The following is a 112,730-nucleotide window of genomic DNA, read 5'->3' as shown; positions in this document are numbered from 1 at the left end:
CCGCGATGCCGACCGCGCCACCGAAGGGCCGGCAGGGAAGCGCGATCCGCGTAATGACGTCGCGGCCGGTGAGCCCTTACGGTGACCGGCCCGCGAAAATAGGGCAGGGGCCTGCGCTGTTTTTGGGTCGATCGTAGAACTACGTGCGTGGTTTTGCAGGCACATCGCGTAAGTACCCACGTGTGCGCCTTCCCTGAATGAGCGGTTCTAAGCCGGAAAACCTAAGAGCTTTCACTATTCGTGCCGGAAGGACAAATCCCTAGCATGCGGCTTTCCGGGGAGCAGGGCGGGCCCTCTTCAAAAAAAAAGTTCAAGGAACTTTGTTTTTCGAAATCTGAAATCTACTTTGGTTTCGTTAATCCGAATAACCAATTAAAACCCGTCCTTATGAAAAAAGTGCTTCTCGCAGGATTCCTGCTGTCTGTTGGTGTCATCAGCGCCAATGCCCTCACCGCCCCGGTTCAGATCCAAATGAGCGCTCCGCTGCCCAAGCCCCTTCAGGATGCTTTTGCCGCGTATGAGGCCAGCCTCGCTGCCGAAGGCAAAGTGGTTTCCAACCTGGTGTGGACCCGTGTGCAGGGCAAGCACATCGCGAATTATGAAATCATCAACATCGAAACGGGCGAAGGCGTGGTTACGTCGTCGACCTGGATGTCGAACGGAAACCGCATCAATTGATCCGTTCCGATCGAATGAGGAGCCCCGGCAAATGGCCGGGGCTTTTTTGTATCGGTGGGTGTTGTTCCGCTCGCATGGACGTCGAACACCTTGATAGCGAAGTAGATCGTGCCGCCGCTCCGCGCTTTTTTAAAAATTTTTTTTGACCGGGTTTTGTTTTTTTACGGCCGGCCTCCCTATATTTGCACTCCCAACGATGGCTGCGTAGCTCAATTGAATAGAGCATCTGACTACGGATCAGAAGGTTTCAGGTTTGAATCCTGACGCGGTCACACTGAAGATCAAGGACTTACAGCAATGTAGGTCCTTTTTCTTTTTCCCGTTTGCCCGCATTTTGCCTGCGATTGCCTCTTTTCTGCCAGTTCGGGAGGTCTGGCGTCCATTCATTGCCGTTACAAAGTAGGGTAGGGCGCGGCAACTGTTGGGCGCTCAACAACGTTAGTTGTGATCCGACCCGGATTCAAACCTATGACCCCACAGTTCCGGGCGCTCGAGGATGAGAATCTAGCACCCCGACAAGATGCAGGCCGGGCGCGGGCTCTCGAATCCATACTTGTACTTTATTGGGTCGCCGGTTCGAATGACACTAGGATTCGAACCTGAATCCGGGAAGGATTCAAACCTGTGAGCCTTTACCGAGTAGGCATGAAAAAGCCCGGCTCTAGTCCGGGCTGCCCCAACCCTTCGAGCGCCTTTGAAGTATATGAGCTTGTAGTTTTTTAAAACGACCTATAGATCAAGTAAGTTCGGCCCGGTCTTTTGCCTGGGCTTCTTTCATTGGCCCTTATTAAACAGCACCCACTATAACAGGATCGTGAATCTCAGGCTTTGGCGGGTTCTTCCGGTCCCGGTTGATCGGGTGGGGATTGTCCCAAGAGATCCGCTTGTCTTCGGCCCTAACAAGGCGCTGGTAAATGTCTGTTTCTTGGGCTTGGTAGGTCATTATAGCGGCCGCCAGCTTGTAGACGATGCCCCGCGTGGGCGTGCTGTATCCTTCACCCTGTAGGGCGCCCCATTTGCCCCCGAAGTATACGAGCAGGTAGCAGTACCCGTTACCGAAGTCCACCTCCCAGGAGGGCAGCAACTTCTTGCGGCCGATGTGTACGGAGGCCTGCTTCGGGCCGGTGGTAGAAACTACAGAGATTCGAAAGGAGGCCAACGGGTTAAATTGTGTTCGATCACGAATCCCTCGCTGCAGAAAATCAGCCGCTTTAATGCCTAGAGGTTTACGTGCTATGGTATGACAAGCTGTGCTGGCGGAGCGAGTGATGTCCTATCGAAGTTGCCAGCGACTAACTCTGCCGTCGCGAGCAATGAACAACCTTCTGTACTTGTCGATGTATATTCCTAAAGTAAGGACCTGTCCCGGGAAGCTAGTTGGAGAAATAATCGGTTCGGTCACGCCGGAAGTTGCTCCCGGTACCCACTTTTGAATCCGGGAATTGGCCAAATCGGAAACATAAAGATTGCCCAAGTGGTCTAATTCTATATCCGATATATTGTCGAACTGATTGGGCGCATTACCACGACCGTTGCCACCTGCTACCACATAGGCCGCACCCCCACCTGCCGGGATTTTCCACACTACTTCATTAGCCCACTCAGCAATATAGAGATTCTTATAAGCATCCACAGTAATCGCCTTGGGCGTAAGCCCGCCGCCAACTGTATCTCTGGAATAGACAGTAACGCCTGCCGCTGCACCAGGAGCCCACTTCTGGACCCGGAACTTAAAGTCGCTGATTCTGTCCAGAATGTAAATGTTCCCCTCATTGTCTACGCATCCATCAACAAGATAGGTGAACTGATTGGGAAGTGTTCCTGTTCCATTGCCGCCGGCTACTGACACGCCATTGCGTATCACTCTTTTGTTTACAAGATCAATTACGTAAAGCGAGTTTTGGGAGTCGCCAAATACGCTACCGAACGTATTATAAACGGTACCGCTCATTACTATTTGTGCTGATGTGGCGCCTGGTGCCCACTTTGAAACCCTATTGTTTCCGGATCCCTCAGCGGCATAAACATTATTTGACGAATCGACCCAGACGCTATGAGCGCGTACCTGGTTGAGTGCGCTGCCTAAAGTGGAGGAGAAGCCGGCTACAGTTACCAGCGTGTCGCCGCTTACTGTTGCATTGAATGTCAATGGCGATCCGTCTACGTGATTGCCATTCGCATACTTTACCGATACGATCACCCTGTAGGGCCAGGTGCCATTTACGAATCTCCATCTGTTGGATGACTCACCGCTCGCATTTGTCGTGGTATTCGGAAAGTCCAAATTCCCGTTCCCTGATGCGGCCACCCAGGAAACATTTAGACCGGGTACACCTGCACCGGCAGAATCCTTCACCTTGATAACAAGGGGCAGCGGTAAATATTGATAGGCGACCCCGGCTTGATTGTCACCAGAGCTGATGGAAACAGTGGTAGTAGCGGTCGGAGGCGGCGGCGGCGGCGTAGGGTTTCCTGGTGGCGTAGGGTCGCTGCCGCCCCCCTTATTGCATGAAGAAAAAGCAAGGGCAGCCCCAAGGGCAAGTAAGTAGAGGGGTCTCATGGCAGTTAGTTATTTGAAATGTGATAGTGTCTGTAAGGTAAAGGGGGAACTATCTCTTGAAAGAACCATTCTGAATCCAGAGGTTCCACCAGTCTAAGACTCCCGTAAACTAAGGTAGGAAGAAATTGGTGTCCTTGCTACTCATAGGCATGACATCGACTGCCCTCAAGGCCGCCTACGCTCGACGTAACCCAGAACTGGAGTCAAACTGTGCACAGTTCAATAGATGCTTCCCGCTTTGCCTAGCGTCGGGCGTACGGAGTAGATGGCGCGCTTCGGCTTGTTGGAGCGGCCGGCCAGGTACTCGTTTAGATGCTCTACGGAGATCCGCCAGTCGCCGCCTATGAGGGCTGCGATAAGGTCGCCTTTCTTGATAGCGGCCCTGACTGCCTGATGCCCTACCCGGAGGGTGGCGGCTGCTTCGTTGATAGTGAGGAGCTGGTTCATATTTGAAAATACAAAAGCCTTGACCCGTTCTTCAGTGGAATTATCCCTCTATCCGAACGGCCAAGGCCTAGATAACGTTAGCCATGATTCAGCACCTAAAGATCTTCGTCGCTTGTTTCATTAAATAATCCGATAGTCCGCTCCCAAAAGTCTTTGCCTCGGGTCTTTGGTAGATAGGGCCGTTCCTGCCATAAACTACGATGCTCGTCATTTATACTTTCCTTCGGCTCATCGGCGCCCCCTTCCTGAGTATCTATAGGCTCATCTTTTTTGTCTACCATAGTGAGTCAATGTTTATACGATCAAGATAGGGTGCCAGGAGGTCTGTACTTGTGAAGGTGCGGGCGTACTTCCACCGGTAGCCGCTGCGCTGGTACTGGGCCTATAGGCTTTCAATCTACCAAGCCCCGTTAATGTCGATCCTATCCAGATAAGGCGCCAACAGGTCAGGATTTCGGAAGCAGCGTACATCCTTCCACCTAGACCTTTCATTTGTAACTATGCCGGGGATGCGTCTACCGGCTTGACTGACCCGAACGCGACTGCCTGCCCGAGCGAACATGCCTTATCCAAGCATCTAAAACCGCTTCTTCCATTTTCGACAGTGAGTCTTCAGCATAACGGTATTCCGAATATCGGAAATACCCATTCCTAACAAAGTCCATCCGCAACACCGGGCATCCTAGCCGGTTGCCGAGGCCGTGGTCGATTTGCAAAGGCAGCCCTTTCTTCTCGCAGCTATAATAGGCAACGATCGATCCGACGCTTGCAGTGCCGTCAGGTCCTTGCTGGAGCCGATAACCTTTCAAGCGGCTGAACCGGGTGCCGTTCAACGTAGTGTCCGGCAGCCGGATCATACTTCCGGTATACATGAAGGTGTCGTTCATGAACATTTTCCAGCCGTCTTCCACCCTCCCCAGAGAATCTACGTTATGCACCTTGACAGGCTGCGCTGTATCCGAAAAATTCAGGAAATCATAAAACGTTTTCTGCCGCATATCGATCAGCACATACTTATGCACCGGGAAACTAACATGCCTCACATTGTTCACTTCGTCAAATTGGGTCCGAAGCACTGTTGCGACTGCGAAACTGTCTTTGTAGATATATTTAAGCTCTCCTGATACGGAGTCCGGCTCTATCACCTTACGCTCCGGATTGAACCACCATACCTTATGTACGACAGTCCCTTTCTGCACAGATCTCTTCGAAGAAAAGCAGCCCGGAATCAAAAAGAAGGAAAGGAGTATGAGCACAACGCTCACACTCCAAGATTTTGTTTGATACATCAGGGCACTATTTGGGGCGGCGTCCATTGCTTATTATTGGAGAGTGGGACATCTAATGGATGAGTGGCGTCAGCGAAGTGGACCTTCCCCGACACGGACGCTGCGGCCTGTGATGAAGTAAAGTTCACTACGGCCTGCAACTGCGTCCAAGCTGCACTTCCAGCATAGCCGTCAGAGAATCCTGCTGATCGGTTGTGTACGATTCCGGTAATCGATTTCACGCCCGAAACCTTCTTGCCGGAAATTGTCTCAAAAGAATAGACCACATAATGTCCGCTTGCCGGGGCGCCAACGACCCAGTTTACTCCTTTGTGATAAAGATATTCAAATTCATAATCAACGCCATAACCTCCACCACCACCGCCTGAACTCCTCCCATCGCCTTCGGGGCAGACGCTTGCCATGTTCGGATCACTGCATCCACCTCCTGAACATGTCGTCGTAACATACTGCGAAGATGTTGACGTAGAGCCATCCACGTAAGTTACCGTTGTGACCATGAACCAGTCAATACACCCCTGTCCGCGACCTGTTTGTGTCGGCTCCTTAGCTTTCAATTTAGCGAACTCGGCAGATCCGTTTTCTTTTAAATCAAGCTCGAAGTTTCGTCGGCCGTTCACACCATAAACGATAAATTTTCCTTTCAGGTTCAATTTATCATGATTAAGTAAAGTTTTCATGGTCGCTGCTGATATAGCATTTGTCCCATTCCCATGCGGTCTGTAGAGTACGATCCCGCCTTGCTGAATTCTACCGTCTTGCTTAACTAATAGTAGATTGACAGAAGCCCTCTCGTCGATCCGGTACGCCTCGGCAAAGGCTTTGTCCACAGGCACTAATGCCCTGGAGAACATGCGTGCAGTCTTTGAGAACACCTTTGACGCGGAAGGAGAGATGATCGACACCCGGGAGTTGTACGTGCAGTTCCACTTCCCGACTGCGATCTTGCCGGTGGCCGACTGATTGAGCGGCTCCGTCGTTACCGTCTTCTGTTTACCAGTTCAAGCATTTCCCTGATCCGGTAACCCATTTCGCCGACGGTTCCGGGTTTGGGCAGGATGGGCGTATGCAGCGACGTCGCGATCAGGCGATCGATACCGTCGTTCGTATTCGAAAAGAGCACCGCTGAAATGGCGGGCAGGTTCATGTCGGCCTTGATCGTTACCAGTTTCTGGATACCATTGATCACATGCATCGGAATGTCGATGACGATGCGGCATACATCCCGGTTGGGGCGGTTCAGTGATATGTAGGTGAGCAGTGCAAGCCCGCTGGACAATGTTCTAATAGGCTGTTTGGATTATTGTGGTTTCTGAGAATCCTGAAATGGACGGCCGCCGCGGCCTTAGCACGCCCCCGAAGCTTCGGGGCGCTGCGTCGCCGCTCGAAATAGGCCGCTGGAGGCCTGGCCGGCCCGTACATTAATTCAAACAGCGTCTTAGCCTGACGCCGGGCCGGTGCCGAAGGGCCGTTGCAAACAATGTATGGTAAACATCGTCATCGTCGGCGTACATGACAAGGTTCTTGATCACAGGTATATTTTATTCGGCGCACCATGAACAAAAGGGGCAACATCCGCGCCTGAAAGGGCAGGGCCACATATTTTCAGCCAAATGCACCGGTACCTGGTGCGGGATCGTGGTTCGCACGAAGGTGGACCAACCCTATACCACCGGACTAGTGTTGTTATGGCCAGCGGATCCGGAGTATGTTCCGGATCACGAGCCGTAGATCCCGCAGAACGCAGGGTTTTGTCACCATCAGAACCTCGTGCCGAAGGCAAAACAACGCATCGAGCGAGCTGGAAGACGTCGTAAACACAACCAGTGGAATCCGCCGCAGTTGCTCGTCGCGACGGATCAGCACCAGGGCCTCGCGACCGGTAACCACCGGCATATTCATGTCCGTGATGATCATTCCGGGCAAGGCATGCAGCGTCTTGGCCCGGTTGAGTTGGTCGATCAGCTCAAGACCGTTACTGGCAGTTGTGATACAAACCTCGCGGTCCACCTCATGCGCAGTCTCGTTGAAGAGCATCAGATCGTCGGGGTCGTCGTCAGCCCATAGAACTTGGTGTGTATTCATTTAGGCGGTTTTTAAGGTTTCGATAATCGTCAGTCGGTAGCGCAGAGGAATGAAGCACGCCTTTCTTGAAAAAGGGATGCCCGGGGTTTGTTTGGCCGGATCGGACTTGAAGGAGCGAAGCGTTGTCCGCGTTGACTTTCAGCGGTTCGTGCAGGAACAGCGAATCAAAAGGTATGAGGTAGGCAACATCGTAGTACATAGGTTCATCGCCATTTAAATATTGCATTCGGAACGAAGGGTGCAATGGGATGTGTACGGATACGACTAAAAAGAGGGTAGGTGCGCTTCGAAAAAGGTAACGGCGCTCTTACAAAGCTACCCTAATGGACACCGAAAAGCAAGGAATATCGAAATTATTTTAAAAATTTTCGTAATGCATTAAGCTGCAGTTGATAGCGCCCTGTAAGCTGTTTCCTGGCCGGTGTTCGCGCGGGATCGTTTCCCGCAACCGGCGCGCTGTATCAGTAGAATTGCGGTACGTGCAACATGCTACCCAATCCCACTGCAATCCCCTTATACGCGTCATTTGCACCCCTTGTCGATGGCCAAGGAGTCCGCCGGATTTCAGGTGAGTATTCGTCCCGTTTTTTATGGTCCATCAGCCTGTAGACTTTCTTTTGGCATCAGCTGTTCAAAAGTTGGTTATGGTACGCGAATTGAACGCATTATGTTCTGGAGCGCACCTTTTCCCGCAACCTTGCTTCGCAACTCCTTCTCATTTTTCCAGCGCTCTTCCTTCCTATAATCCTCCATTGCATGTTTTCACTCCGGCGCCTTGCTCATGCACGGATGCCGGTACCAGCACCGACCGAAATGGCCGCGCCTAAATGCGTGGTCTGCCGATACGCCTTTTCGCAAACCTAAAATGAAACACATGCACCCTTCTTTACGCAACTGTTCGCTCACCATTGTACTATCGCTTTCGCTACTACCCGACGTCCGTTCACAAACCTTTGCCCCTACTGCACAGGCAAAGGACTTCAACATCTTCACGGAAGCGTCCTTTTCCCTTCATTCCGGTACCGTACAGGGCCCGGTAGCCATCGGTACGGATCTTATTCTGACAGGCAACGGCACGGTGGCCAGCCTGCACAGCGGAACGTACCCTACCTATGCCTCGAACAACAACGATAATTACGGTATCGCCATCGGCGCGCGTACGATCTTCACCAGCGGCAGCCTGAGCCGGGTGCTCCGCGGAAAGATACGCCTTGCGGATGCCGTCGGCACCCGTGTCTGGTATACCAACGGCGGCGCGGCCGTCAATACAAAGCTCACCACACAGGCGGGCACCTTCAACTCCAACCCGGCCTTGCAGGCAGACCGCACGCAGACTGCTCCGGATGCTACTGGCAGCACCGGGATCGATGTTGCGGACGCGTTCCTCGACTTTTCCGATTACCATACGCGGATCGCCACCTGGAAGGTGAGCACCGATCCGCGTCTGAACCACCTTACACTTCCCGCGGGCACGAGTGCCACGCTCACCCTCGTGGCAAATAAGATCAACTACCTGAACGTAACGATGGCGCAGCTTACGGCGCTCACGGGCTCGCTGACGCTTTCCGGCGCGTCGCTCAGCGCGCAAACGATCCTGGTGATGAACGTGGACGTAAATGGCACGTACGCATGGGCACCTCCCAACATGAGCAGCCTGGGCGCTTCCGCCGGGGCACATATCCTATGGAACTTTGCCGGGGCTGCCAACCTGCAGATCAGCGGTAACCGGGCGCTCTACGGAACGCTCCTGGCGCCACTTGCAGCACTGTCATTTACCAATAACAACGGCGCCTATGGCCAGGTGGTGGTGCGGTCGATAACGCTCGGAAATGCCACCATCCGCTACCACGTATTTTCTACTACGCTTCCCGACGTGCCCGAGGCCATCGTACTGCCCCTGCGGAGCATCAGCCTCACCGGTGCCTACTCGGGCGAATCGGTTGAGCTTCAGTGGGAAGTACTCGACGAGGTGGCCATTGAAGAATACGCGATCGAGCGAAGCACCAGCGGCACTGATTTCCGGGAGATCGGGGTCGTGCGCAGCAGCGGGGATCACAGCCGCTTTACGTACAGATTTACCGATGCTGCTCCCGACCGCCAGGCAACACTCGTTTTTTACCGCGTTCAGGTGCGCGAACAGAATGGTAGCCGCTACTATTCAGCGGTAAGGGCTGTAAAGCAAACGCTCTCAGCTCAATGGAACTTGTGGCCCAATCCGTTTGCCGATCGGGTGCACCTGCGCTACCAGGCTTTCGCATCAGAAACCATGCACCTGCGCTTGTTGAACGCAGGCGGACAGCTGATGCAGGTGAAAGCTATGCTGATGCAGCCTGGTATGAACCAACTTGCCCTAAACGAACTCCAACACCTGGCGCCGGGTATTTATTTCGTAGAACTGCTGGGAGAACGCGGCCAGCGCATCGCCTGGCAACGGATCATGAAATGAACCCCAACACGATAAAGTGCCGCCAGTAAAACGCGCAATGGTACTCTATGAACACTTGACCTGTGAAAACACCAAACGAGAACCCCATTCCTGGGGTTTTCTCTTTTTTACAGATGGCACCTCCGCAAGAAGGCGGCAGAGCCGCCATGCACCATTATCCGGACGAGCTTTCGAGCAGATGGCTCCTGGCTGTAAACCGGCTAAACGATCATGATACGCGTTTTTGCACCTTGCCCGCCCCTGGTGTCACTTGCAGCTTGCACTACCATTCCAAAAGCGTTCGAAGCGGCACCCTTACCCGACACAACCGGGTGGTCCGCCATCAAGCAACTGCAGCGCAACGGCGCCCGCATCATCACTTTTGGGTTGGCACCGGCAGTACCGGGCCTGCATTCCCGCTCTCCATGGCGACAGAGCCGCGCCGCAGCCCGGCTTCCGGCACTTCCGATACAGAACCTCCTCCCCGCGTTGGCGGCACCGGTGCAACCTGCTGCGGCGCCGGTTTGCGGGAGGGTATACCTACAACGTCTGACCGGAACGGCACCGGCAAAGCAGCCTACGACGCTGCCATAAGAGGCAGGCGGCAGCGGCCGTGAGCAAGGCCAGAAATACGGTCACCATCAACCCCTTACGACACGGTACAGCAGGGCAGCTTCTGGGGCCTGCCCGTTCTTGTAGGTCTCTGCCATAAAAAAGCCGCAAACTATGTTGCGGCATCACCAGCTACACCCTTTAATGCTGGTCCTCGATCTTACGGGTTTCGGTCGTCGTTTTTGTCTTCACACCGCTGCTCCGCTTTTTCTTGCGGTGTACGAGGTTATACGCCTTATCCTTCACCGTTGTCTTGGGCTTCACCTTGGTCTTCGTTTCCGTATTCGAAGTGCTGTCGTAGGACTCGATCGTGGCCTCGGTCACGGTTTGTGCCTGAACCGCGGCGGTGCCCAGCAGCAGCACCCCGAAAAGCATCAGCATCTTTTTCATGGTTTGCTCTTTTGGGCTACCTGCAGCAAAGGTGGTACCAATCACGGCAAAGCCCCCGGCGTGGTGCCGGGGGCTTTGTAATAAAACGATTCGGATCCGCTTACATCCGCTCGGGTACACGGATCCCCAGCAGGGCCATCGAGTCGCGCAGCACCTGGGCGGTCTGGCGGCACAGTTCAAGGCGAAGGGCCTTCTTTGCCTCGCTTTCGGCCTGCAGCACCGGGTGTTCGGCATAGAACGCATTGTAGGTCTTGGCCACCGTAAACGCATAGTTGGCCATGGCCGACGGGTTGAAATCCCTGGCCGCGCCTTTTACGGTTTCGGCGTATTGCTCAATGAGCAGCAGCAGGTCTTTTTCCTTACGCAGCAGGCCTTCCGTGGAGATCTCAACGGCAGCGGTGCCGGCGCCCGCCTTGCGCAAAATGGAGCGGATGCGTGCATACGTATATTGAATGAACGGACCGGTAAAGCCCTGGAACTTGATCGTTTCCTCCGGGTTGAACAGCATCTTCTTCTTCGGGTCTACATGCAGGAGAAAGAACTTGAGCGCACCGAGCGCAATCGTTTCGTACAACTCCTTCAATTCTACTTCGCCGAACTCTTCGATCTTGCTGTGCTCCCGCGTTTCTTTCTCGGCTACCTGCACCATCTCGTCCACGAGGTCGTCGGCGTCCACCACCGTGCCTTCGCGGCTCTTCATACGGCCTGTGGGCAGTTCCACCATGCCATACGACAGGTGATGGATGCCGCCGGCATAGGGCGCACCAAGCTTCTCCAGAATGAGCTGCAGCACCTTCATGTGGTAGTTCTGCTCGTCGGCGATCACGTAGATGCTCTGATCGTAGGGGAACTGCTCGTATTTCTGCTGGGCGAGCCCCATGTCCTGCGTGATGTACACGGAGGTGCCGTCCTTGCGGAGCACCAGCTTTTCGTCGAGGCCGTCCGCCGTCAGGTCGATCCAGACGGAGCCATCGTCCTTGCGGAAGAAGACGCCTTTCTCGAGCCCCTCGTTCACCAGGTCGCGGCCGAGGAGGTAGGTCTGTGATTCGTAGTAGGTCTTGTCGAAGTCGGAGCCGATGCGTTGATAGGTTGCGTCGAAGCCTGCGTACACCCAGCCGTTCATTTGTTTCCAGAGGTCGATCACCTCGGGCTTGCCGGCTTCCCAATCCACCAGCATCCCCTGCGCTTCCTTCATCACCGGTGTGGCGGCACGTGCTATTTCCTTGAGGCCGTCGAGCGCTTTTTGTGCGGCCTCGCCCTTGCGGTCACCATTGGCCCAGTTCCGGTAAATGGCTTCGGCCTTGGTGCGCTGCGCGTCGTCGAGCCCGTCGAACTTGCCGTTCTTGAGGCGCTCGAACAGGGGCTCGGTCTGGGCCTTCAGCTCGGTTTCGAATTGTACGTAGTAGTGCCCCACAAAATGATCGCCCTTCATCCCGCTGCTTTGGGGCGTGGCGCCGTTCGCGAGCTTCTTCCAGGCGATCATGCTCTTGCAGATGTGGATGCCGCGGTCGTTTACGATGCAGGTCTTCATTACCTCGTTGCCGGCGGCTTCCAGGATGGCGGCGACGCTCCAGCCCAGGAAGTTGTTGCGCAGGTGACCGAGGTGCAGGGGCTTGTTGGTGTTGGGGGAGGAGTATTCCACCATCACTTTCTTGCCGGTGGCGGCGGCGGGCTCGAGCGCGTTGCGGAGAAAGCCGGGCAAAGCCGCGTCGGCCACAGAGAGGTTGAGGAATCCCTTGATCACGTTGAAGTTGGCGAACAGCTCCGGGTGCTGCGCCGTAAGGTACGCGCCGAGCTCCTGGCCAAGCGCTTCGGGCGACTTACGCAATTGCTTGATCAGGGCAAACAGCACCACGGTATAATCGCCCTCGAACTCGGGCTTCGTCTGGTTGACCAGGATATCGTCTGCGGAGGCCGCCACGCCGTACAGGCTGCTGATGGCGGCGGCGCTTACCTCTTTGATGCGGGCTACAAGGCTCATGCGTCGGCTTGAATTTGGCCGCGAAGTTACGGCTTCGAAAAAGGTTTTGAGCGGTTTTGGAAGGTTTTGACGGTTGTAACAGGCCAGCGGAATCGCCCGCCGGGATATCCGGACGCTTGTTGTGCGCGAATTGGTACCAGCTCCTAGGGAGCCTTGTACACGAAACCATGCGGGCAGGCTTCGGAGGTCAACTTTTTAAAACCATCCAAAACTTTTCAAAACCCTTCAAAACCGTTTCCGGGTCCTTGTTTTAACGAACCCGGTTCTTCCTGAAAATGTACATTTGCGCTCCATGAAGCGCGTGCACCGCACCATCCGCAAAGCGATCCTGCAGGTCATCGACCTGTTTTACCCGCCATTCCGTAAGGTGATGACGGTGCAGATGTTCCGCTATGCGGCCTGTGGTGGCGGCAACACGGTGCTGAATATCCTGGTGTATTATATCGCCTACAACTTCGTTCTGGAAAAGCAGGTGCTCGATCTAGGGTTCATCGCCTTCACGCCGCACATCGCTGCCTTCCTGATCGCCTTCTGCATCACCTTCCCGATCGGGTTCTACCTGAGCATGTTCGTGGTGTTCCAGGGGTCCTACCTGAAGCGGCGCGTGCAGCTGTGGCGCTACTTTCTCGTGGCCATGGCCTGCGTGGTGCTGAACTACGTGCTGCTCAAGGTGTTCGTAGAAATACTGGGCATGTACCCGACTCCCTCCCTGATGGCTACCACCGGCATCGTCGTCCTGTTCTCCTATTTGTCACAACGGCACTTTTCCTTCCGCTCCCAGGCGCAGGGGTAGGGCACGCGGCCCCCTGTCCCCCGAAGGGGGAACTTAGACCGAGGCCTTTCTTCCGGTAGGCGTCCGTCCTTGTGGCAGAATTTGAATTCATAAGTACATGACCCAAGGAGCATAGGAACAAATGAATTCGGATCTTTGTGTCGACACAACCCTCCTTTCTATTTCATGTATTCATATGCTCAGGTATGCATTTGTTCTCGCTCAAATTCGTAACGTAGAAAGTCCCGCCGTTGGCGGGACTTTCCTATAAAGCAATTTTTAGTAAAGACAGAACGGAGAAAGGTATGATCGACCTAAGTTCCCCTTTGGGGGACAGGGGGCTGCCCTACAGCGCGATCTCGCTGACGTGTACGGCCAGTTTACCGGTGCAGTTGCTGCGGATCAGGAGGTGCTCCGGCTGGGCAAAGACGCCGGTGAGCGTCAGCTCCGCAACGGCGCCGGAGCCGCGGATGCCCTTCATCCATTCCTTATTAAGCCATTCGTTCAGGTTCCTGGTGGCCGTGGCGTAATACTCGGTCAGCGGAAACGACGTGTGCTTCTTCAGTTCCGACGTGATGCGCTTGCTGAACAGCCACTTGGCGGTTTTGATCAGCAGGTTCCTGGAGCGCACGTCGTATTCGAGGTCCTGCACCTCGATGGTCTTGGTGGCGGCGTTGTACACCGGCTTGCCGATGAACGACGCGGAGCCGTTGAAGGAGCCGGAGAAGTCGATCTCGATCCGCAGGTTGCCGGTCGTGTCGGAGCTCACCCGCGTGCCTTCCACCACGATGTGCTTTTTGAACAGCCCATCGGCAACGTCGAAGCGCTTGTGCAGGAGGTATTGGGTCAGCACCTTCGACAGCGAGTCGTATTGCAGCGCGGCCTCGAGGTAGATGTTGAAGCCGCCGGGATGCGCCGCATTGCTCAGGTTGGGCGCCGTGGTGGCGGGCGCGTCGGGGCGCTTGAGGCTCACCACGGGCGTGGCCGAGATGCCAATTGAGATGTTGAGCAGGTCGTTCTTAGCCGAGAGGTTTTCCATGCGCAAGCGTTTGGGGTGAAGGGCGAAATATCCGGCGCCGGGGATGGCGTAGACGGCGTTGAGCTGGTTCCAGGCCTGTTGGATGTAGGGGCGAAGCGCGACCACGGCGAAGGAGTCCTCCATCGCTTTCTTGGTGGCATCCAGGTTGGCGCGGATGCCGTCGAGCACGGTCTTCGTCACATCCTGGCCCCAGAAGCAAACGGTGCACTTGTCGAGCGCCACGGGCTCGGGCCGCACGATCTTCGTAAGCAGGCGGTAGTCGGGGAGGAGCTGGAAAGAGGCGCCGAAGCCGATGTTGACGCGGCGCTCGCTCTCCTTGACGCCGCAGGAGCACTCCGGCGTCCAGGGGCTCAGCACGGTGCTGTTGTAGCAGGCCCGCGATGCGCCGATGATCTTGTAAAAGCCGGTGAACTGCAGGTTGAAGCTCGTGCCGGAGGCCGCAAACCTGAGCGGGGAGCGGCGCATCCGGTACTTGTAGCGCGTCTTGCAGTCGGGCTGCACCCAGCCGTCAGGCCAGCCGGGGGAGGCGAACACGGTATCGACCTTATTTTCCGCCAGCGTGAAGATGGGACGGAGCGAGATCGTGATCGGGATGTCGATATCGGACTCCGGCAGCGAGTCGAGCAGGCGGCGCGCAGAGTCGGGGCGCGACTGCGCAAACGAAACGACGGACAATAAGGTAAGAAAGGCAGAAAGGAGGCGTTTCATGGCCCTGCAATAATACAATTTGCTAATGGGTTAATGTGCTAATGTGCTGATGAGGTAATTGGGTAATTGGGTAATCGCATAACGGGCGAAGCGAGAAGGTGGGTTCCTACTAGCCCATAGCTTCAGCTATGGGTATTCGATATTTCACCAGCCCATGGCTTCAGCCATGGGTTTTCGATACGTACCAGCCCACGGCTTTAGCCGTGGGTAAAAAGGCGCGCACGATGGCAACGGCAAGCAGATAAATGAGTGTTCTGTCCACCGGAAACGCGGTTTTCGTTTCATGAGACGCGTTTTGCCAAAACAGCAGGTCCCTTCCGGTCGACCTGTCATCCTGATGGGCTGGCAGGGCGCTGACGGCGTTTGTCTGACGCTTTTCTGACAAAATTGCACGATCTGCACCCCGGGCATATTCCTTGATAACCAAAGGGGAACTCAAAAAAATCCGAAAAGCAAATGGGAAAGATCATCGGTATAGACTTAGGTACGACCAATAGCTGCGTCGCAGTAATGGAAGGCAACGAGCCCGTAGTGATCGCCAACGACGAAGGCCGTCGCACCACTCCCTCGGTGGTCGCCTTCCTCAAAAACGGCGAGCGTAAGGTGGGCGACCCGGCAAAGCGCCAGGCCATCACCAACCCGCAGAACACCATCATGAGCGTGAAGCGCTTCATGGGCCGCCAGTACGGCGAGGTAACAGAAGAGATCAGCCATTGGAGCTATAAGGTAGCCCAGGGCGACAACAATACGGTGCGCATCGACATCGACGGCCGCCTCTACACCCCGCAGGAGATCTCCGCGATGGTGTTGCAGAAAATGAAAAAGACGGCGGAAGACTACCTCGGCCAGGAAGTGACCGACGCGGTGATCACCGTGCCCGCTTACTTTAACGACGCCCAGCGCCAGGCTACAAAGGAGGCCGGTGAGATCGCCGGACTCAATGTGCGCCGCATCGTGAACGAGCCTACCGCGGCTGCCCTGGCCTACGGCCTCGACAAAGGCGGTAAGGACCACCACATCGCCGTATTCGACCTCGGCGGCGGCACCTTCGACATCTCCGTGCTCGAGCTCGGCGAAGGCGTATTCGAAGTGAAGTCGACAAACGGCGACACCCACCTCGGTGGCGACGACTTCGACAAGGTGATCATGGACTGGCTCGCCGAGGAGTTCCGCAAAGACGAGAACGTAGACCTCCGCAAGGACCCCATGGCCCTGCAGCGCCTCAAGGAAGCTGCCGAGAAGGCCAAGATCGAGCTGTCGTCCTCTTCGGAGACGGAGATCAACCTGCCTTATATCACTGCAGTTGATGGTGTGCCCAAGCACCTCGTGAAAAAGCTCACCCGCGCCAAATTTGAGCAGCTCGCCGACACGCTTTTCGAGCGCTGCCTGCGCCCCTGCGAGCAGGCCCTCAAAGACGCCGGTCTCTCCGTAGGCCAGATCGACGAGGTGATCATGGTGGGTGGCTCTACCCGTATCCCCAAAGTGGGCGAGATCGTAGAAAAATATTTCGGCAAGAAGCCCAACCGCGGCGTAAACCCCGACGAGGTGGTGGCCATTGGCGCCGCCATCCAGGGTGCCGTGCTCACCGGCGAGGTGAAGGACGTGCTCCTGCTCGACGTAACGCCGCTCTCTCTCGGTATCGAAACGATGGGTGGCGTCATGACCCCGCTCATCACCTCCAACACCACCATCCCGACCCGCAAGTCGGAGGTGTTCTCCACGGCTTCCGACAACCAGCCCGGTGTGCAGATCCATGTGCTGCAGGGCGAGCGCTCGATGGCCAAGGACAACAAGAGCCTCGGCGTGTTCAACCTCGACGGCATCCCGCCGGCACCCCGCGGCGTTCCGCAGATCGAAGTGATCTTCGACATCGACGCCAACGGCATCCTGCACGTAACGGCGAAGGACAAAGGCACCGGCAAGGAGCAGAAGATCCGTATCGAAGCCGGCTCGGGCCTCAGCAAGGAGGAAGTGGAAAAGATGAAGGCGGAAGCCAAGGCCAACGAGATGACCGACAAGGCCGAGCGCGAGAAGATCGAGAAGATCAACCAGGCCGACTCGCTCATCTTCCAGACCGAGAAGCAGCTGAAGGAGTTCGGCGACAAGGTGCCGGCCGATAAAAAGGCCCCCATCGAAGCCGCACTCGAGAAGCTCCGCGAGGCGCACAAGAGCCAGGACATCGCCCGCATCGACGCCGCCATGGCCGAGATGAACGCTGCCTGGACGGCTGCCAGCGAAGACATGTACAAAGCCTCCGAAGGTGCCGGTCAGCCCGGTGCCGGCGGGCCCGGTGCGCAGGCCGGCCCTCAGCAGGGCGGATCGGAGAACGTGACCGACGCCGAGTTCGAGGAAGTGAAGTAAGGATTCCAGGAAGCCGCGGGCACTATTAGTACGGAATTGAAACGACGATGAGCGATCCCGCCCGCGACACTACTTGTAATAAAGAAAGGCCACCTTCGGGTGGCCTTTCGTATTTCAGATTTTTGATTTCGGATTTCGGATTCGGAGAAGTACCAAAAGGAAAAAGCCCCCGGGGAACCGGGAGCTTTAGCTATGTACGCAACAGGCCGGGAAAGCCGCACCTGAGGACTAAATCTGAAATCTGGGATCCGGGATCTGCGATCCTTAGATGAGGTCCATCGCCAGCACGAAGAAGGTCGTCACGAAGGGGATGATGAGGGTCAGCCATTCCCAATGAGCGAAGATGGCAAACAGGAGGGCAGCGGTAGAAACGAAGAAAAGGATCCAGTACAGGCCACGGTTGGAGCGTTTCACTTCCATGAAGAAAAATTTTCGCAAAAATAGGGGACAACGTGCAAAATATCCAGAATTACCTGCGGCCTCATTTTTACTGTTCAAACTTGGCTTCGCTGCATTATTTTCGCGGCAATGTGTGCCCCGCACACATTTGCTTAGCCAACTGAACTTCCTAATACCTGAGGAATGAAAATCGATTTTTACCTGCGCTTCCACACCCGGTACGGCCAGTCGCTGGCGATCTCGGGCAACCATCCTTCGCTCGGCAGCAACGACCCCGCCCAGGCGCTGCCCCTCCAGTACCTCAATCCCGAATTCTGGTATGCCTCCATCGAGGTGGACACTACGGCGGCGACCAGCCTTCACTACCACTACGTGCTGACCAACGAGTTCGGCGAGCGCGTCGTTGACGCCGAGCAGCACCGCATCGTAGCCATCGGTAGAAAGGACAGCGGCCACCTCGTGCTCGTCGACACCTGGAACTACGCCGGCGAATTCGAGAACGCGTTTTATACGGCGCCCTTCCGCCAGGTATTTTTCAACAGCCAGAAGTCGCCCCGCCTCAAGAACCCGAAGCACTACAGCCACCAGTTCCGGGTAAAGGCGCCGCTGCTGCCCGACCAGGAGTGTGTGTGCCTCGTGGGCTCCGGCCCGGCCCTCGGCGAGTGGGACAGCGCCAACCCCGTGTTGCTGGAGCGCTCCGGCGACTGGTGGACGGTAAAGCTCGACGTTGCGCCGACCGACCTTCCCATTACGTATAAATACGGCATCTATAATTTCAAGAAGGGCTCCTTCGTCCGCTTTGAGGATGGCGACAACCGCACCCTCTACCGCCACGACGAGGCCGGCTCCATCACGCTGCTGCACGATGGGTTCGTGCGCCTGCCCAACACCTCCTGGAAGGGCGCCGGCATCGCCATCCCGGTTTTCTCGCTCCGCTCGGCCAACTCTTTTGGCGTGGGCGAGTTCACCGACCTGAAGCTCCTGGCCGACTGGGCCACGGGCGCCGGCATGAAGCTGATCCAGCTCCTCCCCATCAACGATACCTCCGCCACCTTCACCTACCTCGACTCCTATCCGTACGCGGCCATTTCCGCCTTTGCATTGCACCCGCAGTACATCAACCTTTCCAAGGTGGCCGGGAAGAAGGGCGCCGCCGCGCTCAAGTCGCTCGTGAAAAAACAAAAGCAGCTCAACGCACTCACCGAGATCGACTACGAGGAGGTGATGAAATACAAGATGCAGGTGCTCCGCGAGCTGTACGAGGCGGAAGGAGAGGAGTTCAGCAAAGACGCCGAATACACCAGCTTTGTTTCCGCCAACGGGCACTGGCTGAAAGCCTACGCGGTGTTCAGCCACCTGCGCGACAAGTTCGGCACCGCCGACTTCAACCAATGGAAGACCAATTCGGTATACAACGAGGCCGAGATCGAGAAGCTGATCTCCGCCCGCTCCAAGACCGCGAAAGAGATCCGCTTTTACTATTGGGTGCAGTACCACCTGCACCTGCAGCTCAAGGATGCCGTTGACTACATCCACAAGAAAGGCATCGTAGTGAAGGGCGATATCCCGATCGGCATTTACCGCTACAGCGTGGACGCCTGGCAGGCGCCGGAGCTGTACCACATGGACTGGCAGGCAGGTGCGCCGCCCGACGACTTCGCAATCAAAGGACAGAACTGGGGTTTCCCGACGTACAACTGGGAGAAAATGCAGGAAGACGGCTTCCGCTGGTGGAAGCAGCGCTTCGAGCAGATGTCGAACTACTTCGACGCCTTCCGCATCGATCACATCCTTGGCTTCTTCCGCATCTGGAGCATCCCGCTCGACGCTGTGGAAGGCATCCTGGGCCGCTTCATCCCTGCCCTGCCTGTGCGCCACACCGAGTTCGGCGAGCGTGGCATCTGGTTCGACTACGACCGCTACTGCCGGCCCTATATCACCGACGCGGTGCTTGATGAGGTGTTTGGTCCGCTCGCGAGCCGCGTGCGCGACGAATTCCTGGTGCCCAACAGCCGCGGCGGCTACGACCTGAGCCCCGCCTTCGAAACACAGCGCCAGGTGGAAGCCTGGGCTGCCTCCCGTGCGGGCGATCCGGAAACAGATACCCTCAAGCACGGGCTCTACGACCTGATCTCCAACGTGCTGTTCTTCGAGGAGCCCGGCTCCAACGGCACGCATTACCATTTCCGCATCTCCATCGAGAGCATCACCTCGTTCCGCCACCTCGACGAAGGCCTGAAGGCGCGCCTTCGCGAGCTGTACGTCGACTATTTCTACCGCCGCCAGGATGGCTTCTGGAAGCACGAGGCCTTGCGCAAGTTGCCGGCCCTGAAGGAAGCCACCAACATGCTCATCTGCGGCGAGGACCTGGGTATGGTACCCGCCAGCGTGCCGAGCGTGATGAAGGACCTGGGCATCCTGAGCCTCGAGATCCAGCGGATGCCCAAGGACCCGACCACCGAGTTCTTCCACCCGCGCACGGCGCCCTACCTCTCCGTAGTGACCCCTTCGACGCACGACATGAGCACGATCCGCGGCTGGTGGGAAGAAGACCGCGCGCGTACGCAGCGCTTTTTCAACACCGTGCTCGAGTCGCACGGCACCGCCCCGTATTTCTGCGAGCCCTGGGTCAACCGCGCCATCGTGCTGCAGCATCTTTATGCGCCTGCCATGTGGAGCATCTTCCAGCTGCAGGACCTGCTGGGCATGAGCGAGACGCTGCGCCGCGAGAACCCCGCCGAAGAGCGCATCAACCAACCCGCCGATCCGAAGCACTACTGGCGCTACCGGATGCACCTCCCGCTCGAAGGGCTGATCCGCGAAAAGGAGTTCAACACCGAGTTGCGCGAATACATTGTGAACAGCGGCAGGGGTTAAGCTTCCTGCCTGCCCGATACAGAGGCGTGCCGCACCCGCAGCACGCCTCTTCTTTTGCCTATATTCGCACCGAAACTGATGACCATGGAAGCTGTCGGCACCTCCTGTCCCTCCTGCGGCGCCCCCTTTACCGGGAAGTACTGCTCCGCCTGCGGGGAGAAGAAAGTGTCCGCGCACGATTTTACCGCCGGGCATTTCATCGAGGAAAGCATCGAAGGCTTCACCCATTTCGATAACAAATTCCTGCGCACGCTGAAGCTCCTCCTGTTTCGTCCCGGCATGCTCACCACCCATTTTGCCGAAGGCCGCAAGGTGCCGTACATGAAGCCGATGCAGCTCTTCATCGTGAGCAACCTGCTGTTTTTCCTGCTGGTGGGCGCCGGCAACGTGTTCGCCCATCGCATCGGTAATTACCTCGTCGAGCGCGGGGGCATCTTCAATACCCGCAGTGCTTTTTACAGCAAGTTCGGCGCCGCGGCTGACGTCACACGGCTTGGACAGGTGTTCAATGAGAAAATGGCCGGACAGTCGAAAGCATTCATTTTCCTGTTCATCCCGTTCTATGCCCTCGCCTGTGCGCTGCTCTTCCTGAGGCGCAGGAAGCCGTTCGGCCTGCACCTTACCTTCGCGGCGCATTTTTTCAGTTTCCTGCTGCTCTACTTTACGCTTTTTCATTTCCTCTTCGTACTGCCGGACCGCTACCTGTTTCACATGTCCCAGGAGGCTTTTGAGCGCCTTGCCATCTACCTGAACCTGTTCGTGCTTATCGGTTATTTTACGTTGGCGGCACGGCGCTTTTACCGGAGCGGATGGATCTTTTCGTTCTTCTCGGGTATCGCTGCGGGAGTCCTGTTCATCATTCTCCTCCAGGCCTACCGCCTCTTCCTTTTTCATAACATCCTCCGAACCTTACACTGATGCGACTCTGGTACCGCACTTACGAGCTGCCTTTCCAATACCCGTTCACCATCTCCAAGGGCACCAAGACCCACCAGCCTGCGCTGCATGTAGCATTGGAGCACCTGGGCCGCATCGGGCATGGCGAGGCGCCGGCGATCACCTATTACAACATCAGCACCGAGGCGATGGTCGCCGATCTGGAACGCAAGAAGATCTTCGTGGAGAAGTTCGCGTTCACCGAGCCGGAGCGCTATTGGCACTACCTGCACCACCTGTACCCGAACAACCCCTTCCTGGTGTGCGCGTTGGACATGGCCGGCTGGGATCTCTTCGGGCAGATCATAGGCAAGCCACTGCAGGCGCTCTGGATGCCCGAAGCGCCCCTGCAGCCGCGCACCAATTACACCATTGGCATCGACTCCATAGAGCGGATGGTGGAGAAGCTGCGGGCGCATCCCTGGCCCGTGTACAAGATCAAGCTTGGTACCGACGAGGACATCGCCATCGTGGAGGCCCTCCGGAAACATACAGACGCACCTTTCCGCATTGATGCCAATGCCGCTTGGTCCGTAGCCGAAGCCATCGAAAAGATCGACGCGCTGCAGCACCTGGGCGTGGAGTTCGTGGAGCAGCCGCTGGCCAAGGACGACTGGGAGGGCATGAAGCGCTTGATGGAAAAGAGCCCCTTGCCACTGTTTGCCGACGAGAGCTGCGTGTTCGAGAGCGACGTGGAGCGCTGCGCCGGTCATTTCCACGGCATCAACATCAAGCTGACGAAGTGCAGCGGCATCACGCCGGCGCTGCGCATGATCGAGAAGGCACGCGCACTGGGCCTGCAGGTGATGATCGGGTCGATGAATGAATCCACCGTGGGCTCCGCGGCCATCGCGCACCTCGCGGTGCTGGCCGACTACATCGACGCCGACGGTCCGTTGCTGCTCGCGCAGGACCTGGCCACAGGACTTACGTTTGGCAATGACGGATATGTTCGTACCTCCGACGCACCCGGCCTGGGCATCCGCTTTGATCCCGAGCCTTACGATAAATAAGCCTCCCTATATCATTCCATGCCGCGCTAACGGGTCGTTGCGAGGAGCGTCCCTGCCGAAGGCAAGGGACCGACGAAGCAATCTCCTTCGTTACGCAGCGTGTCTGTAAGAGTTCAGCTTTAGGGTCACTCCTCGTAGCGCAGGAGATTGCTTCGCTACGCTCGCAATGACGTTTGCTTCGTAGCGCTCGCAATGACATTCGCTGTATGCGCACTGACGAAGAAGGCCCCGGCAGAAATGCCGGGGCCTTTTATCATTTACAATGTTGCGCTCTTTGCGCGCTTCGCGTCTTGGTATGAAATTACCAGATCCGCACGCGGAGCGAGTCGGGACGGTACATCTTGTCGCCCGGCTTTACGCCGAAAGCCTCGTAGAATTCCGGTACGTTCACGAAAGGACCGTTGACGCGCCATTTGGCGGGGGAGTGCACGTCGGTGAGCAGGCGGGTGGCCAGCTCCTCCGGGCGGGTGTGGCTCAGCCAGCCAAGGGCGTAGCCGAGGAAGTAGCGCTGCAGGGGCGTCATGCCATTGATGGTTTTGCCGCTTTTGTAGGTTTCCGTTTTCTTGAACGCCTCGAGGCCGAGGATGGCGCCGCCGAGGTCGGCGATGTTTTCGCCCAGGGTGGCCTTGCCGTTAATGCGGGCAGTGTCCACTACTACGTAGCTGTTGAACTGGTCCACCATCACCTGGGCGCGCTTGGCGAATTCGGCGGAATCTTTCGACGTCCACCAGGCATTGAGGTTGCCCTTCTCATCGAACTGGCGGCCTTCATCGTCGAAGCCGTGCGTGATCTCGTGGCCGATGGTGGTGGCGCCGGCATAGCCGTATACAAGCGCGTCGTCGAGCTGCGCATCGCGGTAGCCCGGTACCGTAAAAATACCGGCGGGCAGCACGATCTCGTTGTTGCTTGGGTTGTAGTAGGCATTGTAGGTCTGCGGGTTCATCTCCCACTCGTCACGGTCCACCGGCTTGCCCAGCTTGTTCACCTCGTACTTGTGCCACCAGGTGTTGGCAGCAAGCACGTTGCGGGCAAGGGGCTGGCGGCTGATCTCCATAGCGGAGAAGTCTTTCCACTTGTCGGGATAGCCCACTTTCTTTTTCATCGATGCGAGCTTGGCGAAGGCTTTCTGCTTCGTGCTGTCGCTCATCCAGTCGAGCTGCGTGATGCGGTCCTTCAGTGCCGCGCGCACGTCTTCCACCATTTTCGAGTAGCGCTCCTTTGCCTCTTTCGGGAAGAACTCCTGCACGAACACCTTGCCGAGGGCTTCGCCCATGAGGCCGTCCTGGAGGTCCAGCATCCGCTTCCAGCGGGTCTTCGGCTTTTTGGCGCCGCGGATGGTCTTTCCGTAAAAATCGAAATACTGCAGGTACGTAGTGCTGTCGAGATAAGGGGCGGTAGCACGCATCAGGTGAAAGCGCAGGTAATCCTGCAGCACGGGCACCGGGGTGCTTTTCAGCGCGGCGTCCAGCTCTTTGTAGAACTCCGGCTGTCCTACGATCACGGAGTCGAGCTTCGTCACGTGCTGCTTTTCGAGCATCGCGTTCCAGTTGATGGCGGGGCAAACCTTGTTGAGGTCGGCTATCGACATCTTGTTATAGTTGCGGTAGGGGTCGCGGAGGTCTTCGAGCTTGCGGGAAGCCTTGGCGAGGCGGGTTTCCAGCGCGAGGTGCTGCGTGGCCTTCAGTTGGGCGCTGTTGCTGTCGGCACCGAGGCTTTGGAACACCGTGCGCACGTAATTGCCATAGGCGCTGCGGATACCGGCGGTGCGCGCATCGTTGTTGAAGTAGTAGTCGCGGTTCGGAAGCCCGAGGCCGCCCTGGTTCAGGTAGAAGGCCATCACGTCGGAGTTCTTCGCATCCTGGTACACACCGGCGCCGAAGCCGCCGCCAATGCCTTTCACCTGGAAGTCAGCGAGTACGTTGACGATGCCGTTGAGGTCCGTGGCTTTGCCGATGGCATCGAGCTCGGTTTGAATGGGCTGCAGCTTCTGCTGTTCGGCGCCGGTGGAGTCCATCGCGGAGTGCCAGAAATCGCCCACCTTTTTCTCGACGCCGCCCGTTGCGGTAAGCGATTGCTCATTGATGGTTCGGAGGCGCGTGTACAGGTCTTCCTGCACGGCATTGCCGATACCCCAGGAGCTGTACTCGTCGGGAATGGGATGGGCCTTCAGCCAGCCGCCGTTGGCATACTGGAAGAAGTCGTCGCGCGGGCTCACGGTGCTGTCGCGGTCGGTGTAGAGAATGTCGGCGGCGGGGTTATCGGCGGTGGAGCCGGCCACTTTGCTTTGCTGTTGGCAGGCCGCAAGCAGTAGGGTGGCGGCCGCCACGGGGAGCAGTACTTGACGCATAGAGATAGTCTGTGTTAAGGGCTCAAAATACGCCATTCAGGAGGGATCTCAGATCTCGGATCTCCGATCTTGGATTTATTGATGATGAACGGGTGAACGGGTGAGCCAGGATGCGCCCTATTAGGGCAGTGCCGAAAAAGAACGACTGGCCCAAGGCTTCAGCCGTGGGTATTCGAAATGTAGTAGACTATGGCTTCAGCCATGGGAACTTCGTATAGGGCAGGAGATCGTTTCTCCCTTTTTAAGATCGCGATTGCCGTGACTATACCAATCTAAACGACCCTTACCAATAAACCAATAGACTAATAGACCAATAAACGGCCGCAAAGCGGCCTTCGGCCCCATATTTGCCTTTACGCGAAAAAACACCACCTGAATGCGTCTCCTGCTGACCCTCGGCAGCCTCCTGCTGCTGTCTTCCGCACCTTTTGCCCAATCCCGTTTCCAGGTCGGCCTCTTCGGCGGCGTCTCCCAATACCAGGGCGACCTGCAAAGCAGCACCTTCCAGGGCCGCTTTGCGAACGCTGCCCTCGGCGGTACCCTTTCCTATAGCCTCACCCCGCGGCTCGCACTCCGGGGCGGCCTCACCTCTTCGGCACTCGAGGCCAGCGACCGGTACAATACAAAGGAGGAGCTGCGTTCCCGGAACCTGAGCTTCGCCACGGGCCTCGTGGATGCGAGCCTGGTAGGGGAGTATTCGTTCTTCAACATCGAGGATACCCGCTGGTCGCCCTACGTATTTGCCGGCGTTGGCCTCTTCCGGGTAAAGCCGTACACCTACGACTCGAGCGGGCAGAAGTGGTACCTGATGCCGCTCGGCACCGAAGGGCAGGGCCTCGACCAATACCCCGGGCGCAAAGCGTATCACTATACACAGCTGTCCATACCCTTTGGCGGCGGTGTCCGGTTTGCCTTCAACGACACCTGGACCCTCGGGCTTGAGCTCAGCATCCGCAAAACGTTCACCGACTATATCGACGACGTAAGCTCCACCTATGCCGCCCGCGAAGACTTGCTGGCCACGCGCGGACCGAAAGCCGTGGAGCTGGCCTTCCGGCAGGGCGAGGTGGACCCGACCGCCCAATACCCCGAGAAAGGCGCCATGCGCGGGCAGGAAAAGCGGAAAGACCTGTTCTACTTCACGGGCCTGCACCTCCAGTACCGCTTCGGCGGCGGCTCCGGCGGGTCGGGCGGCGGAAAAGGGAAGTACGGCTGCCCGGTGGTGCGGCCCTAGCGGGGATCTCGGATCGGGGATCGCGGATCTCAGATCTTTTTGCGTGCGACCTGCTCTCGCGGGTCTTATCCATTCGCCAGGCAGTAAACAGTTACCTGCTGTTTGGATCCCGGGCGGCCTACGCGGTTGCCTTTTGAGGTGCTTGGTGCCCATCCGAATATCTAATCGATAAAATGCCCGAATGAGGTTGGTGCTCATATCACGGTTAGGGACAAACTATAATCTGCATAAGCCCTTGCCCCTTTGAGCAACACCTCCCACCATAAAGTAAGCATCGACCTAAGTTCCTCCGCCGGCTGGCGGAGACAGGGGGCAATTCCCCAAAATTTCCGGCATCCCGCTTGAATAGGTAGTACTGAGTGGCGCATGCAGTACAATGTCGTCGATCTTCCCACCAGGGCAGGCAACAGGACCGGCACGGCAGTCACCCAGCTAAACCTGTAACATGAAAAACATCGTCCTGGCCTTTGTGTGCGCCCTGGCCTTCCTGGTCAGCCCCGCTCAAACAACCGTTTCGCAACCCGCCGACCCCAACACACTTCTCTGGCGGATCTCTGGAAAAGATCTTTCGCGTCCTTCTTATCTCTTCGGCACCATGCACCTGCTCTGTGCCGGGGGCATCGAGCTCAGCGACTCGCTCCGGGGCGCCATCAAGGGCGCTGACGCCGTCTACCTCGAGCTCGATATGGAAAACATGCAGGAGCTCATGGGGATCATGAACCGGATGCGTATGAACGGCGACACCACCCTCCGCGACCTGCTGAGCAAGGAGCAGTACGATTCGATCCGCACCTTCTTCGCACAGAAGCCCGGCCTCATCCCGTTCTCCATGCTCGAGAAGTTCAAGCCGATGCTGGCTGCCTCGGCCCTCATGGAAGCCGATATGGGCTGCGAGAACCCGGTAGGCATGGAGCAGCTCATCATGACGGAAGCAAAAAAGGAAAAACGCCCGGTGCGCGGCCTCGAAACGATGGCCTTCCAGATGTCGATCTTCGATTCCATTCCGTATACGCTCCAGGCCCGCCAGCTGCTCGACTATGTACACAACTACGGAAAGACCGACGGGCGTAAGGAGTTCGAGGAAATGGCCACCGCTTACGTAACGCAGCAGCTCGACAAGCTCGAGGCCATCACGAAGCGTGAGAACATGGGCATCAGCCAGTACATGGACCTGCTGCTCTACCGCCGCAACGCCACCTGGGTCACGAAGCTGCAGGAGCTGATGCCCGGCAAGTCGCTTGTGGTAGCCGTAGGTGCCGGCCACCTCCCCGGCGACAAAGGTGTCATCGCCCTCCTCCGCGCCGCCGGCTACACCGTGGAGCCGATGCCCAACAATATGCTGAAGCACCTTGAAAAGACGCTTTGAGCAATGTGCTGATGTGTTAATGTGCAAATGTGCTAATACTGAAAGCCCCGATCGCAAAGCGATCGGGGCTTTTTTTGTGCTTTAGGAAAAGCAGCTACAGAAAAGTATGTTCGACCTAAGTGCCCCCTTGGGGGGACAGGGGGCTAGAATTGCTCGAGACCCGAGAAGAAGAACGAGCCTTCGATCTGGGCGTTCTCGTCGGAGTCGGAGCCGTGCACCGCATTCTCGCCCACGGAGGTCGCGAACTTCTTGCGGATGGTGCCTTCCTCGGCCTGGGCCGGGTTGGTGGCGCCGATGAGGGTGCGGAAGTCGGCTACGGCATTCTCTTTTTCGAGGATGGCCGCGATGATGACGCCGCTGCTCATGAACTGGGTAAGCTCACCGTAGAAGGGGCGCTCCTTGTGCACGGCGTAGAATTCACCGGCCTTCTCAAGGGTCAGCTTCGTCTGCTTGAGGGCCACCACGCGGAAGCCCGCCTTGATGATCTGGTCGAGGATGGCACCGGCATGGCCGTTGCGCATGGCGTCGGGCTTGATCATCGTAAATGTTCTATTGGTCATATTGGTATTTTTTATTGCGGCGCGAAGATAAAGAAGGGATGTCAGATCTCGGATCTCAGATTTGGGATCTGCTTCTGACCGTACATTTCTTTCGGCTTGCCAGATCCACACACAGGGCCTCGGCAAAGACGGCGGCGATTGCTCGCGTCGCAGTCCTATAGTAATGTGGGGTTGTTTGCCGCGCTTTGCGCAAATCTGAAATCTGAAATCTGAGATCCGAGATCTGAGATCACAGATCCGAGATCTGAGATTCCCTCTGCGGTATCGTATTTGCATCATGCCGGCCGGAAGCCCGGGCAGGTCGGCAGAAAGGCGCCGGCACTGCGTCAAGGCCTTATACAACAGACGATTATGAAAAATGCACTCCTTCTCGGCGGACTCGCCCTCGGCATCGCGCTCGCCCAATCCTGCGCCCGCAACCCCGTCACCGGCAAGCGGCAGGTCGTATTCACCTCGGAAGCCCAGGAGATCTCCATGGGCCAGGAGGCCGATCCCCAGATCGTGGCCCAGTTCGGGCTTTACCCCGATTCTTCCCTCCAGCGCTTCATGCGCGAGCGCGGCCAAGCGGTAGCCGCCATCTCGCACCGCCCGAACATCGCCTATACGTTCCGGGTCCTCGACTCCGACGTCATCAACGCCTTTGCTACCCCCGGCGGCTACGTGTACTTCACCCGCGGCATCATGGCCCACTTTAACGACGAGGCCCAGTTCATGGGGGTGTTGGGCCACGAAACGGGCCACATCACGGCCCGCCACTCGGTGATCCAGCAACGCAACCAGATGCTGGGGCAGGTAGGCGTACTCGCTTCCGTGATCGTAAACCCCAACCTCGGCCGCTTCGCGGAAAGTGCGATGCAAGGCGTGGGCCTGCTGATGCTCAAGTTCAGCCGCGACGACGAGCGCCAGGCCGACGAGCTCGGGGTCGAATACATGACGAAGCAAGGCTACAACGCGCATAACATGGCCACCTTCTTCCAGACGCTGCAGCGCCAGAGCCAATCGGCCAATGCACAAGCCATTCCGCCCTTCCTGAGCACGCACCCCGACCCGGGCGACCGCTTCGTAACGGTAAACAAGCTGGCCGACCAGTGGCAGCAGAAAACCAACCAGACCGATGCGGCCCTCAAGGTTAACCGCGAAAGCTACCTGCGCCGCATCGAGGGCATCACCTATGGCGCCGACCCGCGCCAGGGCTACGTGGAAACGGGTGCGTTCTACCACCCCGAGCTGCGCTTCCAGTTCCCGGTGCCCCAGGGCTGGCAGTACCAGAATTCACCGTCGCAGTTCCAGATGGCCCCGGCCGACGGAAAGGCACTCGTGATCCTGATGCTTGCCCCCGGCAGCAACCTGCGCGAGGCGGCTACGGCGCAACTGCAAAAGCTCCAGCTCACGGTGGTGGATAGCCGTGAAACGACCGTGAACGGCCTTTCGGCGCTTGTAGCCGTAGCCGACCAGCAACAGCAGCAGGGCGGCGGCACCATCCGCACGCTGAACTATTTCATCCAGTACAACGGCAATATTTACCACATGGTCGGTGTGTCGGCCGGCGCCGACTTCGCGGAGCGCCAGAGCACCTTCGCTTCGATCATGGAAGGCTTCCGCACCCTTTCCGATCCGGCCAAGCTGAACCGCACCGCCGAGCGCATCAAGCTCCGCACCATCAGCAGCGCCACCACGCTGCGTGCGGCCCTCACTGCGGCCGGCATCCCGGAGGCTCGCCACAACGAGCTGGCGATCCTCAACGGCATGCAGCTGACCGATAACCTCACCGCTGGCACCATGATCAAGGTGGTGGGCAGGTAAGCGTTTAAGGTTTGGTGGTTGAAGTTTGACGTGGCGTGCCTCCGACAAACGCATACCCGCAAGGCTGCCCGCAGGGTGGCCTTTTTTTGATGCGGTTGCTTCGCCGCGCTTATCTTAGGGGCAGGCCGATAGGGCCGTTGCCAAACTTGCTGCCGATGCAAAGACGCTTGCCTCTTTATGTCCTCTTGCTGTTCAGCGCCTGCCGGTCGGGTGCGCAACCCCTCGACCGTGCCGCATCGGAGCGGGTATTGGTAGAAGGAATGAGTTCGTACTCGAAGACAGTGTTCTTTAAAGGCGACAGCGCCGAACTGCCCGGGCTTTACCGGCATTCGATCGATCGATTCGAGGAGGCATACCGCCTCGACAGTACGAACCGCCATGCCTGGATGAGGCTTCCGGACTGCTATTACCAGCTGGGCGCGTATGAGCGTGCGATCTTTTGGTCGCAACGGGAGTTACGGTCGCCCGGGCTGTCGGCCGAGCTGGTGGCTTTGGCTTATCAAACGATCGGCTTTTGCCAGCTGCAGCTTGGCCGGCTCGACGCCGCGAAGGCTACGTTCCGGGATGTCCTCCGCCGCTACCGGGGTGCCGATGACCAGCAAAGCCGGGGTTTCCTGTTTATGAAATTGGAGCAGGTGGCCGGCGAGCTCTATGCCCGGAGGAACGGGCCGTCTGCCCTGGCTTTTACGAAGGCTGGCATCGACCCCTGCCGCTATAGCGTGGAGGCATACCGGTTCTTCGTGACCGTGCGTGAGCAGGAAGAAGGCTTTCTCATACCTCCGTACGATGAGCTGCTGGCGAAGCGGGAGCAGGGCTGCCGGTAGCTTGCCGGTGACGGCTCCAGTTCTACGCCAGGACAAGCCCGTATGTTTACGGGCCGGTTTCCACTCAACCGGTATGACTCAAATCTGAAATCTGAAATCCGAGATCTGAACTTCCTTATGGCTTTTTCCTTTCACGGCTTTATCGGCGCCGAGCCGGCACTTAACGGCATCCGGATGCGTTTCCCGGCGGCGCGCATCATCGCACTGGGACAGGAGCTGTTCCTGATCCCGCTCACCGACGCGCTGCAGCGCCAGATGAACGGAAGCGGGGAAGCTGTGCCTGTCAACGGTTTCGAGCTGCTGACCGGCGCTATCGAGGAAGCGGCTCTGGTGGTTTCGGAGGCGGGGCCGCTTTCCTACGCAGAGGTGTTGCAATGGACCGGTGAGGGTAGCCAGGCCGCCATCATGTGGGAAGGAGGGTTGCGCGTACGCACCTTCCGGTACGGGCAGGACCTCATCAATCGCATCCTCCGCACCTACGGCGCCATTGCCGGGCCCGGGCAGGACGAGTTTACGGCCCTTGGCTTCGCTGCGCGGCGTTTCACCGACGACTGGCTGCGCGAAGGCTGAACCATGGCGGCCGGCCGGCGCCTGTTTACCTTTCCGGCATGAAATCCGAAAAGGAAAAAATGCTGGCGGGCGAGCTCTATAACGCCCTCGATCCCCAATTGTCGGAAGAGCGCCTGCAGGCCCGCCTGCTGCTGAAAGCACTCAACGATTCGGGTGAAGACCTCCCGCAAAAGCGCGCCCGCATCCTGGCGGAGCTGCTCCCGAACGCCGGTGCAGAGCTCTGGATCCAGCCTCCCTTTTATTGCGACTACGGCAGCAATATCCGGATGGGGGAGCGGGTGTTTTTCAACTTCAACTGCGTGGTGCTCGACGTCGCCCCGGTCACGATCGGGAGCCGCACGCTCTTTGGTCCGAACGTACAGATCTATGCCGCCACCCACCCGATGGACGCGGCCACCCGGGCGAGCGGACTGGAGGCAGGAAAACCGATCACGATCGGCGACGATGTGTGGATCGGCGGCAGCGCCATCATCTGCCCCGGCGTATCTATCGGCGATCGTTCCGTGATCGGCGCGGGCTCGGTGGTGACGAAAGACATCCCGCCCGACGTGTTCGCCGCCGGCAATCCCTGCCGCGTCATCCGCCCGCTCTCCCCGGCAGACCGGCCGGAGTAGCCATGCTTGCGGGAGGTCCGGGCCGAAGTGGAAGCCGGCGCCGCCTCCGGAAATCCGGGCGAACCATACGCCCGCAGGCAACCGGAGCAGACGGGCGCAAGAATCCGTGGTTGCCGTATCTTGCCCGGAACACCAAAACACCCCGTCCATGAAACGCTTCCTGTTACTCCCGGTACTCCTTCTTTCGGGGCTGCTGTTTGCCCAGCCCGCCGTCAAGGTCTTTCACGAGCGCCTGCCCGACGGGGGCGGCTTCGTGCTGTACGGCAATAACGAGGAATGGTACCCCGTATCGGTATTCCTCGACCTCAAGCTCGATAACCTCGCGTTCTCGGAAGGGGGCAAGACGCAGTTCCTGCTGCCGCCGCGCTCGGAGAAGCTCCGTATCGGCGACGTAAAGCCGGAGAAGGCGGGCACCGCCTTCAAATTCTCCTTCCGCTACAATACCGCCACCGGTGACGTGGACGCCGTGCACGACGATAGCTATGTCTATGACCTTCCGTTTGCAACGGGCGGAAGTTTCCTGCTGTTCCAGGGCTACAACGGAAACTTCTCGCACCGGGGTGAAAGTGCTCTCGATTTTACTATGCCCGAGGGCACGGAGATCCGGGCGGCGCGCGAGGGAACCGTGGTCAAGGTGGTACAGCAGCATACACAGGCCTGTGCCTCGGAGTCGTGCAAGCAATACAACAACTACGTAACGATCCGGCACCCCGACGGCACCTTCGGCCATTACGCCCACATTGCGCCCAACGGTGCGCTGGTGAAGCTGGGCGACAGCGTGCGGCGCGGCGACCCCATCGCCCGCAGCGGCAACACCGGCTGGACGAGCGGACCGCACCTGCACTTCGTGGTATACCGCGGCGATTTCGGCAAATGGAAAACGTTGCCGACCAGGTTCCGTGTGAGTGCCGGCGAAACCGGTGCGCTGAAAGAGGGCGTGACGTACACCCGCACCTATTGATTGTCTGTTTTTCGCCAGGGGGTATGATGGGTGCCCATAGCTGAAGTTATGGGCTGGCGTTACGTCGAAAACCCACGGCTGAAGCCGTGGGCTCGTATGGACGTACCGAAAAAACACAAAAAATGATGGTCTTTTTCCCTGCTGGATAAGTATTGGATATTGGTAGTTTTCAAAGAAAAACTTACCCATGGCGCCTACATTGAACCGAAGCTGGATCCATGTAGTCTGGTCCACCAAGGCAAGGCAGCCGTTCATCACCCCGGAAATAGAGCGACACCTATATCCCCGCCTGGCGCACCATTTCGAGAAGGAGGGTTGCAGGCTACTCTCGCTGAACGGAGTGGCTGACCACGTGCAAGCATTGACTGGTCCACGTCTTGATCGACCACTCTCTGAGATCCTGCGAAAAGTAAATGGTGCTTTCGCTCATTGGATGAATCACCACGGGCAATGCAGAGAACGATTTGCGTGGCCGATCGGCTTTGCAGCCATCTCGGTTTCACCTGATATTGTCCGGCGTGTGGTGGGTTACATCGAACGTCAAAAGGAGCACCATCAAAAAATAAATTTCGGACAGGAATGGACCCAATTTGAAGCGCTCGACGGCACCAGCTTCTGATCGGTTCGCCATGGTGGCAGGTCCCCCACCAGCCCATAGCTTCAGCCGTGGGTGTTCGAAATAGCACCAGCTCACGGCTTCATCCATAGCGCGATCGGCAGGAAGGCACACATCGCGGCACCGCCACCCCACGCAACAAATACATCATTATCCGGTCACAATTTGGTAACGCCAAATCGGGTGGGAGGGAGGCGCTTGCCTGCATTTTTGCGGCACGAAACTCCCGCTCATGAAACGCCTGTTGCTTTCCTGCCTTGCCGCCTCCCTGCTCGTTGCCTGTAAGAAGAAAGATGTCGCAGACACCGGTCCGGCCCCGGAGCCGGTGATCATGGAAGACGCGTCTTCCTTCACGACCGTAGCTACCCTGAATATCGCCGGCACCGGCGCGGCGGAGATCACCGCCTACTGCGAGCGCACGAAGCGCCTGTTCGTGGTCAACAACGCCACCACCCTCAACCGGGTGGAAGTGGTCGACATCGCCAACCCTGCCGCGCCGGTAGTAATCGGACATATCAGCCTGGGGGCCTATAACGGGGCTGCCAATAGCGTGGCCGTCCACGACGGCCGTCTCGCCGTAGCGCTCGAGTCAGGCGTGAAAACGAACCCGGGCCGCGTGCTCCTGTTCCGCACCGACGATTACAGCCTGCTCAAGAACATCCCCGTCGGCGCCCTGCCCGACATGATCACCTTTTCGCCCGATGGCCGCTACCTGCTCACCGCCAACGAAGCGGAGCCCAATGCCGACTACAGCATCGACCCTGCAGGCGGCGTATCCATCATCGACCTGCAGAACGGCGACGCCGTTACGACACTCGACTTCGGCTCCTTCGGCGGGCAGCTCGCAGCCCTGCGCGCCGGTGGCTTCCGCACCTTCGGTCCCTCGGCAGGCGACCTCGCCAAAGACGCCGAGCCCGAATACATCACCGTGAGCCCCGACTCGCGCAGCGCCTGGGTGACCCTGCAGGAAAACAACGCCATCGCCCGCATCGACCTTTCCGCAAAGACCGTCACCGCTTTGTGGCCACTCGGCTTCAAAGACTACAGCAACACGGCCAATGCCACCGACCTGTCCGACCAGGACGGCGGGATCACCTTCGCTGCCGCGCCGGTCAAAGGGGTTTATATGCCCGACGCCATCGCCGTGCTCGAGCGCAATGGCATTCCCTACCTGTTTACCGCCAACGAGGGTGACGCCCGCGAGTATACGGGCTATACCGAGGGCCGCCGCCTGGGCGCCAACGCGCACGTGCTGGATGCCACGGCCTTCCCCAACGCTGCTGCACTCAAAGCCAACAGCTCGCTGGGCCGCCTGAACGTGACCTCCAGCCTCGGTGATACCGATGGCGACGGCGACTTCGACGCCCTGTACAGCTTTGGTGCCCGCTCCTTCAGCGTCTGGAACGGCGCTACCGGGAGCCAGGTATTCGACAGCCGGAACGATCTCGACGTGCGCGCCCGGGCTGCCGCCATGTACGACGACGCCCGCAGCGACGACAAGAGCGTAGAGCCCGAGGGCGTGACCGTAGGCCGTGTGGGTACGCGCGACATCCTTTTCGTGGGCCTCGAGCGTGCCGATGCCGTCGCGCTTTATGACGTCACTGACCCGGCCGCCCCGGTTTTCGTAAAAATACTGGCCGCCGGCGACGGACCGGAAGGGGTGCTCTACGTGCCGGCACGAAAGTCACCGAACGGAAAGAGCCTGCTGATCGTAAGTTCCGAGAACGACGGCAACCTGAAGATCTACATGCCCGAACGATAAACCAAACCGACCGACCAGGAGAGGAGCCGCTGCAACTGCAGCGGCTTTTCATTACCGGGCGCTCAGGCTCCGCACCGCTCCATTGCCCAAAATCACGTAGGTTTGCCCCCTCTTTATGCAGCCCATTTCCGAAATCTATCCCTTGCTGAGCGGCCCTGCGCGCCGTATCGCCATTACCATGCACCAGAAGCCCGATGCCGACGCTATGGGCTCTACCCTGGGCCTGTACCACTTTCTGCGGCACCTGGGGCACACCGTGCAGGTGATCTCGCCCACCAACTGGGCCCGCTGGGTCGACTGGATGCCCGGCGCCGACACGGTGCTCGACTTCGAGCTGCACCGCAAGAAATCGGAAGACTGGCTGCAGGAAGCCGAGTGGCTGTTCTGCCTCGACTTCAACCACATGGGCCGCACCAAGTCGATGGCGTCCCTGCTGTCTGCATTGCCCTGCACCAAGATCCTGATCGACCACCACCAGGAGCCCGACGAAGCCATGTTCCAGTACGGCGTTTCGGATACCGGCAAGAGCTCTACCTGCGAGATGGTTTACGACTTTATCGCCGGCTCGGGGCATGCCGAAAAGATCGATATCGCTACCGCCGAATGCCTCTATGCCGGAGTGGTAGCCGACACGGGCTCTTTCCGCTTTTCGTCCACCCACGCCTCGGTGCACCATATGGTAGCCCACCTCAAGGAGCTCGGCCTCGAGCATACGAAGGTGCACGAGCAGCTTTACGACAACTACCTGGAGAACCGCCTCCGCTTTCTCGGCCACGTGCTGATGAACCGCATGGAGGTGTACTACGAATACAACACGGCCCTCATCTCGATCCCCAAGGCCGACCTGCTCCGCTTCGACATCAAGACCGGCGACACCGAGGGCCTCGTCAATTACCCGCTTTCCATCCAGGGCATCAAGCTCGTGGGCCTTTGCATCGACCGCGACGAGGAGCGCAAGTGGTCGTTTCGCAGCAAAGGGGAGTTTGATTGCAATACCTTTGCGCGCAGCTACTTCGAAGGCGGTGGTCATTTCAATGCCGCGGGCGGACGCGACAGCGCCCCGCTCACGGATACGGTACGCCGCTTCAAGGAAGCCCTGAAGGAGAACAGCTCATTTTTACAATAAACAACTCGATACATGCATTTCAAGAACCTGCTTCCGGCAGCCGCCCTGGCCCTTCTGGCCGCCGGCTGCAACAACGTTGATTTCAAGAAGACCCGCGGCGGGATGCCATATAAGCTGTACACCAAGGGCGGCACCAAGGTGAAGCCGGGCGAGGTAATGAAGATCCACTTCACGCAAAAGGTGAACGACAGCACGCTGCACTCCACCTACACCACCGGCCCCATCTATTTCGACTATACCGGCCAGACCACGCCTTATGACCTCACCGAGGTGTTCCCCCTGCTCCATAAGAACGACTCCGTGGTGGCCGTACAGGTCATCGACTCGCTCATCAAGCGTGTGGCCGGTGGACAGCTGCCTCCCGGCTTCAAGAAGGGCGACAAGATCACGACCAATTTCAAGGTGATCAACATCTTCCCGAACCGCGATGCTGCCCGCGCCGACGAAACGGCCGAGCGCGAGAAGCGTTTCCAGTCGGATACCAAAGTGCAGGCGCAACTGCAGCAGGATATCCAGGCCCTTACCGCACTGCTGCAGCAGCAAGGCATCCAGGCACAGAAAACCCCCTCGGGCGTATTTGTGCAGGTGCTGGCCCCCGGCGCCGGACCGGCCGTGAAGAAGGGCGACTTCGTAAGCATCCGCTACCGTGGTACTACGGTTGATGGCAAGGAGTTCGACTCCAATATGGACACGACTGGTGGCGCACCCAAGCCGCCGCTGCAGTTCCCGGTAGGCGAAGGCCAGATGATCAAAGGCTTCGACGAGGCCGTGCAGCTGCTGAAGAAGGGCGACCGCGCGCGCATCTGGATCCCCTCGCCGCTGGCCTATGGCGCCAATTCGCCCTCACCCGCGATCGCGCCCAACTCCAACCTCATTTTCGAGCTCTTCGTAACCGACGTAGCCGATAAGGCCGCCATGCCGCAGCCGCGCGCAGGTGCCGGTGCCGGCGGCCACAGCGCCGACGACGGACATGGACATTGAGTTCGGGAATCGGCAATCGGCAATCGGGAATCGGCAATCCGTTCCCACGGCAAAAAGCCCCTCGGATCCGAGGGGCTTTTTGCGGTCGATGCCGGAACGCCGGGCGCCAATCAATTATCGATGGAATGGACGCATCGGGGGGTGCAAGATCCAGAGAGGTTCACAAGGGTTTACGAAGGTTGGAGCCGGAACCAAACCCTTCTAAACCCTTCTAAACCCTCCTGAACCCTTCTAAACCTTTGTATCACCCCATTACTTCCCGCACCAACTTCACGGCTTCCATCGCTTCTCTGACATCATGTACACGAAGGACGTTCGCGCCACGCGCGAGCGCGAGGGTGTGCAGCACTGTGCTCCCGTTGAGCGCTTCCTCCGGCGTTATCCCAAGCGTCTTATAGATCGTTCCTTTCCGCGAGATGCCGACCATAACCGGGCAGCCGAGCTCTTGGAAAAAGTCGAGGCGCTGGAGCAGCTGGAAATTGTGGGCGATCGTTTTGCCGAACCCGAAGCCGGGATCCACGATCACGTCGGCGATACCAAGGTGGCGTAATTCCGAAAGCTTGCGGTTCAGCGCATCGAAGACCTCGGTCACCACGTCGGTGTATTGGGGCGCGCCCTGCATGGTCTTCGGGTCGCCCTGCATGTGCATCAGCACATAGGGAACGCGGAGTTCAGCGACGGCCTGCAGCATGCCGGGATCGAGGGCGCCGGCACTGATGTCGTTGACCAGCACGGCGCCGGCGGCCACGGCCTCCCGGGCCACGCGGGCATAGAACGTATCGATGGACACGAGCGCGAGCGGGAAGTTGCGACACACGGCGATGACTGCCGGCAGCACCCGCGCGAGCTCTTCCTCCTCCGACACGCGCTCCGAGCCCGGCCGCGTGCTTTGCCCGCCGATATCCAGGAAGGTGGCGCCCTGCAGCAACATTTCTTCCGCGCGGCCCAGGAGCTCGGCTTCCTGCTGCACCCGGCTACCGGCGAAGAAGGAATCGGGTGTGGCGTTGAGGATGCCCATCACGGCGGGCTTTTCGAGTGGCAGCAGTCGGCCGCGGCAGTTGAGCGTATATGGGATCGTCATGGCTGGAGCAAGATGAAAGAAACGTCGTGCGCAAAGAAAACCGCTCACGGCTGACGGCCCACGGCTCACGTTCCCTACTTTTGAAGCTAAAGTAGCAAATCGCCACCGAATGAATGTACCCGAGCGCGCTGCGGACCGGACCTCCGGGCAATATGATGCCGCCCTTGCACACTGCCACGACCTGTTTGCCAAAAAGACGAAAGACTACGGCACCGCGTGGCGCGTGCTTCGGCCCATCTCCATCGTCGACCAGATCTTCATCAAGGCCCAGCGGATCCGCACCATCCAGGAGAAAGGCGCCCAGCGGATCGGTGACGACATCCGCTCCGAATTTGTCGGCATCGCCAACTATGCCATCATCGGCCTCATTCAGCTGCAACTGCCCGACGATGGCGCCGAGGAGCTGTCTGTAGACCGTACGTTGACCTTCTATGAAAAAGCGGCAGCGCAAGCGAAGGCACTCATGCAGAACAAGAACCACGACTACGGCGAGGCCTGGCGCAGCATGTCGCAGGAAAGCTTTACCGACCTCATCCTGATGAAGCTGGCCCGCATCCGGCAGATCCTGGCCAACAAGGGGCAAACGCTCGTGAGCGAAGGCATCGACGCCAACTACTACGATATCCTGAACTACGCGCTCTTCGCCCTCATCCTGATGGACGAAGGCACGCACAAATGAATGCTATGAGAATCGCTGTCAACACGGTCCGCATCCTGGTGGGCGTACTCTTCATCGTCTCGGGACTGGTAAAGGCCAACGACCCGCACGGCCTCAGCTACAAAATGCAGGAGTTCTTCGAAGTCTGGATCGCATCGCTTGAAACGTCCACGTTCTTCGCGCGTACGGCGCTCATGTCCTTGTTTCATTTCCTCACCGCGCATTCGCTCGGGCTATCGGTATTGATGAACGCACTCGAAATCATTGCCGGCGTGGCGCTGTTGCTTGGCTGGTGGCGCCGCGGCGTGCTCTACGGGCTGCTGGCACTCATCGTGTTCTTCACGTTCCTGACGGCCTATGCCTTCCTCTCGGGCAAGTTCAAGAACTGCGGCTGCTTCGGCGACTGCCTGCCCATACCGCCGCTGGCTTCCTTCTTCAAGGACGTGGCCTTGCTGCTGCTCATCATCTTCCTGATCATTTTCCAGCGCTACCTGCAGCCCCTGCTGACGCGTCAGGGGCGTCTTTTTGTGCTGGCCGTATCCGTAGTGTTCGCCTTCGGCTTCCAGCAGCTCATGCTCCGCAACCTCCCGATCGCGGATTGCCTGCCCTTCAAGAAAGGCAACAACATCGAGGCGCAGATGAAGATCCCGGCGGGCGCCGTCACCGACTCCTTTGCCACCGTGATGGTGTATGCGAAAGGAGGGAAGGAGTACGAGTTCGATGCGGCAAAGCTGCCCGACGACTGGGCTACGTATAAGTACGTGCGCATGAGCACAAAGCAGGTGCGCAAAGGCAATGCGGAGCCGCCGATCAAGGGCTTCTCGCTGATGGGTCTCGACGGCAACGACTATACGATGCCGGTTCTGTATGAGCCGAAGGCCGTGCTCGTATTCGCCCTGCACTTCAGGGACCTCAACAGCTGGCTGCCCGATATCAAGGCGCTGTACGAAAAGGCCCGCAAGCAGAACGTTCCCTTCTTCGTCGTGTCCCACCTCGCCAGCGAGGGAAAGATCCAGCTTTCCGCCGCGGGTCTGCCCGACGTGATGGTGGTGAGCTGCGACATCACGCCCGTGCGCAGCGCCGCCCGTGTCAACCCCACCGTATACCTGCTCGAGAAAGGAACCGTGACCGAGAAGGTCGCCTACCACCGCGCCGATCGCATTATCAAACGGCTTTAGCGAAAAGGGTTTTGAAAGGTTTTGAAGGGTTTTGGGAAGTTTTGAGAAGTTGTGTTAGAGCCGCAACCCTCGAAACCACTTTGAACCTTCCTAAACCCACCTGAACTTTTCTGAACCTTTTTATTGGCACATCAGCACATTACCCCATTAGCACATTAATTCCCTACCTTGCTTCGGTGCTGCGCTACCTGCTCAAAAAGATCGTGTATGGCTTCTTCGTCCTGCTGGGCGTGGTGGTGCTGGTGTTTGCGCTCTTCCAGGGCTTCGGCGATCCCGCGCAGCTCGTGATGGGGCAGACCGGCAATAAGGCCACCGAGGCGGCCATCCGCAAGGAGCTCTACCTCGACCGGTCCAAGACGGCCCAGTTCGCGCACTACCTCAATGACCTGTCCCCCATCAGCCGGTATTCCGAAGCCGAGCAGCAGGAGCGGGCCATCCCGGGCTGGCGCGTCGGGGGCAACTGGGTACTGAAGGCGCCCTACCTGCGCCGTTCGTACCAGACGAAGCGGCCCGTGGGCGAGATGCTCGCGCAGGCGCTTCCCGGCACCCTGATGCTGGCTACGGCGGCCATGCTGCTGGCCGTGCTGCTGGGCATTCCGCTGGGCATGCTGGCGGCAGTACGCAAGGGTTCCTGGCTCGACACTTCGGCCATCGTCACGAGCATTCTCGGGATTTCGGCGCCGTCCTTTTTCATGGGGATCATCATCGCCTACGTATTCGGCTTCCTGCTCACCGGCTGGACCGGGCTTTCGCTCACCGGCTCCTGGTTTGCCATCGACATGCAGGGGCAGCGCCGGTTGACGCTCCAGAACCTCATTCTGCCCGCTATCACCCTCGGCATCCGCCCCCTGGCCATCATCACGCAGCTCACCCGCAGCGCGCTCCTCGACGTGCTCCAGCAGGATTATATCCGCACTGCTTATGCAAAGGGTCTTGGCCAGCGAACGGTACTGTGGCGGCATGCGTTGCGCAATGCGCTCAACCCGGTCATCACGGCCATTACCGGCTGGTTTGCCGAGCTGCTCGCGGGTGCCTTTTTCATCGAGTACATCTTCGGGTGGCAGGGCATCGGCAAGCTCACGGTGGATGCATTGGAGAAGCTCGACTTCCCGGTAGTGATGGGGTCGGTGCTGCTCTCCGCCACGTTCTTCATCTTCGTGAACCTGCTGGCCGACATCCTGTACGGCGTGGTGGATCCGCGCGTGCGTCTTAGTTGAGGTTAGAGTGGTATTTTGGCGTGTCTTTGGTACACAAAGCATCTTTCGTATGGTAAAAGGATTTAATTTTACCCCTGACCATACAGTACCCTCCATCCACCCCGGAGCCCTGACCCATAAAACCCTTAACCATGGAAAGAGTAGCAGACGTGCTTCGTCACAAGTATCCCCAGTTTAACACGACTACTTCACGGCGCAAGGTCACCGAGGCCCTGCACCAGATGCATTGCGAGAATGTAGATTACCTGATCGTACTCGACGACGAGCGCTTCATGGGCGTGCTTACCGAGCACGACATCACGGAAAAGCTCCTGTACCGCTCCGGTGAGCTGGAAACTGCCTGTGTCAAGGATTTCATGAGCACCTACCTGCCGGTTGCCACCAACAACGACACGCTCGAGTATTGCATGCAGCTGATGGAGCGCTACAACGTGCGCCATGTGGCGGTATATGATCGCTTTAATTTCAAGGGAGTGGTTTCTTCGCACGACCTCATGAAGGCTGCGCTTTCGAAGCGCCAGGAATTCTTCGAGGAAGAGCAGGTCAAGACCTTTTCCTGGAACTACTGATCCTACTGGATCACGACTTGTTGCACCACTTTTTCTCCCAAAGCTTCGTTCACACGAAGCTTTATTTTTTCCTTCTGGAAGTTCAATTCCTGCTTGAGCGGGGCTACGTTCGTAGTAATGAACAGGGTACCGTTGATGATGGCAATGCGCTCCGTGTATTTGGAGATCGTTTTGCCCATGAGGTTCTCCCAGATATCGGTGATCTGCATGGCCTGGATGTCGCCTTTGATGCGGCTGCCTTGCAAAAACTGTTGAATTGCGTCACCGAGGGAGTATTGGGCCATGATTCAAAAGTACAGGTTCTTGAGGTTCTGACGGTTCTTAAGGTTCCACTTGTCCCCTGCGCCAATCCTGCAAAACCTTCAGAACCCTAAAAACCCTAAGAACCTCCCTATAGTTCAATGATCTGGAACGGCCGCCCCAGCGCCTCCAGCTGCTTCGTGAGCCGCGCGCAGTTCGTATCGGTGATAAAGATCTGCGCGTCCTCGTCGGTGGCCACGCGCTTGAGGAGGTTGCCGATGCGCTCCTCGTCCAGCTTTTCGAAGACGTCGTCGAGCAGCAGGAGGGGAGCCAGGCGCTTCTCATTCCGTAGCACCGCAACCTCGGCCAGCTTCAGGGCAAAGAGCAGGCTCTTGCGCTGTCCCTGCGAGGCGATGCTCTTGAACGGCTGATTTCCCATCTGGAAAACGAGGTCGTCGCGGTGAATGCCGCCGGATGTGCGCTGCAACACGAGGTCTTTCTGCCGGTTGTACCGCAGGAGGCCGGCAAAGTCGTTCACCAGCAGCTGGCTTTCGTAAATAAGCTGCAGCGGCTCGTAGCTCTGCGCGATGTCGTTGTACAGGTGTTTTACCTCGGCCAGGAATCCGAGTAGGAAACGCTCGCGACGGGCGAAGATCTTATTGCCTTCCGTAAGCAACTGCTCGTCGAGGATGTCGAGCACCGAAAGGTCGCGGCTCCCGAGTCCGTCGTGGTAGTTCTTCAGGAACGAGTTGCGCTGCTGGAGGATCTTGTTGTAGCTGATGAGGCTCTGCAGGTAGGCAGGGTCGAGCTGGGAGAGGAGGGTGTCGATAAACTTGCGGCGCTCTTCGGAGCCGCCGATGATGAGCTGCACGTCGTCGGGGGCGATCACCACGCAGGGATAGCGGCCGATGTGCTGCGAAAAGCGGGAATAGGCCTGCTCGTTCACGGTGAACTCCTTGCGTCCCGTTTCCCGGAGCACGCACACCGCTTTTTCGTCTTTGCCCTGCAGCTTGAAGTGGCCTTCGAGCCGGAAGCCCTGGTGGCCGTGCTGCGGCACCAGCTGGTCGATGCGGGTGAAATAGCTTTTGGTGAAGCAGAGGTAGTGGATCGCGTCGAGCAGGTTGGTCTTGCCGCGGCCGTTGCGCCCGCAGATGCCCACGATGCGCTCGGTGAACCGGTATTCCTGGTGGAAGTAGTTCTTGAACTGGAGGAGCGATATGGCGGTGATCGAAAGCGACAAGGAAGGGGAAGTTAACGAAGTATTTTCACCGCTAAGAAAAGAAGAAAACAAGGTATTCGCTAAGTGTAGTTTTTCGTAAACATGCACTTGTTCCGCGTGGACGCAACTTTCCGCTGATGCTGCTTGTTCCGCTGCGATGAAACAATTCCTGTTCCTCTGTGTACTCGCCCTGCTGCACGGGGCGACCGCAGCACAAAAAGAGATCACGGTCCGGTTCAGCAACGACTATAACCACGTGTACCACCTGGCCCTGATCGTCTACAAGCCCGACGGGACCGGCGAAACCCGGGTCAGCAACCTCGAGCCGAAGGCGGAAAAGTCGTACACCTATCCGGCCGGAACCGAGCTCTACATCGCCGACTACCGGCAGGAAGCTTTTGCCATGAGAGGCAACGACATCCGCAAAACCGGGGTGAAGCCGGCCTTCGTGCTGCGCGGAGACCAGCCCCGGTTAATCGTTCAACTGAGCACGCTCGCATCCGGCAGCGGCCAAGCTCCTAACCGGTAGCAGGCGGACGTGTTTGCCAAAAAGAGCGTCACCCTATTTCTCTGATCCTGAGGTCAGCATGGACGCTGCTGTTCAAATCCCTTGCGGCTGCGTCGGGGATATTTTTGGAAGTCGTCACCATCACAAACGGCACTGCGAACGACCGGTCATTGGTCGGGAAAAGTAGGTTTTTCAAACGGGTTGAGCACTCCGGGCTACCATCCGCCATCCATTCGTCTCCCCTTAGCGAAAACCATAGCCGCTGCTTTTCGTCGCGGTTAAAAAACCTTGTTTCCCTTTAAATCCCTCTTTTTCAGCCTTTAAATTCCACCGGGCGTCCCATCCAACTCCCGACAGAAACCCTTATTTTTGCCGCTCAAATTTGGACCCGTGTCGACTAAATACACGAAAGAAACGTATCTGTACTGGTATGAGCTCATGCAGCTGATTCGCCAGTTCGAGCTCATGGCCGAAGAGAAATACAAGATGGAAGGCAAGATCCGGGGCTTTTTCCACGCCTACGTAGGGCAGGAAGCGATCGCCGCCGGCTGCATGACCGCCACGCGTCCCGAAGACCCGTTCATCACCGCCTACCGCGACCACGGGCTCGCCATTGCCAAGGGCATCTCCGTCAACTCCTGCATGGCCGAACTCTATGGCAAGGCCACCGGCTGCGCCAAGGGCAAAGGCGGATCGATGCACTTCTTCAGCAAGGAACACCACTTCTACGGCGGCCACGGCATCGTGGGTGCCCAGATCGGTACCGGCGCGGGCCTCGCCTTCGCCGAGAAATACAAGGGCACCGATAACGTGTGCCTCGCTTACTTCGGCGACGGCGCCGCACGCCAGGGCATGCTCCACGAGACCTTCAACCTGGCCATGACCTGGAAGCTCCCCGTGATCTTCATCTGCGAGAACAACAACTACGCGATGGGTACCTCGGTACAGCGTACGTCCAACATCGTCGACATCTACAAGCTTGCCGACGCCTACGAGATGCCGAGCGACGTCATCGACGGCATGAGCGCCGAGGCGGTGCACGAAGGCGTGAGCCGCGCCGTGAAGCGCGCCCGTGAAGGCGACGGCCCGACCTTGCTCGAGATCAAGACCTACCGCTACAAAGGCCACTCCATCTCCGACCCGCAGAAATACCGCACGAAGGAAGAAGTGGAAGAATACAAAGGCAAGGACCCCATCACCGCCCTCCTGGCCACCATCCGGGAAAACGGCCTCGCTACCGACGAGGAGATCGCGGCCATCGACAAGCGCGTCGAGGAAGCGGTAACCGAAAGCGTCAAGTTTGCCGAGGAATCGCCCTGGCCCAACGACGACGAAGTGCTGAAAGACGTGTATGTAGACCAGAATTACCCCTTCATCGTTGACTGATGTACCCCAACACTAAAACTGACAACTCCTCAAAACTCCGAACAATGGCTGAAACGAAAGTAGTGACCCCCGCCCCCCGTGAAGACCACGAGATCGTGGTGGACCGTGCCAAAGATTTCTGGACACGCAACAACCGCCTGATCATGATGCTGGGTCTCGGCGTCATCCTGCTGGGTGGTGGCTACCTGGGCTACAAGAAGCTCGTGAAAGAGCCCAACGAAGTAAAGGCTTCCGAAGCCATGTTCCGCGCCGAGAACTACTACCGCGCCGACTCGCTCAACCTCGCCCTCAACGGCGACGGCCAGGCTCCCGGCTTCCTGAAGGTGATCAGCCAGTACGGCGGCACCAAGGCCGGCAACCTCGCCCACTTCTATGCCGGCAGCATCTACCTGCAGCAGGGCGACGCCGCCAAGGCAGCAAAGCACCTCGGCGAGTTCGAGACCGACGCCGCCCAGGTTCAGGCCCGCGCCTACAAGCTGCTGGGCGATGCCTATGCCGAGCAGAACAAGGCCGGCGATGCCCTCAGCGCTTACAAGAAGGCCGCCCACCATTTTGAGCAGGACGAGGTGAACGCTTCGGAGTACCTCTTCCTGGCCGCTTACTATGCGCAGCGCGTGGCCAACAACCCCAAAGAAGCGTCTGACCTGTTCCGCGAGCTGAAAAACAAATATCCCCGCAGCACCCGCGGCGCCGAGGCCGACAAGTTCCTCGCCCAGCTGGGTGTGTACAGCACCGAAAAAAAATAAGCGCGCCCAATGGCTGACGTAAGCGAAAGCAAATTGTACGACTTTAACGAGGGCATCCCGGATTTTCAGGATGCCCTCGTTGTATTGGTAAAGACCGAATGGAACGCCGCCGTCGTGGATGCCCTCGAAGAGGGTGCCATTCGCGTGCTGCGCCGCAACGGGCTGCGCACCGAGACGCTGCTCGTGCCCGGTGCCGTTGAGATTCCCTTCGCCATCCAGCATTACTGGAACTCGGTGAAGAAGAAAGACCGCCCGGCAGCCTTTATCGCGCTGGGCTGCGTGGTGCGCGGCGATACCCCCCATTTCGAATACGTATGCCAGGCGGTAACGCAGGGCGTAACGGGGCTGAACCTCGAGCTCCCGGTGCCCACCATCTTCGGCGTGCTCACGGTCAACAACCAGGAGCAGGCCGACGAGCGCATCGGCGGCCGCCACGGCCACAAAGGCGAAGAGGCGGGCATCACCGCCCTTAAAATGATCCACCTGAGCCGCCGGCTCAAAAAGAGGAACGAAGGATGACCGTCCAGCTTTTTATTCCCTGCTTCGTCGACCAGCTTTATCCCGATACGGCCTTCAACATGGTGAAAGTGCTGGAGAAGGCCGGCTGCAGCGTACGTTATAACCCTTCGCAGACCTGTTGCGGGCAGCCGGCCTTCAATGCCGGCTTCTGGGACGATGCGCGCCAGGTGTGCGGCAAATTTTTGTCCGACTTCAACCCGGAGCAGCCCATCGTGGCACCCAGCGCCTCCTGCGTCGGCTTTGTGCGCAACTATTACGGCAAGCTGTTCCAGGACTCCTCGCTGCACCACCAGGTGCAAGCCATCAGCAAGAACATCTACGAGTTCAGCGACTTCCTCGTGAATGTACTGGGCGTGACCGACTTCGGTGCGAAACTGCCCGGGAAGGCCACCTACCACGACTCCTGCGCTGCGCTCCGTGAATGCAAGATCAAGCAGGAGCCCCGCCTGCTCCTTCAACACGTCGAAGGGCTCGAGCTTACCGAGCTCCAGGATGTAGAGACCTGTTGCGGCTTCGGCGGCACCTTCGCCGTCAAGTTCGAGCCCATCTCCATCGGCATGGGCGAGCAAAAAGTGGAGCATGCCCTCGCCACGGAAGCAGCATACCTCATCTCCACCGACCTCAGCTGCCTCATGCACCTGCAGGGCTATATCGACAACCGCAAGGCCCCCATCAAAACGATGCACCTCGCCGACGTGCTGGCCTCTGGCTGGTGACGGCCCCGGCCCCCTGTCCCCCGAAGGGGGAACTTCGGTCGCGGCTTTTCGTAGGGTAGCTGAGATTACTAAAGAGGAGAAATATTCAATTTTCAATGCTCAATTTTCAGGTTGGTTACTCTTGATCTTTGGTTATTGAGTATTCAGCATTGAAAATTTCAAAGTAGAAAGCCCCGACACCGTCGGGGCTTTCGTATAAAAAAAGCTTTGAGCAAAGACTGAAGCAGGAATGAATGAGCCACCTAAGTTCCCCCTTCGGGGGACAGGGGGCCGGAGCCGTCAGGGCATCAGCACTTTATCGACGACGTGGATCACCCCGTTCTTCTGGAACACGTTCGCAATCGTGATCTGGGCAGTGCCTCCTTTTTCATCCTTTACCCACCAGCGGCCGGCCTCGTCCTTCATGATCCAGAGCTTCGCACCCTGCACCGTGGTGAGCTCCGCTTTTCCTCCGTTCTTGCGCGCGGCCTTCTCGAGTTGCTTGCTGTCGAGGCGGCCGGGTACCACGTGGTAGGTGAGGATGGAAGTCAGCGTCGCCTTGTTCTCGGGCTTTACGAGGTTATCGACCGTGCCGGCGGGGAGGAGATTGAACGCTGCATTGGTCGGGGCGAACACGGTGAAGGGACCGGCACCTTGCAGGGTCTCCACCAGGCCGGCGGCCTTTACGGCGGCTACCAGCGTGGTATGGTCGGCCGAGTTGACGGCGTTCTCTACGATATTCTTGCTCGGGTACATCGGCGCGCCGCCTACCGTCACGGTACGCTCGCTTTTCTTGGTCGTGTGCATGGCCGCATCGTTCTGGGCATAGGAAGCACTGGACAATACGAGGCCTGCCAGCAGCAATGCTGTCATCTGGATCTTTTTCATAAAAGGGGGTTTTATTGATTGGTTTGTGAAGGGTGCTTGCGACTGTCGCTTTGTTGCATCAGATACGCAGCACAGGCACTGTCTGGATTTGGAGAAACCCATTTTTTTCACCTTAATTTCGCCCGCATCAAAACCTGCTTATGGCCTATTGGTTGATCAAGTCCGAGCCGTTCAAATACAGCTGGGAGCAGTTCGAGAAAGACGGCGTCACGTTCTGGGACGGGGTGCGCAACTATGCCGCCCGCAACAACCTCCGCGCAATGAAGAAGGGCGATGAGCTGTTCTTTTACCACAGCAACGAAGGGCTCGAGATCGTCGGGATCGCCAAAGTAGTGAAGGAAGCGTACCAGGACCCAACCACGGATGAGGACGCCTGGGTGGTGGTCGACGTAAAGCCGGTGAAGCGACTTAAAAACCCGGTATCGCTGAAAGCTATCAAGGCCGATCCGCGGCTGGAGCAGATGGCATTGCTTCGCCTCAGCCGTCTTTCGGTGCAGCCCGTGACCGAAGCGGAGTACGGCATCGTGCTGGAGCTCGCCGGCATGAAACGTTGATGATCTTAACAAATCCGGCGGGTTACTTTTTCGCGGTTCGCGGTATTCAGGGTACAGGCCTGTACTTCATCAAACTAAAAACCGCAACATGAAAAAGTTCATCCCGCTGCTCGTGGCAGCCGCTACCGTATTTGTACTGTCTGCCTGCTCCTCTTTCGGAACCCGTAAAGCCGGCCCAACCCTGCAGGACGTCTGGCGACTTGATTCCGTAGCGCTCCTCGATACTGCCGACACCGAGGCCGCGATGGTCGTGTTCCTGCATGCCTTTTCCCGCAAGGATTCCGTTCCAACGTTTTTCGCGTTCACCAGCGACAGTTTGCGCATCATCGAGGGCAGCATGGTGCAGCGCTACCGCTATACACAAGAGGGAGCCAGGCTGCTCGTGCAGGACAGCACCCTGCAGGAAGTAGCGGTGACGGACCTGAGCGATTCAACACTGGTCCTGAACTCGGGGAATAAGGTGCGCCTGCATCTGCGCCGGGTCAGCTCCGGGCCCGCTCAGGAGGAAAGCCGTCCGAGGTAGCCGCCCAACTCCATCAGCCAGGCAATGCCCAGGTGCACCAGCAAGCCACCCCAGATGCTCCGGGAGTGAAAGGTGGCCACGCCCAGCACGATGCCCCCGAAGAAGGAGGAGATGCATTCGCCGAGCGGCTTCCCGAAGTGGATGGCGCAATAGAACACCGCCATCGGCAACACGGCGCCCGTGCCCAGGTAGCGCGCAAAGGCAAGTACGAGAAAGCCCCGGAAGAACAGCTCGATCGTGATGAAATCACTGCCGTAGGATAATTCGTAAAGCAGCTGTTTGGAAAGGGAAGCGGCCCGCACCGGCGCCAGGTGCTGGAACTTCGGATAGGTGGCGAGAAAATCGGCCTGCGTAGAAGCGAGTGCTACCAGCGGTACCATGAAGAGCAACATGCCCCAGTACGGGCGCAGGCTGCCCCCCGCGCCGGTGCCATAGAAGGGGGCGTCGCGGTGGTAGCGGCGCCAGAGCACGTACAGTAGTACTACGGTGAGCAGGAGCTTGGCCGGGTAATACAGCACCAGGTTCCAGTACCGGTTGTCGAGCGGCACCGGGTGCAGCGGCAGGTTCAGGGGCAGTGCCAGCTTGAGCGCAAAGATGAGGGGAGCGGCGAGCAGCAGCACCAGATAACCAGGCTTGCGCAGCAGGCGGCCCGCCCCTGATCCCGACTGCAACCACACCGGCACGGCAAACGCAACCGCAAAGAGCAGCCACCAGAGCAGGAGGCGCGGTGCAGTAGGCGTGTCCATCAGCGCCCGCTCGAGCCCGAAATAGTAGTTGGTCCAAACAAGTAGCCCCGTAAAGAGCAGTACGGCAGCCGCCACCACCGGCCGCACGGAGCGTACGAAGTTCCATAGGTATCCGGCGATCGTTCTCATGCGGCCATAAAGTTTTAACCTCGTTTAACCGGCGGGCGCGCTAACTTACGGCTTCAAAACAGATTGACATGAAAAAGCTCCTCCTCCTGGTGGCCCTCGCCGTCGGGATCTCCTCCACCTCCCTGTATGCCCAGGAGCAGCGCGACCCCGCTGCCCAGGCCCAGCGCATGAAAGAGCGCATCAAGCCCGCCCTGATCGAGAAAGTGAAGCTGACCGACGAGCAGGCCGAAAAGGTCATCGAGATCAATATGGACGTGCGCCGCCAGATGCGCGAGACCCGCGAGCTTTCCGGCGATGAGCGCAAGGCAAAGGCCGTCGCCATCGACGTGGACCGCGACAAGCGCTACAAGGCCATCCCGCTTACCGACGACCAGGTGAAGGCCGTGAACGACTTCTTCGACGCGCTGCGCCAGCAGGCACGCCAGAACCGCGAGGGCGGTAACGGCGGTAACCGCTGATCCTCCGCTTATATCTTGTTAAAAGCTGCTCCCCGGGGCAGCTTTTCATTTTACTTTGCGGCATCAACCCCACTACATGGCAGAAGACCTCCACATCAGCTCCGGCAGCAAGGAAGAACAATACCGCGACCTCATCCCGCAGATCAAGGGATTGATCGAAGGCGAGCCCGACCTCGTGGCCAACCTGGCTAACGTGGCGGCGGCGCTGAAGGAGCAGTTCGGCTGGTTTTGGGTCGGCTTTTACCTCGTGAAAGGAGAGGAGCTCGTGCTCGGCCCCTTCCAGGGCCCCGTGGCCTGTACCCGGATCCGCAAGGGACGCGGCGTCTGCGGCAGCAGCTGGGCCGAGGCCCGTACCCTCATCGTTCCCGACGTGGAAGCCTTTCCCGGACATATCGCCTGCAGCTCGCTCTCCCGTTCCGAAATCGTGGTGCCCATTATCCGCAATAATACGGTGCTGGGTGTGCTCGACGTCGACAGCAGCGCGCTCGATACCTACGACGAGACCGACCGTCGCTTCCTCGAAGAGATTGTGTCCCTGATCCCCATGTCCTGACGATCACACCTCCATCAAAAAATCAAAACCCCGCTCCGGCGGGGTTTCCTGTTTCGACGGGGGCCATCACCCGGCGCAGTCCTTTGCTCATTGCTGCGACGGCCCGGGCAGGTAGATGAGGAAGCGCGCCCCTTCTCCGGGGCGGCCTTCGGCATGGATAAAGCCCTCATGATTCTCGACCACCTTCTGCACAATGGCGAGCCCGATGCCGGTGCCTTCGTATTCGGAGCGGCCGTGAAGGCGCTGGAACAGCTGGAAGATCCGACGGGCATGCTGCTGCTCGAACCCGAGCCCGTTATCGGCTACCTCCAGCACATAGTATTGCTGCGCGCCTTCTTTGCCCGGCCAATCTTCCGGAAGCGAACGGGTTGCCTGAACGCCGCACCTGATCTGTACTTCGGGTGCGGCCTCCTCGCGCGAATATTTCAATGCATTGCCGATGAGGTTCTGGAACAGCTGCCGCAGCTGAAGCTTATCGCCCCGGATCGTGGGCAGCGTTTCGGTCCGAACCGTGGCGGCCTTTTCCGTGATGCGGGTTTCAAGATCGCTCAGGACGTCGTTTACGACGGCGTTGAGGTCCACTTCCTCTACCTGGGAGCGACGCGCCGAAACCCGGGAATAGGCGAGCAGGTCGTCGATCAGGATCCGCATGCGGCGGGTGGCGTTTTCCATGCGCTCGAGCATCGCCGCACCGTTGCTGCCGAGGGCGTCCAGGTAGCTTTCTTTCAGCCTGTTGGAAAAGAAGTGGATCTTCCGGAGAGGTTCCTGCAGGTCGTGGGACGCGGCATAGGCAAACTCTTCCAGGTTGGCGTTGGAGCGTTTCAGCTCTTCCACCATGCCCTGTAGCTGCAATTGGAGCTTCTTCTCCGCGGTATGATCGGTAAAGGTGACCAGGATGCCATCCGGCTGTCGGGTAGCCTGTATGTTGAGCCAGACATCGATGCCGTCGTCGTTGTAGTGAAATTCGAACAGGTCGGTGTCGCCGTTTTCATAGGTCCGGCGGTAGCGATCAAACAGCCCGTTTTTCTTGTACGACGGAAACCACTTGCTGCCGAGGTCACCGGTAAGGGCGTCGGGCGTTTGCCCCACGTATTCGGTGAAGCGCGGGTTGCAGACACCGAAGCGGAAATCGGTGATGGTACCGCTGGCGTCGCGCTCCGGGTGAAAGGTGAACACACCCGCCTGTACCACGTTCATGATCGACTGCAGGCGGCTTGCCGCCTCCTCGGTGCGCTGCTGGTTGCGCCGGTTCTCGGAAATGTTCACAAAAGTGACCACGAGGGCATCGTCCTGCGGCGCAACGCCGAGGTCGAACCAGCCTTCCAGCGCCTCGTCTTTGTAATAAAGCTCGCAGCGCACTACGGTGCCGGACTGCAGCGCGTGCACATAAGCGTCGAAAAAACCTTGCTCCTTATAGGCCGGGAAAAGCGTGCTCAGCAGCGGGTGATCGCCCGGGTCGAGCGCGAAGCCGACATGCTGCTTCGAGGAAGCGTTACTGGCTGCAACGGTAAAGTCGGTGACCACGCCGGATGCGTCGCGCACGGGCTCGAGCAGCATGATCCCATGCATGGACGCATCGAGCATCGATTGCACGAGCCGGGCATGCCGGTTTTCGCGGGAGTCAGTAGAAAAATAAGACATGGCCAGGGTTAGGTGAGCAAGATAAGGCAATGCCAGCGCGGCCGCACGGATGAGCCCGGGTCAGAACGGGAAAAGCTACCGGAATGTTGTGTTTTCTTTTGATTTATAAGCTGTTAAAAGCAGGCCAGGGTTGCCCTTTCAGCGCGGTTTTTGCCCATAGAGGCAAACCTCGAAAACCTCGTATCCTCATATGCAGAATCTGAAAAAATCCTTCCTGGCGGTAGCTGTGCTGGCCACCGGGATGCTCTTCTCCTGTAAGAAGACCGATGTAGCGCAAAACAACCTAGCACCTGCTTCGCCCGATGCCCCCGCAGGGCCGGTAACTGCTTCCGATAGGGACACGGCCGCCGGCTATTCGCGCGACATCTACCTCTGGAATACGCAAATTCCTTCGTCGTTCAGCTCGTCGGCCTATGCCGATCTGGGAGCGATGATGACGGGCCTCCGCCAGTACAGCACCGAGCCCGGGTTTAGCGGCCCGGTTGACAAGTGGAGCTTTGCCGTTAAGAAAACCGACTGGGATGCTACGGCATCCGGCAGTGCCGGCGACTTTGGGTTGAACGTATTCTTCAGGACCGCTAACGACCTTCGCGTGAAGCATGTGGAGCCCGCTTCCCCGGCCGGCCGTGCCGGCGTGCGGAGAGGCTGGCAGATCGTGAAGATCAACGGTTCCAGCAATATTTCCACCAACAACACGAGCTTCGTGTCGCAGGCGGTTTTCCAGAGCACGAGCGGTTCTTTCACCTTCGTGAAGCCCGACAACAGCCAGGTAACGCTGAACCTGAATGCAGGTGTGTACCAGGAGCGACCGGTAGTGCTGAGCAAGGTCATCAACCACGAAGGCCGTAAGGTGGGATATTTTGTCTTTAACTCTTTCATGGGGGATACCAATGCGGTGTTCAATGAGTTCCGGAACTCGTTCTCGAACTTTGCGTCCGCAGGCATCCAGGACCTGGTGGTGGACCTCCGCTATAATGGCGGAGGCTATGTAACGATGCAGGAAAAGCTGGCCAACTATATTGCGCCTTCCTCGGCCAGCGGCAACCTCATGATGCGTCAGCAGTTCAACGCCCGCAACAGCCAGTACAACGAGAACACCAACTTCAGCAAGCTCGGCTCCCTCAACCTGCCCCGCGTCTTCTTCATCGTGAGCAAGAGCACGGCTTCGGCCAGCGAGCTGCTCATCAATAACCTGAAGCCCTACATGAACGTGGTGCTGGTAGGCCCGAGCCCCACGCACGGCAAGCCGGTGGGCTTCTTCCCGATCCCGGTGAAGGACTGGTATATCTTCCCCGTGTCGTTTAAAACGGTGAACAAGAACGGCGAAGGCTCTTATTTCGGTGGTATCCCGGTGAACGCGATCGTTCCCGACGGCCTCGACAAAGACTGGGGCGACCCGTCGGAGTCGGCGCTGAATGCTGCCCTCCAATATTCGGTTACCGGTGCCTTCGGTATGGCGGGCCGTTCCGAGGAAACGCGGACCCTGACCCAGGACCCGCAGGTACGCCGCGGTAATGAGAAGCTCGACGAGCACACCTTCAAAGGGGAGATCGACACCCGGGGTATGCGCCCGAAGAAACCCTAACCAGGTGACGCATTACAAAAAAGGTCCTGCTAGCGAGCAGGACCTTTTTTGTGACAGGAGGTGGCAGCGCCACCCTTCTTTTTCCGGGCTTTCGGGGCTAAAGTTTTTTTCGGGGCCGGTGCCGTGGAGTTGGCCAGTTGCCGGCTGTCGTGAATGAAGCGGTCGGCCTTTGCTTCCTGGGCTTTGCGCTGCGGGTCGCGCAGGGCGCCTTCGACGGCGCCCTTTTCCTGTGCCGACGCACCGAGCAGTGCGCTGCTGAAGACGAGTGCGAGGAGGTATTTTTTCATAGGGTCTTTTGGGAAAGAGGGCGATGCCGGAAGAATGGTTGCGGCGGCGCCTGTTTTTAGCATTCGGGACTATTGCGGCATAGTATTAGGGTCGGTACCAACAAACAAATGATCATGACAACAAGAAACAGGGGCGGCGCGCCGGAGGGCGGCAGCGGTCGCCACGAGCACCCGCTGCGGCAGGAGATTCCCGCCTCGGAGCGCGAACGCGCCGAAGCTGCCCATGAGGCTGCCGAGCACGATATCGCCGAGGACGCAGATCTGTCGATCCACAGCCCCAACGACGACCTTGACGAAGGAGAGACCGCGCGTCTGGGCGAAGACAAGACTGACCTCGTTTAAATGCACCGCTATGGCACTACCAGACGAAAAAAAGCACTTCGAAAGCGCAGGAACGGGTCGCCGCCTGACGGATGAGGAAGCTACCCAGGCCGCGAGGGAACCGGGAACTGGCGACCCGGGCGGGCAGGGCGCTCATCCGGGCCTTACCGACAGCCCTTCCGGTGATGGATGGGCGGAGAACAAGATCGCGACCTCGCTCGACGATGAGTAGCGATACGGCCGGGCAGTAGGGTTTTACCAACGCATGCCCGATGAATGGCCACCGGGAACGCTACCTTTGGACGAAACACCGTTATGTCCACCGCTGCCACATATGCTGGCTCCGTGCCGGAGCATTACGAGTCTTCGCTCGGGCCGATCCTGTTCGAGCCCTACGCGCAGGCGCTGGCCGCGCTTGTGCCGGAAGGGGCGGGGCAGCTGCTGGAGCTTGCCTGCGGCACCGGCCGCCTCACGCGGCACCTGTTGCCCCGGCTCCCTGCCGGAGGCACCCTGGAGGCCTCGGACCTCAACCCGGACATGCTCGCGGTAGCGAAGCGCCTGCTGCAGGATCCGCGCCTGCGCTGGTCGGTGGCCGATGCGCAGGAACTCCCCTTTGCCGAAGGCCGGTTCGATGCGGTGCTTTGCGGGTTCGGGTTGATGTTCGTTCCGGACAAGCCGAAGGCCCTGCGGGAGATGCACCGCGTACTCCGGCCCGGCGGCCGCCTGCTCGCTACCACCTGGGATTCGATGGCGCAGAATCCACGCGCGGCCATCATTGCGGAGGTCATGGAGGAGGTGCTTGGGCCGGCGGCGCCCGATTTTCTCTCGGTCGGGCCTTACTCGCTGTACGACGCGGAGCTGCTGCATGGGCTGCTGCAGGCTGCCGGCTTCAGGGCCGTCAGGATCGAAAAGCGGGCACTCGAGAGCCGGTGTACCGATGCGGCCGCCCTCGTCAACGGGTATGTGGACGGCTCACCGCTCGGCCAGTACCTCGACCGCAAGGGGGGCCATTTACGGGCGATGATCAAGAAAAGGCTGCTTGACGCCTTCGGGCGCCAATCAAAAATTTATGGAACACGCGTCCCGATGCAGGCCCTCCTGATCGAAGCCTCGAAATAAGTGCTCAAGATGCGCGCGACCAGTTGAGGGAACTGCCGGAGCTGTAAAACAGTTCCAATCCGAAACAGATCCTAGATCATAGATCATAGATCACAGATCCGACATCTGACATCCTATTCCGGCTTGGCTTTTGTGCTTTTTCGGAAAACGATCTTTATGTCAACAAACCAGCACAAGCGGGGCGAGGAGAACACCGCGAACAACGACGCCATCGCGAACCGCCACCCGCATAAGACGAACAACGATACCAGTGATGCGCAGAACGTAATGGACGACAATGTAGGCAACGTGCGCCCACTGGAGGATACGGAGCATGCACGGAACAAGGCCAGCGAAGGCCTGCGGCAGAACGGCAACACCGACCGCAACAACGGCAGCGCCGGCGCCTGACGGTAACGCACCTGCGAGAAAAACAAAACCACCCGCCGGGTGGTTTTTTATCGTCAGGCCTTTCGGAGCAACCCATCGAGCAGCTCCTCGTGCCGCATCTGTACTTCCAGTTTGCGGAATTGCTGGTAGAACCAGGCGGAGACACCCAGCGAAACGAAAAAGGCCACTTCATTCACACGGGTTGCCAACAGGTCAGTCATGTAGCTGATTAGCATAACAGGGTGTTTTGCTAGCTAGAGCAAATGCTTTGCCAGAATGGGGGAGGGGTTTATTGGTTTATTCGTCTATTAGTTTATTAGTGGCCGCTTAAAGAACATAGACTTAGAATGAGTTGGCGGCTCGCATCCAGTTGAAACCACTCATTTGATCTGTTATTTACACTTGGACCGGGCAGCGATCCATTAATGTCATTACTGCTTTGAATTACAGCACGGGCCTTGACGGTATGCAGCACCAGGAACGAACTCCTGCCAATAAACAAGTAAACCAATAAACCATTAAACAAATCCCCGCTATCTTTGCGGCCTATGACACAAGAAGCGATTAAAGATATGAGGGACCGCGTCGTTGTCCTGAGGAGGTTTCTTTGACGTCGAGAACCGACGATATAAGATAGACCAGGATAAACAATTGTCCCTGTCGCCCGGATTCTGGGACGACAACAGCCGTGCTACGGCGATCCTCAAAGAGATAAAAGAAAACGAGTACTGGACCAGTCTCTACGAAACGGTAGAAGGCGCGGTCGAGGACTTTGCCGTGCTCTTCGAATTCTGGAAAGAAGGAGAGGGGACCGAGGAGGACGTCAAGGCTGCCCACGAAAAAGCGCTCGCCGCCATCGAGGACGCCGAGTTCAAGAGCACGCTCAATGAGCCTGAGGACAGTCTTCCGGCAGTGCTGCAGATCAACTCCGGCGCCGGTGGCACTGAAAGCCAGGACTGGGCAGAAATGCTGGCGCGGATGTACCGCATGTACGGTGAGAAACAGGGCTGGAGCGTAAGCGAGCTCGATTGGCAGGAGGGCGACGGTGCCGGCATCAAGACCGCCACCTACCAGTTCGACGGACCCTTCGCCTACGGCTTCCTGAAGGCCGAAAGCGGCGTGCACCGCCTCGTGCGCATCTCCCCGTTCGATTCCAATGCCCGCCGGCATACTTCCTTTGTTTCGGTGTTTGTGTACCCGCTGGTCGACGATACCATCGAGATCGAGATCAAGGCCGCGGACATCAAGATCGAAACGTCGCGCAGCGGCGGCGCCGGTGGCCAGAACGTCAACAAGGTGGAAACGAAAGTGCAGCTCACCCACCTGCCTACCGGTATCGTGGTGGTGTGCCAGCAAGACCGGACGCAGCTCGGTAACCGCGAGCGCGCCATGGAAATGCTTCGGAGCCGCCTGTACGAGCTCGAACTGCGGAAGCGCAACGAAGCCAAGGACGCCATGAACAGCTCGAAGAAAAAGATCGAGTGGGGCTCGCAGATCCGCAGCTACGTATTCCATCCCTACAAGATGATCAAAGACCACCGCACCGATTACGAGGTCGGCAACATCGGCCCCGTGATGGACGGTGAGCTCGACGGCTTCATCAAGGCCTACCTGATGAGCAACAAGGAAGACGAGGCGAAGTAAGGATCTCAGATCTCGGATCTCGGATCTGAGATGTGTGATTTCAGATTTTTGATTTTGGATTTCAGATTTGATGGCCTGAATACGTTAGGAAAGGGGCGGATGCGATCAGTCGGTATCCGATGAAACGGTATCGACGCTTCAGTACAATGCACGCCGAATGATAGTGTGCTCAATTGTATAAAGTCTGCTCGTGCCGAAACGGCCCTTACAAATAAACCAATAGGCTAATAGACAAATAAACACTCCCCGCCATGAACCTAGGCTATTTCTCCTACCCGCTTCCGGCTAACGAGCCGGTGCTGGGCTACGCACCCGGATCGCCCGAGCGTACGGCATTGAAAAAGACACTTGCTGAACTGAAAGGCCAGACCGCCGACATCCCGATGTACATCGGGGGCAACGAGGTGCGTACCGGCAAGCTGGTGGAGATCCGGCCGCCGCACGAGACCGGTCACCTGCTCGGGCATTTCCATGCGGGCGACGCAAGCCATGTGACGCAGGCGATCGATGCGGCCCTCGCGGCTCGAGAGGGCTGGTCCAACCTGCCCTGGGAAGACCGCGCCGGCATCTTCCTCCGCGCCGCCGACCTCATTGCCACGAAGTACCGCTACCACATGAACGGCACCACGATGCTGGGCCAAAGCAAGAACGCCTTCCAGGCCGAGATCGACGCCGCTTGCGAGCTGATCGACTTCCTGCGCTACAACGTACACTTCCTGAGCGAGATCTATAAGCAGCAGCCCGTGAGCGGGCCCGGCATGCACAACCGCCTCGAGTGGCGCGCCCTCGAAGGCTTCGTGCTCGCCGTAACGCCATTCAACTTCACTGCCATCGGTGGCAACCTGCCCACGTCGGCTGCGCTTTGCGGCAACGTGGTGGTCTGGAAGCCGGCTAATACACAAGTCTACTCCGCGCAGATGTTCCTGCGCATCCTGCGCGAGGCCGGACTGCCCGACGGCGTCATCAACCTGATTTATGTAGACGGCCCGACGATCGGGGAGGTTTGCTTTGCGCACCGCGAGTTCGCCGGCGTACACTTCACGGGCTCCACGGGTGTGTTCAATGCCATGTGGAAGACGATCGGCGCCAATATCCCGAACTACCGCAGCTACCCGCGCATCGTGGGCGAGACCGGCGGCAAGGACTTCGTGATCGCACACAAGTCGGCTTCGCCCGACGTGGTCGCTACCGCATTATTACGGGGTGCATTCGAATACCAGGGACAGAAATGCTCCGCCGCCTCGCGTGCCTACATCCCGTCCAACATCGCCGACGAAGTGAAGCGGCTGCTGGTGGACGGCGTCAACTCCTTCAAGATGGGCACCGTAGAGGACTTCGGCAATTTCGTGAACGCCGTGATCGACGAAAAAAGCTTCGACCGCATCGCCCGCTACATCGACGACGTGATTAACAGCGGTGGCGCATCGGCCAGCATCCTGGTGGGCGGCACGTACGACAAATCGAAAGGCTGGTACATTGCACCGACCGTCATCGAGGCCACCGATCCGCAGTATGTGACGATGTGCGACGAGATCTTCGGGCCGGTGCTCACGATCCACGTGTACGACGCCGAACAGTACGAAGCCGCACTTCGCCTGGTGGACGCAACTTCTCCTTATGCCCTTACCGGGTCGGTGATCGCCCAGGACCGCGAGGCCGTGGTATTGGCTACCCAGGCGCTGCGGAATGCCGCCGGCAACTTCTACATCAACGACAAGCCGACGGGCGCAGTAGTGGGGCAACAGCCGTTTGGCGGCGCCCGCGCTTCGGGCACCAACGACAAGGCCGGCTCGCAGCTGAATCTGTACCGCTGGCTCAGCGCCCGTACCATTAAGGAAACGTTCGTTCCGCCCACCGACTACCGCTACCCGTTCCTGAGGGGGGAAAGCGAAGGAATTTAGGACGCTGATTTATCCACATTTCCCCATCGGTGCCTTCAAAAATACCGTCTGCATGGTATTTTCAGGGGATGAGCTTAAAAAACAGATGCGAAAATTTTGTTGTATAAACCCTATTCTTTTTCTTTGCCCCGAATTCTAATCTATAAAACAACTGTATTATGAAAAAAGTAGTACTCTCTTTTGCCATTGCTGCAATCGCTCTCGGTGCTAACGCCCAGAAGGGTGAAGGTTTCCAGTTCTCTGCTGGTATCAAGCCCTCTCTTCCGCTTGGTGATCTGAGTGAAGCCTATTCTTTCGGTATCGGTGCTGAAGTTGGCGGTGAATACCACTTCGCTGAGAAAGTGAGCGGTATTGCTACCATCTCCTACAACCAGTTCCTCGGTTCTGAAGACAAGAACGGCGGCCTGAAAACCTCTATGCTTCCGATCCTGGCTGGTGTTCGCTTCTATCCTTCTCAGAATGTGTTCATCGGTGCTAAAGTAGGTGTGAACATGCTCCGTGTATCTATGGACGGTTTCTCTGCCAGCACTTCCGGTCTTGGCTATGAGCCCCATGTTGGCTACAATGCTGAGAAGTTCCAGATCTCCGCTGGCTACCTCGGCCTGTCGAAAGATGGTGCTTCCATGAGCGCTCTCACGCTGACCGCTGCTTTCAAATTCTAATTTGATCGAGCTTTAATAAAAGGTCCCGCCTCCCGGCGGGACCTTTTATTTTCCGGTATCCGCCGGGATGCGGCCTTTATGAATCCGTTAAGGATTTTTTTTGCTGTCGTCCCGCCGACATTACTTTCATTTGTACCACAAAACAGCAACCATGAAAAAATTGACACTCGCCCTCGCAGGAGTTCTTGCGATCGGCACCAGTGCCTCCGCACAAAAGATCGGGGTACATGCCAATGGGATTGTATCCACGCTGAGCGCCTCTGCTGATGGCCTTACGGTGAATTCGCAAAGCCGTTTCTCCTGGAAGGTCGGTCTTCAAGGCGAGCTCCCGCTCTCCGGCAACTTCAAGCTGATGCCGCAGCTGAACGTGCTTTCGAAAGGGGGCAAGTTCACCGAGGACGGCGATGGCGTTACCCTGAAGCTCACTTATGTTGAAGTGCCCCTGCTTTTCACCTACCATTTTTCGAAAGCGTTCATCGGTGCCGGACCTTCGGTAAGCATTGGCATTGGTGGTGAAGCCGTATCCACGTTCGACGGTGAAACGGAAGTGACCAAGATCAAATTCGACGGCAATGAAGACCCGAACGACGAGATGGGCCACTTACGCAGAACCGACGTCGGCATTCATTTCATCGGCGGCGTGAAGCTTCCGAAAGGCTTGTTCGTAAACGCCCATTACAACCTTGGTGTCACCAGCATCGTTCCCGGCGAAAACCAGGAAGGCAAGATGACCAACCGCTATTTCGGTTTCGGCATCGGCAAGAATTTCTAACCGCAAATTTTTGTATCCCGTATCGATAAGGCCGCAGCGATGCGGCCTTTTTTCATGCGCCGCATGTTGCGGTCATCCTTCCCCGTGAGTTCAGGCCGCCCGGCCGGGTAAAACAAGATCCAGGTTTTTTTCCACAGCCGGCCTGCCGGCAACTTCTTTTGCTGAACCACCGAACCGTGTCATCATCAATACCCGCACGCATCGACGCCGGGTTCTTTTGCACAGGAAAGACTTGCTGCATTCAGGATACGGCCCCCTTTTTGCAGCGTCGGCGCAAAAAACAGCAAACCATGAAAAAAGCGCTTTTTCTCGGCCTCGCCCTCGCGGCCGGAACCATCGTTCACGCACAGCACCTCCCGAAGCTGGGGATCAAGGCGGGGCTGAACATCGCCAGCCTGTCGCTTGAATCGGACGTGGACGTAAAAAGCCGCCTGGGCGCCCATGGAGGCCTGCTCGTGCACATTCACCTCGGTCCGCAGTTCGCGCTTCAACCCGAGGTGCTCTACTCGCAACAGGGAATGAAAATAGGCACCGGCAGCGACGCCGACGTGTTCAAATTCGACTACCTGAACGTACCCTTCATGCTTCAGTATATGTTCAACAACGGGTTCCGCGTGGAGGCCGGGCCGCAGGTGGGCCTACTGCTGAGCGCCAAGCACGAAACCCCGGACGGTACCGACAACATCAAGAATGAATTCAAGCAGGCTGACTTCGGCGTAGGATTCGGGGTGAACTACCTCTCACAGACGGGCTTTGGCATCGGCGGCCGCTACAATCTTGGGGTGTCCAACATCAACAAGGCGCGCGATGGTGCGGTGAAGAACCGCGTCGGACAGATCTCCGTGTTCTATATGTTTGACCGCAGCCATAAGGCGAAGTCCCGGTAATTGAACAATTGTATGATTCAGGCCGAACGGCAGAGTTTGGTACGGCCGCGGCCTCCTTTTTGCATAAATGCGGGCAATTGAAAAACTTTACGAATATGAAAAAGATCAGTTTATTGACCCTTGCGTGCGCGGCTGCAGTTTCAGTAATGGCACAGGATGGCACCCAGGGCGGCGACAGGGACCATAAACCCCTTCGTACGGAAATGTCCCGCGCGGTACGCTTCGGCCTCACCGGCGGCGTGAACATTGCCAAGTTCGCAACCGAGAACATCTCTCCGTCCCCGAGCATCACGGCCAAGACGAGCATGTACGGCGGTGGTTTCGTCAACATCCCACTGGGTAAGGCATTCGCGATCCAGCCCGGTATCCAGTGGACCGGCTTCGGCAGCAAACTGCGCGAAGGCAACGTCAGCTCCGAGCAGGACCTGCACTACCTGGGCGTGCCCATCGCGCTGCAGTTCATGCCCGGCAACAACGGCTTCTTCCTCGAGGCCGGTGGCCAGGCAAACTTCCTGCTGACGGCACGCGAAGAGAACAGCATCACCAATACCCGTACGGGCAACAAGGACGCTTTCGATAAATTCGAAGTCGGCGCCTTTGGCGGCGTTGGGTACCTCACCCGTATCGGCCTTGGCTTCACCGCCAAGTATTACTACGGTCTGGCCAATGTGCTGGAAGACGGTGGCGGCAACAACAGCTCGAACGACGGTCCGGAGCTGAAGAACCGCGCCTACCAGTTCGGCCTGGTGTATCATTTCGGCGCTGCGAAGTAAGCAGGCGCATCGGAAAATACGAGCATCGATAAAAGAGGACAAGGTCGCCCCCGGGCGGCCTTGTCTTATTTTGCGGATACCTGTTATTGATTCTACTTACTCGATCGTCGCCGGCGAGCACCACCGATCCCACCGGCAACCTGCTATCGTCGCTTTCACTTCCGCCTTCGTACTTCTTACCAATAGACCAATAAACTAATAAACCAATAAACCTATACTCGTTACTTTAGCGCAAACTTGCCCCGTTTGAAATCCATCCTCCAGCCCGAGCAAATGACCCTCACCCTGCAGCGTCTCGCAAGCCAGCTGCTGGAAGACCCTGCGCTACTGGCCCAGACCGCCCTGATCGGCATTCAGCCGCGCGGTGTTTTCCTTTCCGACCGCCTGGCCGGCCTGCTGCGCCGCGAGGGCGCACCGGCTTTCGACTACGGCCACCTCGACATCACCTTTTACCGCGACGACGTGCGCCAGGAGCTGCATGTGCCGGGCAAGACCGACATTGGGTTCTCGATCGAAGGAAAGCGGGTGGTGCTGGTAGACGACGTGCTGTATACCGGCCGCACGATCCGCGCTGCGCTCGATGCCCTCATGGATTTCGGGCGCCCCGCGCGGGTGGAGCTGCTGGTACTCATCAACCGCCGCTACAGCCGCGAGCTGCCGGTGCAGCCCGATTACACCGGGCGCTCCATCGACTCCATCGTATCACAGAAAGTAAAGGTGCTCTGGGCCGAGCGCGACGGCCGCGACGAGGTCATCTTACTGGACCAGGAGGACTGAATTAATGTGCTAATGGGGTAATGTGCTAATGGGGTAATGGGGTAATGGGGTGATCGGGTAATTTCCGGGCTGCCGGTAATGCAACGCCGAGGCACGGGCCAGGTGCGGTTGGATCCCAAGGTAGTATTACGTGCGGGCAGTAGAAACAACCGTCAGGAAGTACAGGGCAGTTAGCATCGGGTCTTACCAATAAACTAATAGACCAATAAACCAATAGACCTTCCTCACCCCTTATATTTGCCTTTTAATGGCACTTTCTACCCGACACCTGCTAGGCATCAAGGAACTACAGGCACAAGACATCGCCACGATCCTCGAGACAGCCGACCAATTCAAGGAAGTGCTGCAACGGCCGATCAAGAAAGTTCCCTCGCTACGCGACGTAACGATCGTCAACCTCTTTTACGAGAACTCCACCCGTACCCGCATCTCCTTCGAGCTTGCCGAAAAGCGCCTTTCGGCAGATACCATCAACTTCAGTGCCTCCGGGTCGTCGGTTTCGAAGGGAGAGACCCTGCTCGATACGGTCAACAATATCCTTTCGATGAAGGTCGACATGGTGGTGATGCGGCATAGTGCCAGCGGGGCGCCCCACTTTCTCGCCAAGCACATTCCGGCTGCCATCGTGAATGCCGGCGACGGCATCAACGAGCACCCGACGCAAGCCCTCCTCGATGCCTTTTCGATCCAGGAGAAGCTGGGTACCCTGCAAGGGGTGCGTGTGGCCATCATCGGCGACATCATGCACAGCCGCGTGGCGCAAAGCAATATTCACCTGCTGCAGAAGATGGGAGCGGAGGTGATCGTTTGCGGCCCGCCAACGCTGATTCCCAAATACCTGACAGAGGCCTTCGGTGTGCGGGTGGAATACAACCTGCGCAAGGCGCTGGAATGGAGCGACGTGGCCAACGTGCTCCGCATCCAGCTTGAGCGGCAGAACCAGGTGCTCTTTTCCTCACTGCGCGAGTACAACATCGCCTACGGTATCAGCCGGCGCCTGCTCGAAAGCCTGCCGAAGCCCATCACCATCATGCACCCCGGACCCATCAACCGCGGTGTGGAACTCGATTCGGACGTGGCCGACGGCAACCAGTCCATCATCCTGCAGCAGGTAGAAAATGGCGTAGCCGTGCGGATGGCGGTGCTCTACCTGCTTGCAAACAGGGGATAAGTGGGTGTAACGGCTGAGAGGGTTCCGGCAGGCAGCAGGCGCTCCGTCTATCACCAGGTCACCCTATCAACCCATTACCCCATCAGCACATTACCCCATTACCTCATTAGCACATTAACTTCGCTTATGCGTATCGGCTTCTTTCCCGGCACCTTCGACCCGGTCACACTCGGACATATCGATATCGTGCAGCGCGCGCTCCCGCTGTTTGACAAGCTCTATATCGGCATCGGCGTCAATGCAAACAAGCAGCCCATGTTCACGGCCGAGCAGCGGAGAGCGTGGTTCGGCTCCATCTTTCACCACGAGCCGAAGGTGGAGGCGCTTGTGTACGAGGGGCTTACGGTGGACTGCTGCAAGCGCGTCGGCGCCAACTACATCCTGCGCGGGATCCGCTACGTGTCGGACTTCGAGTATGAAAAGGCAATTGCCGACATGAACCGGAGCATAGACGCCGGCATCGAAACGATCTTCCTGACCTGCCTGCCGCAGTATACCTCGGTGGCGTCCACGCTCGTGCGCGACGTGCTCCGTTACGGGGGGGATATCAGCCAATTCGTTCCGGACGAAGTGCTCCGCTCAGTGCGCGAAGCGTCAGCGTCCTAAATAGAACTGCAGCACGTCACGGATGGATGGGTGCGTGTGCGCAAGGTGGCGATCGAGGTCGGAAGGCGTCACCCACTCGGCCCCGGCGATGTCCTCCTCGGTCTGCGGCCGGAGGGCGCCTTCGAAGGTGGTTTCCATGGCGAACCAGTGGTTTTCCTTCAGCACCAGCCCGCCTTTGTCTTCGTAGGTGTGGTAGGTCACGAGCAGTGGCCTGGTAACGGTGAGCCCGGTGACGCCGGTTTCCTCTTCAACCTCCCGCACGGCGCAGGCCTCCAGTGTTTCACCCGGGTCTATCCAGCCTTTGGGAAGGTCCCAGACGCCGCGGCGGTGGATCAGCAGGAGCGCTCCATCGGCTCGCCGTACGACCCCTCCGCCCGTGCGGATCAGGCGAAATGCTCCTTCCAGCAATAGGGTCGTGTCGCACTGGGCGGCCATGTTTAGGATCAGCCGGGCTTTTTCGGAGCGGTGAAAGGAGAGGGCCGCCGCGCGAAGTGCCTCCGCGGAGTCGACGGTCGCAGTACCAGCAGCGCCCGGCGTTTCTTCAGGCGTCAGCAGCAGCACACGTTCGCCAAAATAGATTCGGAGCATGATCAAAGGTACATCCGGGCGGAGCACGCTTTCCGCTACCTTCGCGGCATGACCGACGCCTCTATCACTGCCGAGAAACTCCTTCAGTCCGGTGCCGTTAAACTGAGTCCTGCTGCACCCTTCACCTGGGCCAGCGGCTGGAAAAGTCCCATTTACTGCGACAATCGCCGTGTGCTTTCCCAGCCCTATATCCGCGATTACATCAAGAGCGAGCTGTGCAACCTGGTGTTCGAGCGTTTCCCGGATGCCGATGGCATTGCGGGGGTGGCGACCGCCGGTATTGCCTGGGGGGCACTCGTGGCCGACCAGCTCAAGCTTCCGTTCCTGTATGTGCGTCCAAAGCCGAAGGAGCATGGGCTGGGCAATCAAATCGAAGGGAGTTACGAGCCCGGCCAGCGGGTGGTAGTGCTCGAAGACCTGGTGTCGACCGGGAAAAGCAGTCTGCAGGTGGTGGAGGTGCTCCGGGCGGCAGGCATGGAAGTGCTGGGGATGGCCGCCATTTTCCAGTATGGATTTGCGCACGCGGATGCGCAATTCGCCGCCGCCGGGGTGCCGTTGCATTCGCTGACGCACTACGAGGCGCTCATCGGGCTCAGCCTGCAGAAAGGCACCGTAGCCCCGGAGGAAGAGGGGATTTTGTTAAAATGGCGGGAAGATCCTTCAAACTGGACAGGAGTTGTTTAAATTGAATTCAAATTGAACCGATCCATGAAAAAGTTGCTGTTTTTGCTGCTGCTGTGTTTTGGGATGAAGGCTTCTGCCCAGACCAAGGCCCTGCAGACCCTCCGTATTGCGCTGCCCACCATCCAGTGCGATATGTGTAAGAACAAGATCGAGACCTACCTGAAGCGGTATGATGGCGTAACGAGCATTGTGGTGAACGTAAAGAAAAAGGAAGCCGTGGTTAAGTACCTGAGCGACCGTGTGACCAATGAAGATATCAAAGCGGCGATCGCCACGGCTGGCTATGACGCCGACGAGGTTACGGCTGAGCCTGATGGCTACAACCGCCTGCCTGCCTGCTGCAAAAAGCCCGATGCTGCGAAGAAGCAGTAACCTGAGTTCCCCCTGATCTTAATTCATCGATCCAGCCGCACCGGCTGGATTTTTTATTAGGTCGGCGCTCACCCGTTGCCGGCCAGAGTACTTGATGGGCTTCGAGACGAAGATACCCGCCTTCCCCACCTTCACCGAGCCGTCGGCCCGCACCAGCACCTCCTTGCCAAGAAGGCCGGGTAAGTTGAACTTCATGGCACGCTGCAACCCGATCGTTCCCTCCAGGGGAATGGTGAACTCCGCATTCTTATTGACGGCTACCTCACGGGGCTGGGTAAACTTGCCCAGGTACAGGGTATCGATATACACATCAATGGCTGCCTCTTTGACAGTGACGCCAAAATTATTGGGGTTGAAGTAAGTAGCCGAGAATCCCACCGTTGACTCCTCGAACCCGAGTTTTTTAACGCCGAAGTTGTCGAGCCTCCGGAACTCGGGGTCCTTGATCTTGCCGCAGGAGAAAAGGAGTGGGGTTGCGAGGAGCGCAAACAGGAAGTGTTTCATACTAATCAGAACAGGACAAATCCTATGCTAGAAGGGTTCAAAGCTCTTCGTTATCAACTGCTAAAAAAATTAGTAAAAGTCCAAATGGAACTCAAGCGTCAAAAACTATAATTTTTAGTAAGATAGAGACCATTACAAAATATTGATTCGAAGACATTTAACGCCTAAAACATCATTTTTTGGTTCCTTAAAAAATGGATCTTTTGCGCCGAATTGCAGATACTGCGAGGAAAGCTAAACATCAGTTTTAGTAGGATATTAAAACGTTGATTCAAAGTAGTTTAAATACGCCAGTACTAGTTTTAAATGATAAACCATCGATCCGGCAAAAAAAACCGACATGGTGTTTTCCACATTGGCTGAATTTTCACGATCGGGAAGCAAATGGGGTCAAACTACTCCGGAACCACAGCCTCGAAATTTGGGCACTTTTAGGACGTCTGGGGCAATTGCCGGGAATCTGGCCCCCGCAAGAATGAAAGCTGACTTATGGTGCAAATGGATGGTTGGGCACCCGGATTTTGCCGAGCCTGGTCTTTTTGAAGCGCTTCCCGATAAGACATTTTGGCATTTGTACAGGCGGAATTATTATTTGACGACCGGTTAAACCTGCGGCGAAGCAGCATTTCTAAGGTTTATTTTGTTTTCCTTAACAGGAATCTGAAGCGCAAACTCTTCGGTTCGAAGTAGTTGCATTGCCTTTATCGTAACTTCATTGCTCATTTCGCAACCTCCGACAACGGATAATGAAAAAACTGATTGCCTTTCTGCTGCTCACTGGGATTTTCCTGGCCCCGCGTTCCACTCATGCCCAGGATTTTTCGAACAAGGGAAAAGAGTTCTGGCTTGCCTACAGTTACCATGTGGGCATGGCGGGCGGGGCTGGTAACCAGCCCGTCATGACCCTCTACCTTACGGCGGACGAGACTACGACCTATACCGTCGAGATCTTCGGCGTGACCACAGTGGCCACCGGCACGATCACCGCCGGGCAGGTCGCGTCTGTGTCGATTTCGACCGCTTATGCCATCAACGACGAAGGGGCTTTTTCGAACCGCGCCATCCGGGTTACCAGCGCCAAGCCGATCGTAATGTATTCCTATATCACGCGGAGTGCTGCCTCGGCTGCGACACTCTGTCTCCCGGTGCCGGTGCTCGGGCGCGAATACATGGCTGCCTCCTTCACCCAATCCTCCAACGAAGCCGCCTCGAACTCGTTCGTTACGATCGTAGGTATCGAAGACAATACAACGGTCGAGATCAAGCCTTCCACCGCCACCAAAAACGGGTGGGCCGCCGGCAGCACCAACGTCATTACCCTGAACAAGGGCCAGATCTACCAGATCCTGGGTTTCGCCAGCAATTCCGGCAGCGGCGGCATCTTTACCGGCAACGACCTCAGCGGAACCACGGTTCGGTCCATTGCGAGCGCTTCCGGCGGTTGTAAGCGGCTGGCAGTGTTCTCCGGCACCGGTAAGATCAGGATCCCCCCGAACAATAGCGCCGGTACCTGCAACGGCACCTCCGACAACCTGTACCAGCAACTTTACCCGATCGCCTCCTGGGGAAAGAAGTACCTGACGGTGCCCAGCAAGAATAATCCGTTCAACTATTACCGGGTGTTCCGAAACGATCCGAATACCAATGTATTTGTGAATGGAGCGCTGGTCAACCCGGCCCTGTTTGTCAATAACGTCTACACACTTCCGCTCAGCAATGCCACCAACCTGATCGAAGCTGATCAGCCGATTTCGGTGGCTCAGTACTTTACCAGCCAGGGCTGTAACGGCAATTCAAACGCCCAGCCGTATGATCCCGACATGATCATGCTCAACCCGGTCGAGCAGAACATCAATAAGGTAACGCTTGTGAATTCGAACCTCTTCGCGGGCTCGAGTGCAGCTTACCCCCACCAGCACCATATCCATGTCATCATGCGCAACGGGGGCACCGGCATCTCGTCCTTTACCTTCGACGGAACGCCCGTGCCGGCTTCCTTCTGGACGGTGCACCCGCGCGACCCTAACTACTCCTATATCTACCTCGCGGATATCAACGGCGGCAACACGCTGACCCAGGGTTTCCACCGCCTCGCTTCGGACTCCGGCTTTAACGCCCTGGCATACGGGTATGCCAATGCCGAGAGCTATGGCTATTCGGCCGGTGCCAACGTCAAGGACCTTTACCAATTCGCCTCGATCCGGAATGCCAATGCCACCGTCAACTTCCCCTCGACCTGCCGCAACACCCCGTTCAAGCTGTCGATGACCTTTCCTTATGCCCCCACGCAGATCAGTTGGCTCTTCAACGGGCTTTTCGCCGATGTGACCGTGAACAGCCCGGTGGCCGACTCCGTTTACGTCGTAAACGGGAAGACCCTGTACCGCTACAGCCTCCCTGGTTCCTACAGCGTACCGAACGTGGGCACCTACCCGGTCCGGATTCTCGCCCTCAACCCGACTTCCGACGGTTGCGGCGGCGAGCAGGAGATCAACTACGATCTCGTGGTGCTCGAGCGCCCGACGTCCGATTTTAACTTTGTAACCAACGGCTGCGCCACTGATGCGGTGACCTTCCAGGACGCCAGCAACCCGCAGGGCCGGCCCATCAGCACCTACTCCTGGGTTTTTGGCAACGCAGGGAACTCCGCCCAGGCCAATCCGTCGTTTACCTTCCCCGGCCCGGGCGCCTACGAGGTAAAGCATTCGGTGATCACAGACATCGGTTGCCTTTCGGATACCGTAACCAAGACGGTTACCCTGAGCCAGCCGCCGGTAGCCGGCTTTACGGTGGCGGCACCTTATTGCGCCGGACGCCCGCTTACCTTCACCGATAACTCCCAAGGCAGCGGCGGTACGATCACCAAATGGACCTGGAACTTCGGCGACGGTAACCCGCCCGTAGAAACCAACAGCGGCGCCGCCCAGGTACGTACCTACAGCACCCCGGGCAGCTATACCGTGACGCTTACGGTCGAAACCGCCAGCGGCTGCAGAAGCATCGCGTTCAGCCAGACCATCAACATCAACCCGAACCCGGTTGCCGGATTTACCTTCGGTAGCGCCTGCCTCCCGGCCGGGTCGCTCACGTTTACCAACAACAGCACCGTAACCGGCAGCACTCTTAGCTACCAGTGGAACTTCGGGGTACCCGGCGCTACCAGCACGGATGCCAACCCGACCTATGGGTATACCACGGCAGGTCCCTTCCAGGTGAGCTTGCTGGCTGTGTCGGCAGCCGGTTGCCGCGACTCCATCACCCAAACGGTGAATACCGTGTATGCCAAGCCGGTGGCCACCATCACGGCGCCTGCCGGCACGAACCGTTTCTGCATCGGCGCCCCCATCAGCTTTACAGGTTCCGGCACCGCACCCGGCTCCACAGTTTCCGAATGGCACTGGAATTTCGGCGACGGTAACGTGGCTACTACCCAAAGCCCCTCCAAGACCTATTCCGCCGCAGGGTCCTACCGCGTCAAATTCTGGATCCGCTCCGCTGCCGGCTGTACGTCCGACACCGCTTACTACGACGTGATCGTCGATCCCCAGCCGCGGGCCAGCTTCACCGTTTCGGCCCTGCGCTGCGCTGGCGACACCGTATACCTGCAGTCGAATTCAGTTACCAATACTGCCGACCCTTCCTTTACGACCTATGCATGGACGGTGAACGGCGGAGCACTGCCGGCGCCGCACGGCGAGCTGTATAAGTATGTACCGGGCGCTGCAGGCACTTTTGTCTTCGGGCTCACCGCCACCACTGCCACGGGCTGCGCCGACGACACAACAGTAAGCGTCACGATCCACCCGAAACCGGTGCCCGACTTTACCCTGCCCAACGTTTGCCTGCCTTCCGGCTCCGCCACCTTTACGAATACGAGCACGGTTAGCCCGGCTTCCGCAATGACGTACGCCTGGACCTTCGGCGACGGTGGCACCTCTTCGGCCACGAACCCAACACACGTTTATACCAGTGCCGGTCCGTTTAACGTGACCCTGACGGCGACCACCGCCCAGGGCTGTAAAGAGGACACGCTGAAGGCATTGACGACCGTGTACGCCGAGCCGCAGGCAGGTTTTACGGCCTCGGCCCCGGAAGTTTGCCTCGGCGCCTCGTTCACCTTCACCGACGCCAGCACGGCGCCCGGAAGTACAGTGACCTCCTGGGCCTGGACCTTCGACGACGGCACGACCTCCACGGAGCAGAACCCGACAAAGACCTTTGCTACGCCGGGCAGCCATACGGTAACCCTCCGGATCACGTCCGCAGCCGGCTGCGCGTCGGCCGTATTCACCGGAACCGTGTTCGTGAACGCCCTGCCCACAGCCGCCTTTACGCTGCCCCCCGTGCGTTGCAGTACCCGCGACCTCACCTTCACCGACGCTTCCGTAGCCAACTCGGGCGTATTGCAATCCTGGACCTGGGACCTCGGCGAGGGCTCCGCCCCGCGCACCGGGCAAGGTCCGATCGTGCATGCCTATGCCGCCCCTGGAACCTACCCGGTTACCCTGCGCGTTACCACGGATAAGGGTTGCGCGAAGGATTATACGGAGTCGATCCTGGTGAGCCCGCGCCCGCAGCCTGGTTTTGTGGTACCCCAGAACTGCCTGGCCGATCCCTTCTCGCCCTTCACCGACACGAGCAAGGTGGCCGCTCCCGACGTCATCAGCACCTGGAACTGGAACTTCGGCGATGCCGGCAGCACCCCGGCCAACAACGTTTCTACCCTGCAGAACCCCCAGCACCGCTATACCGCCGTGGGGCCTTACGACGTACGCCTGATCGTGGGTACGGACCGCGGCTGCACCGACACCCTCGTCCAGCAGGTCATGATCAGCGGTACCCAGCCGGTGCCGGTGCTCCGGATCCTCAACAACGAATTCTGCAGCACCGACTCGCTGCGGATCAAGGATTCGTCGTGGGTAGACGTAGGTAACGTAGTGAAGCTCGAGATCTATTGGGATGCCGCCGACCCGAGCTCCGTGGAAACCATTCTGAACCCGGTTCGTGGCGCCATCTACAGCCACAAATACCCCGATTTCTATAACCCGGGCAGCCGGAACTATACCGTCCGGATCGTGGCCTACTCAGGTACCACCTGCGCGATCGAGGCGTCTGCCGTTGCCCAGGTTAAAGCGATCCCGGAGCTTCGCTTTGATGCATTGACCGGTGTTTGTATGAACGTGCCCTCCTTTGAGATTACCGGGGCCCGTTCGCTCAACGAGGCTTCCGTGTCCGGCACCGGTGTGTTCACCGTCAACGGCGCACCGATGGGGCCGCGCTTCAACCCGGCCAGCACCGGCCCCGGCGTCCATACGGTGCGCTACACCTATAATGGCAACAATGGATGCTCCGCCTTCCTCGAACGCACCATCGACGTGTTTGGCGTACCTACGGTAACAGCCGGCCCGGACCGCTTTATCCTGCAGGGTGGGGTAGACTCGCTGCTCGGCTCGGGCAATGGCAACGGGCTCAGCTATCTCTGGACACCGGCTGCGGGGCTCAACAACCCGGCACTGCCGCGCCCGCTCGCAACACCTGCCGAAGACATTACCTATACACTCACCGTAACCTCGGCCGATGGCTGTACGGCTTCCGACGCTGTGTTCGTGAAAGTGCTGAAGGCGCCCCAGATACCAAACGTGTTCACCCCGAATGGTGACGGTACCAATGACCGTTGGGAGATCCAGTACCTCGAGTCGTACCCCGGCGCCACGGTGGAAGTGTACAACCGCTACGGCCAGCTGGTATACCGCTCGGTGAACTATACCCGCGCCTGGGATGGCACTATGAACGGCAAAGAGCTCCCCGTGGGCACCTACTATTACCTGATCAACCCGAAGAACGGCCGCAAGCAGCTCTCCGGATTCGTGGACCTCATTCGCTAACGCTCATGAAAAAAGCATCCCTTTTCCTTCCTTTGCTGGCAATTGCCGGGGCCGCCTCGGCCCAGCAGCGCCCGCATTACACGCAGTATATTCTCAATAACTACATTCTCAACCCGGCACTCACCGGTATCGAGAACTACACCGACGTGAAGCTGTCGATCCGCGACCAGTGGGTGGGCCTCAACGGCGCGCCGCGCACCACCTATTTCTCGATCCATAAGCCGATCGGGAAGTCCGATATGAAGACGACCCCAACCTCCTTCCTGCCGCCGGGCGAAAACCCGCGGGGCGCTACGTATTGGGAGCAGTACGAGGCGTCGGCGCCGCACCACGGTATCGGGCTCGTGCTGATGAACGACCGTACCGGTAACCTGAACCGCTTCACGGCGAACGTCTCCTACGCCTACCACCTGGCCCTCAATACCAAGTGGAATCTTTCCGCGGGCGTTTCCGCCGGGATCAGCAAGATGGGCTTCGACCGCTCGAAAGCGACGCCGGCCGTTGCCAACGACGTGGCGCTCGGGGACGTCAATATCTACATTTCGAAGTTCCGGCCCGACCTCAACGTCGGTCTCTGGCTGTACGGATCGAGCTTTTACGCGGGCCTCTCGGCCCAGCAGGTCATCCCGCAAAAGTTTGCCGTGGCCGACGACGCCACGTTCAACAAGGGTAAGCTCGTGCCGCACCTGTTCGGTACGCTGGGCTACCGCTTCCTGCTCAGCGACGACATCAACGCCACACCGTCGGTGATGATGAAGTACGTGGCCGGCGCACCTACGTCGATGCAGTACGACCTGAACGTGAAGCTCCAGTACCGCGACCTGCTCTGGGCGGGCGGCGGCTATCGCGTGAAGGATGGCTATTCAGCGATGCTGGGCCTGAACGTAGGCAATACGTTCAATGTGAGCTATGCCTACGACTTTACGACGACGCCCATCAACACGGCGAGCCGTGGAACCCACGAGATAATGATCGGCTTTATCCTGGGCAACCGCTGGGGCGATAACTGTCCGCGAAACGTCTGGTAAGCAGCCGGATCAACTTATTTTCGAAAAGACCGCACCTGCGGTCTTTTTTGTTGCGATCAGGACCGCCCCGATTCGATCCGGCAGGCAACGGAAGAGGAGTGGGTTGCTGCGGAAAGAAGTGTAAACGCCGGAACGTGACCACACAAAAGGCCTGAAGATCGTTGGAGGGTTGCCACCGACAGCAACTTGGTTTACTCGCAGGCGGTTGCGCCTTGCGAAGAGTGAAAATAAAAAAGCGGGGAAGATGACTTCCCCGCTTTTCGTATGCGATTCGCTGATTGATTAAAGCTTGATCACGTTGCGGTTGCGCAGCTCGCGGAGCTCGGCGATCTTGCGCTCAAGGTCAGCGCGTACTTTCTTGATGTCGCTCACCGAGCCGTCGGGCAGGGGGGATGCGGCAATGCGGCCTTTGTTCAGGTTGATCCGGTCGATCTGGGCGAGGGCCTGCTCGTATACCGACTGCACGCTGTCAATCTTGGCCAGGGCGATCTCGCGGGTCAGCTGCTTATTGAGCTTTTCAAGGTCGATCTCTTCGTGGTTGGACTTGAGCGACTGCTCCATGCCCTGCCAGTTGAACTGGTCTACCTGCGCCATATACTGCTGGCGGGCGATCTCCAGTTCCGCGCGGGTCATACCGTCCGGGATGTTCTTCGCCACTTCCAGCCACTGCGACTGCAGCATCTTGCGTGCATTACCGATCGTAGTCTTCACCTCCTGCTTTTCCTCGGCGCTCAGGGTGGCATCAGCCTCATCGAAAGCCACGAACTGGTAGGATGGGGCTTCGGCGGGGGCTTCGGCTGCCTCTGGCGACGGTGCGGGGCAATCAGGCGCCGCATCGGCGATCGGGGAGTCCGGGGTCGTTGCCGTGGTAGTGGAAGCGATCATCGGGGCAGCCAGGTCCTGGCTCACCGGGGTGCTTTCCGGGAGATACTCGCCGTTGTCGGCCAGGAAGGAGTAAGGCTGCAGGGCGCCTGCAAACGGCTGCTCGCCTTTGAGGTGCGAACGGGTGGAGATGATAAGTGAGTTAAGCGTCAGGAGCAGCATGAAGGCGGCAAACGCACCCAGCAGGTGCTGCGCGTTGATGCGGGGCTTTTTCTGGATGCCCACGATCCTTTCGATGCGGCTCAACAGGTTGTTGCGGTGTGTGGCACTCATGGCTAAGGCTGCGGTTTTATGATTGGTTTTTTCCAGTTCCAGCAGGGCCGATGCATAACTCATTTTATCGTATTCGAACTGCAGCACGAGTTCGTCGCAGCAGTTCTCACGCTCTCCTTCGATGGCGCGGATGAAGAGGCGCACAAAGGGATTGAAATAGAGGAAGACGTTGATGGCCGTTACCAGCAGGTTCACCAGGTAATCGTAGCGGCGGATGTGCGAGAGCTCATGGAGCAGTACTGCCTCCAGCTGGGCCACCGTGAGGTTGTTGAGCGCGGCCACCGGGATCAGGATGATGGGCTTCAGGTAACCGATCGTTACAGGGGAGGTCACGATGTTGGAGAGGTAGACCTGCACCGACTTGCGGATGCCCACATGGCCCGCGATCTTCTGCACGAAGGAGCGGTAGCGCACCGGAGCCTTCTGCAGCCCGGTGTAGCGGATCTGTTGCAGGTAGCGCCAGTTACGGTACACGTTGATCGCCGGCAGGAAGAGGAGCGCCAGGTAGGTGATGGATGCTGCCGACAGGATGGCCGGAAGCACCGACTGATCCCCGAAGGAAGGCAGCGACCAGTGGCTTTGGGCGGCCTGACCGTTCAGGTAATAGGAGAAGAAGGTGTAGCCAAACCATGCGGTACCCGCAAGAAGGCCGTAAACGGCCATCTGGTATTTGCGGTTACTTCCGGGTTTTCCGTAATAGCAGGTAACCTGGTAGGCGCACCACAACAACCCCAGTTGCCAGAAGCTGTTGAGGGTGGCCCAGCCGAGGGCCTGCAGGAAGATCGACTGGCTCCAAGCCATGATTACTGGTTTTTGAGGTTGTTCAGAAGCTTTTGTATCTGTTCCAACTCCTCGGGGCTCGCATTATGCTCGCCCAATGCCTGCAACACTAACTGGGTCGAAGATCCGCCAAAAAGCGAATCGATCATCTTGTTCAACAAATGTTTTTGGGTGCGTTCCTTGTTCACCGCCGGCTGATAGACGTGCGTGCGCATCGACTCGTCGCGCTTTACCAAGCCCTTTTCATGCATGATCTGCATCAGCTTGAGCGTGGTGGTATAGCCGACCTCTTTGGTCTTCGCCAACTCTTCGTGCACCTCGCGAACCGTCGCAAGGCCCTTGCCCCAAAGGATCTGGAGGATCTCCAGCTCGCTTTCGGTGGGTTTTACTGATTTAGAAGCTGCCATAAGTAATAATGATTACGAAACGAATATACGACCAATTTCGTACGAACAAAAACGTTCTCCGGATTTTTTGATTTGTTAAGGAAAATTAACATTGGCGGGGGAACGGCACGGCGCATTTTCCCGGCCGATCGCCGCTCTTCGGCGCAATTCGCTTACCGTCAGGGTGTTTCCGTCTGGGCTCCAACCGGGTGGACCGAACAGGTAGCCGATCTTGTTGCGAAAGCCTGGCGCCCGGCGCACCTTGCCGATGAGCTCACCCCAGGTGCGCAGCGCGAGCACCACGGGGTTAAACGACTCGATATTCCGGGTAAGTCCGTAGGTCGGCCGCTCTTCCTCGGGCTGGAACGTGCCGAAAAGCCGGTCCCAGATGATCAGGATGCCGCCGTGGTTCTTATCCAGGTATTTGAGGTCGGAGCCATGATGCACCCGGTGATGGGAGGGCGTATTGAGCACCCACTCCAGCGGGCGGGGCAGGCGCCGCACGAGCTCGGTATGAATCCAGAACTGGTAGATCAGGCTGATCTGCTGCATGAACAGGATCCAGACCGGGTGGAAGCCAGCCAGGGGCATCCAGGCCCAGAACAGGAACGTGCCGGTGGCGTTGCCCGTCCAGGTCTGGCGGAGCGCTGCGGCGAGGTTGTAGCGCTGTGAGGAATGGTGCACCACGTGCGAGGCCCAGAACCAGTTGACGTTGTGTGCTGTGCGGTGAAACCAGTAGTAAGAGAGATCGTCGGCAAAAAAAAGCAGTACCCAGAACCACCAGGCAGTGGGTGTCAGCTCAAAAAGCCGGAACTGATACAGGAAAAGGAACAGGCCGTAGATGATCGCCTTGGTAAAAAAGCCCGTGATCACATTACCGACGCCGAGCCCAAGTGATCCCCAGGTATCCCGTTTCTCATACAGGTCCCGGTGCTCCCGCGCCGAGATCCAGGCCTCGATGGCCAGGAGGAGCACGAAAAACGGGATCGCGTAATACAGCAAAGCAGGCGGCATGCTTTAAAGGTATCGACAATCTCCGAGAGAGCGGTCTAATGGTCTATTTGTCTATTAGTCTATCTGTAAAACGGTCGCTTATGAAGGGAATTTTCCTCGTTAAACGACCCTTACCAATAAACAAATAGACCAATAGACCAATAAACCCCCACCCCCAAAAAGGAAGATCCCGCCAACGAAGGGCGGGATCCGTCTCACAGTAAGCAGAAAAATGTTTTATCGATAGGTCACCGTGTTCTCAGAGGCGATCGCAACGGCGGCGGTCGTCGTCTTAATAGACTGCTCCGATTGCGGTTTCGCTGCACGGTCGTCAGATTTATCCCGGAACATGCTGGCCAGGGTCGGGGCGATCACGAGGGAAACGATCGACATCAGCTTGATCAGGATGTTCATCGAGGGACCGGACGTGTCCTTGAAGGGGTCGCCGACGGTGTCGCCCGTTACCGACGCCTTGTGGGGATCGGAGCCTTTGAAGTATTTCTGGCCGTTGATGTCCACGCCTTTCTCAAAGCTTTTCTTGGCATTGTCCCAGGCGCCGCCGGCGTTGTTCTGGAACATACCCATCAGCACACCGCTCACGGTAGCGCCGGCCAGGAAGCCGCCGAGGGCCTCGGGACCGAGGAGGAAGCCAATGATGATCGGGGAAAGGATGGCGATGGCGCCGGGGAGCATCATCTTGCGGATCGAGGCCTCGGTGGAGATGGCCACGCACTTGTCGTACTCCGGCTTGCCGGTACCCTGCATGATGCCTTTGATCTCGCGGAACTGGCGGCGTACTTCCTCCACCATGGCCATGGCGGCCTCACCCACGGCGCGGATGCAAAGGGCGGAGAAGATAAAGGGGATCATGCCGCCGATGAACAGCGAAGCCAGCACGTCGGCTTTGTAGATGTTGATGCCGTCCATGTTGAAGCCGTTGGCGTTCACCACACCAACGTAGGCAGCAAAGAGGGCGAGGGCAGTGAGGGCTGCGGAAGCGATGGCAAATCCTTTACCCGTGGCCGCGGTGGTGTTGCCCACTGCGTCGAGGGTGTCGGTCTTTTCGCGCACTTCCTTGGGAAGCTCGCTCATTTCAGCGATACCGCCGGCGTTGTCGGCGATGGGGCCGAAGGCGTCGATGGCAAGCTGCATGGCGGTGGTGGCCATCATACCGGCGGCGGCAATGGCCACACCGTAGAGACCGGCGAACTTATAGGAGCCGTAAATACCACCCGCGAGCACCAGGATGGGAAGGAACGTGGATTCCATGCCCACGGCAAGGCCGCCGATCACGTTGGTGGCGTGGCCGGTGGCGCTCTGGCGCACGATGCTCATGACCGGGCGTTTGCCCATGGCGGTGAAGTATTCGGTGATGATGCTCATGAGCGTACCTACCACAAGGCCAACGATGATGGCATAGAACACATCCATGCGGTCGAAGGCGAAGCCGCGGAGGGTCATGGTGCCTTCGGGAAGGATCGAAACGCACAGGAGGTAAGAGGCGATGGCCGTGAGCACAATTGATCCCCAGTTGCCCATGTTGAGGGCGCGCTGCACAACGGCGGTGGAGATGGGCGCGTTCTCGGAAATGCGCACGAAGAAGGTGGCGATGATGGAGAAGAGAATGCCCACACCGGCGATTAGCATCGGGAGCAGGATCGGGGAGAAGCCGTCGTAGCCGTCGCTGAGGACCGTGGTGCCACCGGCGGCCTTTACTTCGTGGCCCAGCACGATGGTTGCGAGTACGGTGGCTACATAGGAGCCGAAGAGGTCGGCACCCATGCCGGCCACGTCGCCTACGTTGTCGCCTACGTTGTCGGCAATGGTAGCCGGGTTGCGCGGGTCGTCTTCGGGGATGCCGGCTTCTACCTTACCCACGAGGTCGGCGCCTACGTCGGCCGCCTTAGTATAGATACCGCCACCCACGCGGGCAAAGAGCGCGATGCTCTCGGCACCAAGCGAGAAGCCGGTGAGCACCTCGATGGCACGGGTCACCGACTTCGCGTCGGCGGCTGCTTCGGGTGCGAAGTATTTGATCAGGATGATGAAGAGGCCACCCAGCCCCAGCACGGCGAGACCTGCAACACCCATACCCATCACGGCACCGCCGGTGAAGGATACGTTGAGGGCCTTGGCGAGCGAGGTACGGGCGGCGTGGGCAGTGCGTACGTTGGCCTTGGTGGCGGCACGCATACCGATATAGCCGGCGAGGGCGCTGAAGAAGGCGCCGATGAGGAAGGCAATCGCGATCGACCAGTGCGACTCTTCGCTGCGGCTGCCCATGTAGCCGAGCAGGAGGGCCACGATGATGCCGAAATAGGTAAGGAGTTTCCACTCGGCGCGGAGGAAGGCCATAGCGCCCTCGGCGATGTAATTGCCGATCTCGCGCATACGGTCGGTGCCATCATCCTGCTTGCTGACCCAGGCGAATTTCCACAGCGTGTACAACAGTCCGATCAGGCCCATCACGGGCACCAGGTAGACATACGAATTCATGTGCTCTGTTTGGTTTTTGGTTTACGTGCCGTCGCACGGCTCCGTTAAGAAAATGTGAATGCCGGTTTTTACCGGACGGCAAAGATAGGGGAGCAGCCCAATATCGTACACGGAACCTGTACAAGCCTTTATTCTCCCAGCCACGATCCTTTGGACCAGGGGAAAGTTCGGTGCTTGTCTACCAATAAAAGGAATGGGCCGAGGCTCAGTACCCGCTGACGAGAAGGTTCAGGGCCGCCTTCTGCCCGCATTTCTGGAAGCGATGGTAGGCCGCGCGGCTGCCTCCCGCACGCGCTGCGCACTGCCTTTCGCCAGGTACACCTCGAGGGCGTCGTGCAGGGTGTAGGCCTCCGGGCACATAAGGCCGGTGGTCCAGAGGAGGGGGCGGGCGCCGGCGGCACGCAGGTGCGGGGCAAAATACTTTTTCGAGATACAGGCCAGAATGATGGCGTCGCGTTGTTTTTGGTCCGCCGCCTGGATGGTAGCCGGCAGTGAGAAATCCATCAGGCCGTCGTGCCCGATATAGGCCATCAGGCGTGCCGCGCCTCCGGTGCCCAGCACCCGGCCTTCGTGCACGATCGTATCAGCGATCCGGCCGGCGCAGGCGTTGAGAAAAGCGATGGTGCAGTCCTTGATGTAGCGACCGTCGAAGGCATCGGCCACCAGGTAGGCACCTGTATTGTTATGGCGGAACAGAAGCCGCTCGAGCACAGGGCTGGTGCCTTTCCGCCGCAGCAGCAGCTCCCAGTGCGCACTCTTCTTAAAATAGGTGCGGATACCGCTGCTGCAACCCCAGTACAGGTTGCTGTTCGGGTCCTGGCCGTTGCCAATGGCGGCGGGAACCGGCACGATGCCCTGGTATTTATTATCGCAGAGTGCCACGAATACGTGCAGGGTCTGTGCGGTAGTATCATAGGAAGGCGCGGGTGCTGCAGGTGCCTGAAGGAGCCCGGCCCCGACCGGCTCTTTTTTGGGGGATGCGGAGCAAGCGGCGAACAGCCCGATAAAGACGAGGTAGACGCGGTGCACCATGAGGAGGTTTTGAGATCGGGATGCGCCCGGACCGCCATTTCCATAACAGGAACCAAGTGCTCCCGCGGCACAATTGTTTTCCGCAGGCTCGTATGCGCTTACCTGTTCTCCTGTCAGCCACAATCCTGTACGCCTGTTCGGGCCCTGCCGCGCCCGGCACTCCACTTTCCGATACGCCCACCGTTGCTCCGGCCGAAGCCGGGACGGGGCCTTCGCCCGCATCACCGCAAAAAGTGAGCACACCCGACAGCAGCGGGCTTATCGTAATTACGCAACCAAGGGCGGGCGACACCCTTTCGGGTACGGTGCTGATCACCGGCAAGGCGCGGGGACCCTGGTATTTCGAAGCGGAGTTCCCGGTGCGGCTCACCGACCCTGCCGGCCGGGTCATCGCGCAAGGCGGCGCCCGTGCGGAAGGCGAGTGGATGACCACGAATTTTGTTCCGTTCAGTGCCCGGCTCCGGGTACCGAAAGGGGCACCGCGGGCCGCACGATTGGTGCTCGAAAAGGCCAATGCATCCGGACTGCCGGAACATGCCGATTCGATCGTGCTGCCGGTATTCCTGGCGGTTGTTGAGTAAGTAATGAATAAGCGGCGATGAAATCCGTCATTTGTCGAGGCGCACCAGCACCCTTCCGTCAAAGCGGTAGCGGATCTTTCCATTTGTAACTGCACCGTTGCCGCGCACTACCGGGAGTGTGAGCTCCATCGACTTCGGATCCCATCCGATGAGCGTAACGGGCCGCTCCGAACGGTCCACTACCGAAAAGAAATTATAGCTGAAGCCGATGCCGTTGCGCAGACCGGTGTTCGTGCGGATGGCTTTTACCTTGCCGTCCAATCCTTTCACCGTGATGCACAGGGCCTGAACCCCTTCATAAGCGTCTTTCGAAGAATAGGTGCCGTGCCGGCGGGCGAGATAGAGCGGCTCCGCACCACCTTTTAGTTGAAACAGGGCCGAGTACAGGTAGCCGGCTTTCGGCTCGTTTTCCAATGCCTCCCGCACGATCACCTTACCGCGGTGGTCACGGTATTGAAACAGGTTGCAGAAGTACCGCATTGTACCGCCGGTTTCGTCGTCCCAGGAGTAGAGCCGCAGCCGCCCGTCGGGGGAGGTTACGACCTGTACGCCGGGCTCGCTGCGCAGCTCGCTGAACGGATAGTCCAGCGACCAACCCGATGCCGCCACCTGCCGCAACAGCGCCCGGAAGGCTTTGCCGGTTGCCGTGGCGTCGCCGCCCCTGCGTCCTGCTTCCGTCATTTCCCGGTGCAGCGCTACGAGGCGCTTTTCCTCTTCGGCAGGCGCTTGTCCATAGCCGGGGCAGGCCACAAGCATAAGGAGGAAGGTAACAATAACACTACCCGTTACAGGCTTCATTTGTCGAGGTTTTGATAGGGCTTATTCCGAGAATTTCCCGTCTTTCAGGTCGGCATAGATGCTGAGGAGAATGTTGTAATCGTCGGTCACCCAGCGGCCGGTGCTGGCGCCGTGGTAGCTGTTGCGCTGCAGGTAACGCTCGTAAAGCCGGTAGGCGCGGAATGCGTCTGCATTGCTGTGAAAAGCGGCTACCCAGTCTGCGGGCACGATGTGCATCGGGTGGATGCCGATGCCGCCGTTATAGATCTTTACCGGGCCCCTTGAAAACTCGAAGGATACTACTTCTTCCTTCCGGTCGTCCGAAGCCTTCAGGAGGCAGGCAAGGTGCCGGAAGTAATTACCCAGGCGCGCGATCAGCTGCGCTTCGCTTTCCGCCGAGCCGGGCCGGATCCGCCATTCGTTATTTGCAGCATAGAAAGGGTCTTGCCGGTAGCTGTCCAGCGGCGCTGCCTGCCGGATGAATTGGCTGCCGCCACCGCTCTTGTCGCGCAGGAGGATCAGGTCTCTTTGGTTGGCCGACTGGAGCGCGAGCCCGAAGCGACGCACTTCGCCCGATTCCTCTTTGAGTTGCAGGGTTTCCTCTTCGGCTTGCCAACGGCCGCGGTGGTAGGCGCCCTCGCCCTCGAGCTCGGTATAGGTGCCGTCGGGAAAAATGGAAAGCAGGCGTCCTTTGGCTGCTACCTGCTTCCGGCGCGCCGTCTGCAACAGGTCGTCGCCGTTGCGTTCGCTTTCGGCAGGCAGTACGTCGTACAGGCGCCAGGACCCGGGCAGTACTTCAGCGGGTTTCCTGGTGGTGCCGCCGGAGCAGCCGAGGCAGGCAAGGATAAGAATGAAGAGCGCAAAGCGGGCCATGCGGTTAGTTTTTGTGTGGGCTACGGGAGGCAAGATAAGTAAGAAGGGCGTCAATACAGGCGTCGGAACGCATTGCCGAGGTGCAGGATGAGGTCCGACGGCAGCATGGCTTCGGCTGAAGCAGCCGCGGCAGCGCTGTCGCCGGCAGCCCCGTGGAGGTACACGCCCAGCAGGGCCGCATCCGCCGCGCTATAGCCTTGCGCCAGCAGCGCACCCAGGAGCCCGGTGAGCACATCGCCCGATCCACCCCTGGCCATGCCGGGGTTGCCGGTGCTGTTAAAGGCGCCGGTGCCGTCGGGGAGGGCAACAAAGGTGTGGTGCCCTTTCAGGAGCACGGCGCTTTTCAGCGCGGCTGCCTGGTCCAGTGCCGTCCGGATGCGGTCGAAGTCCGAGGTATGGGTCCCGAAGAGCCGGTCAAATTCCTTTGGGTGCGGCGTCAGGATGGAGCCGGGAGGGAGACGCAGCAGCCAGTAGGGGTGCTGGGCCAGGATGTTGAGTGCGTCGGCGTCGAGCACCATCGGGCCCGGGCTGTGCTGCAGGTAGCGCTCCAGGAGCTCGGCCACGGGGTCGGAGGTGCCAATGCCCGGGCCGATGGCAACTACATCATAACGGTCCATATCGGCCGGGAGTTCCGTCAGGAAGTCTTCGCAGGCGTCGGTTGCCAGCATGGCCTCGGGCAGGGCTGTTTGCAGCACCAGCTCGCCACAGCGGGGGATATGGCAGGAGAGCAGGCCGGCGCCCCCGCGGGCGGCCGCCGTGGCGGCCAGGAGCGCCGCCCCCATCTTACCGCGTGCGCCGGCGGCAAGCAGCAGGTGCCCGAAGCTGCCCTTGTGCGCAAAGCGTGGCCGCGGCCGGAAGCGGGCCTTCGCCTCCTTATTGGTCAGGTAGAAATACGGGCTCTGTGTTTCCTGCGCAAACCGTGTCGAAAGCCCGATGCCGAGCACCTGCACGGCGCCGATGAAGGGCGCGTTTTCCTGCAGCAGGAGCGCGAGCTTCGGCGCCCCGAACGTCAGCGTATGCGTTGCTCTGATCACCGCGTGGGTGGTGGACGGACGGTCCATGAACAGCCCGCTCGGCAGGTCGATGGAAATGATGGACGCGCCGCTATCGTTGAGGGCCACTGTAAGGGCTGCCGCCACGCCCTCAAGCGGCTTGTTGAGTCCGGCGCCGAAGAGTGCGTCCACCACCACACTGCCGGCCGGTATACCCGGAAGGGGCGCTCCTTCTTCCACCGCTCCGATCGAAATGCCGCTTGCAGCGAGGCGGGTGTGGTTGGCGGCGAAGTCGGGGCTGGCCGCGCGGCCCGGCTGCACCACATACACCGAGACGCTCCGCCCTGCGGCAAGCAGCTGCCGCACGATGGCAAGTCCGTCGCCGCCGTTGTTGCCGCGCCCGCAGAAGAGCGCAAAAGGCGCGTCGGGTGGGCAATGGTGGAGGAGCCACTCCGTGCAGCACGCGGCGGCACGCTCCATCAGGTCGAGGGAACTAATGCCCTGCTCATCGATAGTGGCAGCGTCCCAGGCGCGCACCTGTGCGGCAGTAAAGATCTTCATTCCCTAAAGCTAAACCGGTTCGCTGCTTATCCGCCCATCGGGGTGCAGACTTCCACCAGGAAGCCGTTCGGATCGCGTACATAGGCCACAACCTGGCCCCAGGGCTTCGTATTAGGCTCGGCCAGCAGCGTGGCGCCGGCGGCGATCGCGGTAGCTACCGTAGCGGGCACGTCGTCGGTTGCAAAGCCGATCTCGACGGCATAGGGCTTTTCCGAAGGTCGCGCCACCGTAAAGCCGCCGGGCAGGTTGCTTTCGGCCAGCGACTCGGAGGCAAACGAGAGCGTAGTAGCGCCGGTGCTCAGCTCGCCGTAGCTTCCGTCGGGGGCGATAAACGTGCAGGGAAGCCCGAATGCCCGCTCGTAAAAATCGATGGCAGCGGCAACATCGGGCACATAGAGGATGGTGTAGGCGAATGTGGGCACGAGAACAGGTTTTGGAGGTTTTGGAGGTTTTGGAAGTTGGTTTGCGAGGGCATTTGCTTTACCGGTTTGGACGGGAACGTTCAATGACCCGGCGGAAGGGCCAAGGTACTGGTTCCGCGTTACCAATGTACACTGCCTACCATGCTAAAGAGACGCCGGCAGCGTCTCTTTAGTCCGATAAGCGAAGGGTAAATAGAAGTTACAGCACCACGTCCTGCTTTATTCCTCCGCCTCTGGCTGACGGCCGTCGTAGTTGCCGAAGGCGTTGTACAGCGCCCGCGCGAAGGGGTAGACGGCGGGATTGAACTTATTCGACAGGATGATCACGGTGCCTTGCTCGTGCACAAGGCGGGCGAACGCCGAGTTGAACCCGTGCCAGTGCCCGTTGTGGTAGATCACCTGCTTGTCGTTGGGTGCTTTCAGGAGGCGCCAGCCGAGGCCATAGTTGTGAAGCGAGGGGCGCTCGTTGCTGTTGGGGGTGAAGGCCGAATCGGCCATGGCCTTGCTCAGCACCTTTCCGGCATACCAGGCCTGGTCCCACTTGAGCAGGTCGCGCGGGGTCGAGTACATGTTCTTGTCGCCATAGGGGCCATCGGAGAAATCAAGGTCCCATGGGCGCCAATAGCGGTCGAAACTCTGGTTGAACGAGGGGTCCTGCAGGGTCTTGACGTAGGTGTTCGTCATGCCGAAACGGTCGAAGAAATTCTTTTTCATGTATTGCGGAAAGGGCACACCGGTCACCTTTTCCACGATGGAAGCCAGCAGCACATAATTGGTGTTGCAGTAGTTGAACGCTGCGTTGGGGCGGTAGGCGCGCGGAATGTTCCAGGTCAGGAGCGATTGGATCACATCCTCGTTCGTGGCCATGCGGCGGCGTTCCCAGCGCTTGTCGCGGTCCATGTAGTTGATGTAATTGGGCAGCCCGCTGCGGTGGTTGAGCAGGGTGCGCACCGTGACACCGGGGTAGGGGAAGCCGGGGAAATACTTGCTGAGGTGATCGTCGAGGCCTACCTGCCCCTTCTCCACCAGCTGGAGCACCGCCGCAGCGGTAAAGGGCTTCGAGGTGGAGGCGATCTGGAGCGGTGTTTCGGCGCTGAGCGAGTCTTTGGTCTTGAAGTCGCGGAAGCCCTGGTAATACTCGTACACCGGGACGCCGTTCTTGGCAATAAGGATAGAGCCGCTGAAATTCTTCAGGAAGCCGGTCCGCTTCATAAAGGCGTCGATATTATCGTGCAGCCTGCGTTTCGTTTCTTCCGGCAGGGTAGGGGTGGGTAGGTCCACGGCTTGCTCCACCGAGTCTACCGGCTCAATGCGCGCATTGTTTGCGCCCGACTGACAACTCGCCAGCAGGAGCAACAGCGCTGCGCCTGCGATCGTTCTTCTTTTCAAATCCCGGAATTTATGCAACACGAAAGCGGTAAAATTAAGGTGGGGGAGAACATGTTTGACCTTTGGTGTCTGGTGTTTGAGGTTCTTTTGACGCGTCGTGCCGGGGAAGCCCGATGCCCGGTTGCCATAAAGTAAACGGGAGTTGCCGCCTATACCGCTAACATCAAACTTCAAACATCAGACACCAAACTCTTTTTTCCCGCGCATATTTGCAATATGAATACCAGCTATCCAAAGGAGAAGATCAATGTGCTGCTGCTCGAGAATGTGAGCGACATAGCGGTGCAGAACTTCCGCAATGCGGGTTATGCACAGGTGCGCAAATTGACGAAGGCCCTGCCCGAGGAGGAGTTGATCCAGGAGATCCGGAATTGCCACCTGCTGGGCATCCGCTCCAAGACGCTGCTCACGGAGCGCGTGCTCGATGCGGCGCAGCGCCTCCAGGCAGTGGGCTGCTTCTGCATTGGCGTCAACCAGGTCGATCTCGAGGCGGCCACCGACCGCGGCGTGGCGGTATTCAATGCGCCCTACAGCAATACCCGCTCGGTAGCAGAGCTCGTGATCGGTGCGGCCATCATGCTCATCCGCCGCATCCCCGACAAGAACCGGGCGGCCCACCAGGGCATCTGGCTCAAGGAGGCTTCCGGCTCTTACGAGCTGCGCGGAAAGACGTTCGGCATTATCGGCTACGGGAACATCGGCTCGCAGGTGAGCGTGCTGGCCGAGGCCCTGGGTATGAAGGTGCTCTTCTACGATATCGAAACGAAGCTACCGCTCGGCAATGCCCGCGACGCTCGCACACTCAAGGCGCTGATGCAGGCCGCCGACGTGCTCACCATACACGTGCCCGAAAACGAAACGACGCGCAACCTGCTCAACAGGAGCAACCTCAAATGGTGCAAAAAGGGCGCTCTGCTCATCAACTATGCACGTGGCGAGGTGATCGATCTCCCGGCGCTGCGCAAGGCGCTCGAGAGCGGCGCTATTGGTGGTGCTGCCGTGGACGTATTTCCCGAAGAGCCCGAAAAGAACGGCGATAAATTCGAGACCCCCCTCCAGGGCCTGCCCAACGTACTCCTGACGCCGCATATCGGGGGCTCTACGGAGGAGGCGCAGCAGAACATCGGCGAGGACGTTTCGAATAAGCTCCTGAATTACCTGGAAAAGGGCAGCACGCTCGGCTCGCATACGGTGCCGGCGCTTGCGCTGCCCCCACAGGAAGGCGCCCACCGCATCCTGCACATCCACCGCAACGTGCCGGGCGTACTCTCGCAGATCAACGGGCAGCTGTCGGCGCACAAGATCAACATCGTGGGCCAGTACCTCAAGACAAACGAGTCGATCGGCTACGTGGTGGTGGACGTCGACAAACGCCTGTCGGGCCGCGCGCTGCAACTCCTGAAGGAGGTGCCGGAGTCGGTGAAGGTGCGGCTCTTGTATTAAGTGTCACGCACCGGCGCGAAGCGCGCAAATGGCGTAAAAATGTGTGGGTGTGAAGGCTGTTTGCCGACTCCGCGGGTCTTTGCGTGAAATTTCCGAATATGACCGACATCGACGAGGCGGAAAACTTTCAACAATTACTGAAAGTTTAAAAACTTTGCTTTAGCTTTACACCATGAACCTCTCTGAAGCCAAGGCGCAATTCATCCAGACCTGGGCCCGACTCGGGTCGGAGTGGGGAATCAACCGCACCATGGCCCAGGTGCATGCGCTCCTGCTGGTGTCGGAAAATCCGCTGAGCACGGAAGATGTGATGGAGCAGCTCAGCATTTCGCGGGGCAACGCCAATATGAACATCCGCGAGCTGCTCAACTGGAACCTGGTGTACAAGGCGCCGGTGCCGGGTGAACGCAAGGAGTTTTTCCGGGCGGAGAAAGATATCTGGGAAGTAGCGAAGCGCATCGCCCGCGAGCGTAAAAAGCGGGAGATCGAGCCGGTGCTCCACGAGCTGGATCGCCTTCGGAAAGTAGAGGAGGATACTCCGGAAGCGAAGAATTTCATAAAGACGGTGAACGATATCCATGGTTTCGCCTCGAAGCTGGACCGCAGTGTGGAAACGATGATGAAGGCAGACGAGACCTGGTTTTTCGGAACCCTGTTCAAGCTATTCAAGTAGCTTTTTTTTGATCAAAATGTTTCAAAAAAAATTGAAAATTATGAAACGGTTAGCGGGTCATGTCATTCTTTACGATGCGGATTGCCCGATGTGCGGGCTTTATACTAAGGCATTTGTGCGCTGCGGGATGTTGGGAGCGGAGGGGCGGGCATCCTACCAGGATCCTCCGGCTGCCTGCGCGGCGTTGATCGACCGGCAGCGGGCCGTTAATGAAATTGCGCTCGTCAATACCCGCACGGCCACGGTTACCTACGGCGTTCAGAGCTTGTTTACCATCCTGGCATCGGCACTGCCCGCGCTGGCACCCGTTTTCCGGTTTCGCCCATTTTCCTGGGCTGCACAGAAAGCCTACGGGCTGATCTCGTACAACCGCCGGATCATCCTGCCCCTGAACCCGGATCCGGCCAGCACCGGGCCGTCGCTCCACCGCGGATACCGTTTCGCCTGGATACTCCTTGCCTGGATCCTGACGGCGGGCATCCTCAGTCATTATAGCGGCCACTTGGAGGGGCTTATCCCGGCGAGCGGTTTCTGGCGCGAGTATGCCATTTGTGCCGGGCAGCTCGTCTGGCAGGGCGCCCTGTTGGCGGTGTTGGCTCCCGGTAAATTGCTTGATTACCTCGGTAATATGATGACGGTGTCGCTCGGAGGCGGCCTTGCGCTCGGCATTCTCGACCTGGTTTTCGGCGCCATCGGGACGCTGCCGCCGCTCGTCTATGCCGCCGCGTTTTTGGGAGTTGCCGGCGCGATGCTGCTGGAGCACGCCCGGCGCTGCCGCCTGCTCGGCCTCTCGTGGACCGTATCCGCAAGCTGGGTGGGGTACCGACTTTTTCTACTCTATTTTATCCTGAATTAAAATGTCTAATCATATGTACCAGAAGATCATACTGGCCGGTGGTACGGGCTACCTCGGCACCGTGCTGGCGCACTATTTCCGGTTTACCTGTAAGGAAATCATGATCCTGACCCGTAAGCCGCGGGCAGATTACAGCAATGTCCGCTATATGTTTTGGGATGGCCGCACGCAAGGACCCTGGGCTTCGGAGCTCGAAGGGGCCGACCTCGTGGTGAACCTGAGTGGCAAAGAGGTCGACTGCCGGTATACGCCCGAGGCCCAGGCCGAGATCTTCCGCTCGCGCCTCGAACCCACCCATGCGATCGGTACCGCAATCAACGCCTGCACGGCGCCGCCCAACCTGTGGATCAACCTGGCCTCGTCGACCATCTACCGGCACGCCGAAGACCGGCCGCAGACGGAAAGCGACGGCGAGTACGGAGCCGGCTTTTCTGTGGACGTTTGCAAGGCGTGGGAGCAGGCTTTTTTTGAAACGGAAACGCCGGGCACACGTAAGGCGGCATTGCGTACGAGCTTCGTGCTGGGACGAAAAGACGGTGCCTTCCCTAAGCTCCGGGCCCTGGTGCTTACCGGGCTCGGCGGCCACCAGGGTTCGGGACGGCAGATGGTGAGCTGGATCCACGAGCAGGATTTTGCGCGGATCGTGGAATGGCTGCTGCAGCACCCGGAGCAGGAAGGCGCCTTCAACGTGGCAGCCCCGGTGCCGGTGAACAATGCGGAGCTGATGCGGACGATCAGACGCGCTTTCAACATACCATTCGGGATTCCGACGCCGGCCTGGCTGCTGGCGATCGGCGCCCGGATCATCGGTACGGAGCCGGAGCTCGTGCTCAAGAGCCGCTGGGTGTTGCCGGAGCGATTGCAGGCAGGAGGGTTCCGGTTTTACTTCGAGCGGCTGGAGCCTGCAGTCAACGACATTGCCGGCACGCGGTTGTGAACGTGACAGTTATTAAACCGCTGAGGTTCAAAGAAAACGGCCTTATCCCAGCGGTGGATAAATTTCTTATAATTTATATTATGTTAAGTAAGATTTTGACACCGGATGAGTGCTATCCTTCGGTGGCCTGCGATCTCCCTGGCGCAACCAGTTTATTTGAAATGCCCGCTGCTCAAACCAGCCCACAACTATCCGGTCGCCATCCCCTGCCCATTTCCCAAAAAGAAAGCCGGCCCAACGGGCCGGCTTTCGGATAGCTTTCTCAGGGAGGCTTATTTCAGGTTTTTCAACTTGTCCTCGTACTTCTTGGCTTCAGCAGCCTGCTTTTTTGACTGGTGGTAATACATCAGGTACGTCAGCATGTTCTTGTAGTTCTGCTTATCGGCTGCCTTGATCTCCGTGCCCATACCCTCGTAGATGGCCAGCACTTTCGGCATGTACGGCAGCAGCACGGCATTCTGGGCATCAATCTTCGCGTCGATGTCCTTGCGCTTTTTCAGATCTTCCGGCTTCGTGCCTTTGATGGCGCGGGCGGCTGTCTCCAGGTCGTTCACTTGGTTGTTGATGTGGTTGAACATCACGTAGTAATAGTACGCGTCCTTGGGCTCGTTGGCCAGCACGGTCTGGAGGGCCGTCGTCAGTTCACCGGTACGCTCCGGGTTGGCATCGTTGTCGCGGTAGATCGAGTTGAACAGGGTCACGATGTAGTTGTTGGCCACATCCTCGTTCTTCGGATCCTGCTTGAATAACTGGGCCATTTTGGCGAGCTGCGCGTTCTTGTCGCTGCCCGCGCTCTGCAACTCCATATTGGTCCAGGCGGCGGCGTTTTCCGGGTAGTACTGGCGCGCCAGCGTCAGGTATTTCTGGAAGTTGGCCTCGTCCTTCTTTTTACCATAATAATCCACCAGGTAGGCGTAGATGCCGCGTACGGTCGAATCCTTGATTTTCTGGTCTACGAGCTTGCCGTAGTAGTACACCGCGCGCTCGGGGTTGTTGGCGTTCTGCGCGGCGTAGCCGGCATAGGTCGTCATCACGGTATCGAAGGTCGACGTCGTGAGCTTGCTTGTTTTCAGGTAGTCAAAGGCAGCCAGGGCATTACCCCAGTTGGCCTCGGCTTCCGCCCACTTCTGCGCTTCGAAGCTCTTCACACCTGCGTTGCGGTAGTGGATATAGATGGCCTCGGCGGTCTTGTGCCCTTCGAGCATCGAGTGCAGCATGCGCTTGCTTTCGTCCTTAACGCCCGCTTCCATGCCTATGTAACGCTGCATGGAGCGCAGGGCCTCTCCGGTAAGCGCGGTGTCGGCTGCATTCGCCTGTCCCAGGTTGTAATACACCTGCGAGCGCAGGAACCAGTACTGCGAGTTGGAGGCCGCCTTCGGGTCGGTGCCTGCCTTGTCGATCTTTTCGCGGGCCTCGTCATATTTGCCCTTGCTCATCTTCTCTTGTACATCGTCGAGCTTTTGTGCGTGCAGCACCGTGCCGGCGACCATAACTAATGCGGTAAACAGGATCTTGCGCATTGCGTTCGTTTTTGTTTATGGGATGGGTAAAATCTTATTCCTCAGATGCGGTTTGTGCCGAATCCGTTGTATCGGTGTCCAAAGTTGCTGCGTCGCTCTCGCCGGCGGCCGGGGCTACGGCACCTTCCGCAACCGCTCCTTCCTCACCGGTGACCACGCCTTCCTCGTCCTGGACGTCGATGCGGGTGATGGCGGCGATGGCGTCGCCCTCGTCGATGCGGATCAGCTTCACGCCCTGCGTGGCGCGGCCCAGCTCGCGGATATCGGCCACCTTCATGCGGATGGTGATGCCGCTGCGGCAGGTGATGATGAGGTCTTCGCTCTCCGCCACGTCGAGAATGCCGACGAGCGCGCCGGTCTTATCGGTCACGGAGATCGTCTTAACCCCCTTGCCACCGCGGTTGGTGATCCGGTACTCCTCTACCGAGGTACGCTTGCCGAAGCCTTTTTCGCTCACCACGAGCACGGTGCGCTCGGGTGTTTTCGGGTTCACGCACACCATGCCCACCACCTCGTCGCGGGAATCGTCCACTTCGATGCCACCGACGCCGATGGCGCCGCGGCCCGTGGAGCGCACCTTGCTTTCGGGGAAGCGGATGGCGCGGCCGCTCTTCACAGCCATCATGATGTCGCAGTTGCCGTCGGTCATGCGGGCCTCGAGCAGCTGGTCGCCTTCCACGATGGTAATGGCGTTGACGCCGGTAGCACGCGGGCGGCTGAAGTCCTCCAGCGCCGTCTTTTTAATGACACCCTGCTTCGTGCAGAGGATGATATAGTGGTTCGATACGAAGTCGAGGTCGCGCAGGTCCTTTACGTCGATCACCGCGCGGATCTTATCGTCCGGGGCCAGCTGGAGCAGGTTCTGGATGGCGCGGCCCTTCGTTCCCTTCTCTCCTTCCGGGATCTGGTATACGTTGAGCCAGTAGCAGCGTCCCTTCTCGGTAAAGAACAGCATCGTGTGGTGCGTGGAGGCCACGAACAGGTGCTCGATGAAGTCCTCCTCGCGGGAGCGCGAGCCGATGGCGCCGCGTCCGCCGCGCTTCTGCGCGCGGAACTCGGTGGCCGAGGTACGCTTGATGTAACCCAGGTGCGAGATGGTGATCACCGCGTCTTCTTCCTTGATGAAGTCCTTGATGTTCATCTCGTTCTCGAGGAAGGAGATCTCGCTCTTGCGCGCATCGCCGAACTTGTCCTTTACTTCGGCCAGCTCGTCCTTGATCACCTGGAAGCGGAGGCCTTCGTCGGCCAGGATGGCCTCGAGGCGGGCAATGAGTACCATGAGGTCGTCGTATTCCTGCTTGATCTTGTCGCGTTCCATGCCGGTGAGGCGCTGGAGGCGCAGCTCGAGGATCGCCTTGGCCTGGATCTCGTCGAGTCCCCAGCCGGCGTTCACGAGGGCTTCCTTGGCCGTTTCCGGCGTCGTGGAGGCACGGATGAGGGCGATCACCTCGTCGAGGTGGTCAAGGGCGATGAGGTAGCCCTGGAGGATGTGGGCCTTCTTGCGGGCCTCGCGCAGCTCGAACTTGGTGCGGCGAACCACCACCTCGTGGCGGAACTCCACGAACTCCGAGATGAGCTCCTTCAGGTTCAGCACTTTCGGGCGGCCCTTGGAGATGGCGACGTTGTTGATGCCGTAGGACGTCTGCAGCTCCGTGAACTTGTAGAGCTGGTTGATCACGATGTTGGCCACCGCGTCGCGCTTCAGGTCGAGTACGACACGGGTGCCTTCCTTGTTGTTGGATTCGTTGTTGATGTGGGCTACGCCCTCGATGGTCTTGTCGGTCACGAGCTGGCCGATGCGGTCGCAAAGGGCGTCGCGGTTCACCTGGTAGGGTACTTCGGTGATGATGATCTGCTCACGGCCCGAACTCTTCGTTTCCACGCGCAGCTTGCCGCGCAGCACCACGCGGCCGCGGCCGGTGAGGTAGCCCTGCTTCACGCCTTCCATGCCGTAGATCATACCGCCGGTGGGGAAGTCGGGTGCCTTCACGTACTGCATGAGCTCCTCGATCGTGATCTCGCGGTTGTCGATGTAGGCCACGCAGCCGTCGATCACCTCGGAGAGGTTGTGGGGCATCATGTTGGTGGCCATGCCCACGGCGATGCCGGAGGAGCCGTTGAGGAGCAGCTGCGGGATGCGCGTCGGAAGCACCGTCGGCTCCTGCAGGGTGTCGTCGAAGTTGTATTGAAAATCAACCGTTTCCTTGTCGATGTCGGCCATCATGCTCTCCGCCATGCGGTGCATACGGGCCTCGGTATAACGCATGGCCGCCGGTCCGTCGCCATCCTGCGAGCCGTAGTTGCCCTGGCCGTCGATGAGCATGTAGCGCATGCTCCACTCCTGGGCCATACGCACCATGGCATCGTACACGGAGGAGTCGCCGTGCGGGTGGTACTTGCCGAGTACCTCGCCCACGATACGGGCGGATTTTTTATAGGGGCGGCTGAAGCCCATTCCCAGCTCGTTCATCGCGAAGAGGATACGGCGGTGCACCGGCTTCAGACCATCGCGCACATCGGGCAGGGCGCGGCCTACGATCACCGACATGGAGTAGTCGATATAGGCCGTTTTCATCTGCTCTTCGATGTTCACCGGTATGATCCGGTTGAAATCGTTCGTTTCTTGCGGGAGGAGTGTTTCTTCCATTCGTACAGCTTAAAAATGCACAGTTTTAGAGTCGGCAAATATACCTTTTTTGGCCCTGAAAACCACGTAAAAAGGGGCTCTTTATCACCGCTTTAAGGGTGGTTATCCACAAGGCCGTGTTAATGTTCCGGAACGGGGCCGTAGCGGGGCCGGAAAGCCCCGATTTTATCGGCACATATTTTTCTTTTTAATGGGTGGATCAAGACGCTAGACCCATGAAAAATTACCTGTTGCTTCGGAATAACGAAGAGTCCGGACCCTATTCGCTTGCTGAACTGAAAGCCTTACCGCTCCGCCGCCTCGACCTCGTCTGGATCGAGGGGGAAAGCACCCGTTGGTATTATGCCTCCGAACGCCCCGAGCTGCGCCCCTTTATTCACCTCGAGGCCTATGCGCCCCGCCCTGTTTCCCGCCGGCCCCAGGCGGCGCAATTCCCCAATTCCACGATCTCGCTTCCCCAGCGCGCCACCCCGAGCTATGTGGACCTGCTGACCCCCGAGCCCACCGCTCCCCTGCCCCTTCCCGAGCTGAAGGAACGCGCGGCGGCGTCAGAGCCGGCCACGATCTTCCGCAGCCGCACCAACCAGCGTCGCTCCGGGCTCTGGATCCTGGGCCTCTTCCTGATGCTGGCCGCCGGCGCCGCGGTGCTGCACAAGGTGGTCGACAACGAATCAAGTCTCCCGGTGCGCCCGCAGACGCTGGCCGCCACCCCGCTGCCCGTGCTTTCCGAAGAGGAAAGTGCCGGCCGCCCCGCCGATATTTCGTACCAGAACGCGCTGAGCCGCGAAATGCGCCGCCCCGATTCGCCCGTCGTAGATCCCGGACAACTCCCGGTCGAAGAGCTGCGCCGTAAGGTGGAGATCACCTCGGTGCACGAAGGCGACAGCCCGATCGCCACCAGCGAGCTCCAGGTTAAGGTCCTGAATTCGTCGGCCTACGCGCTCGACAAGGTAAACTTCGAAGTGGCTTTCGTGAAGCGCGACGGCAAGACCGTTCGCAGCGAGACCTACAGCGTATACTCGATCGCTCCCGGCCAGCGCAAGATCCTGGTGCTGCCGCATGCGAAGGGATCGCTGAAGCTGCGCTACAAGCTCCTGAGCGTGGAGTCGAACGTGGTGCAGACGGGACAAACCCCTGCTTAAGATCTCAGATGTGTGATCTCGGATCTCAGATGTATTGCTGACGCAGGCTGAGGATTTCAGATGTGTGATCTCAGATTTCAGATTTGTTGGGGACGCACGCCCGGAGATCTCGGTTCCGAGATCTCAGATCTGAGATCTGTATTGCTGGTTTCAGGTTTACTGATCGCTGATTATCTCATGTTGTATCGACGGTTCCTGCAGCAAGGTTAGTGAATGATACCGCAGGGATTGGTCTGGCTCCTTTAAGAAATCAGAAATCTCAAATCAGAAATCAGCAATCTTTTATGCTACTTTCACGCTTTGCAACAAGCGATGAAAAAGATCCTCCTGTTTGGCGCCGGCAAGTCGGCCACGGCCCTCATCGATTACCTGCTCCGCCACGCGCTTTCAGAGAACTGGACCCTCACCGTTGTGGATGCCAATCTTTCACTGGCGGAGGAGAAGATCGGGCATGCGCTCGGCGGTGTGGCACTTTCCTTCGACGTTGCCGACGCTGCGCTGCGGGCCCGCCATATCGGCGAAAGCGACCTCGTGATCTCCCTCCTCCCTCCTTCCCTGCACATCCTCGTAGCCCGCGATTGCGTGGCGCTCGGCAAGCACCTCCTTACCGCTTCCTATGTTGATGACGCGATGCGGGCCCTTGCCGATGAAGTGCGGGAAAAAGACCTGCTCTTTCTCTGCGAGATGGGCCTCGACCCGGGCATCGACCACATGAGCGCCATGCGCCTCATCCACCGCATCCAGGCCGACGGCGGCCGCATCACCTCCTTCCACTCCCACTGCGGCGGCCTTGTGGCGCCTTCGTCCGACAATAATCCCTGGCGCTACAAGATCTCCTGGAACCCCCGCAACGTGGTGCTCGCCGGCAAGGCCGGCGCCGTGTACCGGGATGCGGGCATGGACCGGCGCATGGAGTACCCGGAACTGTTTTCCGAGAAACGCTTCGTGCAGGTGCCGGGCTACGAGCCGCTGTGCTGGTACCCGAACCGCGACTCCCTCTCTTACATCCCGGTTTACGGCCTCGACGACTGCCCCACCTTCATCCGTACCACGCTCCGCTATCCCGACTTTATTTACGGCTGGAAGAACGTAGTAGACCTGAAGCTCACCGACGAGACGCAAGCCTACGACACAAACGGCAAGAGCCTGTCGGTGTTCTTCCACGAGCACCTCGAGCGCAACGGCTTCACCCAGTGGCTGCAGCAGCGGATGCACGACCAGTTTGAAAGCAGTAAAAAGATCCTCGAAGACCTCATGAACCTCGTAGAACTACAGGACGAGGTATCGAAGACCGAAACCGAGCGCGTTGAGGGCTTTATGATGGTGAACGAGACCGGCTCGCTTCAGGACGTGGACCTCGAAGACCTGAAGACCACCGCCGCAGCTACGGTGGCGATGAAGATGCACGATGCCAAGCTCACGCTCAGCCAGTTGTTCTACCTGGGCCTCGACGATCATACTACCCTTATCAACAAGGGCCTTTGCAGCGCCGCCGATGTGCTGCAGCTGACGCTGGAGAAAAAGCTTGCCCTGCAGCCCGGCGACCGCGATCTGGTGGTGATGCTCCACGAAATCGGCTTCGAGCGCGAGGGACGCCGCTACAAGGCGGCCTCGTCGCTGGCACTCGAAGGCACCGACGACCAGCAAACGGCCATGGCGCGCACGGTGGGCCTCCCGCTCGGGATTGCTGCGCGCCTCCTGCTCCGCGGCGACCTCACCCTTCGGGGCCTGCACATTCCGGTGCTGCCGGAGATCTACCACCCGGTGCTCGCCGAGCTGGCGGCTCTCGACATCGACTTCATGGAGGAAATCCGGCCGCAGTCATGAGCTACCAGGTGTCACTAGAGGCCGCGAAGCAAGCGCTGAAAAAAGACGGAGGGCAGGCATTTGCGGAGCTGCTGCGCCATGGCTCTCTGATCGTTGAGTACTATGCGCCGCAGCACGAAGACACCCAGCAGCCGCACCGGCAGGACGAGTTATACATCATCGCTTCCGGCCACGGCACCTTTATGCGGGCGGGCGAGCGCACTTCGTTTCAAAAGGGCGATGTGCTGTTCGTTCCGGCGGGCATGAAGCACCGCTTCGAAGACTTCTCCCACGATTTCGCCACCTGGGTCGTGTTTTACGGCCCCGACGGTGGAGAAAGCCCCCAATCGCCTAAGTGAGGAAACCTTACAGGAGCAGCGCCGACGGTGTGGCCACTCACCCTAATCCTGACGCAAAAAAGGCCGGGTCGCAAGCGACCCGGCCTTTTCATTCAAATCGTACGCTTAGTAGCTGGCGCTGCGCTGCGCGTCGTACTGGCGGGAAAGCAGCATGTTCTTGTATTCGGCCAGCTTTACCCAGTAGATAATCCAGCAAACCAGCGCGCCGAGCCCGATAAAGGTGCCGAGCACGGGAATGATGGAGCAAACCGCGCAGATGCAATAGGCCATGCCGATGGAATAGGTCGGTTTCTCGCCGCCTGCCGGACCGGTACCCTGCGGGGCATCGAAGGAAAATTCCTGGGAGTTGAGGTCGCGCGCGAGCGAGTCGGCGATCTTGTTCACGACAATGAAGGCCCAAACAAGGTTGAATACCGGGATGAGCTGCAGCCAGACCTGGCCCGGGGGCATCATGCGGTTCTGCGGCCGCACTGCCTTAAGCGTGTTTTGCTGCGTGATGCAGAAAAAGATCATCGGCACCAGCCAGAGTACGAGTGCCACGAGCACGACCATGCCGATCATTCCTGCCAGGTAAGCGTTGCTACCATCGAAGTCCATAGTGGGGTTGTTTTAGTGGTTAAAAATGTATGCGCCAGCCGGCTGGCCAGCCTTTTTGCCCGATCAGTAAGCCGGGACCGAAGTGTTGTTATAGCGGCGGGTCACCAGCAGGTTCCTGTACTCGGAGAGTTTGACCCAGTAGATGATCCAGCAAACGATGCAGCCCAGGGAGGCCAGTACGCCCAGGAACGGGATGATGGAGCAGACCGCGCAGATCAGGTAGGCCAGGCCGATACCTTGTGTCGGCTTTTCGCGCGGGGCGGAGCGGTCGCCGTAGGGATCGCTCGCCGAATCAAAGGTAAACTCGGCATCTCCCAGCTCGAGGGCGATCGAATCGGCGATCCGGTTCACTACGAAAAAGGCCCATACGATCCCGAAGAGGGGGATCAGCTGCAACCATACCTCACCGGGCGACATCCGGCGGTTGCGCACCTGCACGTTCTTCAGCACGCTTTGCTGCGTCATCATGAAGAGGATGGCGGGGATCAGGAACACCCCTAGCGCGATAAAAATGACAATGAGCTCGTTGAATCCTATGGGTCCCATGGCAGTAGTAGTTATCGGAAAAATAGAGAAAAATTGTTACCCGGCGAGCACGAGGCGCTTAAATTCTTCCATGCCTTCGGTGGCGGGCTTTTCGATGGCCGTAAGCCCATAGATGCTGTTGGGCGGCACCTTGCGGTCCACGATGTATTTGGGCCGGTTCCAGGGAGCAAAGTCCACCAGGCTCGCAGCCGGGTACACGGCCAGCGAGGTGCCCACGATCAGGAAGATATCGGCGGTGCGGACGAGGGCCGCGGCAGTTTCGATCAGCGGTACCGGCTCCTCGAACCAGACGATGTGCGGGCGCAGCTGCCCGCCGTCTTCGGCCAGGTCTCCCAGCTGGATGTCGCCGTCGATCGGGTATACCAGCCGCTCATTCTTTTCGCTGCGCAGCTTCCGGATCTCGCCGTGGAGGTGCAGGATCTTTGTGGAGCCGGCGCGCTCATGCAGGTCGTCGATGTTTTGGGTGATGATCTGCACGTCCAAGTGCTCTTCCAGCTCGGCCAAGATGTAGTGCGCGCGGTTCGGCTGTGCGTCGAGCACGTTGCGGCGGCGCATGTTGTAGAAATCCAGTACAAGGGCCGGGTTTTTCTTCCAGCCACGCGGCGTGGCCACCTCGTTGAGGTCGTAGCCTTCCCAGAGACCGTCGGCATCGCGGAAGGTCTTGAGGCCACTTTCGGCGGAGATGCCGGCGCCGGTCAATACGATGAGTCGTTTCTTTTGTTCGGTCATTTCGCTAAAAGTAAAAATTCAAAATTCAAAAGTCAAAAACTTCACTGGTGCTGCCGTATGCCCGCTTTAGAGGATTTGCAATGTGGTACGAACTGTTGCACCCAGGATTTTCTTGAATTTTGACTTTTGAATTTGCGCCAGTACGCCCAGCGCTTCCCAATAAACGAATAAACCAATAGACCAATAAACAAAATAACTGCAGGCCTGTAAGCCGGGTTCTGTCGCCTCCTTGCGGAAACGCGCTGTCATTTATCTGGGACTACCATTGCTGGGAGCCTCTATCTGCCTACCCTGGAGCCCGCCGCTTGCGCGAACCGGGACGGGCCGCCCCGAAAGACTCCTATACATGGCATTTCAGCACGCAAGGTTTACCCGGGCGCCGCCTTCCGACGCCGCCCCGTGGGCTCTTACCCCACGTTTTCACCGTAACCCTCTCCTTTCAGAGACGAATCCCGGCGATGAAGCCGGGACGGAGGCCGTAATTTTCTGTGGCACTGTCTCGAACCCCTTTCGGAGCTGTCCCGCCGTTAGCGGGATGCGTTGCCCTGTGCTGCCCGGACTTTCCTACCCCAACTTGGAAGTTTGGGATCGACAGCGCGGCCTGCAGTCGCCGCAAAGGTACGTGAAACGGGAATCGGGAATCGGCAAACGGGAATCGGGAATCCAGAATCGTGTCACAGCAATCAGGTGCGCGCGATGCGCAGCTACAGCAGCGGGCGTCTTTCGTACCCTTCTCTCTGCGGCGTTGGGGTAGCCGATTCCCGGTTGACGCGGCGCCGGAGGCTCGCGTGTGAGTTACTCGTTGGAAAGACCTGCGGTCAGGCAAACCGGGATGGGGAGCGTGTCGCCGGGACGCTCTTCGAGGCGGGAAATGCGCTCATTAGTGCGGAAGCGGACCCCGCCGGTCACGGCTTCTACCCGGAGGAAGAGGTAGTCGTCGCGTAGCACGCTGTCGATATAGAATTTGCCGTTCTTCGGCAGCACTCCTTCCCGGTATACACGGTCCGGATTAAAAGGCCCGGCAGAGCGTCCGCTACCGCCGAAGTCGCCGTTGCGGGTGGTGAGCAGGAAGTAGCGCAGGGTGTCGAAACCGCTCACCGGGGTGCAGGTCTCCGAGGCGGCATCAGTCAGCTCCAGGGTCACCCATTTGCTGCCGCCGCTTCCGCAGGAAGATGCCCCTGCCAGCAATGCGGCAAGCAGCCATAGTAAATGCCGGTTCACCCGGTTCATTTGTGGTTGAAATAGATCTCTGTAGCGCCGAATCCGAACTCGGCCGTGTATTGATTCACGAAGGACTTTACCTCTTTCTTCTTGCGGAGAAAATCATGGATGTCGTCGCGGAGCCGGCCCTTGCCGATGCCGTGGATGACGGTGAACTTGGGCAGGCGGTGCGCGAGCGCCAGGTCGTACCACTTCTCGAACTCGCGGAGCTGGATGCCGAGGATGGCGGTATTGGTCATGCCCTTGTGGTCGTCTACCAGCCGCTCGATGTGGAGGTCCACCACGGTGCGGGCGGGCGCCAGGTGGCGGCGCGCGTCGGAGGCGTCGTAGATCGGAGCGCCGGCGCCGGCGCGGTAGCCGAAGTCGACGGGCGCTTCTTCCACCTTGGCCGGGTACTCGTCGAACAGCTTGTAGGTGAACGTGGCGCCTCCCTCCTCTTTCAGCTTCTCAAGGCGGTCGAACACCTGTTTCGGCTTCAGGCGCAGCGTGTATTCGTGGTAATCGGCCTTGCCCTTTTGGGGTGTTTTGAGCGAAAATTCGAAGGAGAACAGGGGCGAGTCGCTCAGGTCGGAAAAGGTCATGTTGTGGAGGTAGAAATCCTCGAAGGCATGCAGCACGCCGCTCAACTCGAAGTCGGTTTTTCCGAAGAACTGCTGCTTGTAGGTGAAGAGTAGCTCGTCGTCCGTATGGTTCACGAGGTAGATCTTAAGCGATTCCACGACGTCGTCGCCGAACTCGTCCACGTCGAACTTGGGCAGGAACGAAAGCCAGCATCCGTCCACGATGCGCTCTTTGGGCGGGGTCTTTTCCTTGCGCACGTTCTCGATATAGGTCTTTTCCTTCTTGGGCTCGAAGAGCTTTTTCTCGGTAAAACGCTTGAAGTACGGGAAATCGAGCTGGTCGATATAAGCGGGAAACTTGACGCCACGCACCTGCACCATCACCATCTTCTCGTTCATGATGTCGATCACTTCCCCTTCCTCGTTTGTGGCTTTCACCACGACCTTGTCGCCGATCTCGAATTTCATAAGGAAGCAAAGGTAAAGAAGGGTTTTTTCACCGCTAAGAAAAGAAGGGGCTAAGGGTTTCGCAAAAAAAAGATCGTCTATTGGTCTACTGGTAAACTGGTAAGGCCGCTTTCTGGCTACGATCTTTCGACGGGCACTGATCACATCCGGTGTCGGAAATTATGAAAAAGGTCCCGCGTCAGCGGGACCTTTTCTTAGCGAATACCTTAGCCACTTTTTTTCTTAGCGGTAATAATCGCTTTGCCTCTTTATCTGCCTTTATGACAACGCGACTTTTTCATTGAGCTTGCTCTTGCGGTAGCCGTACATCAGGTATACCACGAGGCCGATGCCGAACCAGATGAAGAACCACTTCCAGTTTTCCGCCGACATGCCCGTGAGCAGGTACATGCAGCTGACGAGCCCGAGCAGGGGTATGAGCGAGTATTTCTTCACGATGGCAAAACCGGCGAGTACGAAGCAGGTGATCCAGAAGATGATGGTCGCGATCTTGACGGCCGGTGCGGCAAAAAGGTAATCGCTCGCATTTTCAGCCTTGGTCTGGTTCGTGAAATCTCCGTTCAGCAACTCGCTGAAATAGCCCGGGAAGCGGAAGAGGATGAAGGCCAGCGCCGCCGCCAGCAGGATCGGAAACACGATGCCGCCGTTGAAATACGGGAGGTGAAACTTTCCGGCCGAACGCTGGCGGCGCGGGAGCAGCAGCACCCCGCCGCACACGAGCACGAAGGCGAACAGCGTACCGATGGACGTGAAGTCGAGCACGAAGGTCTTGTCGGTGAATAGGATCGGCACGCCCACGAGGAGGCCCGTAACGATGGTGGAGAAAGAAGGCGTCTTGTGCTTCGGGTGGATCTTCTGGAAGGCGGGCGGCAGCAGGCCGTCGCGGCTCATCGTCATCCAGATGCGCGGCTGTCCCATCTGGAACACAAGCATCACCGAGGTCATGGCCACCACGGCGCAGATCGCCACCAGGAACTGCATCCACGGAATATCGAGGTTGCCCGGCTCGAAGATGAACGCCAGCGGATCGCCCACTCCTTCGAACTTGCCGTATACTACGGCGCCTGTAAGCACGAGCGCCAGCAGGATGTACACGACCGTACAGATGACGAGCGAGAGGATCATGCCACGCGGCAGGTCGCGCTGGGGGTTTTTGCTTTCCTCGGCAAGCACGCTCACGGCGTCGAAGCCGATATAGGCGAAGAAGACGCCGCTCACGGCCGCCATCACACCGCCAAAGCCGTTGGGCATAAAGGAGCGCACGCCGTCCGACGCCGTGGGCATCCAGTTGCCGGTGAGGTCGCGGGCGAAAATGAGGTAGCCGCCAACGAGGAGCACGAGCACCACTACGGCGAGCTTCAGGATCACCATCAGGTTGGAGAAGTTGCGCGACTCCTTGATGCCACGGTACACGAGCGCCGTGATCAGGACGTTGATGAGGAGCGCCGGCAGGTCGAAGATGATGCGGAGGCCGCCGATCTGCGGCGCATCGTTCCAGGCACCGAGCACCTCGGGGTTGGTGGAGCCGGCGGCGATCGCATCCCTGGCTTCCATATACGAGGTGGCGAGGTAGGGCGGAATGTGGATGCCGATCCACTTGGAGGCAAGCAGCGAGGTGAAGTAGTCGCTCCAGGAGAAGGCCACGTAGATGTTGCCGATCGAATATTCCATCAGCAAGGCCCAGCCGATGATCCAGGCAAACAATTCGCCGAACGACGCGTACGCGTACGTGTACGCCGAACCGGCTACGGGGATGCGCGAGGCGAATTCTGCGTAACAGAAGGCAGTAAAGGCGCAGGCAATGCCGCAGATGATGAAGAGGATCACGACACCCGGACCGCCGGAGAACACGGCGCCGCCGAGCGAGGAGAAGGAGCCGGCGCCAATGATGGCGGCAATACCGAAGAACGTGAGGTCGCGGACGGTGAGCACGCGGCTGAGGCCCTGGTGGCCATGGGCTTCGGCTTCACTTTTATCGCCCATAATGTCGTGGATCGGCTTGCGGCGGAACAGGGGGTGGCCCATTGATGTTCTGGTTTTGAGCGCGGAAAATACAATAATGTGCTGACGTGCCGGCGAGTTAATGTATGCGCAAAGGTTTTGAAGGTCTTTATGGTGCCACAGGTTTCAAAGCCTGACCGACGGAACCCTCCTGCAAACCCTCAGAACTCTAAGAACCTTAAGAACCTTTGTGTTCCCGAATGACCTTGACCGTTGCCGCACCTGAGGAAGATCAGTCATTGCGCTCTTCACGGTCAGCCCCGGCCCTTTCCAGGCAGCGCAACTTTGTGTCAACAAAACAACCCACCATGACTACGCTGACACATAACAACTACACCTCGGTCACGACCCCGCATAATGAAGTAACGGTTGACGCCCATGACGGCCTTTTCACCCGCTTCCTCAACTGGGCCGATGGCCAGGAGCGCTACCGCTTCGGCTGGCTCGCCGCCGCCCTTGCCACGCATGGCTGCGCCCTCACCCCGCTCACGCTCTTCGCCATCATCCTTTCGGGCAACATCATGGCACTTTGGGTAGTCGCCCTCGCCTGCATGGGCGCTACGCTGGTCACCAACCTGGCCGCGATGCCTACGAAGATCACCATCCCCGTCTTCCTCGCCAGCATCGTGATCGACCTCGCCGTTATCATTTCCTGCATCTGCGCCGGCTTCGACATCACCGGTACCTATATCTGATCCGGCAGGAGCATTCACAAAAAAGCAACAGGCCGCAGCGTATCGTGCTGCGGCCTGTTGCGTTCATTCAAAAGTCAAAAGTCAAAAGACGCTTGCGGACGCAGGCCGGCCCTTGCAAGCTGACGTACCCTTTTTGACTTTTGACTTTTACCTTTTATGCTTCCCGGTGAATCAGATACAACGCCAATTCCCGCAGGGGCTCCTTGCGTTTTGAGAGCACGGCGATGTCTTCGAGGTGGGTGAGCGCCTCCTGCAGGTAGCGGTCCTTCAGCTCGCGGGCCCAGGCGTCCACACCGCAGGCATGGAAGATGGCAAGGACACGCTCCACCTTATCGGGAGCGTTGCCGGCAAGCAGTGATGCCAGTTCCTCCTTGTCGGAGCCGCTTGCGGTCTCGAGGGCGTGTATGAGCAGGAAGGTTTTTTTGTTGGACTTGATGTCGCCGCCTACCTGTTTGCCAAATTTTTCTGGGTTGCCGAAGGCGTCGAGGTAGTCGTCCTGCACCTGGAAGGCGAGGCCCAGCTTGCGGCCGAATTCGTAGAGCAGGTTCTGGTTGCGCTCGCCGGCGCCGCCAAGGATGGCGCCCATCCTGAGTGCCGCGGCCAGCAGCACCGAGGTCTTGAGGTTGATCATGTGCAGGTACTGCTCCAGGCCAACGGCATCGTGCTTCTCGAAATCCATATCGAGCTGCTGGCCCTCACATACTTCGCGGGCCGTGTTGTTGAATAGCCGGTTGATGGGCACGATGTATTTCGCAGAAATCCCGTTGAGGTATTCATAGGCCTTTACCAGCATTACATCTCCCGCCAGGAGCGCCGTGCTCGGGCCCCACTGCTCGTGTACGGTGGGCTGCCCGCGGCGCAGCGGAGCGGCGTCCATAATGTCGTCATGAATGAGCGTGAAGTTGTGAAAGAGCTCCACGGCGGTCGCCACGGCCCAGGCATCGTCCACGATGGTGTCGAAGAGCTCGTTGCCCATCAGCACGCCCACAGGGCGCACCCGCTTGCCTCCCAGCTTCAGGAAATAGCGGTTGGGATCATAGAGCGTGGCGGGCGCCGCGGGAAAGTGATCGGTCTGAAAGCGGGTCGCGAATTGCTGCGAAAGGGTCTCAAAAGATTGCATGTCGGTTCTGGTGGCTGGTGAAAATGGAAAGAACACGGATCGAACGGATGTTACGGATTAGTACTGATCTGTGATCCTCCGTAAACTCCGTCCCATCCGTGTTCCTTTGCTATCGTTCTTAAAAGTCAGGATCGTCGCCCTTCTTGCGGCGGCGGGCGCTTTTGGTGCTGCCCCCTTTCTTCGACTTGCGCGCGGTTTCCGCTTCCAGCTCGGCGGGCGTCATCACCCACTCGTAATCGAGGGTACGCTTGTCGAGGTTGGCTGCGATCACCTTGATCCGTACGCGGTCGCCCATGCGGAAGGTGCGGCCGGAGCGCTGCCCTACAAGGCTGTAGTCTTCCTGCACGAGGCGGAACTCGTCGTAGTCGATGAGGCTCGTCACACTTACCATGCCCTCGCATTTATGGTCTACGGTCTCCACCCAGAAGCCGAAGGCCGACACGCCGGAGATGACGCCGTCGAACTCCTCTCCCATGTAGTCGCTCATGTACTCCACCTGCTTGTACTTGTTGGCGGCCCGCTCCGCTTCCATGGCGGCGCGCTCGCGCTCGGAGCTGTGGCGGCACTTCTCCTCCATCTTCTTATCGATCTCGATGTCGTTTTCGAGGATCGAAAGGAGGATACGGTGCACCAGGATATCGGGATAGCGGCGGATGGGCGAGGTGAAGTGGCAGTAGTCGGGGAACCCGAGGCCGTAGTGGCCGATGTTCTCCGTGGTATACACCGCCTTGGCCATCGTGCGGATGCCGAGCTGCTCCAGCACATGCTGCTCCGGCTTGCCATGGGCGTCCTGCAGCATGCCGTTGAACGACTCCGCGATCTTCTCCGGGCTCGACATGTCGAACTTGTGGCCGAACTTCCGGGCAAAGGCCATGAAGGGCAGCAGCTTTTCCTCGCTCGGCAGGTCGTGCACGCGGTACGGGAAGGGCACCGGCTTCTTGTTCACCTTGATCTTGCCCACGTGCTCGGCCACATACTTATTGGCGAGCAGCATGAACTCCTCGATGAGCTGGTGCGACTCCTTGCTTTCCTTGACCACGATACCAATCGGCTTGCCTTTCTCATCGAGCTTGAAGCGGACCTCCTGCGAGGAGAAATTGATGGCGCCGGCGTCGAATCGCTTCTTGCGCAGTCGGCGGGCGATGGAGTTGAGCAGCAGCACCTCGTCGCGCAGGTGGCCCTCCTGGGTTTCGATGATCTCCTGTACGTCTTCGTAAGTGAAGCGGTGGTCGGAGTGGATAATCGTTTTACCGAGCCAGTAGCCTTCCACCTTACCCTTTGGCGTCATCTCGAACACAGCGGAAAAAGTGAGCTTGTCCTCATGCGGACGCAGCGAGCAGAGCACGTTGGAGATATGCTCCGGCAGCATCGGGTTCACCCGGTCGGGAAGGTATACGGAGGTTGCTTTCGAATAGGCGTTCTCGTCGAGGGCCGTGCCAGGGGCCACGTAATGGCCTACGTCGGCGATGTGCACGCCGATCTCGTAGTTGCCGTTCTTCAGCACGCGGATCGAGAGGGCGTCGTCGAAGTCTTTCGCATCCACCGGGTCGATGGTGAAGGTGAGGATCTTGCGGAAGTCGCGGCGCTTTTCGATCTCTTCCTGTGGAATGATGTCGGGGATACGGGCCGTTTCCTCCAGCACGTCGTCGGGGAATTCCAGAGGAAACCCGCTTTCGAGCAGGATCTCCTTCATGGCGATGTCGTTCGTATCCTCGGGGGAGAGCACGGTCACGATCTCGCCGGTAGGGCGCTTGCCCGTGCCGGTGGCCCAGTCCTTAACGCGGGCCACCACGCGGTCGCCCTCGGTAGCGCCGTTGAAAGCGCTTTCGGGAATAAAGATATCGGGCGTCTTGCGGTCGCCCTCGCCGCCGACCACGAAGCCGAAGCCTTTGCTCACCTGCAGCTTGCCGATGAATTCGCTTTGCTTCCGTTCGATCACCTGTACTACGGCGCCCTGCATCCGCTTGCCGTCGCGGGCAGGTATGACCTCCACACGCACGGTATCGCCATGGAGGGCCGAGTTAAAGTCGTTGGGCCGGATCAGGATATCGTCGTCGAGCTCTTCCACGATCACGAAGCCCATCCCGGAACGGGTCACGTCGAGCCGTCCTTTGTAGGTGTCTCCATTTCCCTGCTTATGTCCGTTCTGTCGCTTTGATTTCTTCTTATTGTCTCTGCCCATGTTGCTGGGTTTGTTTAAACTCTTGAATAAAGGTATGCACGATACTATCAAATCGCGTTCCTTCCCCAAAGAGGAACTGCGGCTCAATGGGAAGCACGAGGAAAGGCAGGCCGGCAAGTTCCTGCTCGAATTTGAGCAGGCGCATCGCGTCTTTCTCGGTGGTAAGGATCAGCTTCCGGGGGCCTTCGAGCGCCGCAAACCGTGCCTGTATCTCGCGCCAGTCGTCGATCGAGAAAATGTGGTGGTCGCCAAAATGCATCATCGAGTAGGAGCCGGTGCGCTCCTCGAGGTACTCCTTCAGGGGCCGCGGGTTGGCAATCCCGGTCACGAGCAGCACCTCGGTGTCGTCGGTGATATACCCGGGTTCCTTTGTCAGGATGTGATAGGCCGAACCGTAAGCGATGGTGGTGAAGAACAGGTGCTGCCCTGGCCCCGGATCGAGCTCTTCGGTAAGGTCTCTTTTTTCTTCCTCGGTGAGCCCGGGCGGGCACTTCGTAACCACGATCACCTGGGCGCGGGCGGCGCTGCTGCGCTGGTCGCGGAGGTCGCCGGTGGGGAGAAAGAAGTCGCGGGTGTAGAGGTTGCCGTGATCCGTGAGCAGGATGTTGAAGCCGGCAGCCACGGCGCGGTGCTGGAAGGCGTCGTCGAGGAGGATCACCTCGGTCTCGGGGTGATCGTGCAGGAGCTGCGGGATGGCCTCGAGCCGCTTTTCGCCCACGGCCACCGGCACATCGGGGAACTTGCGGTGAAAGAGCATCGGCTCGTCGCCGATTTCTAGCGCCGTGGTGCGCTCGCCGGCGAGGGCGTAGCCGCGCGTCTTGCGTTTGTAGCCACGGCTCAGGGTCGCCACCCGGAAGTCGTGCTTCAGCCGGCCGATGAGGTATTCCACCATCGGGCTCTTGCCGGTGCCGCCTACCGAGAGGTTGCCCACGCATACGAGCGGCAGGTTGAAGCGGGCTGATTTGAAGATGCCCCGGTTGAACAGCCAGTTGCGCAGGATCACGATGCCCCCGTACAGAAAGGCCAGCGGGAAGAGCAGGAAGCGAAAGGATTTCAGGAACACGTTAGAAAACATAGACCTCTTGTGGGGTGATGCATAGGTCCAAAGGTAGGTCATAGGGGTGCGTGTCGTCGATGGCGTCGATGGGCTCGAAGTAGGATACGCCCACTTTGAGGCAATCGGGCGAGCAACGCGCCAGGAAGCGATCGTAATAACCCTTGCCATAGCCCACGCGGTGGCCCTGCTTGTCGATAGCGAGCAGCGGCACGATCACGAGGTCGAGCGATTCGGGGGGAAGGATGGTATTGCCGGTCGGCTCGGTGATGCCGAACTCGTTGTCCATGAAGGCTTCGTCGGCGGGCGCCAGCACGGCTTCCATCGAGGTGTCGGCCACGTTCATGCGCGGGTAGGCGATCTGCAGCGCCGGGTTGCGGAAGTGCAGGTAGTCGGTCAGGATGAAGGAATTGACCTCCTTCTTTTCGGAGATCGAATAGAAGCTCATGATGCGCTCGAGGAAGGGCAGCTCCACGGTCTGGAAGCGGATCAGGATGAGGTCGTCGGCCTTCAGCTGCCAGGAGGCTTCGATGGCGTCGCGCTTTTGCATGAATTGCTTCCGGATTTCTTTTTTCGTCATGGGGCTTCGGCTTCGTTCACGAACAGGGTAAATACGGTGGTGCCATAGTTGCGCTCCCAGCGGAAATGCGGGAAGCCTTTGTAATCGTTACGCGGTGTGTGCTCGAGGATGAACCAGCCGCCGGGCTTCAACAATCCATGCTGAAAGATCTTGCGCGGGATCTCGTCAATGGTGGCGAGCGCATAGGGCGGGCCTGCGAAGATGAAGTCGTACGCGGCGCCGCAGGTCTCAATGTATCGGAACACCTCGGATCGTACGATGCGGATGTTTTCGATCTTCAGCTCCTTCACGGTCTTTTCGATGAAGGCATGCATCTTCGGATCCTTCTCCACGATAGTGAGGTCGGGTGCTCCGCGGCTCGCCAGCTCGTAGGAGATGGCACCGGTGCCGCCGAAGAGGTCCAGCGTCTTCAGGGCGGTAAAATCAAGGTTGTTCTGCAGGATGTTGAACAGGCCCTCCTTGGCGATGTCGGTGGTGGGCCTTGTGTGGGGCATATCGGAGGGCGGGTGTATCCGTCGTCCGCCCAGGTCTCCGCTTATGATACGCATCGGGCAAGGTTATACAGGGAGGTGAAGAAATGAGCCGGCCGACCTTCCTCGGAGGGCACGCCCTCGGGAGCGGTGAAGCGCAGGTCGCCGAAATACTGGTGCAGCTCGCGGTACAGCGCCGAATGCTCGTCGATAAGCCCCGACAGCGCGATCGGGGTGCTGGCATGCGGCAGGCCCGCGTTGTCGAGGATCTTGAGCAGGTAATACACGGCGTCGAGCGGGGTGCTGTAGCGGTAGATCTGCGCCAGCTGCAGCTGTCCGCCCTTGCGGAGCAGCACGCGGAACTGCCCGGGGGCAAAATGCACCTGCGCCTGGCCGGGCGCGTCGATGCCGTTGTAGCTTTTGAGCGCGGTGGTGTGGGCGTGGTAATATTCGGCCGCCGGGAACGATGCGCGGAGCGCTCCGTCGATGGGTGCGGGAAAGAGGTAGTGGTTCGACAGCTGCCATTCGCCGATGCGGTCTTCGCGGGCACCGCCGCGAAGGGGGCTGAGCAGCTCGATCCACGGAGCGGCGGCGGAGTAGCGCTGCGGCACGAGCACCGATTCGGGAAAAGCGGAGCAGAACACAGCTTTCTCCACGTGGCGACCCCAGACCTCGAGCTCGCGCAGTAGGCTGTCGCGGGTGCCGGCGTCGAGCGGGTCGGCCAGCGACCAGTACTTGAGGCGATGCACCCTCGGGCCATCGGGCTCCACGAGCGCCATGCAGCAATAGCCTTCGCCCCATTCGCACAGCAGCAGGCTCCGGTCGGGGCGCCCGCTGCCCTGTATGTCAAACAGTACGTTCATTGAAGCAAATATAGGCCGGCCCCCTGTCTCCGCCAGCTGGCGGAGGAACTTAGATCGGTCTTTTCCTTTGGCCGGGAACGGTCTTTTTCGAGCGGAGGCGGACGGTAGCGACGTCAGGGATACTGAAGAAACCAAAGATGCTGTACCCGGTATCAGTAGCCGTATCGTTCGGCGTCTAACAGGAGCAATGACATGTGGGTGATCACCGTTTCTTCTTCTGCTGTTGTTTGGCTGATCACTGTATGCCAGCCACCCCTGTCGCTATGGTACCTGTCGAACAGGTCTTCCCTGAACTTTGCGAGCTCGGTGAATTTTCGCGCGACCAGGTCATTCGTTCCGGGTGGGAGGTGCCGGACTTTTTTCTCTATGCATGTTGCTACTGACCTCGTCGGTTCGTCCATCACTTGGCGAAAAGAATGGTAATCCGGAAGCAGAGCGGTAAGCCGGTGGCGGAGCAGGTCGCTCGTGAGTGTTACCGGCATAAAGCTCCGGTTATGCCGGAAATGACTGATCAAAATAGACTTGCGTCCATCGTTCAGAAAGCGTTTGTATTCAGCCCGGAGGTATTCGATCTTGGCCTGTTCACCCATCAGCCAGCCGAAGCGCAGGATGACGTCGCTGTATAGCTCGGGAAGCAACTGCGTTTCGTAGAACGCCGTCAATTCCTCGTGATACCGGACCTCGCGTTCTCTTTCCGGATCACCGCTCTTGAGCTGGTGCACGTGGTTGCGGATACGCTCGCTAAGCGCCGCCATATAGGCCTCCAGCTGCGTCTCGTTGAGGACCTCCCGGAAGGTAGTCAGCTCGTAGTCCCACTCCTCCCATGCCGAAAAGAAATGCTTGTCGGACCAGGTGTCCTTTTCCTGTTCGAATCGGTATATCTTTTCCGCCTGCTCGAAGGAAAGGCCGAGGTAGCCGTGCTGGTCCTGCACCAATTTGACGCTCCACGCATAATCTTCAGGTATCATGTTGCTTTGCCGGTGCGCGGGTAGGTGAGCGCCCTGCGGAAAGGTGAATATACGAATGGTCGGGCGGTGCTGCACAC

108 protein-coding genes, 1 tRNA gene, 1 other RNA gene and 1 pseudogene (1 of these 111 cut by a window edge) are annotated in these 112,730 nt (G+C 58.6%); 60 read left to right on the top strand and 51 right to left on the bottom strand.

Annotation, left to right across the window (positions count from 1 at the left end):
- The 3 genes from ABD937_RS11765 to ABD937_RS11755 all read left to right on the top strand — a co-directional run.
- Positions 1 to 85 carry the 3' portion of a hypothetical protein gene (locus ABD937_RS11765; RefSeq protein WP_345255916.1) on the top strand. Its footprint begins 1,400 nt before the window's first position, so the window shows 85 of its 1,485 coding nt (coding positions 1,401-1,485); its start codon lies off the left edge, out of view; it ends in the stop codon at positions 83 to 85.
- Between the two features lie 302 nt (positions 86 to 387).
- On the top strand, positions 388 to 678 hold the full coding sequence (locus tag ABD937_RS11760; RefSeq protein ID WP_345255915.1) for a hypothetical protein: 291 nt from the start codon (positions 388 to 390) through the stop codon (positions 676 to 678).
- A gap of 198 nt (positions 679 to 876) precedes the next feature.
- Positions 877 to 950, top strand: a tRNA-Arg gene (locus ABD937_RS11755).
- A gap of 515 nt (positions 951 to 1,465) precedes the next feature.
- Here the strand turns inward: ABD937_RS11755 and ABD937_RS11750 are convergent.
- From ABD937_RS11750 to ABD937_RS11715, 8 genes are all read right to left on the bottom strand, one after another.
- A complete protein-coding gene (locus ABD937_RS11750; protein WP_345255914.1) occupies positions 1,466 to 1,837 on the bottom strand; it encodes a hypothetical protein in 372 nt (123 codons plus the stop codon).
- Positions 1,838 to 1,951: 114 nt separating this feature from the next.
- Positions 1,952 to 3,238, bottom strand: coding sequence for an NHL repeat-containing protein (locus ABD937_RS11745; RefSeq protein ID WP_345255913.1), 1,287 nt, complete (start codon positions 3,236 to 3,238; stop codon positions 1,952 to 1,954).
- Between the two features lie 219 nt (positions 3,239 to 3,457).
- Positions 3,458 to 3,685 (bottom strand): helix-turn-helix domain-containing protein, encoded by a 228-nt coding sequence (locus tag ABD937_RS11740; RefSeq protein WP_345255912.1) that lies wholly within the window; start codon positions 3,683 to 3,685, stop codon positions 3,458 to 3,460.
- Positions 3,686 to 3,780: 95 nt separating this feature from the next.
- Positions 3,781 to 3,966 carry a hypothetical protein gene (locus tag ABD937_RS11735; RefSeq protein WP_345255910.1) on the bottom strand — a complete coding sequence of 62 codons (186 nt, stop codon included), beginning with the start codon at positions 3,964 to 3,966 and terminating at the stop codon, positions 3,781 to 3,783.
- Between the two features lie 234 nt (positions 3,967 to 4,200).
- Entirely contained in the window at positions 4,201 to 4,974 is a 774-nt protein-coding gene (locus ABD937_RS11730; RefSeq protein ID WP_345255909.1) for a hypothetical protein, read from the bottom strand.
- Positions 4,974 to 5,828, bottom strand: a complete 855-nt coding sequence (locus tag ABD937_RS11725) for a hypothetical protein (protein ID WP_345255908.1) — start codon at positions 5,826 to 5,828, stop codon at positions 4,974 to 4,976. Before ABD937_RS11725 ends, ABD937_RS11730 begins: the two co-directional genes overlap by 1 nt.
- Positions 5,829 to 5,953: 125 nt before the next feature.
- Complete coding sequence (locus ABD937_RS11720; RefSeq protein WP_345255907.1) at positions 5,954 to 6,253, bottom strand: hypothetical protein; 300 nt, start codon at positions 6,251 to 6,253, stop codon at positions 5,954 to 5,956.
- 407 nt (positions 6,254 to 6,660) lie between these two features.
- Positions 6,661 to 7,059, bottom strand: a complete 399-nt coding sequence (locus ABD937_RS11715; protein ID WP_345255906.1) for a response regulator — start codon at positions 7,057 to 7,059, stop codon at positions 6,661 to 6,663.
- Between the two features lie 874 nt (positions 7,060 to 7,933).
- Here ABD937_RS11715 and ABD937_RS11710 point away from each other — a divergent pair.
- The gene (locus ABD937_RS11710; protein ID WP_345255905.1) at positions 7,934 to 9,505 is read left to right on the top strand and encodes a collagen-binding domain-containing protein; all 1,572 of its coding nucleotides are present in this window, start codon (positions 7,934 to 7,936) and stop codon (positions 9,503 to 9,505) included.
- 732 nt (positions 9,506 to 10,237) lie between these two features.
- On the opposite strand, the gene ABD937_RS11705 is transcribed toward ABD937_RS11710, so the two are convergent.
- Entirely contained in the window at positions 10,238 to 10,486 is a 249-nt protein-coding gene (locus tag ABD937_RS11705) for a hypothetical protein (RefSeq protein WP_345255904.1), read from the bottom strand.
- Positions 10,487 to 10,586: 100 nt separating this feature from the next.
- Positions 10,587 to 12,467 (bottom strand): arginine--tRNA ligase, encoded by a 1,881-nt coding sequence (gene argS, locus ABD937_RS11700; protein ID WP_345255903.1) that lies wholly within the window; start codon positions 12,465 to 12,467, stop codon positions 10,587 to 10,589.
- Between the two features lie 292 nt (positions 12,468 to 12,759).
- Between argS and ABD937_RS11695 the strand changes: the two genes are divergently transcribed.
- Entirely contained in the window at positions 12,760 to 13,260 is a 501-nt protein-coding gene (locus tag ABD937_RS11695; RefSeq protein ID WP_345255902.1) for a GtrA family protein, read from the top strand.
- Between the two features lie 325 nt (positions 13,261 to 13,585).
- Here ABD937_RS11695 and ABD937_RS11690 read toward each other — a convergent pair whose 3' ends face one another.
- Together ABD937_RS11690 and ABD937_RS11685 are read right to left on the bottom strand one after the other, a co-directional pair.
- Positions 13,586 to 14,986: a DUF4403 family protein gene (locus ABD937_RS11690; RefSeq protein ID WP_345255901.1), complete on the bottom strand. Its 1,401-nt coding sequence runs from the start codon at positions 14,984 to 14,986 to the stop codon at positions 13,586 to 13,588.
- A gap of 160 nt (positions 14,987 to 15,146) precedes the next feature.
- The gene (locus ABD937_RS11685) at positions 15,147 to 15,413 is read right to left on the bottom strand and encodes a hypothetical protein (protein WP_345255900.1); all 267 of its coding nucleotides are present in this window, start codon (positions 15,411 to 15,413) and stop codon (positions 15,147 to 15,149) included.
- 26 nt (positions 15,414 to 15,439) lie between these two features.
- Here ABD937_RS11685 and dnaK point away from each other — a divergent pair.
- Positions 15,440 to 17,347: pseudogene (dnaK, locus tag ABD937_RS11680) on the top strand (molecular chaperone DnaK); the annotation flags it as partial.
- A 264-nt stretch (positions 17,348 to 17,611) separates the two neighbouring features.
- On the opposite strand, the gene ABD937_RS11675 reads toward dnaK, so the two are convergent.
- Positions 17,612 to 17,767, bottom strand: a complete 156-nt coding sequence (locus ABD937_RS11675) for a hypothetical protein (RefSeq protein WP_345255899.1) — start codon at positions 17,765 to 17,767, stop codon at positions 17,612 to 17,614.
- A gap of 162 nt (positions 17,768 to 17,929) precedes the next feature.
- Between ABD937_RS11675 and ABD937_RS11670 the strand changes: the two genes are divergently transcribed.
- The 3 genes from ABD937_RS11670 (at position 17,930) to ABD937_RS11660 (ending at position 22,572) form a co-directional block, all read left to right on the top strand.
- The gene (locus ABD937_RS11670; RefSeq protein WP_345255897.1) at positions 17,930 to 20,623 is read left to right on the top strand and encodes a 4-alpha-glucanotransferase; all 2,694 of its coding nucleotides are present in this window, start codon (positions 17,930 to 17,932) and stop codon (positions 20,621 to 20,623) included.
- A gap of 84 nt (positions 20,624 to 20,707) precedes the next feature.
- On the top strand, positions 20,708 to 21,541 hold the full coding sequence (locus ABD937_RS11665) for a DUF3667 domain-containing protein (RefSeq protein WP_345255896.1): 834 nt from the start codon (positions 20,708 to 20,710) through the stop codon (positions 21,539 to 21,541).
- Entirely contained in the window at positions 21,541 to 22,572 is a 1,032-nt protein-coding gene (locus tag ABD937_RS11660) for a dipeptide epimerase (protein ID WP_345255895.1), read from the top strand. The genes ABD937_RS11665 and ABD937_RS11660 overlap by 1 nt, the downstream gene beginning before the upstream one ends.
- A 301-nt stretch (positions 22,573 to 22,873) precedes the next feature.
- Here ABD937_RS11660 and ABD937_RS11655 read toward each other — a convergent pair whose 3' ends face one another.
- The gene (locus ABD937_RS11655; protein WP_345255894.1) at positions 22,874 to 24,919 is read right to left on the bottom strand and encodes a M13 family metallopeptidase; all 2,046 of its coding nucleotides are present in this window, start codon (positions 24,917 to 24,919) and stop codon (positions 22,874 to 22,876) included.
- A gap of 376 nt (positions 24,920 to 25,295) precedes the next feature.
- Between ABD937_RS11655 and ABD937_RS11650 the strand changes: the two genes are divergently transcribed.
- Both ABD937_RS11650 and ABD937_RS11645 read left to right on the top strand, forming a co-directional pair.
- Positions 25,296 to 26,153 (top strand): DUF6089 family protein, encoded by an 858-nt coding sequence (locus tag ABD937_RS11650; protein WP_345255892.1) that lies wholly within the window; start codon positions 25,296 to 25,298, stop codon positions 26,151 to 26,153.
- 445 nt (positions 26,154 to 26,598) lie between these two features.
- On the top strand, positions 26,599 to 27,519 hold the full coding sequence (locus ABD937_RS11645) for a TraB/GumN family protein (RefSeq protein WP_345255891.1): 921 nt from the start codon (positions 26,599 to 26,601) through the stop codon (positions 27,517 to 27,519).
- Positions 27,520 to 27,662: 143 nt separating this feature from the next.
- Here the strand turns inward: ABD937_RS11645 and ABD937_RS11640 are convergent, their stop codons facing one another.
- Positions 27,663 to 28,079 carry a nucleoside-diphosphate kinase gene (locus tag ABD937_RS11640; protein WP_345255889.1) on the bottom strand — a complete coding sequence of 139 codons (417 nt, stop codon included), beginning with the start codon at positions 28,077 to 28,079 and terminating at the stop codon, positions 27,663 to 27,665.
- A 351-nt stretch (positions 28,080 to 28,430) separates the two neighbouring features.
- Between ABD937_RS11640 and ABD937_RS11635 the strand changes: the two genes are divergently transcribed.
- The 9 genes from ABD937_RS11635 to ABD937_RS11595 all read left to right on the top strand — a co-directional run bounded on the left by ABD937_RS11635 (position 28,431) and on the right by ABD937_RS11595 (position 37,336).
- On the top strand, positions 28,431 to 29,882 hold the full coding sequence (locus ABD937_RS11635; RefSeq protein ID WP_345255888.1) for a M48 family metalloprotease: 1,452 nt from the start codon (positions 28,431 to 28,433) through the stop codon (positions 29,880 to 29,882).
- 155 nt (positions 29,883 to 30,037) lie between these two features.
- A complete protein-coding gene (locus tag ABD937_RS11630; protein WP_345255887.1) occupies positions 30,038 to 30,706 on the top strand; it encodes a tetratricopeptide repeat protein in 669 nt (222 codons plus the stop codon).
- Between the two features lie 117 nt (positions 30,707 to 30,823).
- A complete protein-coding gene (locus tag ABD937_RS11625) occupies positions 30,824 to 31,276 on the top strand; it encodes a hypothetical protein (RefSeq protein ID WP_345255885.1) in 453 nt (150 codons plus the stop codon).
- 38 nt (positions 31,277 to 31,314) lie between these two features.
- Positions 31,315 to 31,890 (top strand): sugar O-acetyltransferase, encoded by a 576-nt coding sequence (locus ABD937_RS11620; protein WP_345255884.1) that lies wholly within the window; start codon positions 31,315 to 31,317, stop codon positions 31,888 to 31,890.
- A gap of 148 nt (positions 31,891 to 32,038) precedes the next feature.
- On the top strand, positions 32,039 to 32,851 hold the full coding sequence (locus tag ABD937_RS11615; protein WP_345255883.1) for a M23 family metallopeptidase: 813 nt from the start codon (positions 32,039 to 32,041) through the stop codon (positions 32,849 to 32,851).
- A 187-nt stretch (positions 32,852 to 33,038) separates the two neighbouring features.
- Positions 33,039 to 33,470, top strand: coding sequence for a transposase (locus ABD937_RS11610; protein WP_345255882.1), 432 nt, complete (start codon positions 33,039 to 33,041; stop codon positions 33,468 to 33,470).
- A 229-nt stretch (positions 33,471 to 33,699) separates the two neighbouring features.
- Positions 33,700 to 35,229, top strand: coding sequence for a choice-of-anchor I family protein (locus ABD937_RS11605; RefSeq protein WP_345255881.1), 1,530 nt, complete (start codon positions 33,700 to 33,702; stop codon positions 35,227 to 35,229).
- A gap of 115 nt (positions 35,230 to 35,344) precedes the next feature.
- Positions 35,345 to 36,355 carry a DHH family phosphoesterase gene (locus ABD937_RS11600; protein ID WP_345255880.1) on the top strand — a complete coding sequence of 337 codons (1,011 nt, stop codon included), beginning with the start codon at positions 35,345 to 35,347 and terminating at the stop codon, positions 36,353 to 36,355.
- Positions 36,356 to 36,367: 12 nt separating this feature from the next.
- Positions 36,368 to 37,336, top strand: coding sequence for an FKBP-type peptidyl-prolyl cis-trans isomerase (locus ABD937_RS11595; protein WP_345255879.1), 969 nt, complete (start codon positions 36,368 to 36,370; stop codon positions 37,334 to 37,336).
- A gap of 244 nt (positions 37,337 to 37,580) precedes the next feature.
- On the opposite strand, the gene folP is transcribed toward ABD937_RS11595, so the two are convergent.
- Positions 37,581 to 38,417: a dihydropteroate synthase gene (gene folP, locus ABD937_RS11590; protein WP_345255878.1), complete on the bottom strand. Its 837-nt coding sequence runs from the start codon at positions 38,415 to 38,417 to the stop codon at positions 37,581 to 37,583.
- Positions 38,418 to 38,526: 109 nt separating this feature from the next.
- On the opposite strand from folP, the gene ABD937_RS11585 reads away from it, so the two are divergent.
- The 4 genes from ABD937_RS11585 to ABD937_RS11570 all read left to right on the top strand — a co-directional run bounded on the left by ABD937_RS11585 (position 38,527) and on the right by ABD937_RS11570 (position 42,039).
- Positions 38,527 to 39,096, top strand: a complete 570-nt coding sequence (locus tag ABD937_RS11585) for a DUF1599 domain-containing protein (protein ID WP_345255877.1) — start codon at positions 38,527 to 38,529, stop codon at positions 39,094 to 39,096.
- A 5-nt stretch (positions 39,097 to 39,101) separates the two neighbouring features.
- Positions 39,102 to 40,253, top strand: coding sequence for a BT_3928 family protein (locus tag ABD937_RS11580; RefSeq protein WP_345255876.1), 1,152 nt, complete (start codon positions 39,102 to 39,104; stop codon positions 40,251 to 40,253).
- Between the two features lie 176 nt (positions 40,254 to 40,429).
- Positions 40,430 to 41,470, top strand: coding sequence for an ABC transporter permease (locus ABD937_RS11575; protein ID WP_345255875.1), 1,041 nt, complete (start codon positions 40,430 to 40,432; stop codon positions 41,468 to 41,470).
- Positions 41,471 to 41,601: 131 nt separating this feature from the next.
- Complete coding sequence (locus ABD937_RS11570) at positions 41,602 to 42,039, top strand: CBS domain-containing protein (protein ID WP_345255874.1); 438 nt, start codon at positions 41,602 to 41,604, stop codon at positions 42,037 to 42,039.
- A gap of 2 nt (positions 42,040 to 42,041) precedes the next feature.
- Here ABD937_RS11570 and ABD937_RS11565 read toward each other — a convergent pair whose 3' ends face one another.
- Together ABD937_RS11565 and recF are read right to left on the bottom strand one after the other, a co-directional pair.
- Positions 42,042 to 42,323, bottom strand: coding sequence for a DciA family protein (locus tag ABD937_RS11565; protein WP_345255873.1), 282 nt, complete (start codon positions 42,321 to 42,323; stop codon positions 42,042 to 42,044).
- 107 nt (positions 42,324 to 42,430) lie between these two features.
- A complete protein-coding gene (recF, locus tag ABD937_RS11560; protein WP_345255872.1) occupies positions 42,431 to 43,519 on the bottom strand; it encodes a DNA replication/repair protein RecF in 1,089 nt (362 codons plus the stop codon).
- A 136-nt stretch (positions 43,520 to 43,655) separates the two neighbouring features.
- Between recF and ABD937_RS11555 the strand changes: the two genes are divergently transcribed.
- From ABD937_RS11555 to ABD937_RS11535, 5 genes are all read left to right on the top strand, one after another.
- Positions 43,656 to 44,027 carry a hypothetical protein gene (locus ABD937_RS11555; RefSeq protein ID WP_345255871.1) on the top strand — a complete coding sequence of 124 codons (372 nt, stop codon included), beginning with the start codon at positions 43,656 to 43,658 and terminating at the stop codon, positions 44,025 to 44,027.
- 369 nt (positions 44,028 to 44,396) lie between these two features.
- Entirely contained in the window at positions 44,397 to 45,392 is a 996-nt protein-coding gene (pdhA, locus tag ABD937_RS11550; RefSeq protein ID WP_345255870.1) for a pyruvate dehydrogenase (acetyl-transferring) E1 component subunit alpha, read from the top strand.
- Positions 45,393 to 45,436: 44 nt separating this feature from the next.
- Entirely contained in the window at positions 45,437 to 46,138 is a 702-nt protein-coding gene (locus tag ABD937_RS11545) for a tetratricopeptide repeat protein (protein WP_345255869.1), read from the top strand.
- 9 nt (positions 46,139 to 46,147) lie between these two features.
- A complete protein-coding gene (ribH, locus tag ABD937_RS11540) occupies positions 46,148 to 46,657 on the top strand; it encodes a 6,7-dimethyl-8-ribityllumazine synthase (RefSeq protein ID WP_345255868.1) in 510 nt (169 codons plus the stop codon).
- Positions 46,654 to 47,373 carry a (Fe-S)-binding protein gene (locus ABD937_RS11535; RefSeq protein ID WP_345255867.1) on the top strand — a complete coding sequence of 240 codons (720 nt, stop codon included), beginning with the start codon at positions 46,654 to 46,656 and terminating at the stop codon, positions 47,371 to 47,373. Before ribH ends, ABD937_RS11535 begins: the two co-directional genes overlap by 4 nt.
- A gap of 279 nt (positions 47,374 to 47,652) precedes the next feature.
- On the opposite strand, the gene ABD937_RS11530 is transcribed toward ABD937_RS11535, so the two are convergent.
- Positions 47,653 to 48,240, bottom strand: a complete 588-nt coding sequence (locus ABD937_RS11530) for a fasciclin domain-containing protein (RefSeq protein ID WP_345255866.1) — start codon at positions 48,238 to 48,240, stop codon at positions 47,653 to 47,655.
- Positions 48,241 to 48,380: 140 nt separating this feature from the next.
- Here ABD937_RS11530 and ABD937_RS11525 point away from each other — a divergent pair, with 140 nt between their 5' ends.
- Both ABD937_RS11525 and ABD937_RS11520 read left to right on the top strand, forming a co-directional pair.
- Positions 48,381 to 48,794, top strand: coding sequence for an EVE domain-containing protein (locus ABD937_RS11525; protein WP_345255865.1), 414 nt, complete (start codon positions 48,381 to 48,383; stop codon positions 48,792 to 48,794).
- A gap of 88 nt (positions 48,795 to 48,882) precedes the next feature.
- Positions 48,883 to 49,317, top strand: a complete 435-nt coding sequence (locus ABD937_RS11520) for a hypothetical protein (protein ID WP_345255864.1) — start codon at positions 48,883 to 48,885, stop codon at positions 49,315 to 49,317.
- Here ABD937_RS11520 and ABD937_RS11515 read toward each other — a convergent pair.
- On the bottom strand, positions 49,293 to 50,192 hold the full coding sequence (locus ABD937_RS11515) for a CPBP family glutamic-type intramembrane protease (RefSeq protein WP_345255863.1): 900 nt from the start codon (positions 50,190 to 50,192) through the stop codon (positions 49,293 to 49,295). The genes ABD937_RS11520 and ABD937_RS11515 overlap by 25 nt on opposite strands.
- A 68-nt stretch (positions 50,193 to 50,260) precedes the next feature.
- Here ABD937_RS11515 and ABD937_RS11510 point away from each other — a divergent pair, with 68 nt between their 5' ends.
- Together ABD937_RS11510 and ABD937_RS11505 are read left to right on the top strand one after the other, a co-directional pair.
- Complete coding sequence (locus ABD937_RS11510) at positions 50,261 to 50,650, top strand: hypothetical protein (RefSeq protein ID WP_345255862.1); 390 nt, start codon at positions 50,261 to 50,263, stop codon at positions 50,648 to 50,650.
- 76 nt (positions 50,651 to 50,726) lie between these two features.
- On the top strand, positions 50,727 to 51,203 hold the full coding sequence (locus ABD937_RS11505; protein WP_345255861.1) for a GAF domain-containing protein: 477 nt from the start codon (positions 50,727 to 50,729) through the stop codon (positions 51,201 to 51,203).
- 87 nt (positions 51,204 to 51,290) lie between these two features.
- Here ABD937_RS11505 and ABD937_RS11500 read toward each other — a convergent pair whose 3' ends face one another.
- On the bottom strand, positions 51,291 to 52,844 hold the full coding sequence (locus ABD937_RS11500; protein WP_345255860.1) for a sensor histidine kinase: 1,554 nt from the start codon (positions 52,842 to 52,844) through the stop codon (positions 51,291 to 51,293).
- A gap of 190 nt (positions 52,845 to 53,034) precedes the next feature.
- Between ABD937_RS11500 and ABD937_RS11495 the strand changes: the two genes are divergently transcribed.
- Positions 53,035 to 54,429, top strand: coding sequence for a S41 family peptidase (locus ABD937_RS11495; protein WP_345255859.1), 1,395 nt, complete (start codon positions 53,035 to 53,037; stop codon positions 54,427 to 54,429).
- A 29-nt stretch (positions 54,430 to 54,458) separates the two neighbouring features.
- Here ABD937_RS11495 and ABD937_RS11490 read toward each other — a convergent pair whose 3' ends face one another.
- The gene (locus ABD937_RS11490) at positions 54,459 to 54,716 is read right to left on the bottom strand and encodes a hypothetical protein (protein WP_345255858.1); all 258 of its coding nucleotides are present in this window, start codon (positions 54,714 to 54,716) and stop codon (positions 54,459 to 54,461) included.
- 114 nt (positions 54,717 to 54,830) lie between these two features.
- Between ABD937_RS11490 and ABD937_RS11485 the strand changes: the two genes are divergently transcribed.
- The 4 genes from ABD937_RS11485 (at position 54,831) to ABD937_RS11470 (ending at position 56,546) form a co-directional block, all read left to right on the top strand.
- Positions 54,831 to 55,058, top strand: coding sequence for a hypothetical protein (locus tag ABD937_RS11485; RefSeq protein WP_345255857.1), 228 nt, complete (start codon positions 54,831 to 54,833; stop codon positions 55,056 to 55,058).
- A gap of 10 nt (positions 55,059 to 55,068) precedes the next feature.
- The gene (locus ABD937_RS11480) at positions 55,069 to 55,269 is read left to right on the top strand and encodes a hypothetical protein (protein ID WP_345255856.1); all 201 of its coding nucleotides are present in this window, start codon (positions 55,069 to 55,071) and stop codon (positions 55,267 to 55,269) included.
- Positions 55,270 to 55,352: 83 nt separating this feature from the next.
- On the top strand, positions 55,353 to 56,156 hold the full coding sequence (locus tag ABD937_RS11475; protein WP_345255855.1) for a class I SAM-dependent methyltransferase: 804 nt from the start codon (positions 55,353 to 55,355) through the stop codon (positions 56,154 to 56,156).
- A 156-nt stretch (positions 56,157 to 56,312) separates the two neighbouring features.
- Positions 56,313 to 56,546: a hypothetical protein gene (locus ABD937_RS11470; RefSeq protein ID WP_345255854.1), complete on the top strand. Its 234-nt coding sequence runs from the start codon at positions 56,313 to 56,315 to the stop codon at positions 56,544 to 56,546.
- 53 nt (positions 56,547 to 56,599) lie between these two features.
- Here the strand turns inward: ABD937_RS11470 and ABD937_RS11465 are convergent, their stop codons facing one another.
- Positions 56,600 to 56,761 carry a hypothetical protein gene (locus ABD937_RS11465; RefSeq protein WP_345255853.1) on the bottom strand — a complete coding sequence of 54 codons (162 nt, stop codon included), beginning with the start codon at positions 56,759 to 56,761 and terminating at the stop codon, positions 56,600 to 56,602.
- Positions 56,762 to 57,073: 312 nt separating this feature from the next.
- Between ABD937_RS11465 and prfB the strand changes: the two genes are divergently transcribed.
- The 9 genes from prfB (at position 57,074) to coaD (ending at position 65,718) form a co-directional block, all read left to right on the top strand.
- Positions 57,074 to 58,169 (top strand): peptide chain release factor 2 gene (gene prfB / locus ABD937_RS11460; protein WP_345255852.1). Its coding sequence is split into 2 segments (ribosomal slippage): positions 57,074 to 57,133 and positions 57,135 to 58,169, totalling 1,095 coding nucleotides; the frame shifts between segments, so codons are not numbered across the junction.
- 251 nt (positions 58,170 to 58,420) lie between these two features.
- A complete protein-coding gene (gene pruA / locus ABD937_RS11455; protein WP_345255851.1) occupies positions 58,421 to 60,070 on the top strand; it encodes an L-glutamate gamma-semialdehyde dehydrogenase in 1,650 nt (549 codons plus the stop codon).
- Positions 60,071 to 60,228: 158 nt separating this feature from the next.
- Positions 60,229 to 60,732 carry an outer membrane beta-barrel protein gene (locus ABD937_RS11450; RefSeq protein ID WP_345255850.1) on the top strand — a complete coding sequence of 168 codons (504 nt, stop codon included), beginning with the start codon at positions 60,229 to 60,231 and terminating at the stop codon, positions 60,730 to 60,732.
- Positions 60,733 to 60,883: 151 nt separating this feature from the next.
- On the top strand, positions 60,884 to 61,504 hold the full coding sequence (locus ABD937_RS11445) for a porin family protein (protein ID WP_345255849.1): 621 nt from the start codon (positions 60,884 to 60,886) through the stop codon (positions 61,502 to 61,504).
- A 290-nt stretch (positions 61,505 to 61,794) separates the two neighbouring features.
- A complete protein-coding gene (locus ABD937_RS11440; protein ID WP_345255847.1) occupies positions 61,795 to 62,391 on the top strand; it encodes a porin family protein in 597 nt (198 codons plus the stop codon).
- A gap of 203 nt (positions 62,392 to 62,594) precedes the next feature.
- Positions 62,595 to 63,164, top strand: a complete 570-nt coding sequence (locus ABD937_RS11435) for a porin family protein (RefSeq protein ID WP_484489536.1) — start codon at positions 62,595 to 62,597, stop codon at positions 63,162 to 63,164.
- 246 nt (positions 63,165 to 63,410) lie between these two features.
- A complete protein-coding gene (pyrR, locus tag ABD937_RS11430; protein ID WP_345255845.1) occupies positions 63,411 to 63,941 on the top strand; it encodes a bifunctional pyr operon transcriptional regulator/uracil phosphoribosyltransferase PyrR in 531 nt (176 codons plus the stop codon).
- 247 nt (positions 63,942 to 64,188) lie between these two features.
- On the top strand, positions 64,189 to 65,112 hold the full coding sequence (locus ABD937_RS11425) for an aspartate carbamoyltransferase catalytic subunit (protein WP_345255844.1): 924 nt from the start codon (positions 64,189 to 64,191) through the stop codon (positions 65,110 to 65,112).
- Between the two features lie 126 nt (positions 65,113 to 65,238).
- Complete coding sequence (gene coaD, locus ABD937_RS11420; protein ID WP_345255843.1) at positions 65,239 to 65,718, top strand: pantetheine-phosphate adenylyltransferase; 480 nt, start codon at positions 65,239 to 65,241, stop codon at positions 65,716 to 65,718.
- On the opposite strand, the gene ABD937_RS11415 is transcribed toward coaD, so the two are convergent.
- Positions 65,707 to 66,306: an NUDIX hydrolase gene (locus ABD937_RS11415; protein ID WP_345255842.1), complete on the bottom strand. Its 600-nt coding sequence runs from the start codon at positions 66,304 to 66,306 to the stop codon at positions 65,707 to 65,709. The genes coaD and ABD937_RS11415 overlap by 12 nt on opposite strands.
- A gap of 48 nt (positions 66,307 to 66,354) precedes the next feature.
- Between ABD937_RS11415 and pyrE the strand changes: the two genes are divergently transcribed.
- Together pyrE and ABD937_RS11405 are read left to right on the top strand one after the other, a co-directional pair.
- On the top strand, positions 66,355 to 66,990 hold the full coding sequence (gene pyrE, locus ABD937_RS11410) for an orotate phosphoribosyltransferase (RefSeq protein WP_345255841.1): 636 nt from the start codon (positions 66,355 to 66,357) through the stop codon (positions 66,988 to 66,990).
- A gap of 24 nt (positions 66,991 to 67,014) precedes the next feature.
- Positions 67,015 to 67,362: a heavy-metal-associated domain-containing protein gene (locus ABD937_RS11405; protein WP_345255840.1), complete on the top strand. Its 348-nt coding sequence runs from the start codon at positions 67,015 to 67,017 to the stop codon at positions 67,360 to 67,362.
- Positions 67,363 to 67,380: 18 nt separating this feature from the next.
- Here the strand turns inward: ABD937_RS11405 and ABD937_RS11400 are convergent, their stop codons facing one another.
- Entirely contained in the window at positions 67,381 to 67,866 is a 486-nt protein-coding gene (locus ABD937_RS11400; RefSeq protein WP_345255839.1) for an LEA type 2 family protein, read from the bottom strand.
- 746 nt (positions 67,867 to 68,612) lie between these two features.
- Between ABD937_RS11400 and ABD937_RS11395 the strand changes: the two genes are divergently transcribed.
- Positions 68,613 to 73,751 (top strand): PKD domain-containing protein, encoded by a 5,139-nt coding sequence (locus tag ABD937_RS11395; protein WP_345255838.1) that lies wholly within the window; start codon positions 68,613 to 68,615, stop codon positions 73,749 to 73,751.
- 5 nt (positions 73,752 to 73,756) lie between these two features.
- A complete protein-coding gene (locus ABD937_RS11390) occupies positions 73,757 to 74,779 on the top strand; it encodes a PorP/SprF family type IX secretion system membrane protein (RefSeq protein WP_345255837.1) in 1,023 nt (340 codons plus the stop codon).
- 282 nt (positions 74,780 to 75,061) lie between these two features.
- Here ABD937_RS11390 and ABD937_RS11385 read toward each other — a convergent pair whose 3' ends face one another.
- The 5 genes from ABD937_RS11385 to ABD937_RS11365 all read right to left on the bottom strand — a co-directional run bounded on the left by ABD937_RS11385 (position 75,062) and on the right by ABD937_RS11365 (position 81,621).
- Complete coding sequence (locus ABD937_RS11385) at positions 75,062 to 76,735, bottom strand: M56 family metallopeptidase (protein ID WP_345255836.1); 1,674 nt, start codon at positions 76,733 to 76,735, stop codon at positions 75,062 to 75,064.
- Between the two features lie 2 nt (positions 76,736 to 76,737).
- Positions 76,738 to 77,121 (bottom strand): BlaI/MecI/CopY family transcriptional regulator, encoded by a 384-nt coding sequence (locus ABD937_RS11380; RefSeq protein ID WP_345255835.1) that lies wholly within the window; start codon positions 77,119 to 77,121, stop codon positions 76,738 to 76,740.
- Positions 77,122 to 77,196: 75 nt separating this feature from the next.
- On the bottom strand, positions 77,197 to 78,114 hold the full coding sequence (locus tag ABD937_RS11375; protein WP_345255834.1) for a sterol desaturase family protein: 918 nt from the start codon (positions 78,112 to 78,114) through the stop codon (positions 77,197 to 77,199).
- 216 nt (positions 78,115 to 78,330) lie between these two features.
- Positions 78,331 to 80,589, bottom strand: a complete 2,259-nt coding sequence (locus ABD937_RS11370; protein WP_345255833.1) for a sodium-translocating pyrophosphatase — start codon at positions 80,587 to 80,589, stop codon at positions 78,331 to 78,333.
- 228 nt (positions 80,590 to 80,817) lie between these two features.
- Entirely contained in the window at positions 80,818 to 81,621 is an 804-nt protein-coding gene (locus tag ABD937_RS11365) for a nucleotidyltransferase family protein (RefSeq protein WP_345255832.1), read from the bottom strand.
- Positions 81,622 to 81,713: 92 nt separating this feature from the next.
- Between ABD937_RS11365 and ABD937_RS11360 the strand changes: the two genes are divergently transcribed.
- A complete protein-coding gene (locus ABD937_RS11360; protein WP_345255831.1) occupies positions 81,714 to 82,202 on the top strand; it encodes a Gmad2 immunoglobulin-like domain-containing protein in 489 nt (162 codons plus the stop codon).
- A 27-nt stretch (positions 82,203 to 82,229) separates the two neighbouring features.
- On the opposite strand, the gene ABD937_RS11355 is transcribed toward ABD937_RS11360, so the two are convergent.
- The 5 genes from ABD937_RS11355 to ABD937_RS11335 all read right to left on the bottom strand — a co-directional run bounded on the left by ABD937_RS11355 (position 82,230) and on the right by ABD937_RS11335 (position 87,216).
- Positions 82,230 to 83,000, bottom strand: a complete 771-nt coding sequence (locus ABD937_RS11355; RefSeq protein ID WP_345255830.1) for a hypothetical protein — start codon at positions 82,998 to 83,000, stop codon at positions 82,230 to 82,232.
- Between the two features lie 21 nt (positions 83,001 to 83,021).
- On the bottom strand, positions 83,022 to 83,852 hold the full coding sequence (locus tag ABD937_RS11350; protein ID WP_345255829.1) for a hypothetical protein: 831 nt from the start codon (positions 83,850 to 83,852) through the stop codon (positions 83,022 to 83,024).
- A 50-nt stretch (positions 83,853 to 83,902) separates the two neighbouring features.
- Entirely contained in the window at positions 83,903 to 85,405 is a 1,503-nt protein-coding gene (locus ABD937_RS11345) for an NAD(P)H-hydrate dehydratase (protein WP_345255828.1), read from the bottom strand.
- Positions 85,406 to 85,431: 26 nt separating this feature from the next.
- Positions 85,432 to 85,827 carry a VOC family protein gene (locus tag ABD937_RS11340; RefSeq protein WP_345255827.1) on the bottom strand — a complete coding sequence of 132 codons (396 nt, stop codon included), beginning with the start codon at positions 85,825 to 85,827 and terminating at the stop codon, positions 85,432 to 85,434.
- Between the two features lie 219 nt (positions 85,828 to 86,046).
- On the bottom strand, positions 86,047 to 87,216 hold the full coding sequence (locus tag ABD937_RS11335) for a serine hydrolase domain-containing protein (protein ID WP_345255826.1): 1,170 nt from the start codon (positions 87,214 to 87,216) through the stop codon (positions 86,047 to 86,049).
- A 216-nt stretch (positions 87,217 to 87,432) separates the two neighbouring features.
- On the opposite strand from ABD937_RS11335, the gene serA reads away from it, so the two are divergent.
- The 4 genes from serA to ABD937_RS11315 all read left to right on the top strand — a co-directional run bounded on the left by serA (position 87,433) and on the right by ABD937_RS11315 (position 91,125).
- A complete protein-coding gene (serA, locus tag ABD937_RS11330; protein ID WP_345255825.1) occupies positions 87,433 to 88,659 on the top strand; it encodes a phosphoglycerate dehydrogenase in 1,227 nt (408 codons plus the stop codon).
- A gap of 172 nt (positions 88,660 to 88,831) precedes the next feature.
- The gene (locus tag ABD937_RS11325) at positions 88,832 to 89,332 is read left to right on the top strand and encodes a GbsR/MarR family transcriptional regulator (protein WP_345255824.1); all 501 of its coding nucleotides are present in this window, start codon (positions 88,832 to 88,834) and stop codon (positions 89,330 to 89,332) included.
- 7 nt (positions 89,333 to 89,339) lie between these two features.
- Complete coding sequence (locus ABD937_RS11320; protein WP_345255823.1) at positions 89,340 to 90,188, top strand: thiol-disulfide oxidoreductase DCC family protein; 849 nt, start codon at positions 89,340 to 89,342, stop codon at positions 90,186 to 90,188.
- A gap of 13 nt (positions 90,189 to 90,201) precedes the next feature.
- Positions 90,202 to 91,125: a TIGR01777 family oxidoreductase gene (locus ABD937_RS11315; RefSeq protein WP_345255822.1), complete on the top strand. Its 924-nt coding sequence runs from the start codon at positions 90,202 to 90,204 to the stop codon at positions 91,123 to 91,125.
- Between the two features lie 272 nt (positions 91,126 to 91,397).
- Here ABD937_RS11315 and ABD937_RS11310 read toward each other — a convergent pair whose 3' ends face one another.
- Together ABD937_RS11310 and gyrA are read right to left on the bottom strand one after the other, a co-directional pair.
- A complete protein-coding gene (locus tag ABD937_RS11310; RefSeq protein ID WP_345255821.1) occupies positions 91,398 to 92,645 on the bottom strand; it encodes a hypothetical protein in 1,248 nt (415 codons plus the stop codon).
- A gap of 34 nt (positions 92,646 to 92,679) precedes the next feature.
- Positions 92,680 to 95,292, bottom strand: a complete 2,613-nt coding sequence (gene gyrA, locus ABD937_RS11305; protein WP_345255820.1) for a DNA gyrase subunit A — start codon at positions 95,290 to 95,292, stop codon at positions 92,680 to 92,682.
- Positions 95,293 to 95,507: 215 nt separating this feature from the next.
- Between gyrA and ABD937_RS11300 the strand changes: the two genes are divergently transcribed.
- From ABD937_RS11300 to ABD937_RS11290, 3 genes are all read left to right on the top strand, one after another.
- Positions 95,508 to 96,434: a hypothetical protein gene (locus tag ABD937_RS11300; protein ID WP_345255819.1), complete on the top strand. Its 927-nt coding sequence runs from the start codon at positions 95,508 to 95,510 to the stop codon at positions 96,432 to 96,434.
- A gap of 312 nt (positions 96,435 to 96,746) precedes the next feature.
- Positions 96,747 to 98,261: a saccharopine dehydrogenase C-terminal domain-containing protein gene (locus tag ABD937_RS11295; protein WP_345255817.1), complete on the top strand. Its 1,515-nt coding sequence runs from the start codon at positions 96,747 to 96,749 to the stop codon at positions 98,259 to 98,261.
- Complete coding sequence (locus tag ABD937_RS11290) at positions 98,258 to 98,599, top strand: cupin domain-containing protein (RefSeq protein WP_345255816.1); 342 nt, start codon at positions 98,258 to 98,260, stop codon at positions 98,597 to 98,599. Before ABD937_RS11295 ends, ABD937_RS11290 begins: the two co-directional genes overlap by 4 nt.
- Before the next feature lie 105 nt (positions 98,600 to 98,704).
- Here the strand turns inward: ABD937_RS11290 and ABD937_RS11285 are convergent, their stop codons facing one another.
- From ABD937_RS11285 to ABD937_RS11255, 7 genes are all read right to left on the bottom strand, one after another.
- Complete coding sequence (locus ABD937_RS11285) at positions 98,705 to 99,196, bottom strand: DUF4328 domain-containing protein (RefSeq protein WP_345255815.1); 492 nt, start codon at positions 99,194 to 99,196, stop codon at positions 98,705 to 98,707.
- A gap of 63 nt (positions 99,197 to 99,259) precedes the next feature.
- On the bottom strand, positions 99,260 to 99,742 hold the full coding sequence (locus ABD937_RS11280) for a hypothetical protein (protein ID WP_345255814.1): 483 nt from the start codon (positions 99,740 to 99,742) through the stop codon (positions 99,260 to 99,262).
- A 36-nt stretch (positions 99,743 to 99,778) separates the two neighbouring features.
- Positions 99,779 to 100,471 (bottom strand): SIR2 family NAD-dependent protein deacylase, encoded by a 693-nt coding sequence (locus tag ABD937_RS11275; RefSeq protein ID WP_345255813.1) that lies wholly within the window; start codon positions 100,469 to 100,471, stop codon positions 99,779 to 99,781.
- A gap of 191 nt (positions 100,472 to 100,662) precedes the next feature.
- Positions 100,663 to 101,079: RNase P RNA component class A (gene rnpB, locus ABD937_RS11270), an RNA gene on the bottom strand.
- 187 nt (positions 101,080 to 101,266) lie between these two features.
- Positions 101,267 to 101,692 (bottom strand): hypothetical protein, encoded by a 426-nt coding sequence (locus ABD937_RS11265; protein ID WP_345255812.1) that lies wholly within the window; start codon positions 101,690 to 101,692, stop codon positions 101,267 to 101,269.
- A 5-nt stretch (positions 101,693 to 101,697) separates the two neighbouring features.
- A complete protein-coding gene (locus ABD937_RS11260) occupies positions 101,698 to 102,720 on the bottom strand; it encodes a Smr/MutS family protein (protein ID WP_345255811.1) in 1,023 nt (340 codons plus the stop codon).
- A 258-nt stretch (positions 102,721 to 102,978) separates the two neighbouring features.
- Positions 102,979 to 104,745 (bottom strand): APC family permease, encoded by a 1,767-nt coding sequence (locus tag ABD937_RS11255; protein WP_345255810.1) that lies wholly within the window; start codon positions 104,743 to 104,745, stop codon positions 102,979 to 102,981.
- Between the two features lie 284 nt (positions 104,746 to 105,029).
- Here ABD937_RS11255 and ABD937_RS11250 point away from each other — a divergent pair, with 284 nt between their 5' ends.
- On the top strand, positions 105,030 to 105,416 hold the full coding sequence (locus tag ABD937_RS11250; protein WP_345255809.1) for a hypothetical protein: 387 nt from the start codon (positions 105,030 to 105,032) through the stop codon (positions 105,414 to 105,416).
- A gap of 154 nt (positions 105,417 to 105,570) precedes the next feature.
- On the opposite strand, the gene ABD937_RS11245 is transcribed toward ABD937_RS11250, so the two are convergent.
- From ABD937_RS11245 to ABD937_RS11215, 7 genes are all read right to left on the bottom strand, one after another.
- On the bottom strand, positions 105,571 to 106,536 hold the full coding sequence (locus ABD937_RS11245) for a polyprenyl synthetase family protein (protein WP_345255808.1): 966 nt from the start codon (positions 106,534 to 106,536) through the stop codon (positions 105,571 to 105,573).
- A gap of 118 nt (positions 106,537 to 106,654) precedes the next feature.
- Positions 106,655 to 108,718 carry a ribonuclease R gene (rnr, locus tag ABD937_RS11240; protein WP_345255807.1) on the bottom strand — a complete coding sequence of 688 codons (2,064 nt, stop codon included), beginning with the start codon at positions 108,716 to 108,718 and terminating at the stop codon, positions 106,655 to 106,657.
- Complete coding sequence (gene lpxK / locus ABD937_RS11235; RefSeq protein WP_345255806.1) at positions 108,702 to 109,793, bottom strand: tetraacyldisaccharide 4'-kinase; 1,092 nt, start codon at positions 109,791 to 109,793, stop codon at positions 108,702 to 108,704. Before lpxK ends, rnr begins: the two co-directional genes overlap by 17 nt.
- The gene (locus tag ABD937_RS11230; RefSeq protein ID WP_345255805.1) at positions 109,783 to 110,352 is read right to left on the bottom strand and encodes a 5-formyltetrahydrofolate cyclo-ligase; all 570 of its coding nucleotides are present in this window, start codon (positions 110,350 to 110,352) and stop codon (positions 109,783 to 109,785) included. Before ABD937_RS11230 ends, lpxK begins: the two co-directional genes overlap by 11 nt.
- Positions 110,349 to 110,900, bottom strand: coding sequence for an RsmD family RNA methyltransferase (locus tag ABD937_RS11225; protein WP_345255804.1), 552 nt, complete (start codon positions 110,898 to 110,900; stop codon positions 110,349 to 110,351). Before ABD937_RS11225 ends, ABD937_RS11230 begins: the two co-directional genes overlap by 4 nt.
- Entirely contained in the window at positions 110,888 to 111,685 is a 798-nt protein-coding gene (locus ABD937_RS11220; protein WP_345255803.1) for a DUF3822 family protein, read from the bottom strand. The genes ABD937_RS11225 and ABD937_RS11220 overlap by 13 nt, the downstream gene beginning before the upstream one ends.
- 152 nt (positions 111,686 to 111,837) lie before the next feature.
- Entirely contained in the window at positions 111,838 to 112,653 is an 816-nt protein-coding gene (locus ABD937_RS11215; protein WP_345255802.1) for a hypothetical protein, read from the bottom strand.
- Positions 112,654 to 112,730 lie beyond the last annotated feature (77 nt).

Source organism: Flaviaestuariibacter amylovorans (assembly GCF_039541815.1).
GTDB classification, from domain to species: Bacteria; Bacteroidota; Bacteroidia; order Chitinophagales; family Chitinophagaceae; genus Flavisolibacter; species Flavisolibacter amylovorans.
This window is presented reverse-complemented; position numbering and strand designations above follow the sequence as displayed.

What these genes read in the sequence shown, in the direction of transcription:
- ABD937_RS11580 (WP_345255876.1), top strand. Translation starts at nt 39,102, where the DNA reads ATGAGAATCGCTGTCAACACGGTCCGCATCCTGGTGGGCGTACTCTTC.
- ABD937_RS11355 (WP_345255830.1), bottom strand. Translation starts at nt 83,000, where the DNA reads ATGAAGCCTGTAACGGGTAGTGTTATTGTTACCTTCCTCCTTATGCTT.
- ABD937_RS11415 (WP_345255842.1), bottom strand. Translation starts at nt 66,306, where the DNA reads ATGCTCCGAATCTATTTTGGCGAACGTGTGCTGCTGCTGACGCCTGAA.
- ABD937_RS11660 (WP_345255895.1), top strand. Translation starts at nt 21,541, where the DNA reads ATGCGACTCTGGTACCGCACTTACGAGCTGCCTTTCCAATACCCGTTC.
- ABD937_RS11600 (WP_345255880.1), top strand. Translation starts at nt 35,345, where the DNA reads ATGCAGCCCATTTCCGAAATCTATCCCTTGCTGAGCGGCCCTGCGCGC.
- ABD937_RS11440 (WP_345255847.1), top strand. Translation starts at nt 61,795, where the DNA reads ATGAAAAAAGCGCTTTTTCTCGGCCTCGCCCTCGCGGCCGGAACCATC.
- ABD937_RS11705 (WP_345255904.1), bottom strand. Translation starts at nt 10,486, where the DNA reads ATGAAAAAGATGCTGATGCTTTTCGGGGTGCTGCTGCTGGGCACCGCC.
- ABD937_RS11635 (WP_345255888.1), top strand. Translation starts at nt 28,431, where the DNA reads ATGAAAAATGCACTCCTTCTCGGCGGACTCGCCCTCGGCATCGCGCTC.
- ABD937_RS11650 (WP_345255892.1), top strand. Translation starts at nt 25,296, where the DNA reads ATGCGTCTCCTGCTGACCCTCGGCAGCCTCCTGCTGCTGTCTTCCGCA.
- ABD937_RS11450 (WP_345255850.1), top strand. Translation starts at nt 60,229, where the DNA reads ATGAAAAAAGTAGTACTCTCTTTTGCCATTGCTGCAATCGCTCTCGGT.
- ABD937_RS11505 (WP_345255861.1), top strand. Translation starts at nt 50,727, where the DNA reads ATGGCAGAAGACCTCCACATCAGCTCCGGCAGCAAGGAAGAACAATAC.
- ABD937_RS11390 (WP_345255837.1), top strand. Translation starts at nt 73,757, where the DNA reads ATGAAAAAAGCATCCCTTTTCCTTCCTTTGCTGGCAATTGCCGGGGCC.
- ABD937_RS11745 (WP_345255913.1), bottom strand. Translation starts at nt 3,238, where the DNA reads ATGAGACCCCTCTACTTACTTGCCCTTGGGGCTGCCCTTGCTTTTTCT.
- rnr (WP_345255807.1), bottom strand. Translation starts at nt 108,718, where the DNA reads ATGGGCAGAGACAATAAGAAGAAATCAAAGCGACAGAACGGACATAAG.
- ABD937_RS11500 (WP_345255860.1), bottom strand. Translation starts at nt 52,844, where the DNA reads ATGTCTTATTTTTCTACTGACTCCCGCGAAAACCGGCATGCCCGGCTC.
- ABD937_RS11350 (WP_345255829.1), bottom strand. Translation starts at nt 83,852, where the DNA reads ATGGCCCGCTTTGCGCTCTTCATTCTTATCCTTGCCTGCCTCGGCTGC.
- ABD937_RS11480 (WP_345255856.1), top strand. Translation starts at nt 55,069, where the DNA reads ATGGCACTACCAGACGAAAAAAAGCACTTCGAAAGCGCAGGAACGGGT.
- ABD937_RS11495 (WP_345255859.1), top strand. Translation starts at nt 53,035, where the DNA reads ATGCAGAATCTGAAAAAATCCTTCCTGGCGGTAGCTGTGCTGGCCACC.
- pyrE (WP_345255841.1), top strand. Translation starts at nt 66,355, where the DNA reads ATGACCGACGCCTCTATCACTGCCGAGAAACTCCTTCAGTCCGGTGCC.
- ABD937_RS11230 (WP_345255805.1), bottom strand. Translation starts at nt 110,352, where the DNA reads ATGACGAAAAAAGAAATCCGGAAGCAATTCATGCAAAAGCGCGACGCC.
- lpxK (WP_345255806.1), bottom strand. Translation starts at nt 109,793, where the DNA reads ATGTTTTCTAACGTGTTCCTGAAATCCTTTCGCTTCCTGCTCTTCCCG.
- ABD937_RS11525 (WP_345255865.1), top strand. Translation starts at nt 48,381, where the DNA reads ATGGCCTATTGGTTGATCAAGTCCGAGCCGTTCAAATACAGCTGGGAG.
- ABD937_RS11295 (WP_345255817.1), top strand. Translation starts at nt 96,747, where the DNA reads ATGAAAAAGATCCTCCTGTTTGGCGCCGGCAAGTCGGCCACGGCCCTC.
- ABD937_RS11710 (WP_345255905.1), top strand. Translation starts at nt 7,934, where the DNA reads ATGCACCCTTCTTTACGCAACTGTTCGCTCACCATTGTACTATCGCTT.
- ABD937_RS11760 (WP_345255915.1), top strand. Translation starts at nt 388, where the DNA reads ATGAAAAAAGTGCTTCTCGCAGGATTCCTGCTGTCTGTTGGTGTCATC.
- ABD937_RS11250 (WP_345255809.1), top strand. Translation starts at nt 105,030, where the DNA reads ATGACTACGCTGACACATAACAACTACACCTCGGTCACGACCCCGCAT.
- ABD937_RS11585 (WP_345255877.1), top strand. Translation starts at nt 38,527, where the DNA reads ATGAATGTACCCGAGCGCGCTGCGGACCGGACCTCCGGGCAATATGAT.
- ABD937_RS11225 (WP_345255804.1), bottom strand. Translation starts at nt 110,900, where the DNA reads ATGCGTATCATAAGCGGAGACCTGGGCGGACGACGGATACACCCGCCC.
- ABD937_RS11625 (WP_345255885.1), top strand. Translation starts at nt 30,824, where the DNA reads ATGGCTTTTTCCTTTCACGGCTTTATCGGCGCCGAGCCGGCACTTAAC.
- argS (WP_345255903.1), bottom strand. Translation starts at nt 12,467, where the DNA reads ATGAGCCTTGTAGCCCGCATCAAAGAGGTAAGCGCCGCCGCCATCAGC.
- ABD937_RS11220 (WP_345255803.1), bottom strand. Translation starts at nt 111,685, where the DNA reads ATGAACGTACTGTTTGACATACAGGGCAGCGGGCGCCCCGACCGGAGC.
- ABD937_RS11610 (WP_345255882.1), top strand. Translation starts at nt 33,039, where the DNA reads ATGGCGCCTACATTGAACCGAAGCTGGATCCATGTAGTCTGGTCCACC.
- ABD937_RS11445 (WP_345255849.1), top strand. Translation starts at nt 60,884, where the DNA reads ATGAAAAAATTGACACTCGCCCTCGCAGGAGTTCTTGCGATCGGCACC.
- ABD937_RS11630 (WP_345255887.1), top strand. Translation starts at nt 30,038, where the DNA reads ATGCAAAGACGCTTGCCTCTTTATGTCCTCTTGCTGTTCAGCGCCTGC.
- ABD937_RS11380 (WP_345255835.1), bottom strand. Translation starts at nt 77,121, where the DNA reads ATGGCAGCTTCTAAATCAGTAAAACCCACCGAAAGCGAGCTGGAGATC.
- ABD937_RS11275 (WP_345255813.1), bottom strand. Translation starts at nt 100,471, where the DNA reads ATGACCGAACAAAAGAAACGACTCATCGTATTGACCGGCGCCGGCATC.
- ABD937_RS11670 (WP_345255897.1), top strand. Translation starts at nt 17,930, where the DNA reads ATGAAAATCGATTTTTACCTGCGCTTCCACACCCGGTACGGCCAGTCG.
- ABD937_RS11595 (WP_345255879.1), top strand. Translation starts at nt 36,368, where the DNA reads ATGCATTTCAAGAACCTGCTTCCGGCAGCCGCCCTGGCCCTTCTGGCC.
- ABD937_RS11375 (WP_345255834.1), bottom strand. Translation starts at nt 78,114, where the DNA reads ATGCCGCCTGCTTTGCTGTATTACGCGATCCCGTTTTTCGTGCTCCTC.
- coaD (WP_345255843.1), top strand. Translation starts at nt 65,239, where the DNA reads ATGCGTATCGGCTTCTTTCCCGGCACCTTCGACCCGGTCACACTCGGA.
- ABD937_RS11245 (WP_345255808.1), bottom strand. Translation starts at nt 106,536, where the DNA reads ATGCAATCTTTTGAGACCCTTTCGCAGCAATTCGCGACCCGCTTTCAG.
- ABD937_RS11740 (WP_345255912.1), bottom strand. Translation starts at nt 3,685, where the DNA reads ATGAACCAGCTCCTCACTATCAACGAAGCAGCCGCCACCCTCCGGGTA.
- ABD937_RS11735 (WP_345255910.1), bottom strand. Translation starts at nt 3,966, where the DNA reads ATGGTAGACAAAAAAGATGAGCCTATAGATACTCAGGAAGGGGGCGCC.
- ABD937_RS11395 (WP_345255838.1), top strand. Translation starts at nt 68,613, where the DNA reads ATGAAAAAACTGATTGCCTTTCTGCTGCTCACTGGGATTTTCCTGGCC.
- ABD937_RS11515 (WP_345255863.1), bottom strand. Translation starts at nt 50,192, where the DNA reads ATGAGAACGATCGCCGGATACCTATGGAACTTCGTACGCTCCGTGCGG.
- ABD937_RS11360 (WP_345255831.1), top strand. Translation starts at nt 81,714, where the DNA reads ATGCGCTTACCTGTTCTCCTGTCAGCCACAATCCTGTACGCCTGTTCG.
- ABD937_RS11620 (WP_345255884.1), top strand. Translation starts at nt 31,315, where the DNA reads ATGAAATCCGAAAAGGAAAAAATGCTGGCGGGCGAGCTCTATAACGCC.
- ABD937_RS11490 (WP_345255858.1), bottom strand. Translation starts at nt 54,716, where the DNA reads ATGAAAAAATACCTCCTCGCACTCGTCTTCAGCAGCGCACTGCTCGGT.
- ABD937_RS11665 (WP_345255896.1), top strand. Translation starts at nt 20,708, where the DNA reads ATGGAAGCTGTCGGCACCTCCTGTCCCTCCTGCGGCGCCCCCTTTACC.
- ABD937_RS11690 (WP_345255901.1), bottom strand. Translation starts at nt 14,986, where the DNA reads ATGAAACGCCTCCTTTCTGCCTTTCTTACCTTATTGTCCGTCGTTTCG.
- ABD937_RS11345 (WP_345255828.1), bottom strand. Translation starts at nt 85,405, where the DNA reads ATGAAGATCTTTACTGCCGCACAGGTGCGCGCCTGGGACGCTGCCACT.
- ABD937_RS11280 (WP_345255814.1), bottom strand. Translation starts at nt 99,742, where the DNA reads ATGGGACCCATAGGATTCAACGAGCTCATTGTCATTTTTATCGCGCTA.
- ABD937_RS11485 (WP_345255857.1), top strand. Translation starts at nt 54,831, where the DNA reads ATGACAACAAGAAACAGGGGCGGCGCGCCGGAGGGCGGCAGCGGTCGC.
- ABD937_RS11645 (WP_345255891.1), top strand. Translation starts at nt 26,599, where the DNA reads ATGAAAAACATCGTCCTGGCCTTTGTGTGCGCCCTGGCCTTCCTGGTC.
- ABD937_RS11425 (WP_345255844.1), top strand. Translation starts at nt 64,189, where the DNA reads ATGGCACTTTCTACCCGACACCTGCTAGGCATCAAGGAACTACAGGCA.
- ABD937_RS11215 (WP_345255802.1), bottom strand. Translation starts at nt 112,653, where the DNA reads ATGATACCTGAAGATTATGCGTGGAGCGTCAAATTGGTGCAGGACCAG.
- ABD937_RS11290 (WP_345255816.1), top strand. Translation starts at nt 98,258, where the DNA reads ATGAGCTACCAGGTGTCACTAGAGGCCGCGAAGCAAGCGCTGAAAAAA.
- ABD937_RS11385 (WP_345255836.1), bottom strand. Translation starts at nt 76,735, where the DNA reads ATGGCTTGGAGCCAGTCGATCTTCCTGCAGGCCCTCGGCTGGGCCACC.
- ABD937_RS11530 (WP_345255866.1), bottom strand. Translation starts at nt 48,240, where the DNA reads ATGAAAAAGATCCAGATGACAGCATTGCTGCTGGCAGGCCTCGTATTG.
- ABD937_RS11325 (WP_345255824.1), top strand. Translation starts at nt 88,832, where the DNA reads ATGAACCTCTCTGAAGCCAAGGCGCAATTCATCCAGACCTGGGCCCGA.
- gyrA (WP_345255820.1), bottom strand. Translation starts at nt 95,292, where the DNA reads ATGGAAGAAACACTCCTCCCGCAAGAAACGAACGATTTCAACCGGATC.
- ABD937_RS11510 (WP_345255862.1), top strand. Translation starts at nt 50,261, where the DNA reads ATGAAAAAGCTCCTCCTCCTGGTGGCCCTCGCCGTCGGGATCTCCTCC.
- ribH (WP_345255868.1), top strand. Translation starts at nt 46,148, where the DNA reads ATGGCTGACGTAAGCGAAAGCAAATTGTACGACTTTAACGAGGGCATC.
- ABD937_RS11365 (WP_345255832.1), bottom strand. Translation starts at nt 81,621, where the DNA reads ATGGTGCACCGCGTCTACCTCGTCTTTATCGGGCTGTTCGCCGCTTGC.
- ABD937_RS11400 (WP_345255839.1), bottom strand. Translation starts at nt 67,866, where the DNA reads ATGAAACACTTCCTGTTTGCGCTCCTCGCAACCCCACTCCTTTTCTCC.
- ABD937_RS11535 (WP_345255867.1), top strand. Translation starts at nt 46,654, where the DNA reads ATGACCGTCCAGCTTTTTATTCCCTGCTTCGTCGACCAGCTTTATCCC.
- ABD937_RS11555 (WP_345255871.1), top strand. Translation starts at nt 43,656, where the DNA reads ATGAAACAATTCCTGTTCCTCTGTGTACTCGCCCTGCTGCACGGGGCG.
- ABD937_RS11725 (WP_345255908.1), bottom strand. Translation starts at nt 5,828, where the DNA reads ATGTTCTCCAGGGCATTAGTGCCTGTGGACAAAGCCTTTGCCGAGGCG.
- ABD937_RS11715 (WP_345255906.1), bottom strand. Translation starts at nt 7,059, where the DNA reads ATGAATACACACCAAGTTCTATGGGCTGACGACGACCCCGACGATCTG.
- ABD937_RS11655 (WP_345255894.1), bottom strand. Translation starts at nt 24,919, where the DNA reads ATGCGTCAAGTACTGCTCCCCGTGGCGGCCGCCACCCTACTGCTTGCG.
- ABD937_RS11285 (WP_345255815.1), bottom strand. Translation starts at nt 99,196, where the DNA reads ATGGACTTCGATGGTAGCAACGCTTACCTGGCAGGAATGATCGGCATG.
- ABD937_RS11565 (WP_345255873.1), bottom strand. Translation starts at nt 42,323, where the DNA reads ATGGCCCAATACTCCCTCGGTGACGCAATTCAACAGTTTTTGCAAGGC.
- ABD937_RS11695 (WP_345255902.1), top strand. Translation starts at nt 12,760, where the DNA reads ATGAAGCGCGTGCACCGCACCATCCGCAAAGCGATCCTGCAGGTCATC.
- ABD937_RS11300 (WP_345255819.1), top strand. Translation starts at nt 95,508, where the DNA reads ATGAAAAATTACCTGTTGCTTCGGAATAACGAAGAGTCCGGACCCTAT.
- pruA (WP_345255851.1), top strand. Translation starts at nt 58,421, where the DNA reads ATGAACCTAGGCTATTTCTCCTACCCGCTTCCGGCTAACGAGCCGGTG.
- ABD937_RS11370 (WP_345255833.1), bottom strand. Translation starts at nt 80,589, where the DNA reads ATGAATTCGTATGTCTACCTGGTGCCCGTGATGGGCCTGATCGGACTG.
- ABD937_RS11640 (WP_345255889.1), bottom strand. Translation starts at nt 28,079, where the DNA reads ATGACCAATAGAACATTTACGATGATCAAGCCCGACGCCATGCGCAAC.
- ABD937_RS11435 (WP_484489536.1), top strand. Translation starts at nt 62,595, where the DNA reads ATGTCCCGCGCGGTACGCTTCGGCCTCACCGGCGGCGTGAACATTGCC.
- ABD937_RS11260 (WP_345255811.1), bottom strand. Translation starts at nt 102,720, where the DNA reads ATGAAATTCGAGATCGGCGACAAGGTCGTGGTGAAAGCCACAAACGAG.
- ABD937_RS11675 (WP_345255899.1), bottom strand. Translation starts at nt 17,767, where the DNA reads ATGGAAGTGAAACGCTCCAACCGTGGCCTGTACTGGATCCTTTTCTTC.
- ABD937_RS11465 (WP_345255853.1), bottom strand. Translation starts at nt 56,761, where the DNA reads ATGCTAATCAGCTACATGACTGACCTGTTGGCAACCCGTGTGAATGAA.
- ABD937_RS11405 (WP_345255840.1), top strand. Translation starts at nt 67,015, where the DNA reads ATGAAAAAGTTGCTGTTTTTGCTGCTGCTGTGTTTTGGGATGAAGGCT.
- ABD937_RS11310 (WP_345255821.1), bottom strand. Translation starts at nt 92,645, where the DNA reads ATGCGCAAGATCCTGTTTACCGCATTAGTTATGGTCGCCGGCACGGTG.
- ABD937_RS11315 (WP_345255822.1), top strand. Translation starts at nt 90,202, where the DNA reads ATGTACCAGAAGATCATACTGGCCGGTGGTACGGGCTACCTCGGCACC.
- ABD937_RS11570 (WP_345255874.1), top strand. Translation starts at nt 41,602, where the DNA reads ATGGAAAGAGTAGCAGACGTGCTTCGTCACAAGTATCCCCAGTTTAAC.
- ABD937_RS11520 (WP_345255864.1), top strand. Translation starts at nt 48,883, where the DNA reads ATGAAAAAGTTCATCCCGCTGCTCGTGGCAGCCGCTACCGTATTTGTA.
- ABD937_RS11605 (WP_345255881.1), top strand. Translation starts at nt 33,700, where the DNA reads ATGAAACGCCTGTTGCTTTCCTGCCTTGCCGCCTCCCTGCTCGTTGCC.
- ABD937_RS11615 (WP_345255883.1), top strand. Translation starts at nt 32,039, where the DNA reads ATGAAACGCTTCCTGTTACTCCCGGTACTCCTTCTTTCGGGGCTGCTG.
- serA (WP_345255825.1), top strand. Translation starts at nt 87,433, where the DNA reads ATGAATACCAGCTATCCAAAGGAGAAGATCAATGTGCTGCTGCTCGAG.
- ABD937_RS11730 (WP_345255909.1), bottom strand. Translation starts at nt 4,974, where the DNA reads ATGTATCAAACAAAATCTTGGAGTGTGAGCGTTGTGCTCATACTCCTT.
- ABD937_RS11475 (WP_345255855.1), top strand. Translation starts at nt 55,353, where the DNA reads ATGTCCACCGCTGCCACATATGCTGGCTCCGTGCCGGAGCATTACGAG.
- folP (WP_345255878.1), bottom strand. Translation starts at nt 38,417, where the DNA reads ATGACGATCCCATATACGCTCAACTGCCGCGGCCGACTGCTGCCACTC.
- ABD937_RS11255 (WP_345255810.1), bottom strand. Translation starts at nt 104,745, where the DNA reads ATGGGCCACCCCCTGTTCCGCCGCAAGCCGATCCACGACATTATGGGC.
- ABD937_RS11545 (WP_345255869.1), top strand. Translation starts at nt 45,437, where the DNA reads ATGGCTGAAACGAAAGTAGTGACCCCCGCCCCCCGTGAAGACCACGAG.
- ABD937_RS11470 (WP_345255854.1), top strand. Translation starts at nt 56,313, where the DNA reads ATGTCAACAAACCAGCACAAGCGGGGCGAGGAGAACACCGCGAACAAC.